We start from the raw sequence: 115343 nt of genomic DNA, 5'->3' as shown, positions 1-115343 counted from the left end.
TTCCAGGCACCGGTAAAACGCAAATGGTCCGGACATTGGCAGGCCTCCTTGGCGGCAGCTTTAACCGAATTCAATTTACTCCTGATCTTTTGCCAAGTGATATTACGGGCAGTACAATTTATAACATGAAAGAGAGCAGCTTCCAAACACTGAAAGGACCTATATTCACCAATATTTTATTAGCAGATGAAATTAATCGGACCCCTGCCAAAACACAAGCAGCCTTGTTAGAAGCGATGGAAGAAAAGCAAGTAACAATTCAAGGGGAAACCTACCATTTGCCGGATGTGTTTTTTGTGGTAGCTACTCAAAACCCGATAGAATTTGAAGGTACATACCCTCTTCCAGAAGCTCAGCAGGACCGCTTTTTATTTAAACTTTATATTGATTTTCCCTCATTTGATGAAGAAAGAAATGTTTTAAAAATGGTGATTGAAAATAGCTTTGAAGAAAGCCAGCTTACATCTATCCTGGATATGGAGACTTTTATTGCGGTAAGAAAAGAAATAGAAAAAGTTACCCTTAGTGAGACTGTACTTGGGTACATTCTTCAAATCGTCAGAAGAACACGGGAGTCGGAATCGATTCGCTTTGGAGCAAGTACGAGAGCCGGGATTTCGATTGGTAAGGCAGCTCAAGCATGGGCCTATCTCTCAGGAAGAGACTATGTAACACCAGATGATATCAAAATGGTTGCTAAACCAGCTTTAAGACATCGGCTTCAATTATCTCCGCACATAGAATTGGAGGGAGCAACCGTTGACCAAATCATTGAAGAGCTTGTGGGCTCGGTTCCTGTTCCAAGATAAGGGGATCCTTCCGACCAAAAGGCTGTTACTCGTCTACCTTATCCTTTCTCTCATATTCGTCATAAGCTCTCTGTTAGGACTCTCATGGACATTTGTCATCACCTTTAATCTATTTGTATTCTGTGTCAGTATCTTAGACTTGCTTTTTTCCCCCAGCAAGCGTCAGCTCTCGTTTAAAAGGGCATTGCCAAAGGAAATGGAAAGAGGTGTAACTTACCCTATTGAAATTGAGGTTAGTAATTCCTCTGCCTCTGCTCTTCATTACCGAATCTTAGACGGCCTGCCACAGTCCTTTGACAGGCCGTTTCCGATAAAAGGACATATTTCGAAGGATACAGCTGCAGTCATTACCTATCAAACAACTGCTTATATTAGGGGGAATTATCTGGTTCAAAAGCTTTATTTTCGGTACAGCAGCCTTTTGGGGTTATGGGAAAAACAAACAACCGTTGATTTAGCTGAAACCGTAAAAGTCATTCCCGATTTAACAGAAACAAAACAATACTTAGAAAATGCCCAAGCCTTTTTAAAGTATGAAGGTTTAAAAATCCGCAGGCAAAAAAGCGGTGTAGGAGATTTTGCAAAAATTCGCAACTATGTGGTCGGGGATGACCCCCGAAAGATCAATTGGAGGCAGACGGCTAAGCTGCAAGAAATTATGACAAATGACTATGAACCCGAGCACGGTAAATATATTACCATTTTAATTGATTGCGGACGGATGATGGGAGCTGAACTAACAAAGGGGAACCGTTTGGAAAGAGCGTTAGAAGCAGCTATGACAGTTACCGCGGCCGCATTAAAAAAAGGCGACTATGTTTCCATGCTTGCTTTTTCAAATAAGATTCATGTCTATGTTCCTCCTGCAAAGGGGTTAGCACACTTACAAACTATTTTGCAAGCCATTTACAATGTAAAGGTAAATCCCGCTGAATCAAATTATGGTGCGGTTTTACGTTATTTGGAAACCGTCCAAAAGAAACGAAGTCTGCTTTTACTATTCAGCGATGTTTCATCTTTCTTACATGAAGAAAGTGCTCTAGTATATTTACAACGTCTTCGTCAGCGTCATATGTTCTTTATGATTGGGGTGGAAGACGAGACACTAGTTAGCAGGCTAAAAGAAAAGCCTGATACGGTGCATCAAGCCATGGTGAAAAGTATTGCCCAGCAGCAAGTATTAATAAAAAAACGGGAAAAGAATAAATGGGAAAAAAGAGGCCTCCAAATGATAGAGGCCAGCGAGGAAAAATTGGCTGTAACAGCAGTTTCCCGTTATATTGAAATTATAAATCAAAATCTTCTATAGGCTGTGATTTGGCGAACTTTAGTTTTCCGATAATCATATACAAGATAAGGCCGACTATAGTGAAAACGGCAACGAAATATTTTGTTTCTAATGAAATCTTAGCTGGTGTAATGAAGCCTTCAATGATACCAGCAATGACAAACAAGGGAATGGTACCTAGAAGGAGTTGAACTGACCGTTTCGCATGACGCTTTAATTGCCAGCCTCTTGTGTATTGTCCTGGAACAAAGAGCTTATAGCCCATTAAAAGTCCGGCACCTCCGGCGATAAAGATGGCTGTAAGCTCGATCATTCCATGCGGAACAATGTAAGCCCAAAAATCATAGGATTTGCCGTGATGCCAAAAAAGGGCAGCAAGGGCACCAATAATGATTCCATTGGAAACCATTAAATAAGCAGTGACAAGTCCAAAGGTAATTCCACCAGCGAAGGCGAAGATGGCGACTTTAATATTATTGGTCATAATGCTCGCTGACATCAGGGATGAATCTACTGTACCTGCTCCTTTTCCTAATTTCTCTGGATCAACACCTTGTGCTATTTCCGCTGGGAGAATCGAATATATATGCAGCGGATCATTCATTACCGAAAGGAAGCTTCCAATCGCACCAATTAAAAACAAAATCATGGCTGCCACAACAAACTTCCATTGTTCTAACAATAAACCAATAAATTTGGTGCTGAAGAAATAACGGATCTGTTTAAAGCTAGAAACTTGGTCTTTGTATAATAGGTTGTGTGCTTTTGAGACAAGCCCATTTAAGTAAGGGGTAATTTCTTCATTTGGATAATAGGTTTGACTATAAGAAAGATTTTGTGCTGCTTTTTGATAAAGTCGGTGGAACTGGTTTATGGTCTCTCCTGTATAGACTCTTTTCTGTTTGCTTAAAATAGTGACTAATTGTTCTAATTGTTTCCATTCTTCCCGGTGCATTTTCACAAATTGCTTGATATTCATTTTGACACCTTCTTTTACGGAACTATGTAAAATTTATGCTTTCCCTTATTATAGAAAAATAGTAGAAAAATAGAAACAGAAACCAAAGAAAATTCAACAAGATCAAGGGGGAAATTAGATGAAGGAAGATTATTTAGATATAAAAACTCCAGAATATGTCGCCATTCAATTTCAAATCGCCGGGTTAGGGAGCCGAGCGGCTGCGTTTATTATTGATCAGGCGCTGCTCATGCTTGTAAATATATTGAGCATTGTGGTGCTCTATTTTGTTATGGTTGGAATGGAACCCCTGCCTGTTTTTCTTTCGCACAGCTCTTTTCCCGTTGCGATTGTGATCATCGGTTTGTTTATTATCAATTGGGGATACTTTTTCTTCTTCGAATTCTTTTCGGGAGGAAGAACCCTAGGCAAAAAGATCGTAGGAATTAGAGTGATTCAAGAAAACGGGCACAGCATTACATTACTAGCAAGTTTTATTCGAAACCTGATTCGTTTGATTGATTCGCTCCCTACTGCGTATTTTCTTGGTATTATTATGATCTTTTTCCATCCGAAACATAAACGGCTTGGCGATCTTGTGGCCGGTACGATTGTCGTTCATGAACGCAAGGCCAAAAAGAAGAAGCTTACACCAATTGAAAAAGAAATCAATCTTAGAGGACTAAGTCAAAATAATCTATTATTAGATGAATGGACGTTAAAGTCTTTTACATCAAAGGATTGGAAGTTAGTTAGTACTTATGCGAATCGATTTACTCAACTCCCGCTTAAGGAAAGAAATCAACTGACAAAACAGATTGCTGACATTTTGCTTCCTAAAACAGGACTTGATTCAGCAGGAAAAACAGAAAGGGAATTAGAAGATATGATTCTTATTATTTATCTGATTCTTAAGGATGAATGGGAATTTGAGCTTTAGTATTTATCACTTGAAGTTTCAGTATTAAATCCTTCAAATAGTACATACTTCTTCTATGTATTATCAATTTTAAAAGGGAGTATGTCCATGCATTGGTACGAGAAATTAAACCAGTATTTTCCGATTGAAGAAATGAAATCAAAGGAGCATATGGAGACTTTGCTTAAAGAACGGTCCGAAATATATCATAAGGACGAGGGTCCCAATCATGTTCTAATGTATGTAGAGCTGGATAATTTTATCTTCATCGATTATCTTTTCGTTTCTAAAGATGCCCGTGGCCAGGGGCTGGGCCACAAACTATTGGAAAAAATGAAGGGTAAGGGGAAACCGATTATTTTGGAGGTAGAGCCTGTAAAATATGAAGACAGCGATACAGAAAAACGTCTTCGTTTTTATAAGCGAGAAGGCTTTGAACACGCAGAGTCAATTGGATATGCAAGAAGGTCATTAGCAACAAATGAAATTAATAAAATGGAAATTCTTTACTGGGCTCCAAATCATGAGTCGGAAGAAATGATTTTTGAAGCCATGAAAAAAACATATAACTTAATACATACTTATAAAGACAAGCGCTTCTATGGTGAATCTTATCAACCCGTTGAAGAGGTTTTGACCTTTAATCAAGAGACAGAAAATGGTAATATATTTGAAAATCTATAGAATCCATTATTTTAGTTCATTTAAAAGTGATTATATGAGTAAGGCCCGACCTCACAAAAATGGAGGATCGGGCCTTTTTTTATTTCATAAATAATTTTATTTTCTCGAGTCCGTTTTTCACATTTGGATAACGAAACGGAATATCAAATTTCGTCGTTTGTTTTAGGACACTTTTCTGGTGAGAGAAGGTGTCAAAATTCCCTTTCCCATGGTAAGCTCCGATCCCGCTTGTACCGACACCCCCAAATGGAAGATATGGTGAAACAAAGTGATAGACGGTATCGTTCACACAACCGCCGCCGAAGGAAACCTTAGTTAAGACTTCGTCTTGTATGTTGTTATCTTCCGTAAAGATATAAAGGGCAAGCGGTTTCGGATGATGATGGATTCCCTCAACGACCTCTGTTAAGTTGTCATATTCTAACACAGGAAGGAGCGGTCCAAAAATTTCATCTTTCATGATAGAATCATCCCAAGTGATATCAGTTAAAACGGTAGGCTCAATGGTTAATCGTTCCTTATTCGTATTTCCACCCATAAATAATTGCCCATTGTCAAAAAAGGAAGAAAGCCGATTAAAGTGTCTTTCACTTACAATTCGTGTAAAGTCCGGATTTTTTAAAGGTTCCTGTCCATACAATTCAATAGTTGTTTCCTTGAATTGCTTCAGGAATTCATATTTAATATGTTTATGAACATAGAGATAATCCGGAGCGATACAGGTTTGTCCTGCATTAGTAAATTTCCCCCAGGCAATCCGTTTGGCAGCTAGCTTGAGATTAGCATCCTTATGCACAATACAAGGACTTTTTCCACCTAATTCTAAGGTTACTGGAGTTAAATGTTTAGCAGCTGCTTCCATAATCATTTTTCCTACAGGTACACTCCCTGTGAAAAAGATGTAGTCAAGCTGTTCATTCAATAGGGCCTGACTTGTTTCTACACCGCCTTGGACTACCGCAATATACTCCTCTGGAAAGATTTCATGGATTAGGTTCTCTAAAACTTCTGAAGTCTTAGGGGTTAATTCAGATGGTTTGATAATCGCGCAATTTCCGGCAGCAATCGCACCAATTAACGGTGCTACTGCCAATTGAAAGGGATAGTTCCATGGTGCAATAATTAATGCCACTCCATATGGTTCCGGATAAATATAACTGTTTGATCCAATATGGGTTACCGGTGTTTTAACTTTTTTGGGTGCAGCCCATGAACGTAAATATTTTATCGTAAAGCGTAATTCTTCAAGAACAAAACCAATTTCTGAAGTGTATGCATCGAACTCCGATTTATTTAAATCCGCTCTTAGGGCTTCCATTAGTGATTTTTCATTATTTTTAATGGCATTTCGTAATCTTTGCAGTGCTTCAAGACGGAACGAAACATTTTTCGTTTGCTCTGTTTTGAAAAATGATTTTTGCTTGGTAATGAGAGAACTATAAATCTCCATTGTTCAGCCACCTTTAATTTTAAGATTTGAAAGACACCTATTCCTTTATCCGTTGATAAAGGTGAAGGAGATCATCTTTAAAAAGGATTCGCGGAACAGGGTAAAGCGGATTTGCTTCTTTTAATGCCCGCTCGACCATAAGCGGAAGATCCTCTTCAAGAATTCCAATTACTTTTTTAGGGATATTCATTCTGTCATTCAAATTTTTGATTGCTTCTATAAATTTCACTGCCTTTTGTTCGGTACGGTCTCCTGGTGTGGTAATTCCGACTACTTCAGCAAGCTCTGCTAAAGGCTTGTGAACGGAATCGCCGTAATACTCTAGGACATAAGGCAGAATAATGGCATTCGCCAGGCCATGGGGAACGGAATAAAATCCACCAAGAGTATGGGCAATCGCATGTACATAACCAACATAGGCCCGGGTAAAAGCCATTCCAGCCAGGTAAGCAGCTTTTTGCATATTGGAGCGGGCAGTGAGATTAGTCCCGTTAGAATACGACTCATAAAGGTTTTCAAAAATTAATTCTACAGCTTCAATACTGTACTTAAGTGTATCCTTTGAATTACTTTTGCCAATGTATGCCTCAACAGCATGTGTCAAAGCATCCATACCTGTTGCTGCTGTAATATGAGGTGGGAGCTTGACCGTTAACAAGGGATCTAATACGGCAAAATGAGGGATGAGGGATGGATCCATTATGGCATATTTTTCATGTGTTTTGCTATTAGATACGACAGCAGCAAGAGTGGCTTCACTGCCTGTTCCAGCTGTGGTTGGAATCGCAAAGAAGGGAGGGAGGTTCTTTAATACCTTTAATATACCTTTCATTTCAGGTATTTTTTTGTTCGGTTTTACTACCCGGGCGCCGACACCTTTTGCACAATCCATCGGTGAACCACCACCAAATGCAACGATGCCCTGACAATTATTTTCTGTATACATTTGATAGGCTTCCTCAATATTTTCGATGGTGGGATTCGGCACGGTTTTGTCATAGATGACGTAATTAATATTTTCACTTTGTAAATCTTCTAGAAACTCATTCATGATTCCAACCGAGATAATTCCTTGATCGGTCACGATTAAAACGTTCTCCATTCCTTGCATACTAATAAGTTTGGCTAGTTGTCTTAAGCTATTTTCTCCTGCTAATACTTCTGGTTCTCTCCAAGGAAGGAGGTAGGAGGTCGTTTTCATGACTACTTGAAACGTTCTACAATAAGCTTTGTACATAATATTACCTCGCTTTATTTAATTTTCTTACACAAGCTAGGCTTCTTGAGAATAAAATCCGCCAAAATACACAGTGAGCTTCCAAAGGAAAATTTCTTATAAACCTATAAGGGTATACAAATTTTATAACGTATTTAATTTCGAAAAGTCAAGTTAGTTTTATGAATATAATTAAAATTTAGAAAATTTATATTTTCTTTGGCTCGATAGCAGGAAAAAAGAAGGGAGGGGAAGAAAGTAAAAAAGCCTAGTATCCTAGGCTTTCGTGTCTAGTATGGGAACTGCGAAGAATAATTGCTAAATTGCTGATAAGCCTGATCAATCTTTTGCTGTTCTTCAGCCTCAAGTTTATACCAGCCATGCTGGAACATTAAGTTATATAGTTGGCGGCTGCTTTGGTGCGTTTCATTTAGAATTTGCAGCAATTCTTGATGGAGTTGATCATGACTTGCTTCGCGAACTGCAATATTTAAGCTGTCTGTTAAATACTTGCAAGTACTAAGTGCATCATTAATAAAGTCACGGTCATTCATTTCTGGAGTCTTAACTTTTGGCAGTTCACCCGTTTGCGGATTGGCAATTTGATTTTTGTTTTGGCCTTGTTGCAATTGTTGATTTTGCATGACTTAACCTCCGATTTTTTTAAGATTACTGTAGCTGCGTATTAGGTAAGCTTGCTAAAGCTGCATTATTATCGATTTGAAGGTGTGACAGGATTCTTTGATAATGATTTTGATGCATTCGTCCGACTTTATCGAGTTCTTGCTTAAATTGTGGATTTTGCACTTGCTGTGCCATTCCATGAAATTTCTTAAATGCTAGCAGTTCCCATGACATAGCATCCTTTAAATACAAAATATCTTTTGTAGTAATGGCTCGTGGTGGATTAGGAATAGGTGGCTGATTATTTTGCATCATTTGCATAAGATTAACTCCTTTTTAATTTTGATATCTTTCCAAATATAGAATGAGCAAAAGGAAGTAATTTTATTAAAAAGACACAAAATGTATATAAAATCGTTTCTGAAGTAATGGCCCTAAATTTTAGAATTTGGGCTTTTTATGGACGAAAAGGGGTTAGATATTAACAAATATATTATTACGTAAAATATAAATTTGACGTAATAAAGTGGGTGAGGTAAAATTTAGAAGAGAGGTGTTTTTATGGTAAATCAGGATAAACAAACTAATTTTAAAAAATTACAAAGCTTACTTAACGAGCTCCCTTGGTATGTTGAAGAATATATAAATCACAAGCTGCGGAAACTTTCGACTGCATCGTTATTTAATTACTGTCATGACTACAAGATTTTTTTTAATTGGATGATTTCTGAGCAGATTTTTCAAGGATCAGTTAAGGATATCCCGTTAGAACGCCTGGAACTTATGACAGTTTTAGAGGTTGAAAGCTTCCTAAACTATCTACATTATCAATTAGAAAACAAGGAATTGACGGTAAATCGGAAATTATCGGCTTTAAAGTCTTTATTCAATTACCTGCAAAATATCGCTGAAACACCAGATTTAAAGCCTTATATTAATCGAAATGTCATGGCTAAAATCGAATTCAATGAAGTGAAAGACAGTATGGAAACGAAAGCAAATAAAATGGAAGGTAAAATTCTCCTTGGCGACGAATACGAAAAATTTCGTTTATTTGTTGCAAATGATTACGGCGAATTAAACAAAGAAAATAAGAAGCTTTATAACTTTTATATGTTGAATAAAGAGCGTGATACGGCGATTGTTTCTTTGATTTTAGGATCAGGGCTCCGTTTATCTGAATTAGTTGGAATTGAATTAGATGATATTGATTTTAGTAAATACTGTGTCAGAGTGATTAGAAAAGGAAATAAAGAACAATTCGTTTACTTCAGCCAGGTTGCGATGGCTGATCTTCAGGAATATCTTTCCGTTAGAGTTTCAAAGTATAAAGTGGATAAAACCAATAAAGCCTTATTTATCTCCGCACCGATGGGACCTAAAGGAAAATCACGAAGGCTTACTGCACGATCTGTTGAAAAACTAATTGAAAAATATGCTACGGCATTTGGCAAACCATCATTATCGGTGCATAAATTGAGGCATTCCTTTGCTACCAGATATCATGCAGAAATTAATGATGTACCGAAATTAAGACGTCAATTAGGTCATTCATCGATACAGACTACGATGATTTATACACATATAAAGAATGATGATTTAAAAATTGCTGTAGATAAAATGGATATGCCAAAAGAAGAAATGGAGTAGATATAAGAAAAACTGCCTTTTTCCTGGCGGTTTTTTATTTTTATCGGTTTACATAATATTATTATGTAACAAAAAATGTTTATCGTCTCAATTGTTAAGTATACTTAAGAAATTGAGACGAAATAAATTTTTACGATCAAAAAACTTTTCTTGATAACAACTCCGGCTAAGATTTCCTCCTTTTTGTCTTCAATAGTCCCTCTTGAGGACATTTTGATCTAAAATTCCTTCCTTTTTGTCTTCAATAGCCCCTCTTGAAGACATTTTGATCTAAAATTCCTTCCTTTTTGTCTTTAATAGCCCTACTTGAGGACATTCTGGGTTAAAATAACCTCCTTTTTGTCTTCAACAGCCTCTCTAGAGGTCATGTACGACTAAAATTACCTCTTTTTTGTCTTCAAGAACTTCTCTTGTGTGTGCTTCCAAATTATACTTCCTCCCTTCCCTTATGTCTTTAAAAGCCATTTATGGAAAAACCTGCAAAAAAGCGCTTAGGAAAACCCTAAGCGCCGTACATTAACCTACATTTTTCTGACCGGTAAACTGACTATTATATAAATCAGCATAGAATCCGCCCTGTTCTAATAATTCTGTGTGAGTCCCTTTTTCAATAACGGTACCGTTATTCATGACCAAAATTAAATCGGCATCGCGAATCGTTGATAAGCGGTGTGCAATCACAAAACTAGTTCGTCCCTTCATCAAATAGTCCATGGCCTTTTGAATCTGGACTTCGGTACGAGTATCAACGCTGCTGGTTGCTTCATCAAGAATTAGTATGGAAGGATCCGCTAAGATGGCCCGTGCAATGGTAAGCAATTGTTTCTGACCTTGCGAAATATTGGATGCTTCTTCATTTAAAATCGTATCGTATCCATCCGGTAGTGTGCGGATAAAGTGGTCAGCATTAGCAGCTTTAGCAGCAGCCACAACTTCCATTTCTGTTGCGCCTTCTCGTCCGTAGGCGATATTATCACGAATCGTACTATTAAAAAGCCATGTATCCTGAAGTACCATTCCAAATAAACTTCTTAGTTTCTCTCTTTTTAAGTCCCTCGTATCGATTCCGTCAATTAAAATTCGGCCAGAGTTCAGTTCATAGAATCTCATTAACAAATTAATTAGAGTGGTTTTTCCGGCCCCAGTTGGTCCGACAATAGCAACCTTTTGACCTGATTTCACATCGATATTCATATCTTCAATCAATAATTCATTATCTTTATAGCCAAAGGAAACATGTTCAAAGCTAACATTGCCTTGTGGCGTTTGAATTTCTTTTGGCTCGACTGCTTCTGGAACCTCTTCTGTTTCGTCTAAGATTTCAAAAACACGTTCCGCACTGGCAATGGTTGATTGAATAACATTCGCAATTTGTGCTGTTTGGGCAATTGGTTGTGAAAACTGACGTGCATATTGGATAAAGGCTTGGATGTCGCCAATCTCTATCGCTTTTTTAGTGACCAAAATACCACCGGCCACTGAAACAAGTACATATCCGATATTATTGATAAAGGACATAAGCGGCAGAATCATCCCTGAAACAAATTGTGCCTTCCAGCCTGACTGGTAGAGCTTTTCGTTGATTTCTTCAAACTGTTCAATGGATTTCTTTTCATGTCCAAAGACTTTTATGACTTTATGGCCCGTATACATTTCCTCCACATGGCCGTTCAACTGGCCTAAGGATTTTTGCTGTCCTTTAAAGTACTGCTGCGACTTTTTCGCAATACTTGCAGTAGCAATGAAGCTCAGTGGTAGTGTGACGACCACAATCAATGTCATTAATGGGCTAATTGACAGCATCATTACGATAACACCAATGATGGTAACAACAGATGTAATCAGCTGAGTTAAGCTTTGCTGAAGTGTGGTACTGATATTATCTACATCGTTGACCGCTCTGCTTAGAATTTCCCCGTGTGTCCGGGAGTCAAAATATTTAAGCGGCAGACGATTAAGCTTCTCCTCTACTTCTGTTCTTAGGTTATAAACGGTCTTTTGAGCCACACCAGCCATTAAATAACCTTGTAAATAAGCAAATATGGCACTTAAGATATAAAGTCCTATTAGTAGGATAATAATATGACCGATATAGGTAAAATCTATTTTTGCTCCTGGAACACCCTTAAACATCATCATTAAGCCTTCAAAGAGCTTTGTGGTGGCTTTACCCATGATTTTTGGGCTGACAATCGAAAAGACTGTACTGAAAATGGCTGTAATTAATACTAATAACAGCTGTAATTTAAAAGGTTTTAGGTAGATTACAAGTCTTTTAAGTGTTCCCTTAAAATCTTTTGCTTTTTGAACAGGCATCCCCATTCCTCGAGGTCCGAATCCCCCGCCTGGGCCCGGTCTTTGTGCTCCCGCCCCATGTCCGGACCCGTGATTCATAGAATCCTTACTCATGCAATCTCCTCCTCTGACAGCTGTGACATCACGATTTCACGATAAACAGAACATGATTCCATAAGGTCTTTATGCGTACCAATTCCGGAAATCTTTCCATCGTCTAAAACGATAATTCGATCCGCATCCATAATGGTACTCACCCGTTGTGCCACAATAAGAACAGTAGAATGAACGGTTTCTTCTTTTAGGGCCGCACGAAGCTTTGCATCTGTTTTAAAATCTAGCGCTGAAAAACTATCATCAAAAATATAAATTTCAGGCTTTCTCACTAGTGCACGGGCAATCGATAAGCGCTGTTTTTGACCGCCTGAAACATTTGTTCCCCCTTGCGCAATAATCGAATCAAAACCTTCAGGCATAGAGGAGATAAATTCATTGGCCTGAGCAATTTCTGCCGCATGATGGACTTCCTTTTCTGAGGCATCTTCTTTCCCATAGCGGATATTCTCTGCAATGGTTCCAGTAAACAGAACGGCCTGCTGTGGTACAAAACCAATTTTGTGACGAAGCTGTTCTTGTGTCATCTCTTGGACATCTACTCCGTCTACGAGCACTTGACCACTGTCAACATCATAAAATCGAGGGATTAAATTAATCAGTGTGGATTTACCAGAGCCAGTTCCTCCAATAATAGCTGTGACTTCGGCAGGATTCATGGAAAAAGAAATATTAGAAATGGCAGGCATTTCAGCACCAGGATAGCTGAAAGTAACATCCCGAAACTCCACATGGCCTTTCTGTCCATTTGTTGTTCTAACGGCATCTGGATCTTTAATATCTGCTGTTGTATCTAATACCTCATTTATTCTTACAGCTGAAACGGATGCTCTTGGAATCATAACAAACATCATGGATAACATAATGAACGAGAACATGATTTGCATGGCATATTGAATAAATGCCATCATATCCCCCACTTCCATATGCCCATTGCTGATCCGGTGGCCTCCAAACCAAATAATCGCAACGGTAGTAAGGTTTAAGACAATCATCATGACCGGCATCATCGCAGCCATAATTTTATTGACCTTAATTGCCGTTTGAGTTAAATCCCAGTTCGCTTCATCAAATCTTTTTTTCTCATGCTCCACGCGGTTAAAAGAACGAATAACCCGAATACCTGTTAAGTTCTCTCTTAAAACACGATTGAGTTTATCTAACTTTACTTGCATCGCTTTAAACAATGGCATCCCTTTTCTAGCAATCACGACAATAGCTACAATTAAAAGTGGGATCGCAACCGCAAGAACCAGAGTAAGTTTGGCATCTTTTGAATAAGCCATAATAATTCCGCCAATGCACATCATTGGAGCCATGGCCATCATTCGGAGCATCATGATCATTACTTGCTGTATCTGGGTAATATCGTTTGTGGTCCTTGTGATAAGGGAGGCTGTCCCAAGCTTATCAAACTCACTTAAGGAGAAATTTCCTACGTGTGAGAAGATTTTGCTCCGTAATAACCTTCCGAAGCCGGACGCTGCCTTTGCTGAGAAAAAACTTGCTGCTATAGAACAAACCATACCGCCAGCAGCGACTAGCAGCATATAACCGCCAATTTTCCAGATATAATCGGTATCACCTGTAACCACCCCTTTATCTACGATATCAGACATGAGCGTTGGTAAATACAATTCTGATAGGGATTGTAACAGGACAAGGACTAGGACGAGAAATATGGGTATTTGAAATGGTTTAAGATATTTTCTTAATTTTAACAAGGTGTTTCCTCTCCATTTTCAATTTTTATTTATTGGTTCTCCACTTGATTGAAATATTCATGAACCCTAAAAAGCAACTCCGCTAACTGATTGCTTTCCTCTTCGCCTAAGTAATCAATTAGTCCAAGAAAAGTTTCAGAAAACGCCTTTCTTGCTCGTTCTGTTTCCTCGAGCCCTGCTTCAGTCAGACTGATTTTAACAGCCCTCCGATCCTCTGGATTAATGGTCCGCTCAATGAAACCATCTTTTTCTAGAACATTAATGATTTGTGTAACGGTTGGAGGTGTCACCTTCAATTTTTGACTTATTTCCGAAACCTTCATCTCGATGCAGTTTTCATTTGCCCGTTGAATAAGTGCAAGGACTCTAAATTCGCTAGGGTTAAATCCACCTATTTTCTTTTCATGCCATCCAGTTTTACGGAATTGCTGAAAAGCCTTAATTAATTTTTGAGCGGTTTCGCTCTCAAAATGAGCCACTTTCAATCACCTCAATTTATTTACCTGCCTAATAGTTAGGTAACTTAATTATTTATAAACTTAAGTATATTCCGCTGTTCAGTTTGCGTCAATTTTTAACCAAAAGAAAAACACAGAAGATCTCTCCTGTGTTTTAATTCTCTTTATAGATCACTTAATTATGATGGTTTAACTTCTGCTTTAAAAAGCTTCCATTGACCACGATCGTAGTACCAGATGGATTCCACATAAGCGATGGTATCTGCATTAGCAATCCCTGTTACTTTTTGTTCACCTTTTAAACCTATTCTTTGGTTATCGATTTGGATAGGCTCTACATGGTTATAGGTGTTTACCGTTAATTCCATTGGTTCATTTAGCTTTCCTCGATAGTAAAAACCAAGTTTTTTATAATATTCTTTTCTATTTTTTAAATCAAATTGATAAGACTTACCCGTATTATGGAGTTTTATTTCTGCTTTGTAACCATTCTTAAATTTAGCATCCATCTCTAACGGCTCTGGAACTGTTAGGTCTGTTCGAACGAAGTTTTTTAAGCTATACAAATAGTTTATAACATCACCCGAGCTGTCACCGGTTAATACATTAGCAAATAGATCTTTCAAACCATCATGGTTTAAATCCACTAGCTTCAGTGATGCCTTAGAACCACTTTCCAATGGAAAGCTATAGGTTCTGCCATTTGATGCTGATATTTCAATATAGATTCTTTTTAAGTAGGACTCATCCTCTTGATCAGCTACCCCTTTTAACATGATGGTCTCATTTTGCCCATCGCCGGTCAAATCTGTTTCCTGTTTAGAAATAGTAACCGCCTTGTGATTTTCTTCAATCGCGTAAACACCGGTTATCATTGTTAGTGATATGAGAAAAAACGAAACAATGACCAGAAGCATCTCTTTTTTCATCCAGTTCCCCTCCACAATCTTTTGTTAGCTATTATGCCCAGTTTTGGGAAAAAGATGAAAAAAGGAACCTCTTATTTTCTAGAGGTTCCTTTAAAAAGATTATTCTGTTACAGTTTCGGCTGCTTCCACTTTCCAAACAGTTGTAACTTTCCCGTTTTCATCTTCATCAAGGATAAACGAACCGTTTGAATAGCGGTCACTAAAGCTTATATCCCCAGTTTTTACTGTTTCGGTATATCCTTTTTCTGTTTGAATAATAATGGTATCTTGTTCATTTGCAACTGCAAAGCCTGTGATGCGATGCGGCTTGGATTTTAGTTCCCTTAGAATGACCACCCCACGCTTCGCACGGGAGGTTTTCTCAAACTCTTTTAATTTCATGCGTTTTAAAGCACCGCGCTGTGTAGCTACAACAATGGATTGACTGCTGTCTGGTGAAATCAGCTTACCGCCAATCACATAATCGTTTTCTTTTAAGTTAATCCCCTTAACACCAGCAGCCCGCTGCCCGACAATACTAATCTCTTCCTCATGGAACCATAAAGAATAACCCATATTGGTTACTAAGAAGAGTTCTTTATTACCATCGGTTAGATGGACATCAACAACTTGATCATCATCCTTAAGATTTACAGCTACAAGCGGTTTGGAGTAGCGCTGAGCTTTGTAAGCCTTCAACTCTGTTTTCTTAACCATACCATTTTTCGTAACAAAAACAAGATAGGAATTTAGTTCAAAATCTTTGACAGCAATCGCATGAATAATATCTTCGTCACGATCAATTGGAATAATGTTGGCAATATGCTGCCCAAGATCCTTCCAGCGGATATCCGGAAGCTCATGAACAGGACAGAATAAGTAGTTCCCTTTGTTGGTAAAGAGCAATAAAACATCTTTTGTATTCATATCTAGTTGGGATAGAATACGATCCGATTCTTTCATTGCCAGGTCTTGTCCGCCGGATGCAGCGAATGAACGTTGACTTGTCCGTTTCACATAACCCTCTTTCGTAACTGTTACAATCACATCTTCACTTGGAACAGTAACATCAAGATTGATTTTGATTTCTTCAATCTCCGCTTCAATTTTGGAGCGGCGCTCATCAGCAAAACGCTTCTTCACATCTTTAAGCTCTTTTTTTATAACAGAAAAAAGTTTCTTCTCACTGGCTAAGATGCTAGTCAGTTCTTCTACTTTTTTCGCTAATTCTTCGGCTTCATTACGTAAAGCTGTAATATCAGTGTTGGTTAAACGATATAGCTGTAAAGATACAATGGCTTCTGCCTGTAATTCAGTAAATCCATACTTAGCGATTAAGTTATCTTTCGCATCACGTTTATCCTTAGATGCACGGATCGTAGCAATAACTTCATCAAGAATGGATAAAGCCTTCATTAAACCTTCAACAATATGCTGGCGCTCTTTGGCTTTATTTAAATCATATTGGGTTCTTCGCGTAACGACTTCTTTTTGATGTTCGATATACGCATCTAATAACTCTCGAATGCCCATAAGTTTTGGGCGTTTGTTATAAATGGCAACCATATTAAAGTTATAGGTTATTTGAAGGTCACTGTTTTTATATAAAAAGTTCAAGACACCTTCTGCATCGGCATCCTTTTTTAACTCGATTACGATTCTGAGTCCTGTTCGGTCCGTTTCATCGCGTACTTCAGACATACCCTCAACTTTACGGTCAAGACGGAACTCATCCATCTTCTTTACGAGATTGGCTTTATTAATTTCGTATGGAATTTCCGTGATAACAATTTGCTGCTTCCCGCCGCGAACCTCTTCGATTTCCGCTTTTCCACGGACAATGATTTTGCCTTTACCAGTTTCATAGGCTTTTTTTATGCCTTCAAGACCTTGAATAATACCACCAGTAGGGAAATCGGGGCCTTTAATCACGGTCATTAGCTCATCTATCGTTACATCTGGCTGATCCATTCTCATTATCACACCATCAATGATTTCTCCAAGATGATGGGGTGGAATATCGGTTGCATATCCGGCTGAAATCCCGGTAGACCCATTTACGAGTAGGTTAGGGAACATCGCTGGTAAAACAGTTGGTTCTTTAGATGTATCATCAAAGTTTGGGATGAATTCAACTGTATTTTTTTCAATATCTCTTAATAATTCCGCTGATATCGCGGATAATCTTGCTTCAGTGTAACGCATCGCTGCTGGCGGGTCGCCATCGACACTACCATTGTTCCCGTGCATTTGAATAAGGACGTTTCTAACTTTCCAATCCTGGCTCATCCTCACCATGGCTTCGTAAACAGAAGAATCACCATGGGGGTGATAGTTACCAATTACATTACCGACAGTTTTAGCCGATTTACGAAAGTTTTTATCAAATGTATTTCCTTCGACATGCATCGCATAAAGGATTCTTCGTTGTACAGGTTTTAGCCCATCTCGCGCATCAGGCAAGGCACGTTCTTGGATAATATATTTACTATACCGACCAAAACGATCCCCAATTACATCTTCTAGAGGTAAGTCCCGGAATTTTTCAAGTGCACTCATCCTTCAGTAACCTCCTCTGAGACTGTTATATTTTCATTTTCTAAAATGGTATCATCTTCTTCTAAACCAAATGCGACATTGCTTTCAATCCATTTACGGCGTGGTTCAACCTTATCACCCATTAGTGTCGTTACGCGGCGTTCCGCTCTAGCAATATCATCGATTTTAACGCGGATTAATGTCCGTGTTTCTGGGTCCATGGTGGTTTCCCATAATTGGTCAGCATTCATTTCGCCAAGACCCTTATAACGCTGAATGATATAGCCTCTTCCCACTTTTTTTATAGCTCCTTGAAGCTCTTCCTCGTTCCAAGCATATTCGATGATTTCTTTTTTACCTGAGCCCTTGCTTACTTTGTATAAAGGCGGCAGGGCAATAAACACTTTGCCTGCTTCGACAAGAGGCTTCATGTAGCGATAGAAGAAGGTAAGTAATAATACTTGGATATGGGCGCCATCTGTATCGGCATCTGTCATAATCACAATTTTGTCATAGTTGATATCTTCAACGGTAAAATCTGCGCCAACGCCGCCGCCAATCGCATGAATAATCGTATTGATTTCTTCGTTCTTGAAGATATCAGAGAGCTTAGCTTTTTCAGTATTGATAACTTTACCTCGGAGTGGAAGGACAGCCTGAAAGCGTCGGTCGCGGCCCTGTTTGGCAGAACCTCCCGCTGAATCACCCTCAACTAGGTAAAGCTCATTCTTTTGCGGATTCCGTGATTGCGCTGGTGTCAGCTTTCCAGATAGGAGTGTTTCACCACGTTTCTTCTTTTTACCGCTTCGTGCATCTTCACGGGCCTTTCTTGCTGCTTCACGAGCCTGAAACGCTTTTATTGATTTTTTGATTAATAACGAGCTGATATCAGGATTTTCTTCTAGGAAGTAGGAAAGATGTTCAGAAACCACGGAATCAACGGCTGATCTCGCTTCACTTGTTCCGAGTTTTCCCTTGGTTTGTCCTTCGAATTGGAGCAGTTCCTCCGGGATTCTTACGGAAATAACCGCCGATAATCCTTCACGTATATCGTTACCGTCTAGATTTTTTTCCTTTTCCTTAAGTAAGGCAACCTTGCGGGCATAATCATTGAACACCCTTGTCATGGCCGTTTTTGCGCCGGCTTCGTGTGTACCGCCATCTCTAGTTCTTACGTTATTAACAAAGGATAAGACATTTTCTGAATAGCCGTCATTAAATTGGAACGAGAATTCGACTTCAATCCCATTATGATGACCTTCAAAGCTGACAACTGGATGAAGCGTTTCTTTATCCTCGTTAAGGTATTCAACGAAAGCCTCAATTCCATTTTCATAGTGGAACACTTCGTGAATGTCATTTCTGTCATCAATAATCTCTATTTTTAGTCCTTTTAACAAGAAAGCGGATTCTCTAAGCCTCTCAGATAGTGTTTCGAGATTATAAGTGGTGGTCGAAAAGATGGTTGGATCCGGTTTAAAGTGGATAGTTGTACCCGTTTGATTGGTTTTTCCAATTTTTTCAAGGGTGGTTACCGGTTTTCCTCCCTCTTCAAAACGTTGTTCATAAACGAAACCGTCTCTTTTAATAGTTACGGTTAACCATTCAGATAATGCATTTACAACTGAAGCACCAACACCGTGCAAACCACCGCTCGTTTTGTATCCGCCTTGACCAAATTTACCGCCGGCATGGAGCACAGTTAAAATAACCTCAGGCGTTGGTTTACCCATTTTATGCATACCTGTAGGCATTCCTCTACCCTTATCCATAACACTTATGGAATTATCTTTGTGTATTTTTACAATGATTTGATCTCCAAATCCACCTAGTGCTTCATCGACTGAGTTGTCAACGATCTCATAAACAAGATGATGAAGACCGCGTGAATCGGTGCTGCCAATGTACATACCTGGACGCTTTCGAACCGCCTCAAGACCTTCTAGTACCTGAATGGCATCATCATTGTAATCAAATGCTTGCTGGTTTCTTGCCACTAAAATACCCCTTTCATACCAAAAAAACATAATGGCGTTCGCCGCCATCTTCTAAGAATTATTAGTTTAACATTCGTTTAAAAGAATCATTTATCCTTTAAAATTATCCAATAGAACTAATGTTTGCCACCCTTATTTTATCACAACTTCATGTGGCGTCTATGCTTTATTGTAGCGATTTATTTGGATTTGGCAAATATGTAATTAAAAACAACATATTTTTGTAAAACAATTTTAGCGATTTTTATGAGTTGAAAAAGAAAAAAACTGCTAAAAAATAGCAGTTTTTTATCTTGTTATCGCATATTCAATTTTAATGCAGCGGTCCATAATGACTGTATATCCTTTTTCCTTTAAAAATTGATAAGCTTCTTCATTCGCAAGTCCTAGCTGGGCCCAATAAACATCGGCATCTATCTCATCAAATTCTTTCGCTACGTCAAGTAATTGCTCGGAGCGGCGGAACACGTTGACAATATCTATATGCCCCTCAATATCCTTTAACGAGGCAACTGCTTTTACCCCTAAAACTTGATCAACGGTTGGATTAACTGGAATGATTTCGTATCCTGCATTTTGCATAACCTTTGATACTTGGTAGGATGCCTTTAAAGGATTATCACTTAATCCTACAACTGCAATTCTTTTGGCCTTATTTAAGATAGCACCGATTTCTTCACGGCTTGGATTTACAATTGCCATATTTACCACTCCTTGGATTTGCTAATAATATTTTACCCCTTTTGAATATAAAAAACATAATAAAACGCTTGCAAGAAGGAAAAGTGCAGGCGCCTTGAAAAAAACGTAAAAGCTCCCTTGTGTTTCTGGAGCTTAATCTTAGGAAACAGAGATTAATTCTGGCTGAACAGTCACTTGTACCTTAGGGACAGAAAGAACAAACCGGGCACCACTATCGTAGTTATCAGCCATCACTAATCCATTCATATTTTCAAGAATCATTTTTGCCATGTAAAGACCTAATCCTGTTCCATTCGGTCTTGTGGTGAAATAAGGATCAAAAATTTTGTCAAGCAGAGAGAGATCAATACCACCTGCATTATCGGTCAACTCTGCTTGAACAAATTCTTTTGTTTCACTTAATTGAATCCTTATAGTACGATTTTTAATATCCTTTTGTACAAAGGCATCCCGGGCATTGTTTAAAATATTCAACACCACTTGACTATACTCGTTAGGAAAACCGTAAGCCATTAACTCTCCGCGGTATTCAAATTCCAATTGAATCCCATAATATTTAAGGCTGGATGAAAAAATCGACAAAGCATCCTCAATTGAACTGCCAATGGAAAAAGGGGCCTTTTCGTTATTGGGTTTATAGAATTTCCGAAAATCATTGATGGTACGGGACATGTGCTTGATCTGAATCATACTTTCCTTGGTAAAGTTGTCAATATATAGTTCATCAAGCTGACCAAACTCAAACTCTTCACGTACATCCTGTATAATAAGAGATAAGCTGTTTAACGGCTGCCTCCACTGATGACCAATGCTTGCAATCATCTCGCCCATTGCAGCAAGCCTTGAATGCTGGATGAGGAGATGATCCTTTTGTCTGTTTTTTTCAACCTCTTCTTGGATCTTTTTTTCTAAATTCTTATTAATTGCTTCGTACTTTTCTGCTAAATCTCGATAGCTTTGTTCACTTTCCTTCAGCTTCTTCAAGAGCCCGCGGCTCTTTTTGACATACAAGGCAATGATCAATAGAATGTAACCAAACACCAATGCTAAGGTAATATATACTAATATCATTGTGCAGCCCCCCTTAACGTTCTTTGGTGTATAATGTTACACGATTTCGTCCATTGTTTTTTGAATCAGCGAGGGCTTGCTCGGCTTCTGAAATCAGTTCATTTTTTGTTTTTCCTGGAGCAAATTCAGTCACCCCGAAGCTTGCGGTAACGTTGCCAATATGAAGAAATTCATATTTTTCTATTATCGAACGGATGGAATTCGCCAGTAACATGGCATTCTTTCCATCTGTCTCAGGAATAAGCAGGATAAATTCCTCGCCGCCCCATCGGGCAAACATATCACACTCGCGAATCCGCTGCTGGACAATCGTAGAAACTGTGATTAACACCTTATCTCCTGCTGTTTGACCAAATTGATCATTTAGAGTATGAAAGTTATCGATATCCATTAGAATAAGGGAAAAGGCTCGATCAAAACGTTCGGCTCGCCTCATTTCACTGGCCAATATTTCCTTAAATTTTTGGCGGGTATAACTGCTCGTTAAAGGATCGAGCATGGCTAAATGCTCCCTTTCCCGGCTTTCTTTTTCTAAATCTGTTATATCTGTTAGGACAAATAGGGTTTGTTTCGTGCCCGGGATCTGTCCTGCTTTCATTACGTAGTTATAATCGTTACCAAGTGGTCCCTTCCAACGGACTTTAGCCACTTTTCTCTCATTTGCAAAAAATTCTTCCATCCAACGACCTTTATCTTTTGGATAAAAATAGTGTGGATCCTCAACAAAAAAACTGGAAAGAAACTGACTTTGAAAACTTGTTTGATTATTTTTGGGTATCCCAATCCCTGTTATATTTGTAAAAGCTTGATTCCACTCAACGATTTCTCCATTCTCAATGACGAAGATGAGGTTATCTTGAAAATCTAAGATTGAACGGGTTAATATCTTTTGTTTCTCTAGTTCTTTTTCCAACTGAATTTGGTAAACCGATTTTTGGATTGCTTGCAGCAGTAAATCCAAGTCAATCGGTTTTAAAATAAAATGATTTACATTGTTTTCAATCGATTGGACAAAAAAATCATTATCCTCATGAGCGGTTGTCACAATCACTTGGACCTTTTCGTTTTGTGTACGGATTTTTTTAATCATTTCTAAACCGCTCATTTGGTTCATTTTTATATCAGCAATAATTAAATCTGGTTTATATTTCTGATAGAGTTGTAATCCTTCTACGCCATCTATTGCCACATGAATGTGAGCAAAGCGGCGATTAAGAACCCGCAGCAGTTTTTCGCGGGAAAACTTTTCATCTTCCACATATAAAACTCTAATGTCTGGATATTGGTATTTAAGATATTGCAGAACACTTCTTGCCATTCGATCTTCACCTCGTTCCGAAGTTAGTAATTAATTTATGTAAGAAAATAAAACCGACCATATAGGGTTTCAACCGGTCGGTTCTTTTGGCTGTTTTCTTGATTTTTCTTTATTATAGGTTCACATTTTTCGCCATTCAATCTCTATATCAACCTTTACTAAATTCTCCATAGATTTGTAATAAATTTGACTATAATTGTTCTAACTTTAGCCTTAAACAGGAAAAATAGCACAGGATAAATACACTATCTATTGTTTTCCACATTATTTCTATTCTCAAATATACTTATCTTGAAAGGTATAGTACTTTTTCGTAATTCCATGGTAAAATAAAAGGACTGGATCTTTTATTGAAGGAGAAATTGTTAATGGTTCAAATTATCTTGGTCTTAATCCTTGCCTATTTGCTAGGTTCTATTCCATCTGGCTTAATAGTCGGGAAGACATTCTACAAAATCGATATCCGTGAACATGGCAGTGGAAATTTAGGGGGTACGAACACCTTTCGAACACTCGGGGTAAAAGCAGGCTTAGCGGTAACCCTCGCTGATATTCTGAAAGGAACGCTAGCGGCTGCTCTGCCTTTAATCTTCCATCTTGATATGAATCCATTGTTGGCTGGGGTTTTTGCTATTTTAGGACATACCTATCCAATTTTTGCGGGTTTTCGGGGTGGTAAAGCTGTTGCAACATCTGGTGGCGTTTTATTGCTAGCTGCACCGTTAATGTTTTTGACTGTTTTAGCGGTATTTTTTATTAGTTTATACATAACCAAATATGTATCGCTATCCTCTATGATTGCAGGTGTTACAGCTGTTTTGTATGCGGTTATTTCGGGGGTGGCAAGTAATTGGAACATCCCGTTACTTATTGTGGTGGTATTGATGGCAACGTTTGTCATATACCGTCACAGAGCAAATATTAAAAGAATTATGAATAAAACAGAACCAAAAATTAAATGGCTATAAAGGGACGCTAGTCTCTTTATAGCCATTTTTTTGATATGAGATAAGTATAAAAATCTTCGACTTTGAGAATTGTCCAGCTACAGCGCCTAGCCCCTCGATGGTCTACAGCCAATCCGTCCAAAAGGTTAAAGAACAACCTTTCGGCCGGCTCGTCTTATGCTTGTCGGGGCTGATCAAGGCTCTTACGCTTTTCTTATACACGAAGCAGCTGAAATCGTTTGTTGCCTAATACATCTTCAACAAAATCCAGTTTCGTATGATCGAAGTAAACCATATCTTTTTCATGAATAATGATAATAAGGTCGTCAAATGTGTAGGTACGATCTCCGCTAATTTTCCGCTCTTCCAGAGACAGATTAAGTTTAGGACCGCCTCAGCCAATTCCCATAGTTAATCGCAGGAACAAATGTTCATCCTCTGTTTTTTTCTCTAGTTTAATGGTTTCAGCTAATTTATGGTAAGCACTCTCTGTAATCTTAAACATGTCCTAATCCTTTCTAATCATTTTTAGTAAATTCCAATGAATAATTTTAAAATTATCCTTAAATATAATATAGTATGATCAAGGAATATAAAAAATAATTTCCATTGGTTTGGTTAATAAGGAGATTTTATGCGAAAAAAGGTGATTTTACCTTCCATCTTAATCATTTTTTGTAGTATTGCCATAGCTGTTTTTCTCATCTTTGAACAAAAGCAGTCTTCCATTCAGGAAACTAAAATTTATCGTGTCCAAAAGCATTCATTGAGGCCTATATTTGATGTTAAAAGAGACCATCTTACTGTAAAAATAACTATTGGAGCCATCGGGGATATACTTATTCATAACCCGGTATACCAGGACGCTTTCAATGGTGCCGGTTATAATTTTGACGCTATGTTCGAACCAGTGAAATCCATGCTGGAAAAACCGGATATCCTGACGGCGAACCAAGAAAGTATTTTAGGAGGATCGGAACTTGGCCTCTCCGGGTATCCGATGTTTAACAGTCCACATCAAGTAGCAGATGCGCTTGTACATACAGGAGTGGATATCGTCTCAACAGCTAATAATCACTCTCTGGATCGAGGGGAAAAAGGAATCCGCTCAGAATCGGCCTATTTAGAGCAAATTGGTTTACCCCATGTTGGCAGTTTTATTGATGAGGCGGACCATCAAAAATTACGGATTATAAATAAAAACGGGATAAGAATTGCCTTTTTATCCTACACCTATGGAACAAACGGAATCCACATTCCAAAAGGTAAAAACTTTTTGGTTAATATCATTGATAAAAATGCCATGAAAGAAGAGATTCATCGGGCAAAAAGTAACGCCGACGTAGTGGTAATGAGCCTGCACTGGGGCAAAGAATATCAACGCATCCCGACAAAAGACCAGAAGGATCTGGCACAGTTTCTTGCAAATGAAGGAGCAGACATCATCTTTGGCTCCCATCCTCATGTCCTGCAGCCCATGGAATGGATAAAAACGAAGGATGGAAGGAAATCCTTTGTTATCTATTCATTAGGTAATTTTATTTCCGCCCAGCATGGGGATTACAAGGATATTGGAGGATTGGCCACAATTGATATCATCAAACAGTTCTCTAATAATAATAGTAAGCTAGAAATGACCAACCCTGTTTTCACACCAACGTATGTATCAAACCAGAAAAATCATCATTTCGGAATTGTTCCGTTAGATAAGGCAGAAAATTATGGGCTGGCAAATGCAAAAGCAAAATATAATGAAATTCAACATCATATGTATCAATGGCTCAAAGATTAGGCACACTTATAGATTCATTCTTAAGTGTGCCTACTCTTTTTTTGCCAGAGATGCTCGGTTAAGCCCTCTTTTTGTAAAATTTCCGTTTGCCGCTCACCTAGGAGATCAAAATGAGAATAGCCATCCTTACGGTGATGAATCCATTCCTTCCTTAATCCGTATCTTTTACCCCATTCCGCCAACTTTTCAAGGTCTAGACACCCCACCTTAGTGACCGTCTTACATTCTGGAAAGCGGTCGTCGAGCCAATAATGAGTTAAAAACGCAATTTCACCTTGATCAATTTTCTTTTTCCACTCGATTAGCTCATTTCTTTTAATTCCGAAGGCCACGTAATCACCCCAAATCATGTTGACAATTCAGAAGTTCCAAAGAAACTTATTTTTTTTTAATTTCCTCGTATTTCAAAAACCATTCTGGAAAAGCCCGCTTAAAAGAAGTTGGCTTAAAATTATCTTTCTTTACAATGATGTGGGTCGAAGTTCCTCCAGCACATACTTCATTATTACCGTTTACAATGGTATAGGAATAAATGGTTTTAATTCCATCATTTAAGGAAACCCATGTCTTAACAAACGCTTGATCTCCATACCTTAATGGTTTTTTATAAGTAATCTGTATATCGTAGACTGGTGCGTAATAGCCAGACTCTTCCATAGCAAGATAACTATAGCCTATGTCTTCGATAAAGCCAGTCCGGCCAAGCTCGAAAAATTTTAAATAATTAGCATGATAAATTACGCCCATCATATCTGTGTCTGCGTAATAAAGTTGAATTTCCCTTGTCGAGACAAAATAGTTTTCCACAGGTAAACGTTCCTTTCCTTCATCAATAGGTGGAAGTCTTTTCTAATGCCTTTTTAACATCTTCCACTTCAAGATATGTTGCTTTTTCTAAGAGACCCTCTTCTTCGTCACCATCCATTAAACGTAAGGCTTGAGCCTGAATCATTTCATCTACTAAATTGGTAGCAAATCGGCCATTCCCTGAAAAGTGCTCAGTTTCCAATGTTTCAAGCAGTAAGCTCTTTGCATCCTCTGTAAGTTGATATTGAAACTTTCCCGCGTAATTTGACATAATTTCAAGTAATTCCTCATTTGCATAGTCCGGGAATAGGAAAAACTTTTTAAAGCGGGAGCGTAGGCCTGGATTGCTTTCAAGTAATTGGTCCATTTCATTAGGGTAGCCTGCTAAGACGACCACTAAATTTTCATTTTGCTTGGTCATTTCATCAACCAGTGTATCAATAACTTCCTTTCCAAAATCACCTGCAGTTTGACTAATTAATGAATAAGCCTCATCAATGAAAAGAACTCCGCCCAAAGCTTCCTTAATTTTTTGCTTTGTTTTACCGGCTGTCTGTCCAACGTAGCCAGCAACAAAATCAGCCCGGCTTGCAACAATGAGATGGCCCCTTTTTAAAATGCCGCATTCTTTTAAAAACTCCGCGTAGATTTTTGCCACAGTTGTTTTTCCTGTCCCTGGATTTCCTGTAAAAACGGCGTGCAGTTGAATCGGTACGGTTGGCAGTCCCTGCTTCCTTCTGAATTGCTGCATTTTAACAAAGGAAATCAGCGTTTTAAGCTCTACTTTTAATGAGGTTAAACCGATTAATTGATTCAACTGATCCTGCGGTGTTTCGGTCACCGTCTCTTTCTCCGTTTGAAAGTCCTCTTTATCAAGCAGCATCATATCTACTATGTCACCGTTAACTGCATGACTTTCAGCACCCTTTTTAAAAATAGCATCTAAGACAATGTTGTGAACGGTTCTTGCGTTCCCGAAGGTATCATCGACCCGTTCCTTTTCGAGACGACGATCAATTTCTTTTTTCGAATCCTCTGTAAGCAGATAGTCGTTTTCAGCAGCAACGACCTCAGCGATCTGAATTAACTCTTCATTGGAGTAATTAGGCAGGTGAATAAAATTGGACTGTGGAAACCTGCTTCGTAATCCAGGATTAGCATTTAAAAAGGAACGCATCTCATCTGGATATCCGGCTAAGATGACAGCGAATTTCCCGCCGTATTCATTGCTTGTCATTAAAGAGACGAGCGTATCAATGGCAGCCTGTCCATAATCGTTCCCAGTTTGACCTTCACGTTTTAAGCTATAGGCTTCATCGATAAATAAAACGCCCCCAATCGAGCGTTCAACGACTGAACGAACATTTTCCTCCGTTTGTCCGACAAAGGAACCAACTAGCTGTGATCGATTTGTTTCAATGACTTCCTCTCTTGGTAAAGCACCGAGCTCATGATAAATTTTAGCCAATAACCTTGCCAATGTTGTTTTCCCTGTACCAGGATTCCCTGTTAAGATCATATTAAGACTAAGCTCGTCTTTAATCTGAAAGCCTAGTTCTTTCCGTTGTTTTTGGTACTTTAAAAACCGATAGAAATCATTCACGCGTTTCTTAACTAAATCCATCCCAATCATTTTTTGCAGCTGATCCAATGCATTCTCAGACTCAAATCTTGGTGTTTCTTCCTGAACAAATTGCTGTTCCCATTCTTGTTTAATTTGGTCTAAGTTGGACATGTGTAATTTCAAATCATCATAGTAAGTAGAGGTATGAAAAACACCAGTGATGGATTGGTTATACTCCTCGGCTGCTTTTAACAAACTGGCTGTTTCCTCAATTGCAGTGGAAAGCAATTCAGAAAGTTTTTCATATCGTTCAAGAAGCTCTTTCATCTCCATTTTGGAGGCAATATCAATCATTTTCTGCACTTCAAGCTGTTGCTCGTCCGCCTCATATAAAAAGTTTTGACATACTTCAATATAGTCTTCTGCTGTTTTCTTTTTAGCGGTACGATTATCGGTTTCCCGCATGGAAGGAAAAGCTAGCGGCGTTAGTACTTCTCTCAACTTTTTCCAGTCAGATTGCACGGTATATTCTTTAGCCCTTTGGTTGAGTGGATTTAATTTTAATGCCTTCTCCAGCCAAACACCGGCAATGGAGTCCTCCTTATTATGATGGAGTCTGGATAAAGCCCCAAATGTTAACAGTTTTGATAAAATAACAGGATTCGTTTCATAACGAAGCGCGGATAGTAACTTTGCTTCTTCTGAAATGATACCTGTTTCATTCAATTCATGTTCCCACTGTTGAATTTGATCCTGGGAAGATAAACGATTGGTTTCCAATTGATTCAAAATCATCACTCTTCTATTTAAATTTCTTTTGTTGCAAGTTTTACTCACTATCTTACCATACTAAGTTTCCTATATAAAATGAGAGGTCTTAAAGAAATCTCGCCGAAGGGTTTCCAGTTAAGTGGCAAACAATGAGAAGCTGTGTGCGGTGTCTCTTTTGGCAAGGCTGCTTTTTCTTTAGGGGAAAAAGGACCCGTTTCGTATATGAACAGGTCCTTTGATTTGGGGCATTAATTAACCTTGATTTTTGGCTTCATCTTTTACTTCAGAGCGGAAAGAAGCAATGCTTTCACGTCTGCGTTCATTTTTTGCGTGGATTTGTTCTTTTTGTGTTTCGCTATCCGTAAAAGCAAGCGATTCTTCCGCAGCTTCCATATTTTCAATAGTATTGTGGATCATTGATTGAAGTTTTTCAACGTTATCGCTGCGGTCATCAGGATTTGGTTTGTTGTTATAAGTCATCGTCAAAATCCTCCTAAAGGTGTTTTTGGTACAGATATAGTTTGTTTCTGTACCTAAATACTTATTCAAGGAGTTTTAAACGTTGATTTAATAGGCTTTTAGAGTGATAGATTCATAAAAATAGGCGCATGTATCTGTACCTAAAACAAGCAATTTTCGGGGTTTTATGTACAGAAATAACACGAAAAGTTATATATTCAAAATTGTTTTCTAAATTAAAAATGAATATTTCCCAAAAATTAACATTCGCAATTTTGCATCCACATTGTTCTAATCCTTCGCCAAGTTTTCGTGGTCAGCGGCAGTAGGAGGTTGTTCCATCCAACCCTTTTCTATTAAAATATTCATCCCATCTTCAGCGATTAAAGCAATTTCCATATTCATTCGAGCGTAATCAGCGGACAAGTCTCTTCTTTGACACATTGATAAAGCCTCCCCATAATAACCAAGTGCGGCAGATAGTAGTGTTGCTATATGGAAAAGCATAAGCTTATCAGAAAAGGGAGGTACGGTTGAATCGGTTACTTCTGATTCAAATATCCTTGGTTCATGGAGATTCTCCTCTTCTAACATTAAACCTAGTATATGAAAGTGTCTTTTACAAAGTTTTCGAGCACGTTCGAAATACTCTCGTACTTCTTTAGATTGGCATACTTGACTGAATCCTAACTCTAAAACCATTTTCACCATAGTTTTTTGCATATTCAGATGTGCACCACTGATTTCGATTGCATTTATCGGTCTTCGCTTTCCGAACCAACCAGTTATATAGTTTTGTTTCCTAATAAAATCAATCTTTTGTTTGTTATTTAATGTAGGCGGCTTACTAAGAATTCCCTTAGATAAAGCGACGGTAGTGACCCTATCATATAATTCCAACGTTTGAGAAGTACATTCAATAAGATATTTTCTGACATCTTCTCGAATACAAACGCTTGTTGCACCAGCATATCTCGTCAAACCGTGTATCGCCATAATTTGCAAATAAACAACCTTAAATGTATCCGTAAATAAAGTAGGGGCATTTACGGTTACATCTTCATCTGTGAACCCTATTGGAATAGGATAATTTTCTTCAGTTAAAAACTGTTTCACTTTTTCTATATGGGTTTGTGATAATTCTAAGGCAAATTGAATTACACCACGAGTGTTTTCATCCTTAGCATCATTTAACAAGTAGCGAAGAACACAACGTGACATAGTATCATTAATATATTGCGACCAGATGATACCATATTCTGAAGCATTAATTTTTTCTTGGTTATTGATCTGTTCCATTTTTTTATCCCTCCTAACTTTTTATAAGTAGGTTAACCAATAACAAAAATTTTATTTGTTTCTAAACTAATTCATGAATAATTATCCTATTTCGCAGCTTGAAGGTAGTTTGCAAAAAAACAATTTTCTTGTTCAGCAAAAGTGGACTTTTGTTGAACAAGGAGTTGCTGTGGCAGCATTCTTTTTTATTGACGGAGCAGTTTTGTTATAAAAGAAACTTAAAAAGCAAGCACAAAGTGCTCACTTTTTTTAACAATGTGGTAAGAACTATATCAGGAATACCTGTCCCCTATGTTAAAGTTGGCATACTCAGTGATGAAGATAACTTAACGCTTATCTTTTCAATTAAGAAATATATTCTAACCAACACTCTAATTAGGGCTGTCATTATGACTCTTAATGAAGTATTCAAAAACATCCCTCCACATTGAACTTTAGTGTTATTAAACAATAACACTAAAGTTATTATACCCTTTAAAACATATCAATACTTTTTCCTTGGTTGTTAATTCGTATATAGAAGTAATAAATTTTATCTTCTCAGAAGTTTTTAACTGGTGATACTTAATGCATAATAAAAATTACACTTGGCTCTTTTTATTTTGAAAAAGTTTTAACTTTGTAAATTTGTGTTTTGCTATCCTATCCTACCCCTACAGGGATTATTTCTATTAGGATCATGGTCCTTTGCTTACTCTAAGCTATATTTATATTATGTAAACTGGAGAGGATAAAGTTTTCACTTATTATAAAACGGATTTACATAAATATGGGGATGCCTTTAGATAATATAGAAGAATATGAATTCCTTTTTAATAGGGAGGTGATTAGATGTTCTTCAAAAGACGAAAGCTTAGAGATAAAGAAGACAAACAAGCAGTAACTGAGAATTCACAAGATATTGAAGAACTGTTTGCTAAGGCCAAAAAATCTAGTGATTTTAAACAATTTTCCCTTACGGATGAATTGGGACATTTAATCATTTCATACTACAATACACTGATCGATCAACAACAACTCCAACTGAAAATTTTACTGATTTTCCGAGAGACCCCTTTTGTACTAGACAGGCTAGAGAAAATTGATGACATAAAGAAAATCATCGCAATAGAAGATATTGTAATAACGGACAATCGGAACGAAGCTGAATCAAAGTTACTTAAAGGGTATGCGATACTTCAAATGAAGGAAAATGATCAAAGGGTTGCTTTAATTCTCTTATCTAATGATAAAGCTGGATTGCGTGAACAAAATAGCGTTGAAAATGAGTTTAGTGTGGTGGGGCCACAAATTGGGTTTCTTGAGAATATTGATGTAAATATACATTTATTAAGACAACAATTAAATACAACTGATCTAATTACGAAGGAAGTAAACATTGGTTCTACTTCAAATACTCGAGTTATTATTGCTCATATTGATGGGATTACGAATGAGCAGCATGTTAATACCATGACCCAACGGCTTCAAGATATTGATTTTGATGTCATTTTTGATACTGCTCTGCTGCATCAATTTATAGAAGATAATTCCCATACACCGTTTCCTTTGCTTCTTCCAACTGAACGTTTGGATAGGGCGGTTCAAGCTCTTATTAACGGACAAGTAGCTGTTTTTTGTAGTGGGTCGCCATATGTCATTACAGGTCCTTCTACGATCATTGATTATTTTATTTCACCTGAAGATTACTTTCTCCCATGGATTCTTGGATCTTTTTTTCGTTTAATACGGGTATTCAGTGTCCTTTTCTCCATTTTTGGAACATCTATTTATATAGCCGTTATCACCTACCATTACGAAGTAATTCCAAACGATTTATTCGGTTCACTTAGTTATTCTCGTCATAATGTTCCGTTTCCTCCGGTATTTGAGGTGGTTTTTTTGGAATTCACGATTGAACTTTTACGTGAAGCTGGAGTACGGTTACCTACTAAGGTAGGACAAACATTGGGAATAGTGGGCGGTATTGTTATTGGCCAAGCTTCAGTTGAGGCGTCACTTACAAGCAATGTCTTACTCATTATAGTAGCCTTATCAGCCTTAGCTTCCTTTACTACCCCTATTTATAAAATGTCGAACACGATACGTTTTTTACGTTTTCCTTTAATTATCGCCGCGTCTATTTGGGGCGGACTAGGTATCGTTATTGGGATTGCCTTTTTAATCGTCCATCTTACACGGTTAGAATCATTAGGAACACCCTATACCGTTCCATTTTATCCTTTTAGGCCTCAAGATTTGAAGGACAGCATTATCCGTTCCTCTTATAGTGAAACTGCCAAAAGGCCAAGTTATTTACGTCCTAAATCAATTTGGAGATACCATCCATATAATCACAAAAAAAAGAAAAGTGATTTTGATGAATGATCAGAAAAGGGTATTAGAGGTGAAGTATGAAATCATTTTTTCTGTTAACTTTTATCCTAATTTTCTTCTTATCAGGGTGTGAAAATCAAAGGATCATTGATGAAGTTCAGATTATAGAAACCCTTGGATATGATATGGAAAAAGACAAAGTGAAAGGAATTGTTATCTATCCTACATTTGCGGAAAAAGGAATGCCCAAATTAAAAAGCTTTAGAACCGTGTCTGATTCGTATGAAGATATTCTTCCGAGAATGAATTCAAAATCTGCATTTCCCGTTGAAATAGGAAAATTAGATTTTATATTGTTCGGCAAGGAATTTGCAAAACAAGGGATTGATGATGTTTTAATTAATTTTAGCAAAGACCCGATTGTTGGGAGTCGAATGCAGTTGAGCATAGCCGAAAACACAGCTGAAAAAATACTTAAATCAAGTCAAGATGTGAATCTTTCATTCCATTTAAGTAATAAAATTAATCAGAACATTGAAAAGGGCAATTTGCCAAAAACAAATTTGCACGTATTTTTGACAAATCTTTATGCTGAGGGGAAGGATCCATTTTTACCTTACTTAATCCTGGAGGAAGGTCAAGTCAAAATTGACGGGTTAGCCTTATTAAAGAAAGGTAAGTTTGTAAATAATATTAATTTAAGGGAGTCATTTATTATGAAAATATTACATGATGGCTCAAAAAGTGGACAATATAAAACAAAAATTAAGGTTCACAACAAGGCTGGTTATATTTTATTGACAAGTCTGGATGCCAAAGCTAAATATACGGTTGACAAGAGCGAAAGTATTCCACGTATATTGATCGATTTAACCATCGATGCAGAGGTTAAAAATTCCTCATCTTGGTTTGATTTAAGCACCAATAAAAATCGCCTAAAAATGGAACAGATTTTAAATGAACACTTTAATGAAGAAGTTCAACGTTTAATTTCGTTGTTACAAGGATACAACGTAGATCCACTTGGATTGGGAGACAAGGTTAGAGCCACATCAAGAAATTGGGACTATCAACGTTTTAAGGACATATACCCTGATTTAAAAACCACTGTACACACAAATGTTAGCATCCTAAATACGGGTATTGAAGAATAAGTCTGCATTTTTCCGAGGTGAACTATGTGAAAACTATACTCAACGAACAATATTTAATATCTCCTTTTTACGTTTTCTTTCTGATCTACTCGAATATTATTGGCGTAGGAATCATGGGTTTTCAAAGAGATATAACGAAGGATGCTGGTTATGATGCATGGATTTCCATCATTTTATCTGGTGTAAGCATTCATATACTAGTTTGGATGATCTATCGTATAGTTGGAATTACTAATAATGATATCATACATGTTCACCAATTTTGCTTTGGAAAATGGATTGGCGGACTGTTCAACATTTTTGTAATCTTCTACTTTCTTGTATTGGCTTTAATTGTTTTCCTTGTTTATATTGAGGTTGTTCAAGTTTGGCTGTTTCCCTTAATGAAGACCTGGCAAATAAGCTTCATTCTTCTAGTCCTCGTTTATTACATTGTATCCGGTGGATTCCGCGTGATTACTGGAGTGTGTTTCTGGGGAACTATCATACCTTTTGTTATACTGATGCCCCTTAATTTTTTTGCATTAGAATTTGCCAATCTCAATCATTTATTACCCTTTTTTAATCACTCTGTTAAGGAAATAGTATTATCATCGAAAGCTATGGTGTTTCAGTATCTAGGCTTTGAGACCTTATTCATGTTCTACCCATTCATAAAAAATCCAGAAAGATCACAAAAATGGGCCCATTTTGGACTTCTGCTTTGCGTCTTTCTATATCTTATAGTAGCACTCATCACATTTGTCTACTTTAGTGAAGGGCAGCTACCCAATACGATATGGCCGACGTTAGTTCACATGAAAGTTGCAAAATTTCCTCTAATAGAAAGAGTCGAATTTATTGTTGTTTCGATTTGGTTACTTCTTATATTACCCAATATCAGCGTTAAAATATGGGCAGCTTGCCGTGCTATTAAGAAAGTAATAAATGTGAAACAACGTATAAGTCTGTTCATTGTACTGGTCCTATTCTTTATTATAGCTAATGTGCTCAAAGAGAGGAATCAAATAGAGCAATTGAATGAAAAGTATTCAAACATTGCTTTTTACTTTGTGTATCTATATATTCCTTTTCTCTTTTTGTACATTCATATTAAGCATAAAATAACTAAGTAGGATAGAAAGCTTCTAGAAACTTATAATACAATCTGGACAGATCGTTTCGTAAGGATTCAACAGAAAAGGTCAGTAGTTACATTTGGGAAGGGGAACCATTCCAAATCACAGAAATTACAATGGATGATCCTAAACTAAGTGAGGTTTTAGTTCGCCTTATTGCGTCGGGGATTTGTCACACTGATGTTCTAACACCAATCAAGCTTATCATTATATATTTCTCCATTGGTTCTTGTGAATTTAGGTATCATAACGTATTTTGTTGGTTTGAAGTGAATTTGTGGGTTTGTAGGAATGGGAGTAAGGAGGGTAAGTGCAATTATACTTGGAATAAGCCTAAGAATCTTAGTTTTAATATTAATTACAGATTCAAATAAGAAAAGAAAATTGAAGAGAACCATTTGATTGATTAATCATGTTCTTCTTAAACTAACAGGCGCTTTACCTCAATAAGAAAAAGCATTATCGTTGTTCCAGTAATGCCCCCGATAGTTTTAGTGGAATACTTCACAATCTCCATCACTGTTTTCAATATCTTTTGTACCTTATTATAATAATTCCGCATATATAACTTGAAGAAACTGCCATTGAATATGGCATAATTTTCCTTCCATAGAACACACTACAATTAAAAATTTAGGAGGCTATAATTCGGCTTTAACAAACCCTTTAAGTTAAATGCCAAAACAATTCTCGTATCGTAAATAAAATAAATTTAGTTGCTGGATATATGTATTGCAAAATTTTTTAAAAATTTATTCCATCTAGAACCTGTAAAGCACCCCCTTCATTCGCTCTTGGATCGCTCCCGTTCCGTTTCGACCCTTAATAAAATATCCCGTTCCACTTTTAAAATCTATCCTGTGACGTCTCATGGTTGTTCTCTGTGATCTGTTTTCCTATCTACTACAAATAAAAAATAGATACCTTGTTTGGGTATCTGTTATTGTTCCTGTTTCTTTTTGGCTCTGAGTAATGTACTCTTACTGATTCCAGTTAATGATTCCACTTTATATGAATGAGTATTCGGTAATATTAAAGCATGTTCTATCTGTTTTTTACTAAATTTGTTCGGTCTTCCTTCTCTAAAATCTTCCCTTTGTTTTGCTATTGCTTTTCCTTCCTGTGTTCTTTCTACAATCATAACACGCTCAAATTCCGCAAATGATGACATTATATTGAAGATTAATCTTCCTGTCGGTGTATTTTCTACCAACCCCATATTTAATATGTGTACCTTTCCCCCTTTATCAAACCAATAGTTTGATGGTTTGGATTCCATCAACTGTAGAACGTGCGAATCTATCCTGCTTAGTAACAACTAATGTATAACCTTCTTCTAATAGTGATAATACTTCTTGAAATACTGGACGATCTGTTTTTGTTCTTGTGAATTTTTCACTGAATATCTTAACACATCCTTCATTTTTGTGCCTCCTTAGTAATGTTGATATATCTATAACATGAATAGCTTTTGTACCCCAAAAGCCTTTTATACCAACGTTTTAGCACCATTCGAAATAGTTTGTAACGGAAAGCAGATTTTATCACAGGAGAATCGATGGAAAGTTAAAACAATAAGACCCGCTCAGTAACCACTGGCGGGTCTTCGATGCAATAATTTATTCACCTTTAGTTTGAATGACCTGTGCATGTTTGCCAGAGGTATCATTCATTTTTTTTCCATTATTACCACTAAAGCCCCTTGGTTGTGTTCCCAAATGGCTTGGTGAGAAATGTTTAAAATCTTTTTTTGGATTACTCATGTTCAATCCCCCCTTATTAACATTTTACCCATAAGGAGGGGAAGCATGATTGGAAACAATTGTGATTACTCAGCTTTGCCGAGGCGCTTTTCTTCTAAACGCTGTTCAATTTTTTCCATTGCAACACGATCTTTTAGTAATTGTGATTTATTTTCTAATACAAGTTCTGCAAATGAGCGTTTTCTAGGTTTTCTCATCATTATCACCTTCCTTATTTACTATTGTAACAGTTATTATTCCCGGAAACGCTTGCAATTATTACAACTTTTTGAAAATTATTTAATTTTATAAAAAAAAAGACATTGGCGGGCAGCCAACCTCTTTTTAATTTAATTCTTGGGTATATTTTTTCATTACATCCAATTTCATTGAGCCAGTATATTTACTTTGAATAATCCCTTTACTGTTTATGAAATATGTCGTAGGGATGGATAAAATTTGGTACGCTTCATTTACCTTGTCCTCTGCATCTAGAAGGATTGGAAAGGTTATTTTATTTTCGTTTACAAATCCCTGCACATCTAATTGAGGATCGATATTAACAGCTAAAATAACCGTATCATTCCCCAATTGTTTAGAAAACTGTTCCATTTCGGGCATTTCTGCTTTACAAGGCGGGCACCATGTTGCCCAAAAATTAAGCATCACTTTTTTCCCTCTTAAGTCCGAAAGTTTAACGGTGTCTCCGGTTAACGTTTTGAGTGTAAAATCAGGTGCAGTTGCTCCAATTGAAAGTCCTTCTTTTGCTGCCGATGCTTCTGTCGCGGTCTTCGGCGCATCAGTCTTCTTATCCATCGCTTGGACAATAGCAACAGTCAGTAAACTTACCAGTACTACAGCAGCAATTACCTTTTTAATCATCCGGGAACCTCCTTTGTATCATCTTCTGCTATAATGATTTTACACTATAAACTCAGTTGAAACAAAATTACTATATGCCAAAGCTGTGACAAATTTAATTAAAATTTTAAATATATGTTCCAAACATTCTATTTGATCACATGAAAAAACAATATCGTATTTACTTTCCCTCTCCAACAGGTAATACGACGTTAAATGTTGTGCCTTCTTTCTCCTTACTACTTACATGGATAGTACCATCATGCATACGGATAATCGTTTCAACAATTGATAATCCAAGACCAGTCCCTTCAACGGATCTGGTTCGTGCAATATCAGCGCGGTAAAAACGATCAAACATCCTATCTAATTCGGTGCTCTTTAAGCCGATTCCTGTATCAGTAAAGGTTACAAAGACAGACTCCTCGTTTTTCTCTATGGATATTTCAATACTTCCATTTGGATAATTATATTTGATGGCATTGGATAAAAGGTTATCCCATACCGTATTTAATAATGAAGGATCACCATTCATTTCAATATCTGGCAGTGAGTAACTAAGCATAAGGTCTTTCTCACTTATTGCCCATTGAAAATTTCGTACTAATTCTTTTAACTGCTGACCCAGATTAATTGACTTTTCCTTGAGTAAGTCCTCATTTCGGTCTAATAATGCAAGAAGTAATAATTGTTTTGTTAACGTAGATAGGCGTGTAATTTCTCCCTTAATAATCGAAATAAATTGCGATCTTTCTTCATTACTTAATGTTTTGTTTTCTAAAAGGTTCGTGTATCCTTTGATACTTGACAGAGGCGACTGGATATCATGAGAAATATTTGAAATAAATTCTTTTCTCACTTCATCTATTTGCTCTAATTTATGTGCCATTCGTAAAAAACTATTTGATAGTTGTTCTAACTCATCATGACGATTAATATCAAGTTTTACATTAAAAATCCCATTAGAAAGGGACTTTGTTGCCCGAGTTAAATCAGAAATGGGTTTCACTAAATATTTTGCACTAATGACTACCATCACAATACTTAAAGCGATTGATAGGCCTATAATCCATCCAAATAAAATGTGCATTTCACCGAATAGGAGATTAATATCTGGCCGGATAAAAAGGGCAAAGCTTTGTCCATTGTGATTCAAAGGGACGCCAACCGTATTCCTTAATTCATTGGCAAAAAAACCTGTTACAAAAGTTTCTTTAGGAAAATGAAGAATACCATGAAAAAGGTCCCCATTTAAGACATGCTTGGTCGTTGAATCAGGTATACTCCTATTCCTAAATGCTTCGCCAAAAAAAGTTCCATTCCCTTGCTGATCAACTAAATATATTTGGTACCCAACAGCAGAAATGCTTTCTAAATACTCGGTTAGGTTATTTGCAGGATGCCCTTCAACATATACAGCAATATTTAGTGCGATTTTTGTGATTTTTTGGTCATTATATGGCTTTAATTGATATTGATAATAGGTATTGGAAATAATAAAAGAGAATATAAAACTAAATAACATGATTCCAATGGTCGTAACAATAAATTTCCCATATAGTGATCTCATTTCCGCTGGACCTCTAGAAGGTATCCAACCCCACGAATGGTTTTTATCCGAAAATCATCTGTCAATATGGAAAAGCGATCCCTTAATCTTTTCACATGGACGTCAACTGTGCGTTCATCTCCTCCAAAATCTCCTCCCCAAATCTGCTCAATTAATTGATTCCTGGTAAACACTTGCATCATGAGTAACAATTAGAGTAGCTATATTGAACGTTTTAGTTAATTTTAAGATTAATGACATAATATCTTTTGACCTTTTGGAATCTAAACTTGCAGTTGGTTCATCTGCAAAGAAAACCTTAGGTTTATGGATGATGGCACGGGCAATGGCAACCCTCTGTTTCTCCCCTCCTGATAAGAGGGAAGGATACGCATCTTTTCGATGGGCCATATCTACTAATAGTAATGTTTTATTTACTTCAATCTTTTGTTGCTTTTTATTTAATTTAGATTCAGATACATCAAGCATAAGCATTAGCTGTTCTTCTACGGTAAGAAAAGGAATGAGATGGGCAAATTGAAATACAAACCCAAAACTACTTGCTCGGATTTTTCGGACTTGTGTTGGGCTCATGTCCAGTAAATTTTTTTCCTCAAATATCACTTGCCCTTCTGATGCCGATTGAAGTCCTGCTGCAATAGACAGGAGAGTACTTTTACCGGAACCTGATGCTCCAACTAATGCTGTAATTTCCCCTTCTTCAAGGGAAAGGTTAATTCCTTTTAGTATGTCTTCTCTTACTTCACCATTAGTAAATGTTTTCCTGAGTTCTTCAATTTTAAATATGCTCATGTTAAGCTTCTCCTTGCTGTATAGCATGTAATGGTTCAACTTTTTTAATTTGAATACCTGAAGCCGTAGCCCCAATAAATCCGATTTTCAGATATCCCATTTGCATGGAAAATGCTACAGCACCTTTTCGTTTACTTACTATGGAGTCCTGCAGATTTTTAGCAATTTTTGAAAGGCTAGGTGTATGATCTGCTTCTTTATTTATATAAAAATATCCATTTGGCATATCTTTAATTAATGCGGCATTATCCTGTGATAAACCACTAGCCAATCCTGAAATAATAAATGTTAAAAAACTTATCAAAAAAACGATTGAACCTAAAATGATAAATCTAACCTTATTTTTTTCATCTCTTTCCAAGCAATTATCATCCTTAACACTCCTCTAATCTTATTGATATCTATAGCATAAATTTGTTTTTTGAACAGCAGATGAACAGAAAATTACATTTAAAGTCCCAGAAATGAAAAGACCATCAAAAATTTGATGGTCTTTTAAAAGCAGTAACGTAGATCTTAACTATTAAGATTTCTTTTTTCTTTCAACAGCTGGTTAAATTCTTGGTCTAAAGCAGAATATTTGGGATCCTTAGGATCCAACATTGATAATTGTCCTAAAATTTGTGCAATCTTATTTTCAATAATAAGTAATGCTTCTTCTCTATTATTTACAGGCTTTATATTCTGATTCAAAAATTCTTCTGGTGTCTTTTCAACCCGTTTGACCTGTTGGTTTTCAAAGACGAGGATGCGGTCACAAAGTTTATTTAGAAAATAATAATCATGTGAAACAGTGATGATTGTTCCTGTAAACTCAGATAATGTCTTTTCAAGCTGCTCTCTGCTTTGCAGGTCTAAATGATTGGTTGGTTCATCGAGAATAAGAACATCGTATTCTTTCATCAATAAATCAGTTAATTTAACTCTTGTACGTTCCCCGAGGCTTAATGTGTCAATCGGTTTCATGATATGTTGTTCCTTCAGGCCTAAGTTTGCTAGTAATGTTCTTGCTCTAAGGATGTCTTGTCTGCTGGTAAATCCTAGAACTTCAAGAGCTGTTTTGTTTGCAGGTAAATCGTTCACATCTTGACTGAGATAAGCTGCTTTGAGCGAATCACTTTTCCAGATGTCACCCTCATAGCGAGTCTCTTCCCCTAAAATCATTTTGATTAAAGTGGTTTTCCCACAGCCGTTATCACCTAATAGGCCAATCCGCTCACCATGATTAATATAAAACTGCGTTCCTTTAAAAAGAGTACGATTCCCTAACACCATTCTCAGATTCTTTGCCTCTATAATACGTTTTCCTCTTTTTCCACTTGTATCAAATTGAAATTTAACGGTGCTCTCTTCCCTTGGCTTTTCTATTCTATGTTTGGACAATTCATTTTCCAAGCGTTTCATTTTTGATTTTATTTGGCTGTCACGTTTTTTGGCTTTTGCCCGATGATATTCCTTAATACCAAATTGTCTTTTCGAAGGACCTGGGCTTTTTTTGGTTGAATCCCGGTGGGCTTTTTCAGACCAAGATTTTAATTGCTGCATTTGTGATTCCACTGTTTCAATCTGTCGCTGTTGTACCTGATAGGCATGCTGTTGATTTTCGATTCTTCTTTGTTTTTCTAATAGATAATCACTATAGTTACCATTGTAAAAATGTATTTTGCTAGTTTCTAATTCAAAAATCTGATTTACCGTTTGGTCTAGGAAATGGCGGTCATGTGAAATGATTAATACAGGTCCCTCAAATTTTTTCAATTCCTCCACCAGCCAGTTGATTCCTTTAAAATCTAAATGATTGGTTGGTTCATCGAGTATTAAAAAATCAGGCTTTGATGACCAAATGTTAGATAGCGCAAGTTTCAGTTTTTCTCCGCCGCTTAAATGCAACATCCTCTGATCATTCCACTCATATGCTTTATTAAGTCCTAACTCTTTGGTAAATTGGTATAACTCCTCTCCAAAATCGGAGCTGAATTCACTATTCTCATAATCAATCGACTGTGATAAGTAGCCAATTTTTATCTGATTAGTCAACTCAATGGTCCCATGATCAGGATTTAGTTTGCCAAGCAGAAGTTTAGCAAGGGTTGTTTTCCCAGAGCCATTACAACCAACAAGGCCAACTCTATCGCCATTTTTTATCTCAAATTGAATATTTTCAAGGATTTTCCTAAGTTGAAAGCTTTTATTTAAATTTTTAACTTTTAGTACGATTTTTTTATTTGTATGCATAAAAAAACTCCCTTCATTTTGAACCTGAAAGAGAGTTTTTATGTCTTCTAATGTTTAAATACTAATAAAATTCAGCAGCAAATAAACCTATATAGGTTTTGTGCAGTATTAGGTATAAACGATCAGGACATAAAAAAGGACAGACTAATCCAATTCTTCAGGTTCTACATTTTCGTTATTCGAATAATGTGCTGAAAAATAAGATTATAACTTCATGCGCCCTTTGTTCATTCCTTTACGTTTGATAGTTCTATTTTATTTAAAAAGAGCTAAAGTTGTCAATCATTTACATAAAAAAACACCATGCCTTATAGACATGGTGTTAAGTATATTACTTAGAAAATAGTTTAGCTACAGTGCCTAGGCGCTTTCGCTTTCTAATTAACCTTGTAATTTTTCACGAAGAACCATTTGCAGGATTCCACCGTGACGGTAGTAATCAATTTCAACTTCAGAGTCAAAGCGTACAAGAACTTCAAATTCTTTCTTGTTGCCAGCTTCGTCAGTAGCTGTCACTTTTACAAGATCACGAGGCTTTACATTTTCATCTACTTGAACTTCGAACGTTTCTTTACCGGTTAAACCTAGTTGTTCAGCACTGTCACCATCTTTGAATTGAAGTGGAAGTACGCCCATTAACACTAGGTTTGAACGGTGGATACGCTCAAAGCTTTCAGCAAGAACCGTTTTAATACCAAGAAGGTTTGTACCTTTTGCAGCCCAGTCACGTGAAGAGCCCATTCCGTAGTCCTTACCAGCAAGAACCATTAGTCCAGTACCATCTGCTTTGTACTGCATGCAAGCATCATAGATAGATGTAACTTCGCCAGTTGGCCAGTAAGTTGTGAAGCCGCCTTCTGTACCTGGTGCAATTTGGTTACGAATCCGGATGTTTGCGAATGTTCCGCGCATCATTACTTCATGGTTACCACGGCGGGAACCATAAGAGTTAAAGTCACGAGGCTCAACGCCTTTTTCTAATAAATACTTACCAGCTGGAGTATTTTTGCCGATCGCTCCTGCAGGTGAGATGTGATCAGTTGTAACTGAATCACCGAACTTACCAACAATACGAAGACCTGTCAAAGGTTCTACTGTGCCTGGTTCAGGTGATAAGCCTTCAAAGAATGGCGGGTTAGCAATGTAAGTAGAATTTTCATCCCATGTATATAATGGTTCATTGCTTGTTTTGATTTGGTTCCAGCGCTCGTTATCACCGAACACATTCTCGTATTCTTTACGGAATAATTCTGGTGTAACGGTGCGTTTTACAACATCGTTTACTTCAGCAGTTGATGGCCAAATATCCTTAAAGAATACATCGTTACCATCTTTATCTTTACCGATTGCTTCAGTAGCAAAGTCGATGTTTACAGTACCAGCAAGGGCGTAAGCAACAACTAATGGTGGTGAAGCAAGGTAGTTAGCTTTTACAAGCGGGTGAATACGTCCTTCGAAGTTACGGTTACCTGAAAGAACAGAGGTAACTAAAAGATCGTTTTCCGCAATTGTTTTTTCAATTTCTTCTTTTAATGGACCGGAGTTACCGATACATGTTGTACAACCATAACCTACAAGGTTAAAGCCAATTTGTTCAAGGAATGGTAGTAAGCCAGAGTCACGAAGGTAACCTGTTACAACCTTTGAACCTGGTGCTAAAGAAGTTTTAACGAATTTAGGAACTTCCATTCCTAATTCAACGGCTTTTTTCGCAACAAGTCCTGCACCAACTAGAACATATGGGTTAGATGTATTTGTACAACTTGTAATAGAAGCGATGGCAACTGCACCAGTTTTAATAGTGGCTTCATCGCCATTATTAAATTTAACCACTGCAGACTTTTCAAGCTCATCCGCTTGTAAGCCGAAGCCTTGGTTTCCTTGTGGAGCTGAAACTGCTTTTACGAATTCACCTTTCATTTTTGAAAGAGGAATTAAATCTTGTGGACGTTTTGGTCCAGAAAGATTGGCTTCGATTTCCGCAAGATCGATTTCAATGACATCTGTATACACAGGTTCAAATGAAGGATCAAAGAATAAACCGTTTGCTTTGCAGTATTCTTCTACAACTTTAATTTGCTCTTCGTCACGGCCAGTTAAGCGCATGTAAGCAAGTGACTCATCGTCAATAGCGAAGAATCCGCAAGTTGCACCGTATTCAGGTGCCATGTTAGCAATAGTTGCACGGTCAGCTAGTGGTAATGAAGACACACCAGGTCCGAAATACTCAACGAATTTACCAACCACACCATGTTTACGTAATACTTGAGTTACTTTTAAAGCAAGGTCAGTAGCTGTTGCACCATTTGGAAGCTCTCCAGTTAATTTAACACCGATAACCTCTGGTACTGGGAAGTAAGAAGGCTGTCCAAGCATTCCAGCTTCTGCTTCAATACCGCCAACACCCCAGCCTAGTACGCCAAGACCGTTGATCATAGTTGTATGAGAGTCAGTTCCTACTAAAGTATCAGGATATGTTTCTAATTCTCCATCCACCTCTGCAACGTGAACCACATCAGCCAAGTATTCAAGGTTTACTTGGTGAACAATCCCTGTTGCAGGTGGTACTGCACGATAGTTGTTAAATGATTTTTGTGCCCAGCTTAAGAATTGGTAACGTTCAGCGTTACGTTCGAATTCGTAGTCCATGTTGATTCTTAATGAATCAGATGAACCGTAGGCATCAACTTGAACGGAGTGGTCGATAACAAGATCGACTGTCTTTTCTGGATTAATTTTATCTGGATCCCCACCAAGGTCAGCCATTGCTTTTCTTAAGGAAGCAAGGTCAACAACCGCTGGTACACCAGTAAAGTCTTGAAGGATAACACGCGCTGGCTTAAATGGAACGTCCACTTCTTTTAGCTCAGCAGTTCCCCATTTTGCTAAGTTTTCAACATGCTCTTTTGCGATTACGCGGCCATCATATTGGCGAAGTACAGATTCAAGTAATACTTTTACAGAGTAAGGCAATTTAGTTACATTGCCGATACCTGCTTCTTCCAATGCGCTTAAACGGTAGTAGTGGTAACGTTTACCGTTAGCCTCGAAGGAAGAACGGGCGTTAAATACATCGTTTTTTACCATGTGTAATTCCCCCTGTTCGTTGTCATACTTAATAAATTTAGGAAAAAGTTTTGAAAGTTTGAATTTTCTCATTCATCTTCACTTTTCTCACAATTCTTATCTTAATACAACCTATTACATAAGTAAATAACAAGAAAGTTATTGTGATTGATAAGTTTTTCTTATTGATTTTTATGTATTTTGTTCAGAATATTTTGTTAAATCTCAACTATACACAAGTGAATTTAGAATTTTAGAAAAATACACTTTCGTTATTATTATCGCAAAAAACTTTTATTTTGTCATTATTTAAGTGAAGGAGGAAATATTAAATGACAGGAGGTGATTGGAATGGCAAAACGTAAGTCTAATCATGTAATCCCAGGTATGAATGCAGCAAAAGGTCAAGGGGTTGGAGCAGGATTTAATGAAGAGTTGGCAAGTGAGCAAGAATTAACTGCAAAGGAAAGAATGAACAATAAGAAACGGAAAAAAAATCAGTAAATACAAATAGCGGAAGCGCCTTTGATTTAGAGAAAAAAAGTAGTTCATTTTATCCTAGGCGCGGCAAAAAAGCAGGAGGATCTCCTCCTGCTTTTTTAGTCTTCTTGATTAACTTCGGCCACCATTGATTGAAGGTCTTGTTGAAAACGTTCTAATTGAGCTCTCTGGTGTTCGGAAGCTACCTCTAAGGCATTTTCAATCTGCTGGTAGGCTTCGTTTACTTCATCCTTTAAATGCTTCAGCTGATGACCGTAGCTGGCGCTGTCACTTACAATCGTCTCATACAGTCCTTGAGCATTTTCATATCCCTGCTGTGCTGCTTGGAATGCTTGTTGTTTGTCCTTGTTGTAAGGATATTTTTGCATGTCTCAAATTCACTCCTTCATTTTATATACCGTTAAATTGCACAGAACAATAAATTTTATTCAGCATAAAAAGTCATATTGACTGCATCCTAATAGATAGGAGGGATGAAATATGGTAAACAAAAATGATGGAAAAGATATGCGTAGAAATGCTCCAAAACAATCAGGCCAGCCGTTACCGATGAGTGGTTCTAAGAAAGTTAAGAACCGTAATCATTCACGTAACAATCACAATGCTGGACATGATATGTAAATAAAATACGGACGCGCTTTTTTATAAAAAATGAGCGCGTCCGTTTTGATGGAGTATTAAAGATGAATATTAACTAATGAATATTAACTAATGCATCTATCAAAATTTCTTCTTCTTCCAAGGACACCGTTCTAAGGTCAATAATAAATTCTTCTTTTTGAATACGGGCAACAATCGCAGGTTTCGTTTCTGTTCGTAATCTCCTGCCAATTTGCTCTGCTGTTAAAGACTTATGCTTTAGGGCAATAACCATGGCAGGGAGGAATATATCCGGCATCGTTCCCCCGCCTACTTGACTGGAATCTTGAAAAATAGCGGCTTGAAAATGACTCGTTTTTTGTAATAATTTTGTAACGAATAATTGTGCTCTTTCGTCTAATTGATGAATAGAAACTAATAAATCACGAATTGTTGGAATATTTTTCATTGCAGTTTCCCCAAGGGCATAATCAATCAAGGTTCCTTCAAGAGCGGCCAATGTCATTTTATCTACCCGTACCACTCTTGCCAATTGGTGTTTTTTCAATTCATCAATAATTGCTTTCTTTCCAGCGATAATCCCTGCTTGAGGTCCTCCCAGGAGCTTATCACCACTAAACGTAACAACATCTGCCCCCAGATCGATGATTTCTTTTACAACTGGCTCTTCACCAATACCATGTTTTCTAAAGTCATACAGAGCACCGCTGCCAAGATCCTCATAAAAGATGACCCCCTCTTGCTGTTTGGCTAACTGTACGAGTTCGTCCGTTTCCACGGATTTTGTAAAACCAATTACCTTGAAATTACTGGTGTGAACTTTCATGATGATGGAGGTTTCTTTAGACAATGCTTTTTCATAATCATAAAGATGAGTTTTATTTGTCGTACCCACTTCTTTAAGAATGGCACCGCTTTCTTCCATAATCGATGAGATGCGGAAGGAACCGCCAATTTCAACAAGCTGTCCACGGGAAACGATGACTTCTCGATCTTTAGCAAGTGCTCTTAATATTAGATATACAGCAGAAGCGTTGTTGTTGACGACCATTGCCGCTTCTGCGCCTGTAATTTCTCGTAAAAGTGCTTCGACATGTGAATGGCGTGAGCCCCGCTCCCCTTCAGTTAGCTTATATTCAAGATTGGAGTAATTTCGAGCGGTTTCTACAACATGAGTGATGGCTTTCTCACTAAGTCTCGCCCTGCCAAGGTTCGTATGTAAGATGGTCCCTGTCGCATTAATCACTCTTTCTAATGTATAGGAATATTGTTTTTGAATGTTCTCGTCAAGTGATTGAAATAGATCAATAATAAATTTATTTGTACCAGGGATGGCACCTTGATAATTTCCTTTTAAAATAGAATGTCTAATTTGATCGAGTACTTCTTTTAGATGTTTTGTCAGCTGTGAATAATCAAGTTGACTGGCATAATGAAGTTTAAGAAAACTTTCATGGTTTTGCAGCTCATGGATGGCCGGTAACGAACGTAACCATTCTTTCACAATAAAAAACTCCTTCTTTAACCTAACCATAGGCTGTTTTGACTTTTCCTTTGATACGCGTGCAATTAAGGCTCCCGCCTTCGCTTTTTCGGAGCGTGTCCGGCGGCAAAATTTCTTTTCCTATTATATCATAACCGGTTCACATTTTAAGACCGGTGAGAATAAAATGAACGAGCAAGGGGGATTTATAATGAAGAAAAAACATCCACAAAATCAAGCTTTTGACTTTGCCTTAGTAGAAAAGTGGCTGGAAACCTATTTTCTAGATCCTCTAACATCCTATTACGACCAAACACAGTTTCAAATTGACCTGTTCGAGACCGATCATGAGTGGATTGTTGAAGCGATATTAAATGATTATGAGATATCTGATATACGAGTATTTATCGAAGAAAAGAAACTAACGATTACGGCAATAAAACACCCCCCTTCCCGAACACATCATAAACGGTCACGTTCAATAGAGTTTCCGTTTTATATCAAAGAACAGGATATAACCGCTTCTTTTACTAATGGGGTATTAGAGGTTTTTATCTCTAAAACGAAAAAAGGGTCAGGGAAAAATAGATATATTACTTTACCTTAGTTTTAAGGTGAATTTTTTTCACGACAGGTTAACATAATATAATTATGTAATTGAAAAAGGCCCTCGTTTTTTGAGGGCTTTTGTTATTTGGTCTTGATAATATCAATCATTTCTTCTGTTTCAGGGAATTCCCCTGTTTCTTGCTTGGAATAGATTTTCTCCCCATTAACAGCGACTTCAAAAACGCCGCCTGAACTAGGAATCAATTCTAATTTAGTGATGTCCCGATTGAAATGGGTTAATAACTCTTCCGCGAAACTCGCGGCTTTTGGTGCGTAGTTTCATTGCATACAAAATTCTACAACAACATGGTAGTTTTTCACACCCTCACCCCCCTATTTTTCGAGTTTCCTATATCAGGATAGTAGAAATATTTTATCGTATCCCCTTTCATTCTGCAAATGTTCTGCATGATTCGTGCGGATTTGCACGGAAAGAGGTATACTATGATAATGGAGGTGGACATGTTGAGTGAACAAGAAAAAATTCGCTTAACCTCTTTTTCAACAAAAGCTGGTTGAGGCTGCAAAATTGGTCCTGAGGACCTGGCGCAAGTTTTGCGTCAATTACCGAAACAAGAACCTGTCCCTGAATTAATTGTAGGGCTTGATACATCCGATGATGCTGGGGTATATAAATTAACAGACTCCATTGCTCTGATACAAACAGTAGACTACTTTACTCCGATAGTCGACGACCCTTATATGTTTGGGCAAATTACCGCAGCTAATGCGTTAAGTGATGTGTATGCCATGGGCGGTCAACCAAAAACGGTTATGAATATTGTCGGCTTTCCTATTAAAAAGCTTGGGGCTGAAATGCTATCTGAAATACTTCGTGGGGCGGCTGATAAAGTAAAAGAAGCTGGGGCGATAACAGTAGGCGGTCATTCAATTGATGATCAAGAGCCAAAGTTTGGTTTGTCTGTCACGGGTATTGTTCATCCGGATAAGGTATGGAAGAATGTCGGCGCCAAACCGGGTGATGTGTTAGTATTAACCAAACCGATTGGGGTTGGTATTCTGACAACAGGTATTAAACGAAGTGCTGTAACTGCTGAGCAAGAGCAGCTGGTTACTGAAACCATGGCTATGCTCAATAAAACGGCTGCAGAAGTTTTAAGCAATTATCACCCGCACTCAGTCACTGATGTGACCGGCTTCGGATTGCTGGGGCATGGAAGTGAAATGGCGCGTGGTAGTGATGTAAGCTTTGAGCTATCTTTTAGTCAAGTTCCAATACTTGACGGAGCTGTTGAGTTAGCTGAAAAAGGCGTTGTGCCTGGTGGGTCAAAATCTAATCATAAATGGATTAGTGATGATACGGTTTATGAGGATATTTCTACTGAGGAGCAGCTTGTTTTATGTGATGCCATTACTTCAGGCGGTTTGCTTGTTTCAATCAGTGAAGAGGAAGCTAAAAGTTATGTAGAACAGCTGCATGCTAGAGGAATTGCTCAAGCGGCTATAGTAGGCAGCGTGACAGAGAAACAAGAAAAGCTAATTTATGTTAAAAGATAAACAGCGGAGCGTTTGCTTCGCTGTTTCTTTTCTAATTACTTTTTCTTTTTGATGTTCTCTATCATATCCTTCGTCATTCGATCTAAATCATATGCCCACGTAAAGCCCCATTCTTCCATAGCTGCACTAGCATCTATCGCATTGGGCCAGCTGTCGGCAATACTCTGCCGAACGGGATCTACATTATATGAAATCTCAAAACCAGGGATGTACCTAGCGATACTAGCCGCAATATCTTCGGGAGCTACACTCATTGCTGTGACATTAAAGGAATTGCGATGTTTGAACTTTAATGTATCCGCTTCCATCAAATCGATGATGGCGTTCAAGGCATCCGGCATGTACATCATGTCCAGATAGGTCCCTTTATCAATATAAGAAGTGTATTTTCCGTTTTTAACTGCTTCATAAAAGATTTCAACAGCATAGTCCGTTGTCCCTCCGCCTGGAAGGCAAACATTTGAGATTAAGCCGGGGAAACGTAATCCGCGCGTATCAACTCCATATTTATAAAAATAATAGTCGGCAAGCAATTCTCCGGCCACTTTATTGACCCCATACATTGTTGTTGGGCGCATAATTGTATCCTGTGGAGTATGGTTTTTAGGTGTTGACGGCCCGAAAGCGCCAATTGAGCTAGGGGTGAAAAATTGGGCCTTGAGTTCCCTCGCAGTTTCAAGAGCATTCATCAGCCCGCCCATATTCAAATGCCATGCAAAGACAGGTTTCGCTTCAGCTGTAGCAGAAAGTATGGCAGCTAAATGCATAATCGTATCAACCTTATACTTTTTGGCTGTCTCCATCATCCTGTTGAAATCAGTCACATCAACCGTTTCAAAAGGACCACTCTGAGCCGCTTCACTATTATCCTTTTTTATATCTGTAGCAATGACCTGATTCTCTCCGTAGACCTCTCTTAACTTTAATGTTAGCTCCGATCCAATCTGCCCTAATGCACCTGTGATTAAAATTCGCTTCATTGTGGTTTCTCCGTCCTCTTCACTAATGCTGATCTCTGTTTATATTTATGGATACGCTCCCTGATTGTACAGAGTGTCTATATGAACATTTAAATGACGCCCATTTCCTTGCCGACTTTTTTATAGATGGCAATCGCTTGATCAAGCATTTCTTTCGTATGGGCGGCTGTTGGCATATTTCGGACACGTCCAGTCCCTTGTGGTACGGTTGGGAACACAATTGCCTTTGCATAAACTCCTTCTTCATTAAGGCGTTTACTGAATTGCTGTGTAAGGCCTTCGTCTCCGATTATACATGGTGTAATAGGAGTCTCACTATGGCCGATATTAAACCCTAAATGTTTTAATTCCTTTTTAAGGTAATGCCCATTTTCCCATAGTTTCTTGTTAAGGTCAGAGCTCTCCATCAGAATTTCAATCGACCGTTTACTTGCAGCCACATCTGCTGGAGTTAATGAGGTGGAAAAAAGAAACGGGCGGCTCCGTACCTTTAACCAGTCAATCAGATTTTTCTTGCCGGCTACATAACCGCCCACAACGCCAATTGCTTTCGATAAGGTACCGATTTGAAAATCAATTTTATCTGAGAGCCCGAAATGCTTAACGGTTCCTGCACCTTCCCCAAGGACACCGGATCCATGAGCATCATCTACATAGGTGATTAAATCAAATTCTTCAGCAATCTTAACAATCTCCGGTAATCGCGCAATATCACCGTCCATTGAAAAAACGCCGTCCGTAATCACCATGATTTTGTTATACAGGCCAGATTCTTTGGCTTCTTGGGCTCTAGCACGTAAATCTTCCATATCGGAGTGCTTAAATCGGATGATTTTCGCCTTTGAGAGCCTGCAGCCATCAATAATGGAGGCGTGATTTAATTCATCTGAAAGTATGGCATCATTTCCATCCATGACAGCGGAAATAGCCGCCATATTACAATTGAACCCTGATTGGTAAGCAATAGCTGCCTCCGTATGCTTAAATTCAGCCAATTTCTTTTCTAGCTCGTCATGTAGTTTTAGCGTTCCGTTAATGGTACGAACAGCCCCTGCTCCGACTCCGTATTTATCAATCGCGTCCCTGGCCGCTTCTTTTAATCTTTTATCTGTTGCTAAACCTAAATAATTGTTAGAAGACAGATTAATTAATTCCTTACCATTGATACGAATAATGGGTCCATTTGGCCCCTCAAGTGGATCGATGACATTGTACAATCCTTTTTCCTTTAATTCTTCGAGATTTACCTTTAAAAAGGATTCTAAAATCGTGCTGGACATAAAATATTCCCCCTTATGAGTTGAAGAAAAAAAACAATTGTCCTCATGGAATGGACATAGAGAATCAGTTGAAATGTTGGTATGTAAGGGCTTTCTAATGTATACTTTATCATATATTTATATTTTTGTTCACTGCAAATGGACAATTTTATCTAACTTTTATTGGTACTAAGGATATTGCCTACAATATCTTATTCCTATAGTTGAATGAAATCATTTCTAATTTACAACTTTTTCGTTATAATACCTTTATATAATGTACACCGGCTTCATAGAAAGGATGTCTATCTTGTCAGTCATATCTTCATCCCTTTATTACCTTCTTATCGGTGCAGTGTTTATCTATATTTTTATTTATGCTTATGATTTCTTTTACGGTGAAAAACCAGAAAAACAAATAAAAAAGATACATAAACACTTTCGGAAAGAAACCATCGAAAAAATTGATCAATTAGAGATTGAACCGCGTAAATACACTTTGTATCAGGTCACCACAGAAAATGGCAAAAAAAAGGTGAAGGTAAAACCGGGTTATAAAATGGTGAATATCGTACCAAAAAAGGATCCTCATAAGAAGAAGCAGAAAAAAGGAACCGTATAATCATTCGGTTCCTTTTTTTAGTAGGTTTTCCTATTTAACACCCACATTGGTTATTTTGCCTGCAAAGCTATTAATCTTTTGAAGTGCTTCTTTATATTCTATTTCTAAGCGGTTGATAATATCGGCAGCGGATTCAATCCGGTCAATGACCCCCACCCCATGACCAGCAGACCAAATATCCTTCCAAGCCTTGGCGTTCGAATCCTTTTGCATATGATCGAAGTTCACTTGATCTTTCTTTACCAATTTATCAGGATCAAGTCCAGCTTTTTTGATACTAGGAATAAGCATATTTGCCCTCACCCCGGAGAAAGCATCCGTTAGGATTAAATCCTCCTGCGTTGCATCCACGAGCATGCTTCTGTAATCATCATTTGCCATACTTTCAGTTGCCGCGATAAAACGCGTCCCCATATAGGCAAGGTCGGCACCTGCGGCTTGAGCGGCTAAGATTCCTTTACCAGTTGAAATGGAACCGGCAAGAATGATAATGCCATCCCAAAATGAACGCACCATATCAACAAAGGCAAAACTATTGATTTGACCGGCATGCCCGCCTGCGCCGCTTGCTACAAGAATTAGACCGTCGGCCCCCGCTTCCGCAGCCTTTTTTGCAAATTTCAAATCGCTTACATCTGAAAAAACAAGTCCACCATATTCATGAACGATTTCGACCACATGCTTCGGACTTCCTAAGGAGGTAATCACTAATTGCGGCTTATACTTCTTTATTAAATCTAGTTCATCCTGCAGGCGGCTGTATGAACTATGTACTACCATGTTCATTGCCCATGGAGCAATCTTCCTATCAGGGTCTTTTTCTCTAGCCTCTCGAAGCTCATTATTTAACTGTTCCATCCATTGGTCTAAAACCTCGATGGGTCTCGCGTTTGGTGCAGGAAATGAGCCAATTACACCATTTAAACAGCACGTTTTAACAAGCTCCGTCCCGGAGACTAAAAACATCGGTGCAGAAATAACTGGTAATCGCAGCTGACTCCACCAGCTTTCAGGAATTGTCTTTTTCAAAAAAGCCCCTCCTTAGCGTTAGAATTTTCTGACTAAACATCTGTAATTTTATAGTAATCGAAAATGAATGACTATTCAATCATTGTTTTACTTATGGTGATAAATGCCCTAAAGTGGTTATAATTGACGAATAATAAGAAAAATTATTTAATGAATGTTCGTTTTTTACTGAAAAAGGATTGATTTCCTCTATTATCGTGCTATAATATGATTCATAAAGAATATAGTTTTCGCTCATATAATCGCGGGGATATGGCCCGCAAGTTTCTACCAGATTGCCGTTAACAATCTGACTATGAGTGGGTAATGTATTTGCCTAAGTGCTTTTTCTATTTATTATGGAAACGGAAAAGCCCAATGTTCATTGCCTCACTCAACTAATGTGTGGGCAATGAACATTGGGCTTTTTTTATTTTTCAAGGGGGATCTTTTACTATGAGATTACTAGAGGAAAAAATTATTTCGGAAGGAAGGGTACTTTCTGATCAGGTATTAAAAGTAGATTCGTTTCTCAACCATCAAATTGACCCTTCACTTATGAATGAAATTGGAAAAGAGTTTGCGGCACGATTTGTCAATGAAGGAATAACAAAAATCGTGACGATTGAATCTTCAGGTATCGCTCCTGCGATCATGGCTGGATTATATATGAACATTCCTGTTGTTTTCGCAAGAAAAAGAAAATCTTTAACTCTTACAGATGACTTATTAACTGCATCTGTCCATTCGTTTACAAAAAATGAAACAAACGAAATATCAATCGCTAAAAAGTATCTGGATTCAAACGATCGCGTCCTAATTATTGATGATTTCCTCGCAAATGGACAAGCCGCTCTTGGATTAGTTGAGATTGTCCAGCAAAGCGGTGCTCAGGTGATGGGAATCGGTATTGTGATTGAAAAGTCTTTTCAAAAGGGAACAGAAAAACTAAAGGAACTTGGGTTAAGGGTGGAATCATTAGCAAGGATTGCTTCCCTAACAAACGGAGAAGTTCAATTTATCAATGATAAAGTGGAGGAATTAGTCTAATGAAACAAAGTCCATGGAAAACAGCTTCTTTAGGAATTCAACACGTATTAGCAATGTACGCTGGTGCTGTCATCGTCCCGCTAATTATCGGTGGAGCCCTTCATTTTTCTAGTAAACAATTAGCTTATTTAGTATCGCTTGATATTTTAACAAGCGGGATCGCTACCCTGCTTCAGGTATGGCAAAATCGTTATTTTGGCATAGGTCTTCCGATTGTTCTCGGTTGTACATTTACAGCAGTTGGACCAATCATTGCCATCGGCGGACAGTATGGCTTGTCAGCGATCTATGGTTCGATATTAATATCAGGAATAATAGTTATACTAATTGCATCATTTTTTGGAAAGCTTGTCCGCTTCTTCCCGCCTGTTGTAACGGGTTCTGTCGTAACAATCATTGGACTCACCCTTATTCCTGTTGCAATGAATAACGTTGCAGGTGGCCAAGGAAGCCCTGATTTTGGTTCAGTCACAAATCTTTGCCTTGCTTTTGGTACGTTATTGTTTATCATCGTTCTCTATCGATTCTTTAAAGGCTTCATTCGTTCGATCTCTATTTTACTTGGATTGATTGCGGGTACCCTTGCCGCTGCCCTTTTAGGAAAGGTAAACTTTTCTGCAGTTGGTGAAGCATCATGGTTCCATATGGTTACTCCATTACACTTTGCTGTACCAACGTTTGAACTAGCACCAATTATTACAATGACATTAGTAGCGATTGTTAGTTTGATAGAATCATCTGGTGTATATTTTGCCTTAAGTGATATTACAGGCAGGAAATTAACTGAGCAGGATTTGGTAAAAGGATATCGCGCGGAAGGCCTTGCAAGTGTAATTGGCGCTCTTTTTAACTCTTTCCCTTATACTACTTACTCACAAAATGTTGGATTAGTTCAGTTTTCCGGAGTTAAGTCGAAGAATGTAATTTTCACAATGGCGGGAATCTTAATTTTCCTTGGATTTGTTCCTAAAATTGCTGCATTAACAACGGTCATCCCAACATCCGTCCTTGGCGGTGCAATGGTTGCAATGTTCGGAATGGTAATTGCCTCTGGAATTAAAATGCTAAGTAAAGTAGATTTTTCTTCTCAAGAAAACCTTTTAATTATTGCCTGCTCGGTTGCAGTCGGTCTTGGGGTTACAGCAGTACCTAATTTATTTGATGCCCTGCCAGAAAGTGTTAAAATTCTAACCAACAACGGAATTGTTGCCGGAAGTTTAACAGCGATTTTATTAAATATTATCTTTCATGTCGCGAAACCAAAGGAACAGACAACGACTAATACCAAACAGAGTGTGGCATAACATCAATATAAGGTATGGTGATTTTCACCATACCTCTTTTTTAAGTCAAAAAGCCATGCCAGTATGAAACAATTTTGTACTTTGGGTGCTTTTCCATAATTCAAATATATTTCCAAGCCATATACCTTTTAAATACTTAATAATTCACAGAGGTTTTAAATTGTTAATCTACAAATTCCCAAGAATTTGTGCTATCTTATCAAAAAAATTAGGTTATTTACATAATGTATGTTACAATTGGTCTACCATTTGATTTACTTTTTGTTTTCATGTGCCCTACTCATTTTGTGAGTGGGGTTTTTCTTTTGTTTATTTAATTAATAGCTCTGTTGTAACTGAATGCTGATTTCATTGTGTTTGAAAAATAAACGGTAAAATTCCGTTTAAGTTGGGAAATATCCATATTTCCTTAAAAATAAAGGAAGTTTTTTCGTTTATATTATCGAAATCTTTGGATTTTGTTTTATTTAGAGTAGTTAATCGGAATATCTACGCTTATATCTGCTTCTTAAGCTTCCTCTATAACATTAGCCGGAAATTCTTCGCCTATGAATTCTCATACCTACAAGAAAATCAACAATGAATAATAACAGATCCTAAATAAAAAAACAGACTCTAAAATAGAGTCCGTTTTAATTTGATGGCATATTAAGCTTTACGAACGTTAGAAGCTTGTGGTCCACGTTGACCTTGTTCAACGTCAAAAGTAACAGCTTGACCTTCATCTAAAGATTTGAAACCTTCGCCTTGGATTGCTGAGAAGTGAACGAATACATCGTCTCCGCCTTCGCGCTCGATGAATCCGAAACCTTTTTCTGCATTAAACCATTTTACTTTACCATTTTCCATTGTGTTTCCTCCTGCTGTGTGCTTCGCACACAATATGGTACTATCCTTGCACTCAGTGATCATCAAGACGAAAAGTTTAATCTTATACTATCCTTTACACCGAACAAAAATAATTCTTCTTAATCTTAGCATTTATCAACATAAATTGCAAGGACTCAAGTGATAAATCCACTACTTACTTATCTTAAATAAGTTTCTCATCTTAAGAAAAAAGAACAGAGCCAATCAATTAATGCATAAAAGCACTTAAAAACTAAAAAAATCAGACGGGGTTATGTTTAACTCCGTCTGATTGTATTTAGAATTCCAGATAAATCAATTTCACTTAAAGAATTACTTCCACTGCTTGTTGTAGTGGATTCTCCCTGATTACCTGAACCTGATCCTGAGATTGTCTTTGTGATAGATATCGGAGCAATTGTGACCGCGCCGCCAAAGTTTACAATTCCCCCTGAAATGGTGCCGATGGTAATTCCATCTTGATTGTATGCCGCCATACAAACACTCCTTCCCTCCTTTTTTCTATTATATGTACAAGTTGTATAGCATGTTTAAACGTCTTCATCAATCCTAATGAAAAATTAGATTAACTGTTGAAAATTTATCCCACACATTTGGAGATCGAACTTTATTTAATGATGTTTCTTTTCATTACTTGCAGAATAAAGGAACTGTTGTGTTAGTATGCCACGAACCTGATTTCTACGAAGATTGGGTAACAAAAGTTTGTAATGTCGAAGAATGGTCACAAATGACAGTTTAAGATAGTATTACTCGACCTCTGCCTAAAAGCAGAGGTTTTAATTTATAAAGTTAGATAATAAAAATAATTTTTGGTTTATCTATCTATATAATCTATTAGTTATTATAGAATAAATAGATTAAATGAATTTATTCGATTAATGACTTTCTTTATACTGAAATAGGCATAAGAATATTATTACTATGAGGTGCGGAAATTTATGAAGAAATGGTTATCTGTGTTATTATTAGCTATGCTCGTCTTTTCACTAGCTGCATGCGTCAGCCAACAAGATGATAAAGCTAGCGAATCAAAAAAAGAAACGACTAATACAAAGGAAGTTTTCAAAATTGGTGCGATACCTGACCAAAATGCGGCCGATCTTGATAAAGGGATGACGGCAGTAGCAAAATATCTTAGTGAAAAAACTGGGATGAAGGTAGAATTTGTTCCATCTGTTGACTATGCTGCACTTGTAACAGGATTCCAACGTGGAGAAATTCATATGGCATGGTTCGGCGGTTTAACTAGTGTCCAAGCGGTTAACCTTGTACCAGGTGCTGAAAGCTTCGCGCAAAGACCTAGAGATGCTGAATTCCACTCTGTATTCATTACTCAACCGAATTCAGGAATTACAAAGCTGGAGGATTTAAAAGGTAAATCCTTTACTTTTGGAAGCGAAAGCTCGACTTCAGGACATTTAATGCCACGTTATTTCCTAACAGAAGCTGGAATCGACCCTAATAAGGACTTTGATGGAAAACCAAACTTCTCTGGCTCACATGATACTACCTATAAATTAGTAGAATCTGGTGCGTTCAAAGCCGGCGCCTTAAACGAAGCCGTTTGGGAAGCTGCTGTAAAAGAAGGAAAAGTAGATTCCAATAAAGTGAAGGTATTCTATACTACTCCTGCTTTCTTTGACTATAACTGGACGATCAATAGCAATGTTGATGATGTCTTCGGAGACGGCGCTAAGAAAAAGGTAGAAGATGCGATTCTCTCAATTACAACAAATCAAAAAGAGATTACTGACTTCTTCCAAACAGATAAATTTATCGAAACAAAAAATGATAATTACAAAAAGATCCAAAAGGTAGCAAAAGAATTAAACATCATTAAGTAGTAGGTGTTATAGAAATGTCTTCAAAAAATATGATTGAAGCCAAAAATTTAACAAAACACTTTGAGAGGAAGATAGCCTTATCTTCCCTTTCTTTTACCATAAAACAAGGTGAATTAGTGGCCTTGATTGGACCAAGCGGAGCGGGTAAAACCACTCTGCTTAATTCTATTATTGGGCTTGTGCCAATTTCAGAGGGGGACCTTCTAATCGATGGGCAGCCCCTTATTGGTTATAAAAAAGGAAAAGTCTTAGCAAAAAAAGTTGGCGTTATTCGCCAGCAATTTGATTTAATTGGACCGCTTGCTGTAATTCATAATGTCCTTGCTGGAAAACTTGCTGAATGGGGTACCTTAAAATCACTTTTCTCTTTATTGGTTCCTCATGAGAAAGAGCTAGCGATGAAAGCGTTGGAACGTGTTGGACTTCATGAAAAAGCTTATGAAATTACCTCCCATTTATCAGGAGGTGAGCAGCAGCGTGTAGCCATGGCAAGGTTAATGGTTCAAAATCCGGAAATTATTTTAGCTGACGAGCCAGTTGCTTCTCTAGATCCCGCAAGAGCTGATGATATTTTAACCATGCTAACGAAATTAATAACCGAGGAAAAGCAAACCTTAATAACCAGTCTCCACTCCGTTGAATATGCGAGAAAGTATTTTACAAGGATCATTGCAATGAAAAACGGTGAGATATTCTTTGACTTACCGACGGCGCAAGTAACGGATGACCTTCTTGCTGAATTATACCAAATCAAAAGCGGTGGTATGGTATGAAATTAGCCCGCTTTTTTCGATTGCATAATCGCTTTTTACTCTCACTTCTCTTGATTGCTATTTTTGTATGGAGTCTCTTTTCTATTAAATGGAATGCGGATTTATTTCACTCCGGCGGAATTCCAACTCTGATACAAATATTTGAAGGCCTTTTTCATCCTGACCTCTCCCCTGATGTTCTCCTTCTGGGTCTGGAATCTTCATGGATTACATTAGCGTATGCCGTTGCTGGGATGTCGCTCGCCCTCCTTTATGCTTTTGTGGTTGGGATCCTTGCTTCAGGAGTATTGACTTCCTCAAAAATCTCTAAATTGGTGTCAAAAGTGTTTTTTAGAGGGATTTTAGGGTTTACTCGTTCCATACATGAACTCATTTGGGCATGGCTTTTTGTTGCGGCAGTTGGACTTTCCCCTTTCGCAGCAATATTTGCTCTCGCGATTCCCTATGGTGGAATTTTGGGCCGGATTTTTGCGGATATGCTTAATGATGTATCTGAAGAACCGATTAAAGCATTAATAACATCAGGAGCATCTAAGAGGCAAACACTTATTTATGGCTACCTCCCTTTAGTTTGGGCAGATATGATCAGTTACACCATGTATCGATTTGAATGTGCCATCCGTTCTTCGGCAATCATGAGCTTTATTGGTCTTGGAGGGTTAGGTTATCAAATTCAACTATCTTTACAGGATTTAAAATATGACCGGGTTTGGGCGTTTGTATTTTTTCTCATCGGACTTGTTATCTTTGTGGATTTATGGAGCAATTATGTCCGCCGGACCTTAACCGAGAGAAAGAAACAGCGTGGTTTTAGCTCTGGATGGAGATCTGTCTTTTTTACGCTAGTACTGATTATTGGCTCATGGGTTTATATTAATATCGGTGACAATGCCCAATTTTTTGAGCTCTTTTCGGATAGAAATATCGAAGCCGCGAAAAGGTTTTTCGGCGGACTAATAGGGATTGGCATTGACCACCCTGCCTTCCTCGATACTAAAAGCTGGTCAGATGCATTGAAACTCACGCTAGAAACGCTGGAAATGAGTATTATGGCGATTGGATTCGCAACAGTAACAGCTTTCTTAACGGTGATTCCTGCGGCACGCAACATCGCTAATGGAAAGTTAACTGGAATGAAAAAATGGTATAATTGGCCATTATTTGCTTTTGTACGACTTGCTTATATTTTTTCTAGGGCCGTTCCTGAACTAGTTTGGGCCATGATGATTATCTTTATTTTTAAACCGGGTCTTTTACCAGGAGCCATTGCTCTTGCTCTGCATAACTTCGGAATATTGGGTAAGCTGTGGGCTGAAGTAATTGAAGACATGGATTCGCGTCCCATTCGGAATTTGGCCACAGCAGGGGCCTCCAAAATGGAGTCTTTCTTTTATGGGATCCTGCCAATGGTTTTACCTAGATTTCTTACTTATATTCTTTATCGCTGGGAAGTCATCATGAGAACAACCATAGTGGTTGGATTTGTTGGAGCTGGTGGTTTGGGTATGGACTTTAAGCTCGCCATGAGTTATTTCAATTACACACAAATTACCTTGCTGCTCCTATGTTATATGATTCTTGTTCTGATTGCAGATTTTGCTTCTGAAAGTACAAGAAAAGTAGTTAAATAAGACAAAACACATCTTCGCGTTAAGATGTGTTTTTTTTTTCGCTGCATACGATTTCCAAGCAAGGAAATAATGGGATATAAATGCTTGTTTTAAAACATCTATTTCCTTTATCCTTAATTAGGGGGGTGAGAATGATGGAAACAAAGAAGGCTTTACCTATCTTGTTTCTTGTTATGTTTTTAGTAATGGTTGGTTTTGGAATCATTATTCCGGTTTTACCTTTTTATGCAAAGGAAATTGGTGCAAGTCCAACCGAACTCGGCTTGTTAATGTCCGTATACTCACTTATGCAGCTGATTTTCGCTCCGATTTGGGGGCAAGTATCAGACCGGATCGGGAGAAAGCCAGTGATGATGCTCGGTATTGCCGGTCTTGCTCTCTCCTTTTTTATTCAGGCCATCTCCACTCAATTATGGATGTTGTTTGTGGCAAGAATCATAGGAGGAATTTTATCTTCAGCCAATATGCCTACCGCTATGGCTTATGTGGCTGACATTACCACGGAGGAAAACCGAGGAAAAGGGATGGGGATTGTAGGAGCGGCAACAGGACTTGGCTTTGTTTTTGGTCCGGCAATAGGTGGGATTTTTTCGAAAATTAGCTTAAATATGCCCTTTTATCTGGCAAGTGGGTCTTCTTTTATTACGTTAATCCTTGTATTCATTTTATTGAAGGAATCAAAACAAAAAGGAAGCGAAACGGTTCAAAAAAGACCACCTTTCTGGAAAGCGCTTAATGGTGCCACCTCTATCCTGTTTTTCGTGCAGTTTTTAATTTCTCTCTCGCTGTCTGGTCTTGAAGCAACGTTTGCTTATTTTGCAGCTAAAAAAGCCGGTTTAGATTCAATCCAGCTAGGGATTATTTTTATGATAATGGGCTTCGGCAGTGCCCTGGTTCAAGGTGGGTTGGTTGGCAGATTAACAAAAAAATATGGTGAGAATTCCGTTATTCAAGGCGGTATGATCGTCTCGGCCATTGGGTTTGGATTAATTTTGCTTGTACATAGTTTTACAACGGCTGCGATCTTTTTAACCATTTTTGGTTTAGGGAATGGTGTAATCCGTCCAAGTGTCTCGTCTTTACTGACAAAGACTTCTTCAGCTGGTCATGGGCACTCAACTGGCTTATTATCTTCGTTTGATTCATTAGGCAGGATTATTGGCCCGACACTGGGGGGTTGGTTATATTCGATAACCATAGGCCTTCCTTATATTTCTGGTGCTGTTATAACGATTGCCGCTTTTGTTTTATTTCTTCTCTTCCGTCCTCAGGTAAATCTTGTTAAACTATCCAATCGCTAATTTTAAGGCATATGTTTCTTGGACATGCATAAAATGGGTTTGAGGATTCTGGTAGAAATGAGGAGCATGGACATGAAAAGAAAAACCTATTTCAGTGTTTTTTTCGTTGTGATTCTCTTAGGCTTTTCGGCTTATCTTGATTCACCCTACTCATTCTTAAATAAAGACTATGCCTATTCGAACGAGCAACCTGTTCAAGCACTGCCAGCTGCGGTGGAACCATCAACGGATGTACCGGATACCGAAGAGAGACTCGTCAAACGAGAAAAGAAAGATGGTTTTATCCTAGAAACGTACGAGGAATATGAAGTTTTCAAAGATAAAGACGGTCATATTTTAAAAAGTGAACCAACTGGACAAACGGATACCCTTAAGTATTGGGACTATAGCAAAAGTAAAGGAATAAGTAAAGACCGCTAGATGATAGCGGTCTTTACTTATTAGTCCTTGTACATTTCATTTTGTAGGATAATAACATTTTCGTTATAGGTATGGGCAATGTGTTTGGTGTTTTCAACTAACCTATAAATATTATCACAACATTGTTTGGCCCCATTTACTAACAACGGTACACCAATAAAATCTATCTTCAAACCTCTCGAAAAAAATCCCCCAAGAGACATAGTCAATGGAACGGTTGGTGAGGTATTAGAGAAAATAATTTTTTCTTTAAAATGAAATTTTTCTTGCAGCATTAAAGCCATTTCTTTCAATGCAGGTACTACAAGTTTATCCCTTTTCCGTCCAATCGTATAAACTAAGTTCCCCTCTTCATCTTTACCATGATATATTAGCCTTCCGAATTGTTCTTTTGTCAGCTTATTAAAATAGTTTATATTCAATATTTCGTCTGTAGTCAGTTTTCTTTCAGATTGAGGTAATTGTTTTAAATGATAGGCTGCTGCCATAGAAGTAGTATGTGTACCGCCGTAATCATTATAAATGTATATCATGGGAGATCATCCTTAAATAATTATATACAGTTATTATAGGCTTTTATTTCCTTTTTATACTGAGGTAAAAAAAGATCCCCTTATTAAGGCGATCCTTTTAAAAAATTTACTTTTTCTTACCGGGGGTTACTTTTTGAGCTTTATTGATCGCAGCTTTTGCTTTTGCATCTTGTGAGACTTGTTGTCCATGATTCGTTGTCGCTGTAGTTGTTGGCGAGGTTGTCGATGCAGTCGTTGTAGTTGTCTTCGTGCTGGTGGCACCTGTAGTAGTTGGTTTCGTACTTTGTGTCATAGGTGCAGTTGTTTTCTGATTTTGCGTGGTTGTAGCTACGGATGCTGTCGGTTTACTTGAAGATGATGTAACAATTACAGTTGTGGTATTCTTTTGAATTTGAGTCGCAGTGTTTTTACTCTTTGCTTGTTGCGTAACTGGCTTATTTAGTACCGTGGTTTTCACGGTGTTTGTTTCTGTTACAGGTTTTTGTTCTACTACTGTATTTTTTGCAGTAGTTATTTCATCTGCTGTTTTTGATGATTGATTTATATTTTTTTCTGTTGAGTCGATCTGAACAGCTGTTTTTTGTTCATCGGAAATAGGCAGATTATTTGGTTGAGTTAGTTGTTTAATAGATTGATCAGCTAACAAATTGTTGGTGAGAGAAAACGTAACGGAACCTACCAATACCATGGTTAGGGCTCCAATGGCTCTTTTGTTCATATTTTTCCCCTTTTGTCTTTTTATTCAGGATTGTAATACAAATTTCGCCAAATCCTTAATTGTTTATGGGGGTATACTTCTAGTTTTTTTGTGTTAATAAAGTGTATAAAAACCAAGAATTGACACAAGTACCATTAAGTAATGAAAAAAACATTTCAACCTACCCCCAAAATCCATTAATGACTACCTAACCTTTTGTTGGTAGTCTTTTTTTGTCGAAAAAACTTAGAAAATGTAACCTTTAAATTAGGGATAAACTTATATTCTAAAATTTAACAATACATCACAACGCCACACATATAAGGAGGAATATTGTGCATCGAATTTTTAGGTGGGTTGTTCGATCCTTTTTTGCACCTGTCACTGGTAATAGAGGTGCCATTGCGAGTTCACTAGGATTTTTCCTGGCCTTTTTGCCCATATATAGTGTTAGAATTCCATTATTACTTGTTCTTTCACTTTTGTTCCGTCTTAATCTAATCGCCATATTCCTTGGAATGTTAATCACTCTTTTTATTCCTAACATTCGAGATTTACCTTTAGTTCATTTACCTTTATTAGAAGGATATAATTTAACACCAGTCTTGGGTGGATTCATTGGGCTAGTATGTTATTTTATCTTTCATTGGTTTTACAATTTAGGGCTTAAAAAAATGGATCGTAATCAAGATCATGTTTTTCTTGATCCTGCTAAAAGACGCTGGTCGATTTTTAAACGTATGACTGCAGGCTTTACTCTATTAATTGTATTAGTATCATTTATTTTTATTGAAAGTCTAAACACTGATCCAGTGTTTCCTAGCCTTCAATTAAATAACAGCAAAGCAACGAGCAGGATTGAACCAATTAATCAAAGTTTCACTGAGGAACAGCTTGCATCACAGCTGCAAAAAACGTATCCATCCCCTCTTATTCAAAAAAATGAGGGTCTAGAAAACAAAATAACTAGTAAACAAGAAGTCTACGGTTTTTACGTCAATTGGGATGAGAACAGTAAAACTTCTTTTAAAAATAATATTAATTCTATTACAACCCTAGTGCCGGAGTGGCTGCAGCTTACTACTGACCTAACCTTTAATGCCAGCACAGATCCGTCTATTATTAAAGAGGCAAAAGCGCACCAAATCAAAATCCTCCCAGTTGTTAATAACTTTATTAATAATAAATGGGATGCAGAAACTCTTCATCGGTTGTTTACTACTCCCGGTGCAGAAGATTCTTTTATTAAAAATATGCTGACTTATGTGAGAACAAATGACTTTGCAGGTATCAATATAGACTTTGAGAATATCAATCCAAATGATAAAGCGAATTTAACTAAATTTATAAATAAAGTTTCAAAGCAATTTCATCAACATGGTCTCTTGGTTTCGATTGATGTCCCGCCAAATAACACCACTTTTGATTATACTTCTTTAGCAAAAGATGTAGACCGGATGTTTGTCATGTTATATGACCAGCATAATTCCTTGAGTAAACCTGGACCAGTCGCACCTTTAGATTGGGTCAAAGAGAGCCTAAAGCAGCTCAATATTCCTTCTGAAAAATTAATTGTGAGTTTGGGAAGTTATGGTTATGACTGGGAAGAAAACGGCAAGGAAGCTGCTAAAACGGTTACCTTCGGAGATATTATGAATCTCGGAATAGGTACCAATCTCAAAATCCAGTGGAATAAACAAGTAGGCAACCCTTATTTGCGATATAAAATAAACGGAAAAAACCACATTGTTTGGTTTTTAGATGCTGCAACATTTTATAATCAAATGAAGACTGCCATAGCTAGTGGTTCAAGAGGAATCGCGGTCTGGCGTCTAGGTTCTGAAGACCCTTCTATTTGGAAGTATATGAATAAACCAAAGGCAATGGATCAACCATCTAATGCCCTTAAAACGATCATAAGTCCGGATCCTGTTCACTATTCAGGTGCAGGTGAAATTTTAACAGTTGTATCTCAATCAGAAAAAGGTAAAAGGGCCATTCAAATGGATTCACAAGGCCTGATTCAAAATGAATCCTATAGTAAATTACCTAAGCCCTTTGAAGTGGTTCGTTATGGAAAACCAAAAAAGAAAGAAATCGTCCTTACTTTTGACGATGGACCGGATTCTATCTATACCCCGCAAATATTGGACATTTTGGACAAGTATCATATAAAAGGATCTTTCTTTATTGTTGGAGAGAATGCCGTTCAGCATCCAAGTTTAATTAAAAGAATGATTAATGAGGGTCATGAAGTCGGCAGCCATACCTTTACCCATCCTGATGTGGCATCTACCGCACCATGGCAAACAAAACTGGAGTTAAATGCTAATCAAAGGTTATTTGAAGAAATTACTGGACGTTCCATGACCCTTTTCCGTCCGCCGTATGTGGCCGATGCGGAACCGAGCACAAAAAGCGAACTGCTTCCTATCATGCGTGCACAAGATATGGGATATACCATGGTAGGTGAATTAATTGACACGGACGACTGGCAAAGACCTTCTAGTAATCAAATTGTAAAGCGGGTATTAGAACAGCTGCCAAAGGGAAATGTGATTTTGTTCCACGATTCAGGAGGTGACCGTTCTAACACGGTAAAGGCTTTGCCGATCATAATAAAAGAACTTAAGAAGCGTGGCTATACCTTTACAACCATTGGCAATCTGGTTGGAAAAACAAATGGACAAATAATGCCTTCTGCCAAGCAGGACAACCCTTATTTGGTCTATGATAAAGCTATTTTTAAGCTCATGCAGGGTTGGAGTTATGGATTAACCATCCTTTTCTACTCAGCAATTATCCTAGGAATCTTGCGTCTTTTGATCTTTATCTTCCTTTCTAGAAAACAGGTAAAAGAGTATAAAGAGACTGTGATTGACCCTGCGTTTACACCTTTTGTTAGTGTTGTGATTGCTGCCTATAACGAGGAAAAAGTAATTTGCAAAACGGTTGATTCTATTCTTTCCAGTGACTATCCTTCTTTTGAAGTACTGGTTATTGACGATGGTTCAAAGGACGATACGGCTATGGTTGTTCAAAACACTTATGAAAAACATCCCTTCGTTCGATTAATTAAAAAAGCAAATGGCGGAAAGTCTTCCGCAGTGAATCTTGGTTTTAAAGAAGCAAAAGGAAAAATCGTTGTTGCTCTTGATGCTGATACACTCATTGCGGAGAATGCCATCTCTTTGCTAGTTAACCATTTTAGAAATAATAAGGTGGCTGCAGTTTCTGGAAATGTGAAAGTCGGCAATAAGGGGAACCTCCTTACAAACTGGCAGCATATCGAATATGTGACAGGCTTTAACCTTGAAAGAAGAGCTTTCGCCGCTCTCAATTGCATTACAGTGGTACCGGGTGCAATTGGTGCATGGAGAAAGACAGATGTAGAAGAAGCAGGATACTTTCAAGAGGATACACTGGCGGAGGATACCGATATTACTCTCACTCTTTTACGCCAAGGAAAAAAGATTGAATTTGAGGAAAAAGCTTTCGCCTTTACAGAAGTGCCTGAAGATATAAAAAGTCTGTCAAAACAGAGGTACCGATGGGTTTATGGTACATTACAATGCTTATGGAAACATCGAGAGGCCTTATTTAATAAAAAACATAACTCATTGGGTTTTGTGGGTCTTCCAAACATGTGGATCTTCCAGTATATCTATCAAACAATATCGCCTATTGCAGACCTATTGTTTATTATTGCCCTATTTAACGGGCATCCGGGAAAAGCAGTAATTGGCTTTATCCTATTTTACCTGCTTGATTTCGTTACTTCCCTTTATGCGTTTCGGTTGGAGAAGGAAAGCCCTAAACCACTGGTTTCCTTGTTTTTACAACGGATCTTGTATAAGCAGCTTATGACGTATGTGGTGATCAAATCTATTTTCTCTGCAATAAAAGGAGTAACCGTTGGTTGGAATAAATTAAAACGAAAAGGAAATGTAACACAGGAAACCTATATGGTGAATGTTAAGGAAAATATGTAAAGGAATGTACGAAAAAAGGTCTTTCCCATTTGGGAAGACCTTTTTCCTTTATACTCTATTAAAAGATACGTCTATTAATCACTGTGCATTGTCTTGCACCTCTGCGGATTAAACGACGTGCCTCAGCTACAGAGATTGTGACAAGAACAGCATCATCTGTATTGTTCTCTACATCAAACAAAGCAAATGCCTCACCATTTAAAATCAATACACATACGAAAGTCACATCTAAATTATCAGATGTTGGAATTTGATTTGTTACTTGGCAACGCATCGCTCCTGCATTTAATAAAGCATTAGCTTCTCTTCTGGAGATACGTATGAACACATATTCCTCGATATCAACATTTCCTGCTTCTGCTTCAATTTCCGCTACTAAAAAAAAGCCATTTCTTCTGGTTTGAAGAATACAATGAGCTCCAAGAGAAATTGGATCTTCAGGATTCATAATGATCACCCCCTATTTGTATTAGATTCGAATACTAAAGGGATGGTGTGGACAAGTATAATAGGATATTGTTTAAGAGGGAATAAATTTTTTTAAAAATAAAAAAAGCAGCAATAAAACTAATTGCTGCTCCTTCTGTATTAAATGTATAAAGAAAACATCATTCCTATATATAATACTACAATAAAGCATAGCCCCATAAATACACCTAATAATGGTTTTACTTTTTTAAAACTTATCAAAATCATGATTAAAAAATGAATGGAAATCACAATCAGCAATACTGATTGGAAATTCGTAAGGAAATGAGTATTCAAAGTAGTGGTGATGTTTTTTCCTAATAACCACTCAACCCATCTGGATGGACCTTCGGATTTAAGCGTAAATTCAATTTCATGTGGTGGTGATAATGTACCCATGACAGCAGTTATATAAAAAATAATGAATAAAAAAATACTTTCTCCCCTTATCCAAGGAAGGGGATTAAAAGAGTGTATAAGGATGGTTTTCCTTACCAAAATACCATTGATAATAGCGAAAACTAAAACCGGTAAAATACTAATATGCTTAAGCAACAGCATCTGCCCATATGGCAATACCCATGCCTTTACATAATCCTTAGGTTCTACCATAAAAACCATAAGAATAAAGCCGCTTATGAATATGATGATTAGGCTGACTAATGCCAACGGTGTAAACCAACGTAAAAATTTTCCCCAATCGGTGTTCTCTTTTGATAACCAAGCAACATGTATTAAGATACCTGTCCATAATGTAACTAAAAGAAAATGAAGGCTGTGTGAAATCAAGCCAGTCCAAAAAGAAAGTGACGCCACATGGCTTGAATACCCTACACCTAATATCATTAATAATATTAATAATGCCTGTAAATATTTTGAGGCATTTAATTGAAGTGCCATCCATAAGAATGTAGCCAAAAATCCAATGAAAATCCAAGCCTTTCCCACTTGGAAATCTATGAATACAGTCCGAATAGCTAAACCTAGACCTACACCATCTTTAAAATAGTAAATGGTTTGTAGAATTGGACCCAACGTAAAAATAATGATTCCGAGTGTCGATAGCAACAAAAACGGTTTTGCAATCTTGCTTTTTGGCTTTCTGTCTTCAGGGACAAATTGCAAAGCAATATGTCCTACTAAAATAGAGTATAAAAAATAATTTCCAAACTCAAAAAAAGGTATGACATATCCCATGACTAACGCTTCCTTCTAAATAATAGAAACGCTCCGATAAGTAAAATGATCACAATCGCCAGGGTGATCACCGTTTTAAGACTTGAAGATTGAGATTGTTCATTGCTGGATTGTTTTGGTTTTGGTGTCTCTTTTTTTGATTCTTCTTGTTTGGATTTCGTTTCAGACTGCTTGGTAGTAGTATTTGGTGCAGCGGCTATTTTATTAACTTGAAATAAAATTTCACCAGATAAAGGATGGCCATCTTCACCAGCAATGTTCCATTGAACAGTATAGTCACCGTTTTCTAATGGGGAGGAAAGTGTTCCAATTAACTGATTCTCTTTTGGTGTAACGCTGACAAAAGAGATTTCTTGTCCTTCTTTTAGTAATTTCATTGTACTTAACGATTCAATTTTCCCTTCATATGTAAGAACGATTTCTTTTAAATCTTCCTTAACAATTGTACCGTTTGCTGGATTAGAACCGGTTAGTTCCGTATGAGCACTTACGATTGTCGGAATGAACAATAATGTGCAGATTAATAGAAATAATAGTTTTTTCATTTTTTCTCTCCTAAATTCTATCTTATATTTTTAAACCAAATCCCCTTACTCACTACATTGTAGTGTAATAATAGGCAAATGAAAACATTTCTCAGCGATTAAATTTACAAAAGTTTGCTCGACGCAAAACACCGAATCATGACAAGATTCGGTGTTTTATAAAAACTATTTAGTAGTCTCTTTTAATTCTGATAAAGCATCAGTAAGTTTATTATTTAATCCAGCTAATGCCTCTTTATCAAGAGTTTCCGCTTCTGAACCAGCAATAGTTGGGTCAAGATAGGTTTCAATTTTTTCATACAGTTCCTTGTTATCTTTTTTTACATCGTCTTCAAATGAGGACCATTGATCCTCTAATTTAGGTCCAACCTCTTTTACCTTTGCTTGGTCCCCACTATCAATTGCCTTTGATAACTGTTCCGTCGTGTCTAGCATCGTATTTACTCCATCACTCACCTTACTATCCGTTGAACCACATCCAGCAAGTAATAAAGTACCCCCAAGACCGATTGATAAAACAAAAGATGTAATTTTTTTCATGTCTATTTCCCGCTTTCTTTATAAGTTATTGTTAGCTGTAATAAGTTTTTTATTTTTAATATTTTTATATAAAATAATAATAATTGCTGCGAAAACCAAAGCGATTTGTGGAATTGTACTTTCCCATGAAGGGTATAGTGCAAAAAATCCTATACTTGGAATAGCTTCTGCGTTAGAAGTTGGGATTAAACCAGCTAACTGCAGGCTGTGAATCCCCATTCCAGTAAACTTAATGCAGAGATAGAATACAATAATACTTGAAACCATAAAAAACGGACGCAGTGGCAGTTTCAAGCCAACAAAAACCATTAAATAAGCAAGTACTCCCAGAATGGCTGCTCCAATTAGAAAACCGAATAATAAAGATTGAAGTTTTATTTGACTGGCCATACCAATATAAAACAAAACAGTTTCTGTTCCTTCGCGGAATACGGCAAGGAACGCAAGTATTCCTAGGGATACAAGTTTGCCAGTAGTTAATGCGGTTTGACTTTTTTCCCGGATATACCTGTTCCAATCAGCGATATTAGACTGACTATGAAGCCAATAGCTCATATATAATAACATGACAGCAGCAAATACCCCTGTCCAGCCACCTATAAGGGCATTATTATTTCCAAAAGCTCCAGAGGAAATGACAAACTTTACAATCACGGCAAGGATGATACTTACCCCTAGTCCTGCTAATACACCAGTCCAAATCCAACCTCGTCCTCTGGACTCTCCGGATTTTTTTACAAAGGACATTAAAGCAATCACAACTAGCAGTGCTTCTAATCCTTCACGAATTAAAATCATAGCCGCATCCCACATAGTGTACTCTGATTTAGCAGCAAGGGGAGTCAGGTATTTAACCATATTATCAATCGTTTTATCTGCCTGTTGATAATTTGGAGGATTGTTACTCAGCATGGCTTGAACAGCAACCAAATCTCTTTCGGAATCACTATATACAGAAGCAGATTGTGCAACTACTGTTCCTTCAACACTCAACCAGCTGTCGCTTGCTTCCTTAATACCCTCAAGGGCTTCTTGTCGATTATTTTCTTTAATCTCTTTTTTCGTTTTTTGAAGAATTAAGATAAAATCATCCAAGGATATATCTTTTTCCTTAAATCCCTCTTCCTTTGGATATCCTCCATTAATAAATTTTTCATTTACGGTCTTTAATCCTTGTAAGGACTGGATTACTTGCTCCGGCTTATTTACGGTAAAGGCATAGACCACTTTACCCATATTTGACTCGATGTCACGATAAGCAGTTGCTGAATCAGCCTTTATTCCTTCTTCAATTTCACGCCAAGTTTTATTAAATAGATCATATTGTTTCTGAGCTTCAGAAAGATTCCCATTTGAAGCAGCGTTTAATGCTTGATCTATAGCTGTCTCGGCAGTTTTTAATTCTGTACTGGAACTTTCAGCAGCGAAGACAGGCTTATGTATGATCAATCCTATGATTAATAGAATGATAGAAACTTTTAAAAGCAGCTGTTTACCCATGTGATCCCCCTGTTGTACCTATTATTTTAAATGATAATGAATTTCAATCCCGTATAGATCGATTGTATTTCTATTGAGAATGATTGTCAATGTCAATTTTTTGAACGATTTAGTTAAATTTAATTTTTTACCTATTATTTTTACCTAATCCCCCCTACCGCTTATTCATAGAATAAATAAACGAAGTAAAGGAGAATGATAAAATGTCTACCAGTGAATCAAAAAAATCCTTTGACTATATTATTGTCGGGACTGGTCCTGCGGGTGCCGTAATTGCTAAAACTCTGACCGATGATAAAAAAACGTCGGTTCTAGTCATAGAAGCCGGGCAAAATAATGATAATGATTTACCTATTAAAGACTCTAGGTATGCACCAGAATTGGAAGAAAAATTCTTTCCACAATACTTTTGGCAAGGAGAAGGTGTTCCACAAGAAGCATTAGATGAACGCTCTTTTGAATGGACAACCGGACGCCTTTCTGGGGGAGGCTCTTCCATTAATGGAGAGCAATATGTTAGACCTACTCCTGCTGTGTTAAAAGAATGGGAAAGACTTTTAGGTCCTATGTGGTCCCCTCATGAAGCTATTGAAACCTTTAAAATGCTCGAAGATTTTCATGGTGACACAAATGGACCAGAATATCATGGTGTTAAAGGTCGATTAAATATAAGACAAACTCCAGATAGTCCACCTAAGGTATCAAAGAAATTCGTCAAAGCAATGGAACAAGCTACAGGCTTTAAGCGAATCCTTGATTATAATGACCCAAGAACTCCCCTTGGACCGTTTACTCGCTGGCAACTATTTCAGAAAAAGAATGGTCACCGGGAGAGTTCTTCCACAGCCTTTTTTTCACAGGATATTATGACTTCGGATGGATTTGGTGTGAACGGACGGCAATTAAGAGTGCTTTATGAATCCACTGCTCTTCGAATCCTTTTTGAGGGGAATACGGCGGTTGGAGTAGAAGTTTTAATGGAAGGAAAAATGGAACGAGTATTTGCCCGTAAAAAGGTCATCATTTCTGCAGGAATAAATAGCACTCAACTATTAATGGTATCAGGGATTGGCCCTGCTGAGGAGCTTGGTAAAGTAGGTATACCGGTGATTTTTGATAATCCCAATGTCGGTCGATTTTTAACCAATCATACCTTAAATACTGCTGTTTTCTCTATGAATCAAAAAGACATTTCTGAACTAAGCAAACACCCATTTTCCCTTTATACGGGAGGTGCCTTTTTGCCCCATCCACTTGATGAAAATCAAGGACAACGTCGTGGTGTCCAACTGATAGGGTTCGTTTCTGAGGGTAAATTTATTATAGCAATATTATATTTACAACCAAAAAGCAGAGGAACAATCCAACTGCAAAGCAAGGATCCTTTAAAAATTGTATTAGCAGATGAAGGATTTCTTGATAATAACGAGGATTTAGAATCTGTTAAAGCTATATATAAAACATATATTAAGAAGATAGCAATAAAGCTAGCAAAAGTAGACCCATCTTATAGTCTTGTAGAGCCATCAATAGAAACGATATGTAATGATGATAAACTTGAAGAATTTATAAAAGAAAACTTTGGTCATAATCATCATCAACAAAGTGCCCTTCGCATGGCCCCTCTTAATCAAGGAGGAGTGGTCGACCATTTTGCAAGAGTTTATGGAGTTAATAATTTGCTAGTGGCCGATGCATCGATTATACCTTTTACTGTTGATGGAAACACATCTGCTGCGTCATACCTAATTGGATATACGATTGCTCAGCAACTATCTAGATAACGATCAAATGGATTTTGGGGATAATAACGAATCCGATTCGAATGTAATGGGAACTATGATGAACATGACTAGAAGTAATACAAATACTTCAAGCGGAAATGTGGCTGGTGTGAATGCAACAACATGCCAGGAACTTGCAGATATTATTGGTGGAATGGTTGTGGTTGCGACGCCTGTTTGCGTTGTCCAACGCCTTCGCAATATTAAAGCTACTATATTAAACCGTCGCACTCGTTCTCCACTTTCCCTGCCATTTGCCCTTTCCTTTGAAAATAATAGAAATGGAAGAACTCTTAACCTTGGTGAGACAGTTATCCTTCAAAGAGAAATTAATCCGTTTCTTTCTGCTTTAAGAAGAAGAGGTATAACCGTTACTGCTGTCCACAACCATTGGCTATTTGATGAGCCACGCTTAATGTACATGCATTGGGAAAATGTTGGCGATCCATTTGAATTTGCTAGAAATAGTATTGAAGCAGCAAGAGAAGCAGGTTTATTTTAGATAGGACAAGCCTCCGGTGTATGTTGAAATTTCATCGGAGACTTTTTTTTATTAGTTTTCAAAATGTTAAAATGCAGCTTCAGATATTCAACCAATAAAATGGACACCACAACGATAATAGCCCCCATCCATTGCTTGTATTAATTACTTGGTCCATAATTGGCAAATAATTTCTTATTGCCAATTTCTTTAAGTCCGGCACGAATCAGCAGGAAAACGACTACCCATGAAGAAATCGTCAAGAAGATCTGTCCTAACGGAAACATTCCGAGTATCGGAGTATCCCATAGAGCATGCATCAAAATTACCAGCATAAAAACGCGCAGGAATTTGAATTTCACTAACATGCCGATTCTAAATGGTTGGTCCCCTTGGACCCTGCAGAATGCTGCCCCTGTTAAAGCAGCCCAGGCGACATGGCCTCCCGGAGCTAAAACACCGCGCCATAGAATGGTTATATATAAATTTTGGGCATCGCCTGACATCAGTGCTCTTAATGCATAACCCGCTGTTTCAAAAGCTGCAAACCCTGCTCCGACAGCAGCTCCTATAAGAAGTCCATTTAGAATATACCTGTATTTACGGTAACGAACGAAAGTGATAACAGTTATAGCTTTGGCGAGCTCTTCAACAATCCCGATCGTAATGGGGTTGATATTATGCCTTAAAATATTGAAAAACACTAAGGCTACTAACATGGAAAGGATTCCGCCAATAAACACGATATAAATAATTCGATAAAAGGCAATATTTTGCGGAGCGTTCATTTCCCAGAAGAATATTAACGTTGTCAACGGAACAGCAAAGGCACCAACAATGATAAGGCCAGGTATAAAGTTTACATTCTTAAAATAGTCAACGCCTATGTACAAACCTGTGAAAGCAAGAAGTGCAAAGATAAACACCCTTGCAAAAAGCCAAGGTTTAGGCCATGTTTCTTTTACTTCTGTAATTTTGGGTGTGGTAAGTGCCGTTCCAACGATGAAAAGTCGCTCAGCTTCTAGCTCACTGTGATTTTTGAAAACACGAGAAAAGATGTTTTGAAATTTGGGTTCAATGGAGCGCTCAACCCTCGGAACCATATCCACATAATGGGCAAACTCATAAAAAAGGCTGTTATCGTCTTCTTGTGTGTTGTTTTTGACAAACTTTTCACCGCAGCTTAAACAGAATTTCACTCCATCTGGATTTGTGTAGACACATTGCGGACATTTCATATAACTTCACCCCTTTTGGTTTAGTCTTAGTTAATTTAACCAATTAATACAAAAAAACAGATGAATTTTAATCATCTGTTTTTAAGATATAAACCAAATTAAATTAATTCTAATGGTCGTAACCTTGCTTCAATCTCGCTTCGTTTTGGTTCTAAAAATGGAGGCAGCGCCAGTTTTTGCCCCATTGTTTCCATTGGTTCATCCATCGCGAAACCTGGAGTATCTGTTGAAAGTTCAAAGAGAATACCATTTGGCTCTCTAAAATATAACGCTTTAAAATAATATCTTTCTACCTTACCTGAGCTAGCGATCCGATATTGCTTTAACCGCTGGGCCCATTGATTGTACTCCTCCTCATTTGGTACACGGAAGGCCACATGATGGACGCCGCCACGTCCAATCCGCGCACGAGGCAAATCAGGTCTTGGCTCGATATGGACTTCCGCTCCACTTCCACCTTCACCTGTTGCATAAACCTGAATATCTGGGTGATCTCCTTCGAGAGAAGGATAGGAACCTACATATCGAAATCCCATTACTTCTGTTAGAATGCCGATCGTTGGTTCTGCGATACTGACAGTAAGTGTCACAGGACCTAATCCAATAATCGAATGTTCAAGAGGTATGTCCTCGCGTTTCCAAGGAATACCTGCTTTGACACCACTTTCCCCGTTATCAGCAGTTAGAATTAAACGAGTTCCTTCAAAGTCACGAAAGGCTAAGGTATCACGCCCAGCTCTTTTCTGAATAGGATCGTAATTGATTCCAAACTGTTCAAACCGCTTTTCCCAAAAGAAGAGTGAATCCGTTGTTTTAACCCTTAAAGAAACCGTTGAAATATCTGTTGTTCCCCTGTATGAATGGCCTAGTCCGGGGATATCAAAAAATGTTACTTCTGTTCCGGGGTTTCCCTCAGCATCCGCATAGAAAAGATGATAGGACTCTGTATTATCTTGATTAACGGTTTTTTTAACTAATCTCATTCCCAAAATTTTGGTGAAGAATTCATAATTTTTCTCAGCTTTGCCTGTCAAGATAGATACATGATGTAATCCTAATAATTCCATTTAAAAACCCTCCCTTAACCGACTATTTCCTTATACCACTGGGCAGCTGCTTCTACCTCTTCTCTGGTTAATTGATGTCCTCGGTTTTCCCAGTGAAGTTCTGCAGATGCGTTCGCTTGTTGAAGTAAAGATTGTAATTCTTTTGATTCTAATGGTGAACAAATTGGATCATTCGTACCTGCGGCTATAAAGACGCTTTTTCCTGTTAAATCAGGCAGTTCGATTCCTTTTCTAGGCACCATAGGATGATGAAGGATTGCGCCCTTTAAAGCGTTTTTATAATGAAATAATAAGCTAGCAGCAATATTTGCCCCATTAGAGTACCCGATTGCAATAATATTGTCGCGGTCAAATTCATATTTTTGTGATGCCTCATCGAGAAACTGGTTCAGTTCGTTAGTTCGGAGCACAAGATCCTCTTCATCAAAAACTCCTTCTGCTAATCTTCGGAAAAAGCGGGGCATGCCATTCTCTAATACATTCCCACGTACACTTAGTACGGATGCTTCATCATCAATCATTCCTGCTAATGGCAGTAAATCTAATTCATTTCCCCCTGTACCATGGAGTAAAAGCAAAGTTGGTTTTGCAGGTGTTTTCCCCTTTTGAAAAATGTGTTTCATCTATATTCTCCTTTCAAACTACATAATTAAATACGGTAATAACAATAGTATTATTCTAATGGAATTCTCTACCCATTAATTCGAAATAAAATATCTTGAATATGAGATAATAGTAATCGATTCATTAAAATTAGTCAATAAAAAAGTGAAGAGGCAGTTATCCCCCTTCACCTTTATTGATACCCAATTGGGTGGCAATGTATTATTTGGTTAAAATAATTGGGCCGTCTTTTGTAACGATTAAGGTATGTTCATATTGTGCAACAAAGCTTTGTTCGGTGACAAATGTCCAGCCATCTTCAAGTTCGTATACTTCCTCATCTAATGTTGAGACAAACGGTTCAAAGGCAATGACCATCCCTTCTTTTAACAACCCATGGTCAGAGGTTTCATTGTAATTATAGATATATTCAGGTTCTTCGTGAATGGTCCGGCCGATCCCGTGACCTGTAAGGTTTTTAATCACCGTTAATCCATGCTGCCTAGCAACTTGGTGAACAACTTTGCCCATTCCTGAGATTCTAGAACCAGGTTTTGCCTTCTTTAGCCCTGCTTCAAAGGCTTCCTTTGCAACCTCACAAATTTTTGTAAGGATTTCTTCCCCCTTTCCTACAACAATGGAAACACCGGTATCAGCAAAATATCCATTTTTGGAACCAGAAACATCGATATTCACTAAGTCCCCTTCCTGGATCACACGATCACTAGGAATTCCGTGAGCAACTTCTTCATTCACACTAATACAAGTAAAGCCTGGAAAATCGTACTCCCCCTTAGGAGCGGAAACGGCTCCCTCTTTTTCAAAAAGCTGAGCAGCGATTTCGTCCAGTTCTTTAGTGGTAACACCTGGTACAGCTCTTTTGACTAGTTCCTCTCTTATAGATGCCACGATTCTGCCGATTTCTTTTAAACCGTTAAAATCCTCTTCTGTTTTTGCAATCATTGGTCTTGCCCCAATCTTCATAATTTAATAGTAAAAATATCATACCTTTAATTTTACCTGTACTTACACTAAAATCCAAGTATTGTTGATTGTTCATACTTTTTTGAAAATGTTCGCGTATAACTTTTATAACCCATAAATCCATTCATCCATCAACCGATGAATGTTAAACTATAACTAACAAAAATTCTTTGGAGGGACACACGTGAACCCATTTAAGATTGAAAGTTTGCTTGATGCGCAAACCCTCGGACTATTAGAAAAGATGAAATTATATGACGAAGTTTTTTGGATTAATCCTAGTCTCCAAAAGACTCAAAAGGCTCTAAGAACAGCTCCTCTAACTCTTGAGGATATTAAGGATGCAGAGAAACGATTGAAACGCTTTGCTCCCTACATAGCTCGGGTCTTTCCTGAAACGCAAGCAGCAAATGGAATGATTGAATCCAAATTGATAGAAATTTCTGCAATGAAACAAAAATTAACGGACGGGTACGGGCAGCTTTTTTCAGGAGATTTATGGTTGAAATGTGACAGCCACCTGCCTATTTCCGGTTCAATCAAAGCTAGAGGCGGTATTTATGAGATCCTTAAGCATGCAGAAGATTTAGTCCTAGAACAACAGCTTTTAACCAAAGACGACGACTATTCTATATTAGACACTGAAAAATTTCGACGATTCTTTTCTCAATACTCTATTGCTGTTGGATCTACCGGTAATTTAGGTTTAAGTATCGGTATTATTAGTGCCAAATTAGGTTTTAAAGTCACTGTTCATATGTCTGCAGATGCAAAACAATGGAAAAAGGCTTTGCTTAGAAGTATAGGTGTCCAGGTAATTGAATATGAAGCGGATTATAGTAAAGCAGTTGAGGAAGGCCGAATTCAGGCTGAAAAAGATCCACATTGTTATTTTGTTGATGATGAGAACTCTCGACATTTATTTCTTGGATACGCTGTCGCTGCATTAAGGTTAAAGAGGCAATTGGAGGAATTGGGAATAAAAGTGGATGAAAATCATCCATTGTTTGTCTATCTTACATGCGGGGTGGGCGGAGCTCCTGGGGGAGTTACGTTTGGTTTAAAGCAAATTTTTCACGATGATGTTCACTGCTTTTTCGCGGAACCCTCACATTCCCCCTGTATGTTACTCGGATTAATGACAGGTTTACATGAAAAGATTTCCGTACAAGATATAGGGATTGATAATGTCACTGTTGCCGATGGGCTTGCTGTTGGAAGACCATCTGGATTTGTTGGCAGGATCATGGCGCCTCTTTTAAGTGGGGCTTATACAGTTAAAGATGAGGAATTATTTAAGCTTTTAAAGGATTTGGTTGATTCAGAGAATATAAAATTAGAACCTTCTGCCTTAGCTGGAATGATCGGTCCAGTTAAACTTTGGCAAAAAGGGAATAAATTTTTACAAAAAAATGACTTAAATGAGAAAAAAACTACCCATGTTATTTGGGCAACGGGGGGCAGTATGGTTCCAGACGATATCATGGAAATGTATTATAAAAAAGGGTTCCTAAAAAATAGTTAAATGAAAATGGCGTGTTAAAGTAACACGCCATTAGTACGTTTCCTTATTAACTTCCTTAAATAGGAGTGTCGAAAATCCCATATTGACTGGTAAGGGGCCTTTGCTTTTTCTGTGGTAGTGTCTCTGCTTCGCTGACATTTATTAATTTACTTAACATTTTCAAGGCATCAACGAGATAACCGCCTTTATTAAGCATGATACAATTGGCACGTGTCCCATAAACCGCATCGGTTAATTCCGCTCTTGATGGTATGCCTTTTTTGGTAAGCTTCTCTAAAACTCCTGTTGCCCATATGACTGGCGTATAGGCCGCCGCACAAATAGTTAAAATTTCATCCTGCACAAAGGATAAGTTTTCAGGCCCAACCTCAACGGCTAAGTCTCCTCTTGCAAGCATAATTCCGAATCTTTTAAAATGGAAACCTTCTAATAGGATTCTTGCAAGATTGTGGACCGCATCTTTTGTTTCAATTTTAGCAACCACTCCTATATCGGGTCGATTAAGTATTTCTAATTCAGTACGTAATTTTTTTAAATCCAGTGGGGAATGGACAAAGGAAATCCCTACAATATCAGCGTTTTTGGTAATAAACGGTAAGTCCGCCAAGTCCTTTTCAGTTAGAGCTGGGAGATTTAAGCTAAGAAGGGAATCAGGTAAATTTAATCCCTTCCCTTCTTTTATCCGCAGCTGTTTTGCCGCAGGTGAAAGAATTTCAATTTCTATATATTCATAGGTAATATCTGTTACCACTCCATGGATTTTTCCATCCTCAATAAAAATCGAATCACCCAAACGTACATTTCGAAAGGCCTTTTCAAGGGTTACTGGGACACCAGCGGGGATATCGTCCATTAAGGAATGTCCTGGCATATCAGGGTTTAAATATAATCGTAATGAATCCCCTTTTATAACCATGATGGGTTCAGCTGGAAGTGTACCAATACGCACCTTAGGGCCAGCTAGATCCATATAAATTTTGCATGTCTTTTTTTGAGGATACTTACCTTCCAACTTTAGCTTTTCTTCCGTTTCCTTCAGAAAATCAATTAATTGCTGCCATAATTCTTCATCATCATGAGCGCAATTAATCCTAGCAACATTCATCCCATTTAATAAAAGTTCCTCCATCTGGGTTGAATTGCTCAAAATTTTTGAATCAATGGTTACCATTAATGCAGTTTGATTGGTGTGTTCATGTCCAAACAAATCTCCCGTGCGATTTGATAAGATTTCTTTTGAAATGGCTGGTGTTGGAACCATTAAAGTATCTTGGGATAGTGGGGTTGCATTTAAGTGGGATAGGATTTTTTCCAATGTATATAAAATGTGAGTATGTGATTGTTTTAAATTCGCAAGACCCCTATCCTGCAATTGTTGCTGTATTCCAAGAAAGTTTTGTTCTCTTAATGCTAAATATGCTAGCAAATTGTCACGACACATCAAGGCATCTTCCTGCAAATCGTGGTGTTCCAGTAAATGATTACTGGCTTGAATGATCTGATTATAGATACTTTGTATCCGTTGTGGAAATTCATGTTGGTTTATTGGGAAGTTTGCCACATCCCCTTCACATCCTTTTAAGCCGAACTAAATATTATTCCATTTAATAAGTATTCATTAAAGAAAAAAGTGTTAGTGTTTTCTACACTTAAAGTCAAAAGCGAATCTGAATTTATCAAACTTTGTCAAACGTAATTGAATATCATTAATTTACAAAAAAGAGTAATAGCCAGAGGTATAAACTGATTAAAGTGAAAACTAACGTTGGCGGGATAACGATTAATGTTACCTTTATATACTCCATCCAGGTAATTTTAATTTTGCTTTTCTTTAATATATGCAGCCATATTAGTGTTGCAAGGGTTCCAATCGGTAATATTAACGACCCAATGTCACTTCCAATGATATTTGCTAAATAAACTGTCTTCATTAAAAGAGGATCTAGTCCCATTTCGGTTAACGCCAATGTAGAAACCATTAAGGCTGGGTGATTGTTAAAAATATTTGCTAAAAATGCCGTAATGGTACCCATGGTTAAACTGGCATGGAATAAGCTGTCATTTACAAGAGGTTTTAGATTTTCTATTAAATAAGCCGTTAATCCTATATTGTTTAATCCAAAAATGATGACGTACATGCTAAAGGCAAAGATTAAAATGTGCCATGGAATTTTTTTAACTACGTCTTTTGGATTTACTTTTAGATAAACCCATCTCCAAATCAATAAGAGCACTGAACCGCATACAGCCACCAAGGATACAGATATCCCGATAAAAGATGCGACAAAAAGGCTAATTCGTACGATGAAAACAAAGATGAGCATTTTTATCATGAGTTTCTTTTGTTGGTCAAACAGGCTCTCTGCATTTTGTTGCAAGGGGTGAAATGGACGGTTTTTTTGCAATGGAATGGTGTATGAATGGAAGCGTATTTGGTTTGGGATATTATTTTTAAAAACGAGGAACAGCAAATAGGATAAAAACAATAGACCGAGGACTCCAGGAACAAACATCATTTCTGTTTGAAGATATAGATCCATTCCAATTATTTTCAAAGCAATAAGATTTACAATATTACTTACACCAATGGGGGCACTTGAAGCAGTAGCAATTAAAGCACCGCTTAAGAGAAATGGGATTTTTTGTGAGTTCTTTAACTTTAAATTGTTTAAAATCAAAATGAGGATAGGTGTGGTAATCAGGATACTCCCATCATTGTTAAAGAATAATGTCATTAAAAAGCATAACAGTAAGGTATTCCAATATAATCGGTAACCAGAACCCTTTGATATTTTAAGCATTAAAGCAGCGGTCCAGCTGAAAAAGCCAATGCTCTCAAGTACAATTGCCATTACGATAGTAGCTATAATGGTAATTGCAGCCCCAGTTACCTTTGAACTGATGTCAAGCAAGTCCCCCATTGATACACTGCCGCTTAAAAAAACAAGCACAGCACCTATGGAGGATGGTATAGCTTCGTTCATATTTTTGGGACGGATAAAGATCATAACCATTGTGAGTATAAATGAAAATATAGTAACGATCACCGTCATTTGATGATACATAAAAATGAATTTACTCCCTTCATTTAGTTTCCTTCTATTGATTTTCCGTTTATTCTTTCTTGTCCTTTGCCATATAGTACGTCCAAAATGAAGGCTTGTTCTAAACGAATATCTCGGATTGAAAACAAATCAGCATATATCTAGAAAAATATTTTTAAATGTAAATAGATTTTTGTCTATGTTTCATTATATAGGCAGATGTCTTTGATGAAATATGATGGATTATTGATTAAATAAGGAACTATTCAAAAAAATAAAGCCGGTACTATTTTAAGTACCAGCTTAAATACTCTATTATTTTTTGCCTTTTGGACCTTTACCTTTTGGACCTTTAGGGCCACCTTTAGAACCATGACTGCCTTTTGAGCCCTTGCTGCCTTTTGAGCCTTTGCTGCCTTTTGAGCCCTTGCTGCCTCTTGAGCCTTTGCTGCCTTTTGAGCCCTTGCTGCCTTTTGAACCCTTGCTGCCTTTTGAGCCCTTGCTGCCTTTTGAGCCCTTGCTGCCTTTTGAGCCCTTGCTGCCTTTTGAGCACTTGCTGCCTGTTGAACCCCAGCTGCCTGTTGAACCCCAGCTGCCGTGTGAACCCCAGCTGCCTGTAGATCCATGGCTGCCTTTAGTTCCTTTGGAACCTTTAGTACCATGAGTGCCTTTTGAGCCCTTAGAACCTTTAGAGCCCTTAGAACCGTGGCTGCCCTTTGAGCCTTTAGAACCTTTGGAGCCTTTAGAACCGTGGCTGCCTTTTGAGCCCTTAGTACCCTTGCTGCCTTTAGAACCTTTGCTGCCTTTAGTGCCCTTAGGACCTTTTGGACCTTTAGGGCCTTTTTTGAATTCAACAGGGTTATTGATTAAAAATTCTATTACCCCGTTTTCTTGTGCTCTAGTTAATAGTTCTTCCATGACCATACTCATTTATTCCTTCCACCACTTTCTAATGATTTTATACTCATTGTTAATTTATGGGAGTAGGGCTTGGAATGAAATAGACAAATGTTTATTTTTTTATAAATAACCAACTTGCCCATAAACTGCACCAATATTATTAAAAAAGCATACTATTCTAAAAAATATGTATTTAAATAGGGGTTTTTAAATTGCAAAAATATGAAATTATTATTAATCCCAAGATGCTGAATCAGCTTAATAAAGATATTTGGATGGATGAACATGTTCCAGCCGTCCTTAAAATAGGCAACAATCAATATTCTATAGGCTTAGCTTATCGTGGAAATGTGATTAGAAAGAAAAAAAAGAAGTCGTATCATATTGTTTTTCAAAAACCGTATAGCGTTAATGGAGCTCATGAAATCCATTTAAATGCGGAATACAATGATATTTCACTTAGCCGTAATAAACTTTCCCTAGATTTCTTTGATCAAATTGGAGTGATTGCCCCTCATTCCAAACACGTCCTTCTCTATATAAATGGATTTTGCAAAGGGATTTATCTTGAGTTAGAATCCTTCGATCAACATCTTTTACAAAAAAGAAATTTACCGGAAGGCTCCATTATCTATGCGACCAACTATTATGCAAACTTCTCCCTACTGTCTCCAAAAAGGAAATTAAAAACAGATTTGCTTGAAGGATATACACTAAAATACGGTGAGGAAGATAACCTGGCATCTTTAGAAGAATTAATTATTATGACCAACACACTTAAAAATGACGAATTTGAAGAAAAAATTGAAAAGGTGCTAAATGTAGAACAGTATCTAACCTGGCTTGCAGGGGTAGTTTGCACACAAAATTTTGATGGGTTTATCCATAATTATGCACTCTACTTGAATAGTGAAACCAATACTTTTGAAATAACACCATGGGACTATGACGGGACCTGGGGAAGAGACCTACACGGAAAACTGCTTGAATATGATTTCGTACCAATTACTGGGTATAATACCCTAACCGGCAGACTGCTGCATTTTGGTCATTTTAAAAAGAAGTATATGGACATTTTATCCTCCATCTTAGATAACGAGTTTACTGTTGAAACTCAAGCTGACATTGTTAGTGATCTGTTCGAATGGTTGAAGCCGTATATCCATTTAGACCCTTTTCTAAATAGAACCAGTGAAGCGCTTGATGAGGAAAAGGATGTTATCTGCCATTTTATTCAAAAACGAAATAGCTTTTTAAAGGAACAACTAATTAAACTTCAGAATGAACAAGTATATGGTTAGATATCATATACTTTTTTTTGCCTATTTTTTGCCAAAAATACGAAAAAGGGCCTCTTTATTAGTACAACATCATACCGTGATACATATAGATGCAGTGTAAATGTTTATTTAATTAAGGGAGGAAAAAACTTTTATGGATAGAGAACTTATGAATATGCATGTGGGTAAAGTAATTCGGGTGGATCGTGGCGGCCCAGAATCTAGAATAGGAAAATTACTTGCTGTTTTTGAAGACTATTTTGTCCTCTTAACAGAAAGTGATGGTGTGGTCTACTATAAGACGAACCATGTCAGAAGTATTACAGAAAGTTCTAAAGACGCTATGAAATTAGGATTGAAGATTCCTGAAAAATTAGATTACAAAACAGCGGAAAACTTTCATAAACTCCTTGAAAGTATTCGATTCCAATGGGTAAGAATTAATCGCAGCGGTGGTGCGGAGTCCTTAGAAGGTGTACTTAGTGACTCCAACAAGCATTATGCTTCTCTCATCGTAAAGGATGAAGTCGTCCGTTTTTCCATGAAACACATTCGTAACATCAGCTACGGCTTAATGGTTGAAAAACATAAAAATGATGACGGCGGTTCAAATAAAAATAACGAGGAAAATGATAATAATCAAAAAGATGATAAAGACGAAGATAACGAGTAAAAGTAACTATTACGTCGCTTCTCCAAAAAGAGAAGCGACAAATTATCTCTTTAGGAGGCTTAAAGATGGGGTTAGATAAATTTTCAGCTGCATTGGATTTACTTGTAGGCTTTCATGTAAATCTATATGTTGGTGGAGATATTTTTAAAGGAAAATTAATTGGTGTTGAAACAGACCATGTTGTTTTGGAAACAGAAAATAAATATATTTTTTATTATAACATCGATAAAATCAATGCGATTACTAAAAATACAAAGCAATTTAAGCCAGAGGAACCAACGGTTGAATTTAAAAAGACACAGAGCTTAATCGAACTTTTACACTCATTCCAATACGCATGGGTAACTATTTTAAGTGTAAATAAACAAAGCTTTTACGGTGTACTAAGTGAAATAGATGAAGATTTTGTAACGTTAATTAATGGGGAAGAGCGAATTTTAATCAAAATAACACATGTTTCCAATATTTTAAAAGGTTTTATTAAAGAAGAACCAAAACAAAAGAAAGAGGAAAAAACAGAAAATAAAAACAAGGCTGATAATCAGAAGAACGAATCAAAAGAGTCTAATGAATCAAAAGATACGAAAAAAGAAAAGGAAACCTCTCGTTCAAAAGATGAAAAAGTAAAAGAAATACCTTGTCATGAGCCTAAAGAATACACGGCAGAAATTGTTACAAGTGTATTTCCTGAAAAGAAAACTAAATCACAAATGAACCACGAAAAGTCCGAGAAACCGGTTGAAATTGAATCTTCTGAAGTCACTGAGCCCAACACTATAATGGTATGGTCACAGCCAATTAAAACCGAATCAACCGTGAAAGAAACACATGATATGCATTTTTCAAAAGATATGAAACAGCAAGATGAAAATGAATCCATGCAGACGTCTAAAAAAGAAATGAAAAAACCTAAAATTGAAATGGTGAATAAAGAAATAGAAAAGAAAAATGACGAGATGAAAACAACTGAAATCAAGTCTAATAAAGAGAATAAGCAAACATCTACCCATTCCACACCTAAAAAAGAAAAGAAACAGGAAAAACCTCAAGAAACCACATCCACCACAAAACCTATTGTTTCACAAACGGCAGCAAATAAGAAAACTGAAATGGTCTCCAAAGAGAAATATACTAATGATACGAAAAAGGTTTGGAAACAAAAAGATCAAGAAACAAGAGCCTTCCGTTTTACTGGTGAACCTGTTCCCCGTGATAAAGAAAGAAATTTCCCATTTACGGGCTGGCCAAGTAAGAATACTCGAACATTTAGATTCTAATCTTTCCTAAAAAAGAATGATGAAGTATACATTCTCCCTTATTAGACAAGCTTTTGGGCAGATGTCCCCTTACAAATATGAGCTGGGCAGATCAAATTAGCTTCTTACTGAATTGAAAAATCAGCCCTTCTCTATTTGTATCTGAAAATTCCTTGGAAAGGATGTGAGTAATTCCTTGAAAATGAAAGAAAATATCGGCAAGTATATTAAACTTGAAATCTCAGGAAAAAAATATATATATGGACTTTTAGTAGATGTCGGTAGTGATTTATGGGTTATTTTTAACGGGAATGACTACCTTTATATTCCGACCATTCATATTCAGAATTGGCAGTTCTTAAAACAATATGAAATAGACGAAATTACCTTTAATGACGAGCCAACACCCATTTATAATCATAACGAAGAAATCTCGTTGCGGAAAACACTTACGGCGGCAAAAGGAATTTTTACAGAAATTTATGTAACAAGCAATCAAGCTCTACATGGATATATTATTAGCATTATGAATAATTATTTTGTCTTTTACTCTCCGATTTATAAAACCATGTTTATTTCTTTAAATCATCTAAAATGGTTAATACCATACACAAATAATCAAAGACCGTATGGACTAAGTAATGCAAGTCTTCCGGTAAGCCCCAGCAGCCTTACGTTTGCCCGATCATTTGAGGTGCAGATTGAAAAGTTGATCGGTGAGTTAATTGTGTTTAATATCGGTGAGAACGAAAATGTGATCGGCAAGATTCAATCCATTAAAAATAACTTTGTTGAATTGATTGGTGCTAAAGAAGATCCAATTTATATCAACTTCCAGCATATTAAAACAATTCATATGACATAATCAGTTTTTTCTGGGCGATTTTTAAACAAGCTTTTTGCGTTTTTTATGAAGAAATAAGGAAAGAGTGTCTATTCGGCACTCTTTTAAATTGCAGAAATTTTAGGGGTGATTGGATTTTTGATAAATAGTTTCCGACTTTCCACTCCATCGGAAGGAAAAAAGTTCAAAGGAAATTCCGTATAGAAATGTAACAAGAAACATCGAGCCTATCATATCAAAAATGACATGCTGTTTGACAAAAAGGGTTGAGATAATAATTAAAGTTCCACAGGTATGAATAAAGAAGTTGTTTAAAATATGTTTATTTTTGATGTGTAAAGAAGCTAACATTACTGCAAATGTAGTTAGGACATGTATACTTGGGAAACAATTATAGGGCCGGTCATTTGTGTAAATCCATTTCACAAGATCGATAAGCAAACTATCACCAGTAAGTGTGGGTCTCGGTACGGTTGTTTGAAAAAAGAAATAAACCACAAAACAAATGATCTCAGCCACTGCTATTAACAGCAAGGTTTTGAGATAAACCACCGTGTCTTTAAAACAGAAGTAAATTAAATAACAAAAAATGTAGCCATACCAAAGAATATATGGAATGATAAACAGGGGTAAAAACGGGATTGATTGATCAAACTCTGTTGAGATATCCATCGCTTTAGTCGGGCGGTTATTTAATAAATTATAAATACTGGCCAAAAGAGGAATCACCAATAAAAACAATAAATAGGGAGATTTTTTAATCCACTTATTCACATACTCCCCTCCTATTCAAATTGAACTGTTCAAACAAAAATATATAAATTGGTGTCAGGCACCATTCGTGGACACTGTCCATATGGGGTGTACCCTTAAAATAAAAAACTGAAACCAGCCGAGTTGGAGCGGCTGGTTTGGCAGGTTCATGCCCCAGTTTGTTTTCTTGTAAAGCCATGGTATCTAGTACCTTGGAACACTAATTCACCGACATCTCCTTCTGCCAAAAGCCCAAAATCTCTTCCGCTGACAGCGAATTCCGTACGATCACCGCTTTCAAATTGAAAGGTTGCATAGTACCAAGTACTAGAAGAATGGTCTTCTCCTCCTCTACTTACGCTAGTTCTTTTTCCTATAACCGTTGCGTATACATTAAGCCGTGGTTGTTTATTATTATTACTCCACTCTTTTACTCCTCTAAGTATGATAAAAAGAATAATACCTGCAATTAAAATAAAAAATACTGGAAAAATGAATTCCATGATTGTGAACATATCAAGCCCTTGATTAACCTCCACTTAGCCATCCCCTTTTTATCTCTATACCTATTTATACGAAATTAATGCGCTTTACGTTTCATGTTTATAAAAATTATTAGGTAAGTACCTAATCTATTAAAATAATAAACTTGTCATTTTATTCCTGGTTATTTTGACTATAATTAGGAAAACAGCAAACGGCAAGAAATACTTTCAATAAAAAGTAACTATGATAACAATTAAGTGATATGTTATGTTAGTAATAACTCAAATTAAAGTTGGTGTAGCAATGAAGGGGATTATTTTATTTGACGGAGAATGTAATCTCTGCAATAGCAGTGTTCAATTTATTTTAAAAAGAGATCCTAAAGGGATTTTTAAGTTTACCTCACTTCAAGGGAAAACAGGTCAATCATTGTTAGAGAAACACGGTATAAAGAAGGATGTTAACAGCTTTGTTTTAATTGAAGGTGATAAATTATCTCTACGATCAACTGCTGCTCTCAAAGTCTGTAAGAATTTAAATGGACCTTGGAAGTGGCTATCAATTCTATTAGTCGTTCCCCCTTTAGTAAGGGATCCCATCTATAATTTCATCGCTGTAAACCGGTATAAGTGGTTTGGAAAAAACGAAAGTTGTTGGCTCCCCTCTCCTAAGTGGAAAAGCAGATTTTTAGAATAGAAAAGATTTCTTATGAAATTTTCCAATATAGTTAAAAAGAGTCCTTCCATCACTGGATATTTCCTCTTCAAGTTGTAAATTTTTATACATAGCCTGATAAGGCTCTGGTACCCAGATATATTGGTGAATGTAATCTGTTAAGGTAAAACCGCATTTTTTCCAGAAGGCAATCCTTGCAAGGTTCTCCGTAGTTTCTTCCGCCTCTACTTCTATGATCAAATGATTATAGCTTCCAGAAGTCACAGCCCACTCCTCAATGCACTTGATCATCTGAAGACCCAAACCACTCCCTCTATAGGTTTGCTCCACTGCCAAATAATCAATCAGTAAGGAATCTACTTTTTTCAATTTTCCTGTTAATGCCATAGCTGCAACCTTTCCATCGACAAGCCCGATGTGTAAAAAACAAAGCTGTTTACGAAACATATTGCGGATTATTTTTTCAGGTTTTGCTCCTTTATCGGCAAATGCCTGGTAATAAATAGGACTTATCTGATCCCATAATTGGTCATCCCATTCATCAAACGTCATAAATTCCAATGTCAAAGTCCCCTTACTTATGTGATTTTAGATATGCCATTTATCTTAGTCTATAGTAACAAACGATTATTGAGTTTAGCTAGGCACACAAAAAAAGGACCTTTGAAATAATCAAAGGCCAAACCGAGAACTTAGTGGTCTAGGCTAAGCTCTCACAATTAGGAGGTCTAAACTCAGAAGAATTTAAACAAGTTCATTTTACCATTTTCGGAATCTTCAATCAATGGTTTATTACTGTAAAGTGGGAAAGTAATTCTTAAGACTTATATTAAAATATTATAAAAGTCCCCCATCTATTTGTTCTGAATTATATAAATAGGTCTAAAGAGCATGTTTTACTCATTAAACCTCCATAATAAAAAAGCATTTAAGACATTAATATTATTTTAAAAAACTTAACTTTTATTTGTTGACATACATGTATATACAAGATAAAATGAAACCGTAGACAAAACTTGTATATACAAGATGGTTTGACTTTTGAAACCGTACACAAATTCTGTATGTATTAGGTTAAATTAATAAAAAGAAAAATGGTCCTATGCCATTTTTAGGGGGAAGAGAAATGACGAAGTATACAGATCCTTCGAAAGAGTTACTTAAACACATTGGCGGTAAAGAAAATATTGCAGCCGTTACCCACTGTGTAACAAGGATGCGTTTTGTTTTAAATGATCCAAGTAAAGCAAACGTAAAAGAAATTGAATCCATCAAACTTGTAAAAGGTACATTTACCCAAGCAGGTCAATTCCAAGTGATCATCGGTAATGAAGTCCCTAGTTTCTATAATGAATTTGTACAAATTGCTGGCGTTGATGGAACTTCAAAAGAGGAAGCCAAAAAAGCTGCTAAGCAAAATCAAAACTGGATTCAACGAATGATGGGCCATTTAGCTGAAATTTTCACTCCATTAATCCCTGCCCTAGTAGTCGGAGGTTTAATTCTTGGTTTCCGAAATGTAATCGGTGACATTAAATTATTAGATAATGGAACGAAGACCATTATTGAAGTTTCTCAATTTTGGGCAGGTGTTCACTCCTTCTTATGGCTGATTGGTGAAGCGATCTTTCACTTCCTTCCAGTCGGAATCACCTGGTCTGTAGCAAAGAAAATGGGTGCTTCTCAAATTCTTGGTATTGTTCTTGGTATCACGCTGGTTTCTCCGCAATTATTAAATGCTTATGCAGTAGCAGGAGCAAAGGAAATTCCAACATGGGATTTTGGATTTGCCCACATTAAAATGATTGGTTATCAAGCACAAGTTATTCCGGCCATTTTAGCTGGATTAGTATTAGGTTTCTTAGAAACAAGATTGCGTAAAATCGTTCCAAACTCTATCTCAATGATTGTAGTTCCTTTTTTAGCATTAGTTCCAACTGTATTAATTGCACACACGATTTTAGGCCCTATCGGCTGGAAGATTGGCGCTGGAATCTCTCACGTGGTTTATTCTAGCTTAACTTCATCCTTCGGCTGGTTATTTGCGGCTGTATTTGGTTTCGCATACGCTCCACTAGTTATCACTGGTTTACACCATATGACAAATGCGATTGACCTTCAATTAGTAAGCCAATTTGGCGGAACAAACCTATGGCCAATGATCGCTCTATCAAACATTGCTCAAGGTTCAGCCGTTCTTGCGATGATCTTTATTAACCGTAAAAATGAAGAAGAAAAACAAGTATCTATACCAGCAACCATTTCTTGTTATCTTGGTGTAACAGAACCAGCAATGTTTGGTATTAACTTAAAATATGGCTTCCCATTCCTAGCTGCGATGATTGGTTCCATGATTGCAGGTGTTGTATCGGTTGCAAGCGGTGTAATGGCAAACTCAATCGGTGTTGGAGGTATACCTGGTATCCTTTCCATCCAGCCAAAACATATGGCTGTGTTTGCAGTATGTATGGTAATTGCCATTGTAGTTCCATTCATCCTAACTTCAATCTTTGCAAAAACTGGTTTGAATAAGTCAAAGTTAAGCAAATAATTATCACTCCATCTAGGAGGGAGACCATCTCCCTCCTTTTCCACATTAGACTAATCAATTAACTAGGCAGGTGTTTTTTTCATGGCAACAGAATGGTGGAAAAAAGCAGTCGTATATCAGATATATCCTAAGAGCTTTAATGATACGACTGGAAATGGGACAGGAGATCTTCAAGGTATTATCAAAAAGCTAGATTATTTGAAAAAGCTTGGTGTGGACGTCCTTTGGTTAACGCCAATCTATAAGTCTCCACAGCGGGATAACGGTTATGATATTAGTGATTACTACTCTATTCACGAAGATTACGGAACAATGGAAGATTTTGATTTATTGGTTGCAGAAGCCCATAAGCGCGGTATGAAGATTATTATGGATATCGTAATTAACCATACTTCAACTGAGCATGAATGGTTTAAGCAAGCGAGATCGTCGAGGGATAATCCTTACCGTGATTTTTATATCTGGAAAGATGGGAAAAATGGAGAGCCGCCAACCAATTGGGAATCAAAATTCGGCGGATCAGCGTGGGCATATGATGAAATAACTGGTCAGTACTATCTTCATTTATTTGATGTGACACAAGCGGATTTAAACTGGGAAAATGAAAAATTACGTGAGGCACTATATGAGATGATGCACTTTTGGTTAAAAAAAGGCGTTGATGGTTTCCGTTTGGATGTCATCAATTTAATCTCTAAAGACCAGCAATTCCCTCAGGATGACAGTGACGGCCGTAAATTTTATACGGATGGTCCCAGAATACACGAATTTTTACATGAAATGAATGAACAAGTATTTTCGAAATACGATATTATGACGGTTGGAGAAATGTCCTCTACATCCATCGATAATTGTATTCGTTATACGAATCCCGACCAAGAGGAATTAAATATGACCTTCAGCTTCCATCACCTAAAAGTGGATTATCCAAATGGGGACAAATGGACAAAAGCGGATTTTGATTTTCAAGCATTGAAAGAAATCCTATCAAATTGGCAAGTCGAAATGAACGAAGGCGGAGGATGGAATGCCCTCTTCTGGTGTAATCACGACCAGCCAAGAGCCGTTTCACGCTTCGGTGATGAAGTAAATTACCATAAGGAATCAGCAAAAATGCTGGCTACAACGCTGCATCTTATGCAGGGAACTCCTTATATTTATCAAGGCGAAGAGTTTGGTATGACCAATCCAAATTTCAACTCAATAGACGAGTATCGTGATGTCGAGTCATTAAATATGTTCCAAATTTTGAAAAATAGAGGCATGAACGAACAAGAAATTATTGAAATCTTGAAGCAAAAATCACGTGACAATTCTAGAACACCAGTACAGTGGGATCCTAGTGTGAACGCCGGGTTTACTTGTGGGACTCCATGGATTGCTACATCTGCAAATTATAAAGAAATAAATGCCGAAACTGCGCTTGAAGACGCAGATTCCATCTTTTATCATTATCAAAAGCTTATTCAATTACGTAAAGAGGTTGATGTGATTACTGAAGGTGACTTCGAATGGATATTAGCACAAGATCCAGAGATTTTTGCATTTATTAGAAACTGCGGTTCAGAAAAATTAGTTGTTATAAGCAATTTTTACAGTAAAGAAAAGAGACTTCCTCTTCCCTCTCACTTAAATGTTGATGACTATCAATGTGAGATGTTAATCTCTAATTATGAGGACTCTCCTGCACAACCAGCCGAGGAAATCGTGCTGCGTCCATATGAGTCCATTGCGTATCACTTGAAAAAATGATCGGAGATGTCATTATGACAAACAAGTACCTAACTATTTATGAAGCAATAGTCGAGCAAATTAAAAATGGAGAAATTCCTGCACAAACCCTTCTGCCCTCTGAAAATGAGTTGAAAGATCAATATGAAACCTCGAGGGAAACGATTAGAAAGGCATTAAATCTGCTCTCACAAAACGGCTATATTCAAAAAGTTAGAGGAAAAGGTTCTATAGTCATCGACATCAGTAAGTTTGACTTTCCTGTCAGCGGATTGGTTAGTTTTAAGGAGCTTGCCAGTAAAATGGGCAGTAAACCAAAGACCAGTGTTAATGAACTATCTTTAATCAAACCGGATGGATATATTCGCCAGCAGTTACAGCTGGGAAGTAAAGAACTTGTTTGGAAGGTAGTCCGTACGAGGGAAATGGGCGGAGAGAAAATTATTTTAGATAAAGATTATTTATCTAGCAGTAAAGTTCCTTCCCTAACGGAAGAAATCTGTGCTGATTCCATTTATGAGTATATTGAAAATGAACTAAAGCTGACCATCAGCTTTGCAAAAAAGGAAATAGTCGTGGTCGAACCAACCCCTGAAGATCGTTCACTCCTTGATCTTGAAGGCTTTCATAATGTGGTGGTGATTAAAAACTATGTCTATTTAGATGATGCTGCTCTGTTTCAATATACAGAATCGAGGCACCGTCCTGATAAATTTCGTTTTGTTGATTTCGCAAGAAGATAATTCAATTTAGGGGCCTTTCGAGGCTCCTTTTTTCATGCGAAATTTTGGTTTGGTTGTCCAACCCTCCCCCATTAGCTTTGCATATTCTATTATGAATCTTAAAAATGGGAGGTGATGAGATGAACCAAAGTAAACTTGTTATTACCATCTTGGGAAGTTCAGGCGGTGTGGCAAAATCCCTTCTCTCGATCTTAAATAAAGCGATAACAGATCAGAAGGATCCTATCTATCAAAAGATTTATGATTGTGCCTTCCACTTAATCGATTACAAACAGAGACCACTAGACTATTACCGAAACATCTGCCCCAATCTATTGAACCAAATCCAACTCCATCAATTAGACCTAAAGGACACCATTGCATTCCGAAACCATTTAAAAAAATCAAATACTTCGATTGTTCTAGATGTTTCTTGTGCTGATACTGTTGAAATGTTGGATTGCTGTAATCAACTTGGTGTTTATTATGTCAATACAGCACTTGAAAATAACTATATTGATGACCATGAAGACGAATATGAAGGATTCCCCTTAATAGAACGGCTTCGCTATTTTGAAAAATATAAAGATGATTATTCGAACGTAAAAGCGATTGTCTGTTCCGGAATGAACCCAGGAGTTGTCCAGTGGATGGCCATTCAGTTAATGAAATCATATCCTGATGAAAAGCCTCTGGCCTGTTTTATAGTTGAACATGATACTTCTTTTTATAAAGATTTAAAAAAAGCCAAAGAAAATGTAGTTTATTCAAGTTGGTCTCCTGAATGTTTCTTAGATGAAGCTATCCTTAGTTATCCGATGTTTATGAAAAATAAGAGCCCCCTCTATTTTTTTGAACATGTGTATGAGTTAGAATTCAAGGTCACATTAGGGGACAAGCAGTTTCATGGCTGTTTAATGCCGCATGAAGAAGTTTATACCCTCTGTAAGCAGTTTGATATGGAAGGAGGATTCATTTATAAAATAAATGATCACACCACAGAATTGATTCGAAATCACCTGGATGATTCAGATAAAATATGGGATTTACAGAAGAAAGTATTGGACCCTCTTGATTCACTCCTTGATGGAGAGGATTTAGTAGGAGTACTTCTCGTTTATCCGGATAAAGAGAGATATATGTATCATGTGTTATCTAATGATTTCATATTTACCAGATATAAAACCAACGCCACCTATTTTCAGGCTGCCTGCGGGGTATATGCTGCCATGGCCGTATTACTTAATGATTCAATACCTAATGGAGTGTATTATGTGGACGAGCTTTTATTAAATACAAATAACAACTATGGACAATATCTTTCTTACTATATGACCGACTTTGTGATTGGTGAGAACCCTCAAACGGATGGATTATTACTGGACCGAGTGAAAAAAATTCGAATGCGTTAGATTTTGAATTTGGAACAAACAATTTGTTACAATGGACGTAACATGAACCACGAGGTGATAGAATGTGCGGCCGTTTCACATTATCAGCAACCATTGATGAAATTATGGACCGTTTCGATATCCAATCCTTTTTAGATGAAGAAATGTACGCTCCAAGTTATAATATTGCCCCCTCACAGTTGGTTCTTGCTGTAATCAATAATGGAACATCCAACCGAATGGGCTTTTTAAAATGGGGCCTTGTGCCTCCGTGGGCAAATGACATTTCAATTGGTAACAAAATGATTAATGCCAGAGCCGAAACCATTACGGAGAAACCAAGTTTCCGTAATGCCTTTAAGAAAAAACGTTGTTTAGTCATCGCCGACAGTTTTTATGAATGGAAACGTCATAGCGATAAAGCAAAAACCCCTATGCGGATTAAGTTAAAATCCAATGAATTATTTGCTATGGCCGGGCTCTGGGAAGGATATAAATCCCCAGACGGAAAAATGCTTTATTCTTGTTCGGTGATTACAACGCAACCGAATGAATTAATGAAAGATATTCATGATCGTATGCCGGTTATCTTAACACGTGAAGATGAGTCCACGTGGCTTAACCCAGAAATGGCAGATATAAATTTGTTGAAATCCTTGCTTGTTCCTTTTGATGAAAAATTGATGGACACCTATGAGGTTTCCAGCTTGGTCAATTCGCCTAAAAATAATTCAATTGAGCTTATACAACAAATTTGCTAAAGCCTATTTTTTGAAAATATTTTTTTAAAATGGACATGTTCACTACATGCACGTACAAGCACCAACATATGCTGTACTAACCCATAAAAGTTTTCCTTCTTTCGAAAGTGGCAGACCCACTTTCTTTTTTTTGTCTTTTAACAAATTGTTCTTACTCCCCCTTTTTACGAATATATTTAAAGATACAGTAATGGGTTTCCTTAGGAGGGAGGATAAAGTATGTTTTTTATCCCAACAAATGTAAATATTGGAGATGTGAAGATTAATAGTCCGGATCACAAAAGTGGCATTTCTTTAGGATCAGCCTTTTTAAAAGGAGTAAATGTTGTCGGAAAAAAGAATCAAGGTTTTGGCCAACAAATTGCCGATGAAACCGGAACAGTTATTCCGATTCATTTAATACAGGACGATGATGTAATTGATTCAACGAGTATGAAAGTAAACTGTCCTTTAGAATGAAACACCAGCTTGTGAAAAGGAGTGATTTACTTGAATATCGCCCCAATGGCTATTAATTTTATAGGCTTCAAAGTAAATACAGTGGATAATTCCTCCTATGTAAATCTAGGGCCAAACCAATTTGTTGATCAGTTGCTCTCTTATAAAAGAAATCAGGGGGTTGGAGAACAAAATGGTGACTTATCCCCTGTTAACATCCCGATATCGTATGTTGTAGATACTGACGTAACCGACAGCAATACCGCCAAAAACAGTTTGATATAAGGGGGAATACGGTTGATTTTCGCACCCATGAACGTCAATCTCGGCGGTATAAAAGTTAATGTATTGGACCATGGATCCGTCCTCAACATGGGACCCAATCAAATGACCGATATATTTATTTCCTACAAACGAAATCAAGGCTATGGTGAACAAAATGGCGATATTGCCCCAATGCTTATCCCTATTTCATTCTTGCTCGATAATGATTTGATGGACAGTTCAACTGTGAAAAATAGTATTCTATAAATAGCAGCACTAAAACCCCCTTTTTCCTTTTTGGATTTGGGGGTTTTAGTGGTTTAGGTTTCCGTTTAGATTGAATAGTAATAGAAATAATTGGATTCTTTTTCAAAACCTAGTTTTTCATAGAGCCTTTGGGCGTTATAGTTATCTTCTGCTGTTTCTAAAAATAGACCCTTAGCTTTCTTATCTTTAACAAATTCAATGGCCGTTTTCATTAATTTCTCGCCAACACCTCGTCCCCTGGCTTCCTTTTTCACGTACAAATCATTTAAAACCCAAGAACGTTTCATGCTTACACTAGAAAACGATGGATAAAGTTGAACAAACCCCAACGGCTGATCTCCGTCTAAGGCAATAAATGCAACGGATTCATCGTTACTGATTCTTTCCTTTAAAAATTGTTTAGCGCCCTCTAAATTCGATTCCTGCTTGTAAAACAACCTGTACAAGTCAAATAACTCTGCTAATGGCTCAAGTTCATGTAAAGTAGCTTTTTGGATTAACATAGTATGTCCCCCTTGTGTGTTTACTATATATATTATAACAATATTTTCCTATTAATAGATTTTTATTTTTCTAGGAAGGATTATATTGTAAGGATGAAGAATATTGATGTGGAAAGCCATCTTTGTGAGGTGTTACAGTAATGAGAAATAAACAGTATAATAAAGGCGAATCAAAGTATTTTGAAAAAGTAATTCCATTCAATGATCGACTAGCACCTCTATTTATTCGTAACACCCTATATTCACTTATCCCTGAAGGAACCAAGCGTATTTATGTAGTCGGAATTGGTTCAAATGTCATAAGTGGTGACAGCTTGGGACCATTTGTTGGAACTCTCTTGCGTAATTCCTTTCCTGATCATTTAACGGTAATGGGAAACCTGGAATACCCAATGGATGCAACTACCATCGTACCTGAAATTTCTAGATTTTCTTTTCCTAAGAATAGTTTTGTGATTTCTATTGATAGTGTGTTAGGCTCACTCGATTTTGTTAATTCCATCGTTTTACGCCGCGGTCCGCTGCAACCGGGATTAGGTCTTGGACAAAACCTGCCTCCCATTGGTGATTGTAGTGTCATGGGCGTGGTTCATACGAATGATGCGGTCTTAGGAAGCTCTCTATTATATACGAGCCTGCATCTAATTTATACAATGGCTACTAATATTGCGAGAGGTATATCCCTGGCAGTGAGGCAATTCTTTCATTACCCGTCTGACTATCCTATAATGCAAGTTATCTAGTGATGCTGCCGATCAGTGAAGGTTTGGCTAGGTCCGGGATCTATTCAGTGTTTCCTGGCAGCTTAATGTTCCCAAAACTCAATAAATAAACTGGAAAAAAACCTTGGGCTAAAACTAACGGGTTTCGTTTCCTATTTCAAAACGTCCATTTGCACAGGAAAATGCAATCCAAAATGGAATCCTTTTAGCATTATAAAATGTAAGAAAATTTGTAAGGCTAGAGAGATTAAAAAACATTAGAAATAGCAAGGGTTTATACCCTTGCTATTTTGCTTTTAATTGCTAATTCTTCGGATTGCGAATGACGAAGTTTGCAAACCATATCCGCCTTCTCTGTATCGATTTCGTGAAGGTATGAGAATTCATAGGCGGAGATTTTCCTGCTAATGTACATAGGGGAAGCTTAAGAAGCGGATCTAAGCGGAGATATTCCGATTAACTGCTCTAAATAACACAAAATTCATAGATTTGGAAAATATAAACGGAAAAACTCCCCTTATTTTTAAGGAAATATGGGTATTTCCCAATTTAGCCGGAATTTTACCGTTTATTTTTTATACACAGTGAAGTCAACATTCAGTTATAACAGTGCCTTCCCTTAAATTAAAAAAACAATGTTTTCTGTATATCCATTTGTAAGTAAAAATGTTGTGTATTTTGCTGCGGTACACTGGCTATTGTATCCACATATTTAATATACAAATTGCACTACAAATTCTCCCAAAATAATTATCGAAATCCCTTTAAATCAACAAAAACAGACCCCCAAATTACCATATAATTTGAAGGTCATTTTACATTACATTTTTAATGTTTGCGATAGTTAACGGAACCCGTTAGGATGAAACAAGGCTTTTTTAAGACATTCCTTTTTATGTGTAAAGTAATTACATACCACTCAAAGTAGGTAAACCGCTCGTACTAGGCATACCGCTCATACCAGGCATACCACTCGTACCAGGCATTCCGCCGGTACCAGGCATTCCGCCCATTCCAGGCATACCACTCGTACCAGGCATTCCGCCCATTCCAGGCATTCCGCCCATCCCAGGCATTCCACCCATTCCAGGCATTCCACCCATTCCAGGCATTCCGCCCATTCCAGGCATTCCGCCCATTCCAGGCATTCCGCCCATTCCAGGCATTCCGCCCATTCCAGGCATTCCGCCCATACTAGGCATTCCGCCCATTCCAGGCATTCCGCTCATACCGCCGTGCCCAGGAAATCCCCCCATGCCATCACCCCAGCCGTGATGCCAGCCGTGCCCTGGGAATCCTCCCCCCCAGCCATGATGCCAGCCATGCCCTGGGAATCCTCCATAACCACCCATACCGCCTGTTCCCATTCCACCCATTCCTGGGTATCCTCCCATACTCATACCGCCGCCCATACCTGGAAATCCACCTGATCCCATCATTTCGAGCATCTCTCCTTTATTTAGGTTTCAGTCTAGAATATGTTCAAACGATAAAAAGGCATAGGCAGATGTCTTAGTTTTCTCAAACTACTAGGGATTGTCAGCAGTAGACAGCTTGATTGTTTTCTAATCGGATACCTTTAATTGAATTCAGGAAAACTACATTGCCCCTTGCTTTTCTTGAATATTAAAGTAAATTCCGCTCAATAAAAAATGATTATTTTTTATCTGAGTCTTCCTTCTCTTTATCAAACCAAAGTGGTTCATCATCATCCACATCACCATTGTAGTTAATCAGGATTTCTTCCCCTGCTTTAATATCCCGGTACGCATAAAAATCAAATGTGTGGTTTGGAAAGTTGATTTCATAAGTAGCATTGGGCTGGTAGGAATGGTTGAATAACATTCCATATCCCAAAAGTAGTGCAGTATGATTCTTTCCGTATTCAAATGCATAATCGGCCAATAACGTTTTTTCTATATGCACGTGTTCTGCATTCGGATAGGGAATAACTGGCGCTTGATGAATCAGCTCCCCTTTAGAGATATCACAGGTAGCAAAGACCCCTCTATTCAATTCCCCATCACTAAGTTTTGATGTTTTTACTTCAATCATGTTAATCACCTATAAGCTCTTTCTATAAAAGATTTCATTAATAAGCTTGCCAGACTAGAGACAAGAAAGCAAATAATTTTTGCTGTAAATGGTGCCTGTCACCAATTAGCAGCTTCGCTTAGTGTTAATCTTGTTTTCCGTACTTACCTTTTAGGATCTTGTATGATTGGCTGAAAGGGTAATATTCTTTGCAGTCATGACATATTATAGAATATACGTTCGTATGGGAGGCAGGAGCATGATAAACAACAATGACACTCATATAACAGGCGAGATGTTGCTTAGGTATTACGAACTTAATAAAACGAAAAAAGAAATTGAACTTGAAATGAATCAATTAAAAGATGCATTTCAAAGCTATTTTAATAACTTAGTTGGTACCCGGCAAAAAGGGGAAATTTCGGTTAGCGGGTTTAAGCTCCAAAGACAAATTCGGAAAACAGAGAAATATAAGGAAAAAGAAACAGTTAAAAGACTGGAAGAATTGCAAATGAACGATCTTATTGAAGTTATAAGAAGACCAGATGATACGAAAATTAAGGCTGCCCTGGATTTAGGATTATTAACACAAACTCACTTAGAGGGCTGTGTGATAACCAGTTACTCCCCTGCTATTTCGGTGAAACCAATCACTCCCAGATAAAAAATGCCAAAACTCACAATTATTTGTGGATTTTTGTAATAGAGCTGTCGCACATCCTGGGTTATCAGCAGTAGTGATGCGGGGGAATTGGTGAAGAGAAAGTTAAAGTAAAACAAGGGCTTGGATTTTTTTCAAAGCCCTTCCTTATTTCGAAATAAGCCTTCACTTGTGGCCTTTTTTTAGAATATAACAAGTACCATCTTCGGCAAAGTATAGACATTCGCCTTGTTTCACATTGAAATCAACCTTGTTTTTGTCATAAATTAACTTCTTTACCTTGATAAATTGCTCCACCAATTGACTATCTGGATTGAAAATAATCCCTGTATCTCCATTTGTCGTAACGAATCCTTTTGGATTACTCTTCCGTTCCGGCTTTAATTCAGCCTTCCAACTGGCATTTAGGAGAAGTGTACCCGCATTGACTTTCGACTTTCTGTTTTGGATTGACCAGGTTTTCCGGCAATTACAGCGGTATATTTTGAATTTCATCACACGATTCCTTCTTCCTATGATGATCCTAATTGAAAAATTCAAAATAAAAACACTGTAAGTATATTAATCACTAAGGTTAAATATTAATAAAAACTCATTTTAGATAGACTTTTTAAACCTCTACTTGTTGATTGGCATCTAGCGTCTCTTCGTTCTCTCCCCATCCTTTACAAACATCAACCCATTCCTTGGCAAAAGAATACTGACATAACTCTTCCTTCGTTAACTCAATAGCAGAGTTTGTGCTTCCGCATGCTGGGAAGACCGTTTCGAATCGCTGCATAGAGACATCTAGGTAAACTTCAAGGTCATTTTTTAAACCAAACGGACAAACTCCGCCGATGGCATGCCCTGTTTGCTCAAGCACCTCATCAGGGGACAGCATACGAGCTTTATAGCCAAAATATTGACGAAATTTCTTATTATCAATCTTTGCATCTCCAGCGGCAACAATCAAAATAGCCTTTTCCTCAGAGCCCCGAAAAGATAAGGTCTTGGCTATTCGTGCGGGACTTACACCAATTGTTTCTGCTGCTTGGTCCACCGTTGCACTGGATGTTTCAAATTCCATTACATCCTGCTGGCGATTCCACTGTTCGAAATGTTTTTTTACACTCTCTAATGACATATGTATCATCCTTTCCTCCATTTACATTATTAAAATAATAACATACGGCTTCTTCGAAGTTTAGACCTCCCATTGGGCTTAGCCTAGACCACTAAGCACCTATTTTGCCTTTGATTATTTGATCAAAGGTCTTTTTTTTGACAAGTATTATTAAAAAAAATGATATAATGATTGAAGAATCGTCGTGAGGTGCAACATGGTCAAAGCTGAAGGTATAATTGATTTTATTTACAAACCAGTACAAATCCAAGATTACAAAAAAGAAACGACATATAGAATAAAAAGCATAAAAAATAAGTTTAGAGATAAATTCAAAATCATATCAATTTCCCCGCCATATGAGAGTCTAGATGAAATAGTAGTAACCGTTTCATGTCGTTTCACTATACACTTACCAAACAATCCACATTGTAAAATCGTTGATGATTATGTAGGATATGTTTTCCCAGCGCTTGCTGAACGTCTGTCGACACAAAGAATTCTTAGTACTAAGATTAAACAACTTTCCTCTGACAACGGTAAAATTAAATCTACTTTTAATCAGTTAAATAATTTTGATATTAAATAACTATTTTTCTAATGCTAGGTAGAAAAGAAGTATTGGCTGCAGAAAGACCGGATGTCTATATGATATCTGGTTTTTTATTTTTCTTTAATAAAAAAACCCACTTTTGTTTGAATATCTCATACAAAAGTGAGTTTATCGATTTGCACTGTAAATGACAGTTTCTTGTGTAAGTAGTCAATGTCTGCTAATTAATCTGCTATCAATGCCAAAATGTTGAATCTATTCACCAAGATCTACATTATGGTAAACTCGCTGAACATCTTCTAAATCTTCTAATACATCGATCATTTTTTCGAATTTCGCTAATGAGTCACCATCAAGGGTAATTTCGTTTTGTGGTAGCATTGTTAATTCTGCTACAGTAAATTCAGTAATCCCAGCTTGCTTGAAGGCTTCCTGTACAGCGTGGAATTGATCTGGCTCAGCATAAACAATCACTTGCTCATCCTCTTCTTCTATGATGTCACGGACATCTACATCTGCTTCCATTAAAAGTTCAAGTACATCATCAGAAGATTTTCCTTCAACCCCGATAACAGCAGTTGCGTCAAACATATAAGCAACAGAACCGCTCACACCCATGTTCCCGCCGTTTTTTCCAAAAGCAGCACGAACGTCTGCAGCAGTACGGTTAACGTTATTTGTTAGGGCATCAACAATGACCATTGATCCGTTAGGTCCGAAGCCCTCATAACGAAGTTCTGTATAGCTTTCTTCAGAACCACCTTTAGCTTTATCAATAGCACGGTCAATGATATGCCTTGGCACATTGTAAGTCTTAGCACGTTCTAGGACAAATTTTAACGCTTGGTTCGACTCTGGATTTGGTTCACCACTACGTGCTGCTACATAAATTTCAACGCCAAATTTTGCGTATATTCGGCTCGTATTGGCATCCTTAGAAGCCTTTTTTTCTTTAATATTGTTCCATTTACGTCCCATTCTGAACACTCTCTTTCCAATTGAATCTTACAAAATGCTTATAATGAAAAAAGCACTTTTTCACTATAACTATTTTGAAGTTCATACAATTTATACTGACTAGAAAACATAGCTGTCTTCATGCACAAATAATATTATACATTAAATGTTCCATTTGTTAAGTATCCTTGCATCTAAAAACCTAAAAAAGACCATCCAGCGAATGAATGGTCTTTCAAAATTAGACTAGCATTTGGAATAATGTGCTGTCTTTATTGACTTCCCTGTGTAAAAATCCTTTTGCCTTGATTCGTTCAATTAGTGGATAGTAATCTTCTTTATCCTTTAATTCAATTCCTACTAAGGCTGGACCGGTTTCGCGATTATTTTTCTTGGTGTATTCAAAATGGCTGATATCATCATTTGGTCCTAACACATCAAATAGGAATTCGCGTAAGGCACCTGGACGCTGTGGAAATTGAACAATGAAGTAATGCTGAAGGCCTTCATAGAGCTTTGACCGTTCTTTGATTTCCTGCATCCTGCCAATATCATTGTTCCCGCCGCTGACAACGCAGACCACGGTTTTACCCTTAATTTGTTCAGCGTAGGTGTCTAAAGCTGCTACTGAAAGTGCTCCTGTAGGTTCGACAACAATGGCATTTTCATTATAAAGCGATAATAGAGTCGTACAAACTTTCCCTTCTGGGACAACCACGATATCGTCAACAAGTTCTTTACAGATTTCGAAGGTTTTAGACCCTACCGTTTTAACAGCTGCTCCATCAACGAATGGATCGATTTCCTTTAATGAAGTAACCTCACCCTTCAAGATGGATTCCTTCATCCCAGGTGCACCTTGTGGCTCAACCCCGATTAATTGAGTCTGAGGTGAAAAATGTTTCATGTAAGTGCCGCATCCGGCCACAAGACCACCGCCGCCAATGGCTGCGAATAGATAATCAATTTTTTCCGGACAGTCTGTGAGCAGCTCAACTGCTACCGTCCCTTGGCCTGCAATAACATCGAAATCATCGAAAGGATGGATAAAGGTACGGTTTTCTTCTACGCTGCACTCTCTTGCCTTTTCGTAAGCATCATCAAATGTATCACCGACTAGGACAATTTCTACACTGTCTTTGCCCCAGAATTTTACTTGGTTAACCTTTTGTTTTGGTGTAGTACTTGGCATAAAGATTTTTCCGTTAATCTTTAGCAAGTGGCAGGAATAAGCAACACCTTGTGCATGGTTACCAGCACTAGCGCAGATGATCCCGTTCTTAAGTTCATCCTCATTTAGTTTTTTAATCCTGTTATAGGCTCCGCGGATTTTAAAAGAACGAACACTTTGCATATCTTCTCTCTTTAAGTAGACATGACAGCCATATCTTTCTGATAATAAGTGGTTGTATTGAAGTGGAGTCGGTGAAATCACATCCTTGATGGTATGACTGGCAATGATGATGTCCTCCACATTAAATGCTTTTTTATCTACTTGTTGACTCATACTTTACTTCCTCCTGTATTTTAGTACATATTTGTTTTTGGACAACAAAAAACCCGCCCCCTGGTTATAGGGACGAGTGAACTCGCGATACCACCCTACTTCCGCTGCCTAATTTTGTGGCTAGCGGCTCTCGATCACCGTACAAACAATTGTACGTGTTCCAAGGTAACGGTGGACATTCCGGTATAGCTTACTAATGGTTCAGCTATACATCTCGGAGATGATCTTCAGATAGTCCTGTTATCGACTCCCACCAACTGTCGACTCTCTATGAACAAAGAACTTACCCTACTCTTCTCGTCATCAATTCGTATGTAAGATTTTAGATAAGGTTACCACCGAAAAAAAAATCTGTCAATGTTTTTTGACTATTTTAACTATTTTGTTAACTTTAAAGCGCTTACATTGGGAATAGCCGACAATTACAGAATTATCGTGTTAGATTTAACTCTCTTTGAATCTATCTGTTAATTGGCAAAAAAATGAATGGTTCGGTCACAATCACGTAACCGAACCATTCAAATGAAACCTATTTACTTTTCACTTACTTTCACAGTAGTCTTAGCAGGAATGATAAAACTAATCCCCACTGTCACCAAGCTAAGAACAAAGGCATACAAAAACACATTTTTCATACCAACACTGATACTAACAGCATGGTTAATAATCAAACCCATAATGGTAACACCAACTGAGGTCCCGATATTTCGCAGAAAAATCTGAAGAGACGTCGACATTCCCTTAATATGTGCTTCAGCAAACTCTTGCGACGCAATTGTACCGACCGCAAACAATAAACCAAACGCTACCCCCTGCACTGCTAATATTAAGAACAATACTAAATACGAAATATCATTAATGAATAAATAAAGCATTAGACCCGAGATAGCCGTCATAAAGCTCCCAATAATAAATAACAATTTGTAACCAAACCGAATAATCCACTTCCCTGCCGGCGTACTCCCAAACATCCAGCCGACCGCAATACTTAAGAGAATCAATCCGCTTTTATAAATACTCATATGATTGCCTTCTTGTAAAAACAACGGAATGAAATTCGAAGTACCGAAAAAGGATAAACAGTAAAATAACATAAAAAGATTGGTGCGAAGGATTCCCTTATTTTTAAAAAGGGAAACTGGAAGAAATGGCTGTTTCTCTTTTCTCTCTACCAAAACAAAAACTAGCATACCAACTAACCCTATTACAAGGTACCAAAGTGGATTCCTAACATTCGTGGCCAATAGTAAAAGAGAAATGGAAATCCCAAATAAAAAGAACCCCTTATAGTCGATATGCGTTTTCCTAAATTCTGTGCTTTCCTTGTAAGGAATCAAGCACAGAACCGTGGCAATCCCAATCGGAATATTAATAAAGAAAATCCATCTCCATGTTAAAGTTTCAACAAAAAAAGAGCCTAAGATAGGACCAACCACGGAAGAAATTGCCCATATACTGCTAAAAACAGCTTGTATTTTCCCGCGTCTTTCAATCGTAAATAAATCACCTACAATAATCATAGATAGTGGAATCATTCCACCAGCACCAAGGCCCTGAATACCTCTAAAAACAATCAGCATAACCATAGAATTAGCCATACCGCAAAGGATAGACCCAATGGTAAATAAACCGACCGAAATCATTAAAAGTTTCTTTCGGCCGTACATATCCGAAAGCTTCCCATAAAGCGGCACAGTTATCGTACTCGCCAGCATATAAACGGAGAAAACCCAAGCAAATAACTCCATTCCACCAAGCTGCTTCACAATGGTGGGGCTTGCTGTTTGCATAATATTTGCATCCAGCGCTGAAATGAGGGTTGTAATCACTAGTCCCCAAAAAACATATTTATTTCTATTCATAAAATCCCCCTATTTTCTACCTTTTTTTAACAAATAAAAAATTGGCGCATCTACCATTATAGCAAAATATGTTTTAAATTAGAAAAAAATCCTTAAAATTTAATAGCCTCAACATAATGGTTGAGGCCTAATCAGATTATTTTATTAATCGGTTGACTAGATATTTTCATATGATTTTCCATTACAATTTTCTAAACTTGGATTGGGTCAATCTTTAATAATGTTTGTGAGATGGAGGGCAAGATAATCTCGATTGTTGTCCCTTCATTTATCTTACTTTGAATATTTAAGATCCCTTGATGACTTTCGATAATTTTATAGCAAGTCATCAGACCAAGTCCTGTTCCTTTCTCCTTTGTGGTGTAAAACGGTTCCCCTAGTGTAGTAATTCTTTCATTTGGAATCCCAACACCCTCATCACTTATCCGAATCGAAATTTGTCCTTCTCGCTTTTTTCTTACTTTTACATCAATATTTCCACCATGAGGCATGGCTTCAATTGCATTTTTAAAAAGATTAAGAAAAACCTGTTTTAATTGATTCTCTTCACAGCTGACCATTGGAAGATCATTATCAAACTCTAGAGAAATTTCTATATTATTTAAAATGGTTTGAGTTCCAATTAAAATCACTACATCATTGATTAACACTTTTATATCCCGTTCTGTATAAACAGCAGCCGATGGTTTTGCAAGGACAAGAAATTCACCAACAATGGAGTTGATACGGTCAAGTTCTGATAGGACAATATCAAAGTATTCGTCTTTTTGTTGGTTAGCCTTAAATAGTTGGATAAACCCTCTAATGGAAGTGAGCGGATTGCGGATTTCATGAGCAATTCCTGCAGCCATTTGACCCAAAAGGGCCAGCTTTTCAGATTTCTGAAGAAGACGCTCTGTTTGTTCTTTTCTATCCGTAATATCTTTCCCAATCGATAAAATTGCCTCTTTATCACCAAAATCAATATATAGGGAGGTTACTTCGAAAAAAAACGTCGATCCATCAACCCTTCTTGCTTTATACTCAATGGTATTGACAGGGCTTTTTTCTTTTTTGATTAGTTTAAATCTTTCCAATAACCGGTCTTTGTACTCTGGAACAATAAAATCAAATATGTACTTTCCAATAATTTCTTCCTTCTTGTCATACCCTGCCAAACTAACAGCCGCATGATTGGCATAGAGTAAGCGATGATCTTCCGTGATATAGACTGGTTGAGGCAGAGAATCGATTAGCTTCTTATAGCTCTCCTCACTCGCACGAGCTTTTTTTTCAAAGAAACGGGCTTTATCATATTGCCATCCAACAATCCAAGCGATCGTTGTAAAAATGAAAAAGTCTATGTTGAAGAAATCATGTTGACCGGTAAGCTTTTGATAAAGCGTAAAAAGGATAGATATTGAAACCAGAATGAATTGGCCTGTTCTTTTCATTTTTTACCCTCATAGTTTTATAAAAAAATATAGTTCTAAAGGAGTATATTCGCTAAAAAACAACTTTATCCTCTAATATTCGCCTTTATATTTCAAATTTTTTTATCGATAATAAAACAACAGCTTGCATTCTCAAGCTGCTAAAGATCCTATTAAATACGTTCGACTGAATTTAAAAATTGACCCATTACGTTTATATACTCTTCTGTTTCCTCAATATAGGCCATATGGGCACTTTTTTCAAATACATGAAATTTAGAGTTGGGTGTGAGACGACTATAATACTCAGTCGTTTCAGGTGTTGCTTCATCATATCGACCGCATGTATACAAAGTTGGGCAAGTAATACTCTTTAACTGTTGAGTACAGTCAAATTCCTTCAAATTACCAAGGATAGTAAATTCGGAAGGCCCCCACATAATATTGTAAATTTCAGAATTACGATATTCTGCTGGCCTTTGTTCAAGCCACTTAGGTTTCTCTTCCATGCGGTTGACAAAATGCTTACTAAACACCTCGATCGCTGCTTCAAACTCTTCAGAATCGGTGGTCCCATTTACTTCACAGCGTTTTATCGTCTCTTGTATATTGAGTGGAAGCATTTTGAGGTTCCGCTTTTGATCTTGTTCCCATAATGGTGCACTAAGACATGGACTAGAGAAGATAATGCTTTTTATCCCTTTCGGATTTGTTAATGCGTAGGCAGCAGCAAGTGTCGTTCCCCAGGAATGCCCAAGGATATGTACCTCATCAAGGTGGAGTGCGTCGCGAACTTGGCCTAATTCCTCAACAAATCTTTCAATTTTCCATAAACTCTTATCTGTTGGCCGATCAGAACGTCCACATCCTAATTGATCATATAAAATAACGGGACGATCAACAGCGAGTTCTTTCAATCCCTGTAACGAAAAACAAGAGGATCCAGGTCCGCCATGTAATACAATGACAGGTGTTCCCTTTCCATGTTCATCAAATTTTTGATACCACACTCTTCCTCCTGTTACCTCAATAAGACCCTCTTGATACATACTAACCTCTCCCTGCAAATGTTTTTCTTTCTCTATCTTTTCCTTACTATTCTACCATTTCTTTAAAAATTCCTTTTATCAACTTGAAAGTAGTACTTATAACTTTGTAATAAATGATGGAATTTTGACAAACGATAAAAATGGAGGTGAAAAAATGGAAAAAAAGGAAAATCCAAACGTTGGTACAACAAACAATGATGACATTATGAATAGAGTTAATCAAACGTTTGATAAAATTGCACAGGACGTTAGACAAATGATTGATAGTAATGATAATGAAACAACAGATAAAGGTAATCAATACTCTTAACGATGAAATTTTTAAAAGCATCCCAAAAATGGGATGCTTTGTTTACTCTACCCCCGGGAACCAGCCCGGCGAGTGAATGATCGCCTGCCAAAGTGGATCTGGTACCACTAGCTGCTGTTGTTTACTTTTATCAATTTTAGTTATAATTTCATCTTCACGGCCTTCTTTTACCTTTTGAACCCAATCAGGATCAATAATCAATTCACGTCCCATAGCAATGAATGGTACACCCGTGTGGATAGCTTTAAGTACATCATCAGCGGTGTAAAGAGAACCCACACCGATTATTGGTACTTTGTCACCAACGCGTTCTTGTATGATTTCAATTCTTGCCCGAGAGTCCTCAACCCCACGTCTTGGTTTAGACCAGAATTCCTGTAAAGACACATGGAGATAATCTAGATTTTTCCCTGCAAGTGCATCAATCAAAACTAATGTATCCGCCATCGTAATACCTGGCGTTTCTGGTTCCTCTGGTGAAAAACGATACCCAATGATAAAAGGACCCTTGGCATGTTCCGCCACCGCCTTTTTTACTTCATCTACTACCGCTAATGGGAACGTAAGCCGCTTTTCAATACTTCCTCCCCACCTATCCTCACGTCTGTTGGAATGAGGGGAGAAAAATTGCTGAATTAAGTAGCCATTGGCCCCATGAATTTCGACTCCATCATAACCAGCTTCAATCGCACGGCGAGTTGTCTCACCAAAATCACGGATAATCGCCTCAATTTCCTGATCCGTTAATTCTCTCGGAACTGTTTTCCCTTTTCCTTCAGAAGGAACCGCACTTGCACTTACTATTTCGCCGTTTGGCACTAATTCAGGCGGACATTCTCTTCCGCCATGAAAGATTTGTAAAACAGCTTTCGCCCCTTGTTCTTTGATACCAGAAGCTAACTGCTGCAAACTAGGGATTAGCTCATCACGGTCACCGCCAAATTCTCCTTGAAACCCTTTTCCATTAGCTGTTACGTAGGTACATGCGGTAACCACCATCCCCACTCCGCCTGAACGTCTTGCGTAATATTTGACCTCTGCATCCGTGACCGTTCCATCAGGATTGGATGAAAAATTTGTCATCGGTGCCATAACAATACGGTTCTTAACTTCTACTCCGCTAGGAAATGTAAACGACTCGAAAAATGGTGCATATTTTGAATTCATTAATAACCCTCCTATTTGACCCATCTAACTATTTTGTTAAGTTCTTTTCGTGTCTTAGGACGTTTTGGATCTTCCTTACAATAACCAAAAGCAGCCATCACTGAGACTTTTTATTTTCCGTCCTCTAATTCCCCTTCTTTTTAGAAAAGTCAACAAGGTTTAGTTTACCGATTATGTATAGGAACCATTCTATATTTTCTCTGCCATAAAAAAGCAGAATATCAATGAAAATGACATTCTGCTTCAACTTAAGTACATGTTTTATTGGCCTTGGGCACCATTTGGAGTTACTCTTCGAACATGATCATCCTCAAAATTGTTTTGGCGTGCTTTTTCCACTTTATCATTTAAAAGTTTCTTTTGGTCAACCTCTGGTGAAGGTGTTTGCTTATCCTTTGACATAAATTTATCCTCCTTCGTTTAGACATTTCCCCCTCTCTTATTTTGCTGTCCTTTAAAAAAAATAATCATCAATTAGTTCGTGATCTGTTTTTTCGACTGTAATTCTAATTTATAAATTGCCTTTTTATGTTAAAAAGAACAACACTAATAATTAGAGTCAAAAATGAAAACAGTATAGCAATACTTGAAAAAGCAAGGAGATAGGCATTATAGCCAGCAAGTTTTACAACCGTTTGATAAGTATCCCAATTTAGCACGTTAGCCAGAATATTAAACAAGAATATAGCGAAAAAAATCATAGTTAACCCTCTGGCTGATCCTTTAATATCCGCTCTACTTAGAGCAATATGTGAAGAAATACTAAAGGCAATGATTAAAAATAACCAAAAAAGTGGATTGATTAAATTTTCAAATGTAAAAAGACTTTTACAAATAACAGAAGCAGATTCAACTATCGTTTTAAGAACGGTCAGATCGAGCTGCTCTAATTTAATCCTATTTTCCACTTGGGTTTTAAAAGTATAGTAAGATTGCGGCACAAGTAGATACATACCTAATATCAATGAGCCGATGCCACTAAATATCGGGCCAAGCCCAATGAAAAAGTTACCAATTTGCTGGTATATACTATTGGGATTATAGTGGTGCTCTACATACCCTAGAATGCCGGCCGGATGGTTGAATTGCAATAGTTTGACCCTCGAAACCCGATGTCCCCAAATAAAACATTGAAGAAGATGTCCGATTTCATGAATGGGTGTTCCTATCCAAGCTGTCACCATTACTCCTTTTGGTCCAAAGGCTCTGATTAAATATGAATTTGAAATGCGTTCAAGTGCTCCTAAGATCAAACCAATAACTATAATTACACCCACTAAATACAACATTTCTAAAAAACTTATAAGCAGGATGTGTAAAAAAGATAATAGGGTATTCATTCTGTAATTCCTCTCGGTAGTTGTTTCTTCTGAAAGTAACTAGCTCCATTATATAACCACATAGAATTAAAACATACTATCATGATTCCGAGCAGTCAAAAAAAGACAATCATCATGGATTGTCTTTTGGGTAATGGAAAATAAGTAGTTTTTGCTTATGCTTGAACAGTTTCTGATACAAAATCGATTTCAAATCCTAAATCCTCTAACATCTGATGGTCTGCCGTGCTCTCTTGCCCAGAAGTAGTTAAGTAATCCCCAACAAAAATGGAATTTGCAGCATACAAACCTAGAGGCTGAAGGCTTCGTAAATTAACCTCACGACCTCCAGATATGCGAATTTCCTTGGTTGGATTTACAAATCGCATGAGCGCTAGTACTTTTAAACAATAACGTGGATTTAACTCCTTTGTACCCTCCAGAGGTGTTCCGTCTATTGCATGCAGGAAATTGACAGGAATAGAATCAGCATCAATGGCTTTTAAACTAAAGGCCATTTCTACAAGATCTTCTTTTGTTTCCTTCATTCCGACGATTACACCAGAGCAAGGAGAAATTCCTGCTTCCTTAATTAGTTCAACCGTATTGACTCTGTCTTGATAAGAATGAGAAGTGGTGATATTTTCGTGGTGATTTTCTGAGGTATTTAGATTATGATTGTAGCGATCAACACCAGCTTCCTTTAACTTTACTGCTTGCTCCGGTTTTAGTATACCTAGGCAAGCACAAACTTTTAAATTATACTTATCCTTAATTTCCTTTACTGCCGACACCACTTGGTCCACTTCATTATTACTTGGACCTCTGCCGCTTGCCACTATACAATATGTACCAACATTTAGATGATAAGCTTGTTCTGCTCCCTTTAAAATTGTACCCTTATCCATCATTCGATATTTTTTGATTGGTGCTGTAGAAACACTTGATTGAGAACAATACCCACAATTTTCAGGACACAAACCAGATTTAGTATTCATAATCATATTTAACTTTACTTTATTACCATAATAGTGATGCCGGATTAAGTAAGCTCCTTGTAACAGCTCTAGTAATTTTATATCTGGTACATTTAGTATACATAAAGCTTCTTCTTTAGAAAGTTCTGCCCCTTTGATCACCGATTGTGCTAATTCACTCCATCTGTTCATATTTTCACCATCCATTCAAAAATTAATATAAATTAAGAATAATAGGTTAAAAATAAAATTGTCAACTATAAATTAGCAAAAGTTAACAATCCAACGGAATACTATTGGTATAATAAAAATATTTATAGTAAAATTTAAGCGAGTGAGGTGTTTTTTGATGACAGATAGTAGAATGAATCCTAAGGTTGATGAATTTTTAAGTAAAGCTAAAAAGTGGAAAGAAGAATATGAGAAGCTGAGAAATATCGTTCTTGACTGTGAGTTGACCGAAGAATTTAAGTGGATGCATCCTTGTTACACCTTTGAGAAAAAAAACGTAGTTTTAATACATGGATTTAAAGAATATTGTGCACTTCTGTTTCATAAAGGTGCTTTGTTAAAAGATACCCATAGGATTCTAATTCAACAAACGGAGAATGTACAGGCAGCGCGCCAGATTCGGTTCACCAATGTTCAAGAAATAGTTGCAATGGAAACCATTTTGAAAGGTTATATTTATGAAGCCATTGAAGTGGAAAAAGCAGGTTTGGAAGTTAAGTTTAAAAAGAATACTGAGTACATAATACCTGAGGAATTTCAAAAAAAATTAGATGAGATCCCTTCCTTGAAAACTGCTTTTGAAGCATTGACGCCTGGAAGGCAAAGAGCATACATTCTTTATTTTTCGGGTCCCAAACAATCCAGAACTCGAGAGGCAAGGGTTGAAAAATATATGCAGCAAATTCTCAATGGAAAGGGATTAAATGATTAGTACATTTTTATTTAAAACATAGTCTTAGACAAAAAAACAACCTTTTTAGGCTGTTTTTTCTTGCCTGGCAACGTCCTACT

General features: G+C 37.3%; 109 protein-coding genes, 3 pseudogenes, 1 riboswitch and 1 other annotated feature (1 of these 114 running past the window's edge). Of the genes and pseudogenes, 44 read left to right on the top strand and 68 right to left on the bottom strand.

The genetic code is table 11. The features are described from left to right. Together CVD27_RS01450 and CVD27_RS01445 are read left to right on the top strand one after the other, a co-directional pair. Window positions 1–809, top strand: the 3' portion of a protein-coding gene (locus CVD27_RS01450) for an AAA family ATPase (RefSeq protein ID WP_101646118.1). 121 nt of this gene lie to the left of the window's left edge; the window shows 809 of its 930 coding nt (coding positions 122–930); its start codon lies off the left edge, out of view; it ends in the stop codon at window positions 807–809. Beyond that, the gene (locus tag CVD27_RS01445) at window positions 760–2118 is read left to right on the top strand and encodes a DUF58 domain-containing protein (protein ID WP_101646117.1); all 1359 of its coding nucleotides are present in this window, start codon (window positions 760–762) and stop codon (window positions 2116–2118) included. Before CVD27_RS01450 ends, CVD27_RS01445 begins: the two co-directional genes overlap by 50 nt. Here CVD27_RS01445 and CVD27_RS01440 read toward each other — a convergent pair. Beyond that, entirely contained in the window at window positions 2096–3076 is a 981-nt protein-coding gene (locus CVD27_RS01440) for a stage II sporulation protein M (protein ID WP_101646116.1), read from the bottom strand. The genes CVD27_RS01445 and CVD27_RS01440 overlap by 23 nt on opposite strands. 118 nt (window positions 3077–3194) lie before the next feature. On the opposite strand from CVD27_RS01440, the gene CVD27_RS01435 reads away from it, so the two are divergent. Next, a complete protein-coding gene (locus CVD27_RS01435; RefSeq protein WP_101646115.1) occupies window positions 3195–3995 on the top strand; it encodes an RDD family protein in 801 nt (266 codons plus the stop codon). A gap of 87 nt (window positions 3996–4082) precedes the next feature. After that, window positions 4083–4658, top strand: a complete 576-nt coding sequence (locus tag CVD27_RS01430; protein ID WP_101646114.1) for a GNAT family N-acetyltransferase — start codon at window positions 4083–4085, stop codon at window positions 4656–4658. A 79-nt stretch (window positions 4659–4737) separates the two neighbouring features. On the opposite strand, the gene CVD27_RS01425 is transcribed toward CVD27_RS01430, so the two are convergent. The 4 genes from CVD27_RS01425 to CVD27_RS01410 form a co-directional block, all read right to left on the bottom strand. After that, window positions 4738–6108: an aldehyde dehydrogenase gene (locus CVD27_RS01425; protein ID WP_101646113.1), complete on the bottom strand. Its 1371-nt coding sequence runs from the start codon at window positions 6106–6108 to the stop codon at window positions 4738–4740. 37 nt (window positions 6109–6145) lie between these two features. Next, the gene (locus CVD27_RS01420) at window positions 6146–7345 is read right to left on the bottom strand and encodes an iron-containing alcohol dehydrogenase (protein WP_101646112.1); all 1200 of its coding nucleotides are present in this window, start codon (window positions 7343–7345) and stop codon (window positions 6146–6148) included. 269 nt (window positions 7346–7614) lie between these two features. Continuing rightward, the gene (locus tag CVD27_RS01415; protein ID WP_101646111.1) at window positions 7615–7968 is read right to left on the bottom strand and encodes a spore coat protein; all 354 of its coding nucleotides are present in this window, start codon (window positions 7966–7968) and stop codon (window positions 7615–7617) included. 25 nt (window positions 7969–7993) lie between these two features. Continuing rightward, complete coding sequence (locus CVD27_RS01410; RefSeq protein WP_374703032.1) at window positions 7994–8263, bottom strand: ferritin-like domain-containing protein; 270 nt, start codon at window positions 8261–8263, stop codon at window positions 7994–7996. Window positions 8264–8509: 246 nt separating this feature from the next. Here CVD27_RS01410 and xerS point away from each other — a divergent pair, with 246 nt between their 5' ends. After that, a complete protein-coding gene (gene xerS, locus CVD27_RS01405) occupies window positions 8510–9598 on the top strand; it encodes a tyrosine recombinase XerS (RefSeq protein ID WP_101646109.1) in 1089 nt (362 codons plus the stop codon). Window positions 9599–10114: 516 nt separating this feature from the next. Here the strand turns inward: xerS and CVD27_RS01400 are convergent. The 9 genes from CVD27_RS01400 to CVD27_RS01360 all read right to left on the bottom strand — a co-directional run bounded on the left by CVD27_RS01400 (window position 10115) and on the right by CVD27_RS01360 (window position 22723). Further along, window positions 10115–12007: an ABC transporter ATP-binding protein gene (locus tag CVD27_RS01400; protein ID WP_101646108.1), complete on the bottom strand. Its 1893-nt coding sequence runs from the start codon at window positions 12005–12007 to the stop codon at window positions 10115–10117. Then, window positions 12004–13731, bottom strand: a complete 1728-nt coding sequence (locus CVD27_RS01395) for an ABC transporter ATP-binding protein (RefSeq protein ID WP_101646107.1) — start codon at window positions 13729–13731, stop codon at window positions 12004–12006. Before CVD27_RS01395 ends, CVD27_RS01400 begins: the two co-directional genes overlap by 4 nt. A gap of 29 nt (window positions 13732–13760) precedes the next feature. Next, window positions 13761–14210, bottom strand: a complete 450-nt coding sequence (locus CVD27_RS01390; protein ID WP_101646106.1) for a MarR family winged helix-turn-helix transcriptional regulator — start codon at window positions 14208–14210, stop codon at window positions 13761–13763. A 158-nt stretch (window positions 14211–14368) separates the two neighbouring features. Further along, window positions 14369–15118, bottom strand: a complete 750-nt coding sequence (locus CVD27_RS01385; protein ID WP_101646105.1) for a hypothetical protein — start codon at window positions 15116–15118, stop codon at window positions 14369–14371. A 99-nt stretch (window positions 15119–15217) separates the two neighbouring features. After that, window positions 15218–17656 (bottom strand): DNA topoisomerase IV subunit A, encoded by a 2439-nt coding sequence (gene parC, locus CVD27_RS01380; protein ID WP_101646104.1) that lies wholly within the window; start codon window positions 17654–17656, stop codon window positions 15218–15220. Beyond that, on the bottom strand, window positions 17653–19632 hold the full coding sequence (gene parE / locus CVD27_RS01375) for a DNA topoisomerase IV subunit B (protein ID WP_101646103.1): 1980 nt from the start codon (window positions 19630–19632) through the stop codon (window positions 17653–17655). The genes parC and parE overlap by 4 nt, the downstream gene beginning before the upstream one ends. A gap of 288 nt (window positions 19633–19920) precedes the next feature. Then, window positions 19921–20334, bottom strand: a complete 414-nt coding sequence (locus tag CVD27_RS01370; RefSeq protein WP_101646102.1) for a CoA-binding protein — start codon at window positions 20332–20334, stop codon at window positions 19921–19923. A gap of 138 nt (window positions 20335–20472) precedes the next feature. Then, entirely contained in the window at window positions 20473–21405 is a 933-nt protein-coding gene (locus CVD27_RS01365; protein ID WP_101646101.1) for a sensor histidine kinase, read from the bottom strand. A gap of 13 nt (window positions 21406–21418) precedes the next feature. Continuing rightward, the gene (locus CVD27_RS01360) at window positions 21419–22723 is read right to left on the bottom strand and encodes a GGDEF domain-containing response regulator (RefSeq protein WP_101646100.1); all 1305 of its coding nucleotides are present in this window, start codon (window positions 22721–22723) and stop codon (window positions 21419–21421) included. A gap of 368 nt (window positions 22724–23091) precedes the next feature. Between CVD27_RS01360 and plsY the strand changes: the two genes are divergently transcribed. Both plsY and CVD27_RS01350 read left to right on the top strand, forming a co-directional pair. Continuing rightward, a complete protein-coding gene (plsY, locus tag CVD27_RS01355) occupies window positions 23092–23691 on the top strand; it encodes a glycerol-3-phosphate 1-O-acyltransferase PlsY (RefSeq protein ID WP_101646099.1) in 600 nt (199 codons plus the stop codon). A gap of 613 nt (window positions 23692–24304) precedes the next feature. After that, a complete protein-coding gene (locus tag CVD27_RS01350; protein WP_101646098.1) occupies window positions 24305–25462 on the top strand; it encodes a CapA family protein in 1158 nt (385 codons plus the stop codon). A 20-nt stretch (window positions 25463–25482) separates the two neighbouring features. Here CVD27_RS01350 and CVD27_RS01345 read toward each other — a convergent pair whose 3' ends face one another. From CVD27_RS01345 to CVD27_RS01325, 5 genes are all read right to left on the bottom strand, one after another. Continuing rightward, on the bottom strand, window positions 25483–25794 hold the full coding sequence (locus tag CVD27_RS01345) for a hypothetical protein (RefSeq protein WP_101646097.1): 312 nt from the start codon (window positions 25792–25794) through the stop codon (window positions 25483–25485). Window positions 25795–25840: 46 nt separating this feature from the next. After that, window positions 25841–26269 carry an acyl-CoA thioesterase gene (locus tag CVD27_RS01340; RefSeq protein ID WP_101646096.1) on the bottom strand — a complete coding sequence of 143 codons (429 nt, stop codon included), beginning with the start codon at window positions 26267–26269 and terminating at the stop codon, window positions 25841–25843. A gap of 22 nt (window positions 26270–26291) precedes the next feature. Then, window positions 26292–28628, bottom strand: a complete 2337-nt coding sequence (locus tag CVD27_RS01335) for an AAA family ATPase (RefSeq protein ID WP_101646095.1) — start codon at window positions 28626–28628, stop codon at window positions 26292–26294. 228 nt (window positions 28629–28856) lie between these two features. Then, window positions 28857–29084, bottom strand: coding sequence for a small acid-soluble spore protein Tlp (tlp, locus tag CVD27_RS01330; RefSeq protein ID WP_101646094.1), 228 nt, complete (start codon window positions 29082–29084; stop codon window positions 28857–28859). Window positions 29085–29354: 270 nt separating this feature from the next. Further along, entirely contained in the window at window positions 29355–30362 is a 1008-nt protein-coding gene (locus CVD27_RS01325) for a DUF3231 family protein (protein WP_101646093.1), read from the bottom strand. An 831-nt stretch (window positions 30363–31193) separates the two neighbouring features. Here CVD27_RS01325 and CVD27_RS01315 point away from each other — a divergent pair. Genes CVD27_RS01315 through CVD27_RS01305 form a run of 3 tightly spaced genes read left to right on the top strand, consistent with a single transcriptional unit; the run spans window position 31194 to window position 34947 of the window. Next, window positions 31194–32729: a spore germination protein gene (locus CVD27_RS01315; protein WP_101646091.1), complete on the top strand. Its 1536-nt coding sequence runs from the start codon at window positions 31194–31196 to the stop codon at window positions 32727–32729. 26 nt (window positions 32730–32755) lie between these two features. Next, window positions 32756–33832: a Ger(x)C family spore germination protein gene (locus CVD27_RS01310; protein ID WP_101646090.1), complete on the top strand. Its 1077-nt coding sequence runs from the start codon at window positions 32756–32758 to the stop codon at window positions 33830–33832. 17 nt (window positions 33833–33849) lie between these two features. Next, window positions 33850–34947, top strand: a complete 1098-nt coding sequence (locus tag CVD27_RS01305) for a GerAB/ArcD/ProY family transporter (RefSeq protein ID WP_308301705.1) — start codon at window positions 33850–33852, stop codon at window positions 34945–34947. 943 nt (window positions 34948–35890) lie between these two features. On the opposite strand, the pseudogene CVD27_RS01300 reads toward CVD27_RS01305, so the two are convergent. The 10 genes and pseudogenes from CVD27_RS01300 to acnA all read right to left on the bottom strand — a co-directional run bounded on the left by CVD27_RS01300 (window position 35891) and on the right by acnA (window position 45237). Next, window positions 35891–36416: pseudogene (locus tag CVD27_RS01300) on the bottom strand (recombinase family protein). Window positions 36417–36569: 153 nt separating this feature from the next. After that, on the bottom strand, window positions 36570–36713 hold the full coding sequence (locus CVD27_RS01295; protein WP_101646088.1) for an acid-soluble spore protein N: 144 nt from the start codon (window positions 36711–36713) through the stop codon (window positions 36570–36572). A 65-nt stretch (window positions 36714–36778) separates the two neighbouring features. Beyond that, a complete protein-coding gene (locus CVD27_RS01290; protein WP_101646272.1) occupies window positions 36779–36910 on the bottom strand; it encodes an FbpB family small basic protein in 132 nt (43 codons plus the stop codon). 127 nt (window positions 36911–37037) lie between these two features. After that, entirely contained in the window at window positions 37038–37574 is a 537-nt protein-coding gene (locus CVD27_RS01285) for a peroxiredoxin family protein (RefSeq protein WP_101646087.1), read from the bottom strand. A 160-nt stretch (window positions 37575–37734) separates the two neighbouring features. Continuing rightward, entirely contained in the window at window positions 37735–39123 is a 1389-nt protein-coding gene (locus CVD27_RS01280; protein ID WP_101646086.1) for a sensor histidine kinase, read from the bottom strand. After that, window positions 39120–39302: pseudogene (locus tag CVD27_RS01275) on the bottom strand (helix-turn-helix domain-containing protein); the annotation flags it as partial. The pseudogene CVD27_RS01275 and the gene CVD27_RS01280, both read right to left, overlap by 4 nt. Next, complete coding sequence (locus CVD27_RS01270) at window positions 39271–39915, bottom strand: ABC transporter ATP-binding protein (protein ID WP_101646084.1); 645 nt, start codon at window positions 39913–39915, stop codon at window positions 39271–39273. The pseudogene CVD27_RS01275 and the gene CVD27_RS01270, both read right to left, overlap by 32 nt. 88 nt (window positions 39916–40003) lie before the next feature. Further along, window positions 40004–40287: pseudogene (locus CVD27_RS01265) on the bottom strand (ABC transporter permease); the annotation flags it as partial. Window positions 40288–40431: 144 nt separating this feature from the next. Next, window positions 40432–42150 carry a ribosomal protection-like ABC-F family protein gene (abc-f, locus tag CVD27_RS01260; protein ID WP_101646083.1) on the bottom strand — a complete coding sequence of 573 codons (1719 nt, stop codon included), beginning with the start codon at window positions 42148–42150 and terminating at the stop codon, window positions 40432–40434. A 381-nt stretch (window positions 42151–42531) separates the two neighbouring features. Continuing rightward, window positions 42532–45237: an aconitate hydratase AcnA gene (acnA, locus tag CVD27_RS01255; RefSeq protein ID WP_101646082.1), complete on the bottom strand. Its 2706-nt coding sequence runs from the start codon at window positions 45235–45237 to the stop codon at window positions 42532–42534. Window positions 45238–45567: 330 nt separating this feature from the next. Between acnA and sspO the strand changes: the two genes are divergently transcribed. Further along, window positions 45568–45720, top strand: coding sequence for a small acid-soluble spore protein O (gene sspO, locus CVD27_RS01250; RefSeq protein ID WP_101646081.1), 153 nt, complete (start codon window positions 45568–45570; stop codon window positions 45718–45720). 95 nt (window positions 45721–45815) lie between these two features. On the opposite strand, the gene CVD27_RS01245 is transcribed toward sspO, so the two are convergent. Continuing rightward, the gene (locus CVD27_RS01245; protein ID WP_101646080.1) at window positions 45816–46085 is read right to left on the bottom strand and encodes a hypothetical protein; all 270 of its coding nucleotides are present in this window, start codon (window positions 46083–46085) and stop codon (window positions 45816–45818) included. Between the two features lie 112 nt (window positions 46086–46197). Between CVD27_RS01245 and CVD27_RS01240 the strand changes: the two genes are divergently transcribed. Beyond that, the gene (locus CVD27_RS01240; RefSeq protein WP_101646079.1) at window positions 46198–46338 is read left to right on the top strand and encodes a small acid-soluble spore protein P; all 141 of its coding nucleotides are present in this window, start codon (window positions 46198–46200) and stop codon (window positions 46336–46338) included. Window positions 46339–46411: 73 nt separating this feature from the next. Here the strand turns inward: CVD27_RS01240 and selA are convergent, their stop codons facing one another. Beyond that, on the bottom strand, window positions 46412–47821 hold the full coding sequence (gene selA / locus CVD27_RS01235) for an L-seryl-tRNA(Sec) selenium transferase (RefSeq protein ID WP_101646078.1): 1410 nt from the start codon (window positions 47819–47821) through the stop codon (window positions 46412–46414). A 190-nt stretch (window positions 47822–48011) separates the two neighbouring features. Here selA and CVD27_RS01230 point away from each other — a divergent pair, with 190 nt between their 5' ends. Further along, on the top strand, window positions 48012–48407 hold the full coding sequence (locus tag CVD27_RS01230) for an Hsp20/alpha crystallin family protein (protein WP_180960113.1): 396 nt from the start codon (window positions 48012–48014) through the stop codon (window positions 48405–48407). 83 nt (window positions 48408–48490) lie between these two features. On the opposite strand, the gene CVD27_RS27845 is transcribed toward CVD27_RS01230, so the two are convergent. Next, window positions 48491–48697 carry an Rdx family protein gene (locus CVD27_RS27845; RefSeq protein WP_374703031.1) on the bottom strand — a complete coding sequence of 69 codons (207 nt, stop codon included), beginning with the start codon at window positions 48695–48697 and terminating at the stop codon, window positions 48491–48493. A gap of 174 nt (window positions 48698–48871) precedes the next feature. On the opposite strand from CVD27_RS27845, the gene selD reads away from it, so the two are divergent. Beyond that, window positions 48872–49927 carry a selenide, water dikinase SelD gene (gene selD, locus CVD27_RS01220; RefSeq protein WP_374703027.1) on the top strand — a complete coding sequence of 352 codons (1056 nt, stop codon included), beginning with the start codon at window positions 48872–48874 and terminating at the stop codon, window positions 49925–49927. Between the two features lie 35 nt (window positions 49928–49962). Here selD and CVD27_RS01215 read toward each other — a convergent pair whose 3' ends face one another. Then, window positions 49963–50907 carry an L-threonine 3-dehydrogenase gene (locus tag CVD27_RS01215; protein WP_101646076.1) on the bottom strand — a complete coding sequence of 315 codons (945 nt, stop codon included), beginning with the start codon at window positions 50905–50907 and terminating at the stop codon, window positions 49963–49965. 89 nt (window positions 50908–50996) lie between these two features. Continuing rightward, a complete protein-coding gene (locus CVD27_RS01210) occupies window positions 50997–52187 on the bottom strand; it encodes a glycine C-acetyltransferase (protein ID WP_101646075.1) in 1191 nt (396 codons plus the stop codon). Between the two features lie 289 nt (window positions 52188–52476). Between CVD27_RS01210 and CVD27_RS01205 the strand changes: the two genes are divergently transcribed. Beyond that, complete coding sequence (locus CVD27_RS01205) at window positions 52477–52788, top strand: hypothetical protein (protein WP_101646074.1); 312 nt, start codon at window positions 52477–52479, stop codon at window positions 52786–52788. A 30-nt stretch (window positions 52789–52818) separates the two neighbouring features. Here the strand turns inward: CVD27_RS01205 and CVD27_RS01200 are convergent, their stop codons facing one another. Next, complete coding sequence (locus CVD27_RS01200; RefSeq protein ID WP_308301704.1) at window positions 52819–53817, bottom strand: NAD(P)H-dependent flavin oxidoreductase; 999 nt, start codon at window positions 53815–53817, stop codon at window positions 52819–52821. 214 nt (window positions 53818–54031) lie between these two features. Then, window positions 54032–54133: riboswitch (purine riboswitch) on the top strand. A 119-nt stretch (window positions 54134–54252) separates the two neighbouring features. On the opposite strand from CVD27_RS01200, the gene CVD27_RS01195 reads away from it, so the two are divergent. Continuing rightward, complete coding sequence (locus CVD27_RS01195) at window positions 54253–54846, top strand: xanthine phosphoribosyltransferase (RefSeq protein WP_101646073.1); 594 nt, start codon at window positions 54253–54255, stop codon at window positions 54844–54846. After that, window positions 54846–56150, top strand: a complete 1305-nt coding sequence (locus CVD27_RS01190; protein WP_101646072.1) for a nucleobase:cation symporter-2 family protein — start codon at window positions 54846–54848, stop codon at window positions 56148–56150. The genes CVD27_RS01195 and CVD27_RS01190 overlap by 1 nt, the downstream gene beginning before the upstream one ends. Before the next feature lie 648 nt (window positions 56151–56798). On the opposite strand, the gene CVD27_RS01185 is transcribed toward CVD27_RS01190, so the two are convergent. Together CVD27_RS01185 and CVD27_RS01180 are read right to left on the bottom strand one after the other, a co-directional pair. Next, the gene (locus CVD27_RS01185; protein ID WP_101646071.1) at window positions 56799–56999 is read right to left on the bottom strand and encodes a cold-shock protein; all 201 of its coding nucleotides are present in this window, start codon (window positions 56997–56999) and stop codon (window positions 56799–56801) included. A gap of 278 nt (window positions 57000–57277) precedes the next feature. Further along, window positions 57278–57496 carry a spore germination protein gene (locus CVD27_RS01180; RefSeq protein WP_101646070.1) on the bottom strand — a complete coding sequence of 73 codons (219 nt, stop codon included), beginning with the start codon at window positions 57494–57496 and terminating at the stop codon, window positions 57278–57280. A gap of 465 nt (window positions 57497–57961) precedes the next feature. On the opposite strand from CVD27_RS01180, the gene CVD27_RS01175 reads away from it, so the two are divergent. From CVD27_RS01175 to CVD27_RS01155, 5 genes are all read left to right on the top strand, one after another. Next, window positions 57962–58867, top strand: a complete 906-nt coding sequence (locus CVD27_RS01175; RefSeq protein WP_101646069.1) for a putative selenate ABC transporter substrate-binding protein — start codon at window positions 57962–57964, stop codon at window positions 58865–58867. A gap of 14 nt (window positions 58868–58881) precedes the next feature. Beyond that, on the top strand, window positions 58882–59640 hold the full coding sequence (locus tag CVD27_RS01170; protein ID WP_101646068.1) for a phosphonate ABC transporter ATP-binding protein: 759 nt from the start codon (window positions 58882–58884) through the stop codon (window positions 59638–59640). Then, window positions 59637–61271, top strand: a complete 1635-nt coding sequence (locus CVD27_RS01165) for a PhnE/PtxC family ABC transporter permease (protein WP_101646067.1) — start codon at window positions 59637–59639, stop codon at window positions 61269–61271. Before CVD27_RS01170 ends, CVD27_RS01165 begins: the two co-directional genes overlap by 4 nt. A gap of 134 nt (window positions 61272–61405) precedes the next feature. After that, complete coding sequence (locus CVD27_RS01160; RefSeq protein WP_374703026.1) at window positions 61406–62572, top strand: MFS transporter; 1167 nt, start codon at window positions 61406–61408, stop codon at window positions 62570–62572. Between the two features lie 72 nt (window positions 62573–62644). Continuing rightward, window positions 62645–62992 (top strand): hypothetical protein, encoded by a 348-nt coding sequence (locus tag CVD27_RS01155; protein WP_101646065.1) that lies wholly within the window; start codon window positions 62645–62647, stop codon window positions 62990–62992. A gap of 20 nt (window positions 62993–63012) precedes the next feature. Here CVD27_RS01155 and CVD27_RS01150 read toward each other — a convergent pair whose 3' ends face one another. Both CVD27_RS01150 and CVD27_RS27840 read right to left on the bottom strand, forming a co-directional pair. Further along, complete coding sequence (locus CVD27_RS01150) at window positions 63013–63525, bottom strand: DUF3189 family protein (RefSeq protein WP_101646064.1); 513 nt, start codon at window positions 63523–63525, stop codon at window positions 63013–63015. A gap of 106 nt (window positions 63526–63631) precedes the next feature. Beyond that, the gene (locus CVD27_RS27840) at window positions 63632–64243 is read right to left on the bottom strand and encodes a hypothetical protein (protein ID WP_180960112.1); all 612 of its coding nucleotides are present in this window, start codon (window positions 64241–64243) and stop codon (window positions 63632–63634) included. A gap of 653 nt (window positions 64244–64896) precedes the next feature. On the opposite strand from CVD27_RS27840, the gene CVD27_RS01140 reads away from it, so the two are divergent. Next, the gene (locus CVD27_RS01140; RefSeq protein ID WP_374703030.1) at window positions 64897–68214 is read left to right on the top strand and encodes a polysaccharide deacetylase family protein; all 3318 of its coding nucleotides are present in this window, start codon (window positions 64897–64899) and stop codon (window positions 68212–68214) included. 58 nt (window positions 68215–68272) lie between these two features. Here CVD27_RS01140 and CVD27_RS01135 read toward each other — a convergent pair whose 3' ends face one another. The 5 genes from CVD27_RS01135 to CVD27_RS01115 form a co-directional block, all read right to left on the bottom strand. Beyond that, window positions 68273–68662, bottom strand: a complete 390-nt coding sequence (locus CVD27_RS01135) for a hypothetical protein (protein WP_101646062.1) — start codon at window positions 68660–68662, stop codon at window positions 68273–68275. A gap of 140 nt (window positions 68663–68802) precedes the next feature. Continuing rightward, on the bottom strand, window positions 68803–69879 hold the full coding sequence (locus CVD27_RS01130) for a copper resistance D family protein (RefSeq protein WP_101646061.1): 1077 nt from the start codon (window positions 69877–69879) through the stop codon (window positions 68803–68805). Between the two features lie 2 nt (window positions 69880–69881). After that, a complete protein-coding gene (locus CVD27_RS01125) occupies window positions 69882–70424 on the bottom strand; it encodes a copper resistance CopC family protein (protein WP_101646060.1) in 543 nt (180 codons plus the stop codon). A gap of 165 nt (window positions 70425–70589) precedes the next feature. Then, the gene (locus tag CVD27_RS01120; RefSeq protein ID WP_101646059.1) at window positions 70590–70964 is read right to left on the bottom strand and encodes a hypothetical protein; all 375 of its coding nucleotides are present in this window, start codon (window positions 70962–70964) and stop codon (window positions 70590–70592) included. Window positions 70965–70982: 18 nt separating this feature from the next. Further along, a complete protein-coding gene (locus tag CVD27_RS01115) occupies window positions 70983–72464 on the bottom strand; it encodes an FTR1 family iron permease (protein WP_101646058.1) in 1482 nt (493 codons plus the stop codon). A 203-nt stretch (window positions 72465–72667) separates the two neighbouring features. On the opposite strand from CVD27_RS01115, the gene CVD27_RS01110 reads away from it, so the two are divergent. Both CVD27_RS01110 and CVD27_RS01105 read left to right on the top strand, forming a co-directional pair. Beyond that, window positions 72668–74248: a GMC family oxidoreductase gene (locus CVD27_RS01110; protein WP_101646057.1), complete on the top strand. Its 1581-nt coding sequence runs from the start codon at window positions 72668–72670 to the stop codon at window positions 74246–74248. Continuing rightward, window positions 74214–74750, top strand: coding sequence for a DUF1259 domain-containing protein (locus CVD27_RS01105; RefSeq protein ID WP_308301702.1), 537 nt, complete (start codon window positions 74214–74216; stop codon window positions 74748–74750). The genes CVD27_RS01110 and CVD27_RS01105 overlap by 35 nt, the downstream gene beginning before the upstream one ends. 140 nt (window positions 74751–74890) lie before the next feature. On the opposite strand, the gene CVD27_RS01100 is transcribed toward CVD27_RS01105, so the two are convergent. From CVD27_RS01100 to map, 4 genes are all read right to left on the bottom strand, one after another. Then, complete coding sequence (locus CVD27_RS01100) at window positions 74891–75967, bottom strand: PrsW family intramembrane metalloprotease (RefSeq protein WP_101646056.1); 1077 nt, start codon at window positions 75965–75967, stop codon at window positions 74891–74893. Between the two features lie 98 nt (window positions 75968–76065). After that, the gene (locus CVD27_RS01095; protein WP_101646055.1) at window positions 76066–77034 is read right to left on the bottom strand and encodes a ring-cleaving dioxygenase; all 969 of its coding nucleotides are present in this window, start codon (window positions 77032–77034) and stop codon (window positions 76066–76068) included. Between the two features lie 14 nt (window positions 77035–77048). Continuing rightward, window positions 77049–77657, bottom strand: coding sequence for an alpha/beta hydrolase (locus CVD27_RS01090; protein WP_101646054.1), 609 nt, complete (start codon window positions 77655–77657; stop codon window positions 77049–77051). 202 nt (window positions 77658–77859) lie between these two features. Further along, a complete protein-coding gene (gene map / locus CVD27_RS01085; RefSeq protein ID WP_101646053.1) occupies window positions 77860–78600 on the bottom strand; it encodes a type I methionyl aminopeptidase in 741 nt (246 codons plus the stop codon). Window positions 78601–78820: 220 nt separating this feature from the next. On the opposite strand from map, the gene CVD27_RS01080 reads away from it, so the two are divergent. Then, window positions 78821–80146: a D-serine ammonia-lyase gene (locus CVD27_RS01080; RefSeq protein ID WP_257984227.1), complete on the top strand. Its 1326-nt coding sequence runs from the start codon at window positions 78821–78823 to the stop codon at window positions 80144–80146. A 55-nt stretch (window positions 80147–80201) separates the two neighbouring features. Here CVD27_RS01080 and CVD27_RS01075 read toward each other — a convergent pair whose 3' ends face one another. The 3 genes from CVD27_RS01075 to CVD27_RS01065 form a co-directional block, all read right to left on the bottom strand. Further along, the gene (locus tag CVD27_RS01075) at window positions 80202–81707 is read right to left on the bottom strand and encodes a pyruvate kinase (protein ID WP_101646052.1); all 1506 of its coding nucleotides are present in this window, start codon (window positions 81705–81707) and stop codon (window positions 80202–80204) included. Between the two features lie 145 nt (window positions 81708–81852). Continuing rightward, window positions 81853–83211 (bottom strand): arsenic transporter, encoded by a 1359-nt coding sequence (locus CVD27_RS01070; RefSeq protein WP_257984217.1) that lies wholly within the window; start codon window positions 83209–83211, stop codon window positions 81853–81855. Between the two features lie 245 nt (window positions 83212–83456). Continuing rightward, window positions 83457–84044: a hypothetical protein gene (locus tag CVD27_RS01065; protein ID WP_219621275.1), complete on the bottom strand. Its 588-nt coding sequence runs from the start codon at window positions 84042–84044 to the stop codon at window positions 83457–83459. A 258-nt stretch (window positions 84045–84302) separates the two neighbouring features. On the opposite strand from CVD27_RS01065, the gene CVD27_RS01060 reads away from it, so the two are divergent. The 4 genes from CVD27_RS01060 (at window position 84303) to CVD27_RS01045 (ending at window position 88164) form a co-directional block, all read left to right on the top strand. Further along, window positions 84303–85391 carry a CotH kinase family protein gene (locus tag CVD27_RS01060; RefSeq protein ID WP_257984216.1) on the top strand — a complete coding sequence of 363 codons (1089 nt, stop codon included), beginning with the start codon at window positions 84303–84305 and terminating at the stop codon, window positions 85389–85391. Window positions 85392–85524: 133 nt separating this feature from the next. After that, entirely contained in the window at window positions 85525–86043 is a 519-nt protein-coding gene (locus CVD27_RS01055) for a hypothetical protein (RefSeq protein ID WP_101646050.1), read from the top strand. Window positions 86044–86108: 65 nt separating this feature from the next. After that, window positions 86109–87320, top strand: coding sequence for a hypothetical protein (locus CVD27_RS01050; RefSeq protein ID WP_101646049.1), 1212 nt, complete (start codon window positions 86109–86111; stop codon window positions 87318–87320). Window positions 87321–87501: 181 nt separating this feature from the next. Next, the gene (locus CVD27_RS01045) at window positions 87502–88164 is read left to right on the top strand and encodes a DUF2642 domain-containing protein (protein ID WP_142384062.1); all 663 of its coding nucleotides are present in this window, start codon (window positions 87502–87504) and stop codon (window positions 88162–88164) included. Between the two features lie 99 nt (window positions 88165–88263). Here the strand turns inward: CVD27_RS01045 and CVD27_RS01040 are convergent, their stop codons facing one another. Both CVD27_RS01040 and CVD27_RS01035 read right to left on the bottom strand, forming a co-directional pair. Next, on the bottom strand, window positions 88264–88917 hold the full coding sequence (locus tag CVD27_RS01040) for a phosphatase PAP2 family protein (protein ID WP_101646047.1): 654 nt from the start codon (window positions 88915–88917) through the stop codon (window positions 88264–88266). 146 nt (window positions 88918–89063) lie between these two features. Next, window positions 89064–89435 carry a DUF2500 domain-containing protein gene (locus tag CVD27_RS01035; RefSeq protein WP_257984215.1) on the bottom strand — a complete coding sequence of 124 codons (372 nt, stop codon included), beginning with the start codon at window positions 89433–89435 and terminating at the stop codon, window positions 89064–89066. A 250-nt stretch (window positions 89436–89685) separates the two neighbouring features. On the opposite strand from CVD27_RS01035, the gene CVD27_RS01030 reads away from it, so the two are divergent. After that, the gene (locus CVD27_RS01030) at window positions 89686–90078 is read left to right on the top strand and encodes a thiol-disulfide oxidoreductase DCC family protein (RefSeq protein ID WP_101646262.1); all 393 of its coding nucleotides are present in this window, start codon (window positions 89686–89688) and stop codon (window positions 90076–90078) included. On the opposite strand, the gene CVD27_RS01025 is transcribed toward CVD27_RS01030, so the two are convergent. Beyond that, complete coding sequence (locus CVD27_RS01025; protein WP_101646263.1) at window positions 90070–90609, bottom strand: GNAT family N-acetyltransferase; 540 nt, start codon at window positions 90607–90609, stop codon at window positions 90070–90072. The two genes, CVD27_RS01030 and CVD27_RS01025, sit on opposite strands and share 9 nt — an antisense overlap. 574 nt (window positions 90610–91183) lie before the next feature. Here CVD27_RS01025 and treP point away from each other — a divergent pair. The 8 genes from treP to CVD27_RS00985 all read left to right on the top strand — a co-directional run bounded on the left by treP (window position 91184) and on the right by CVD27_RS00985 (window position 98182). Further along, window positions 91184–92608: a PTS system trehalose-specific EIIBC component gene (gene treP / locus CVD27_RS01020; protein WP_101646046.1), complete on the top strand. Its 1425-nt coding sequence runs from the start codon at window positions 91184–91186 to the stop codon at window positions 92606–92608. 81 nt (window positions 92609–92689) lie between these two features. After that, on the top strand, window positions 92690–94360 hold the full coding sequence (treC, locus tag CVD27_RS01015; RefSeq protein ID WP_101646045.1) for an alpha,alpha-phosphotrehalase: 1671 nt from the start codon (window positions 92690–92692) through the stop codon (window positions 94358–94360). 14 nt (window positions 94361–94374) lie between these two features. Next, window positions 94375–95082, top strand: coding sequence for a trehalose operon repressor (treR, locus tag CVD27_RS01010; RefSeq protein WP_101646044.1), 708 nt, complete (start codon window positions 94375–94377; stop codon window positions 95080–95082). 119 nt (window positions 95083–95201) lie between these two features. Further along, entirely contained in the window at window positions 95202–96473 is a 1272-nt protein-coding gene (locus CVD27_RS01005) for an S-adenosylmethionine decarboxylase related protein (RefSeq protein WP_101646043.1), read from the top strand. A gap of 62 nt (window positions 96474–96535) precedes the next feature. Next, complete coding sequence (locus CVD27_RS01000) at window positions 96536–97213, top strand: SOS response-associated peptidase (RefSeq protein WP_101646042.1); 678 nt, start codon at window positions 96536–96538, stop codon at window positions 97211–97213. A gap of 219 nt (window positions 97214–97432) precedes the next feature. Next, window positions 97433–97672: a hypothetical protein gene (locus CVD27_RS00995; RefSeq protein ID WP_101646041.1), complete on the top strand. Its 240-nt coding sequence runs from the start codon at window positions 97433–97435 to the stop codon at window positions 97670–97672. Window positions 97673–97702: 30 nt separating this feature from the next. Next, a complete protein-coding gene (locus CVD27_RS00990; protein ID WP_101646040.1) occupies window positions 97703–97936 on the top strand; it encodes a hypothetical protein in 234 nt (77 codons plus the stop codon). A gap of 27 nt (window positions 97937–97963) precedes the next feature. Further along, window positions 97964–98182, top strand: coding sequence for a hypothetical protein (locus tag CVD27_RS00985; RefSeq protein ID WP_374703029.1), 219 nt, complete (start codon window positions 97964–97966; stop codon window positions 98180–98182). A 65-nt stretch (window positions 98183–98247) separates the two neighbouring features. Here the strand turns inward: CVD27_RS00985 and CVD27_RS00980 are convergent, their stop codons facing one another. Further along, window positions 98248–98685 (bottom strand): GNAT family N-acetyltransferase, encoded by a 438-nt coding sequence (locus CVD27_RS00980; RefSeq protein WP_101646038.1) that lies wholly within the window; start codon window positions 98683–98685, stop codon window positions 98248–98250. Window positions 98686–98825: 140 nt separating this feature from the next. On the opposite strand from CVD27_RS00980, the gene yyaC reads away from it, so the two are divergent. Next, on the top strand, window positions 98826–99428 hold the full coding sequence (gene yyaC / locus CVD27_RS00975; RefSeq protein ID WP_101646037.1) for a spore protease YyaC: 603 nt from the start codon (window positions 98826–98828) through the stop codon (window positions 99426–99428). Between the two features lie 887 nt (window positions 99429–100315). Here yyaC and CVD27_RS00970 read toward each other — a convergent pair. Then, window positions 100316–100846: a hypothetical protein gene (locus CVD27_RS00970; RefSeq protein ID WP_101646036.1), complete on the bottom strand. Its 531-nt coding sequence runs from the start codon at window positions 100844–100846 to the stop codon at window positions 100316–100318. Between the two features lie 217 nt (window positions 100847–101063). Next, window positions 101064–101462 (bottom strand): SET domain-containing protein, encoded by a 399-nt coding sequence (locus CVD27_RS00965; protein ID WP_142384060.1) that lies wholly within the window; start codon window positions 101460–101462, stop codon window positions 101064–101066. A gap of 238 nt (window positions 101463–101700) precedes the next feature. On the opposite strand from CVD27_RS00965, the gene CVD27_RS00960 reads away from it, so the two are divergent. Next, the gene (locus CVD27_RS00960) at window positions 101701–102105 is read left to right on the top strand and encodes a hypothetical protein (protein ID WP_101646034.1); all 405 of its coding nucleotides are present in this window, start codon (window positions 101701–101703) and stop codon (window positions 102103–102105) included. Between the two features lie 162 nt (window positions 102106–102267). On the opposite strand, the gene CVD27_RS00955 is transcribed toward CVD27_RS00960, so the two are convergent. Both CVD27_RS00955 and CVD27_RS00950 read right to left on the bottom strand, forming a co-directional pair. Continuing rightward, entirely contained in the window at window positions 102268–102597 is a 330-nt protein-coding gene (locus tag CVD27_RS00955; RefSeq protein ID WP_101646033.1) for a hypothetical protein, read from the bottom strand. Window positions 102598–102712: 115 nt separating this feature from the next. Then, window positions 102713–103228: a YbaK/EbsC family protein gene (locus tag CVD27_RS00950; protein WP_101646261.1), complete on the bottom strand. Its 516-nt coding sequence runs from the start codon at window positions 103226–103228 to the stop codon at window positions 102713–102715. Between the two features lie 196 nt (window positions 103229–103424). On the opposite strand from CVD27_RS00950, the gene CVD27_RS00945 reads away from it, so the two are divergent. Beyond that, a complete protein-coding gene (locus CVD27_RS00945; protein ID WP_101646032.1) occupies window positions 103425–103796 on the top strand; it encodes a hypothetical protein in 372 nt (123 codons plus the stop codon). A gap of 219 nt (window positions 103797–104015) precedes the next feature. Here the strand turns inward: CVD27_RS00945 and CVD27_RS00940 are convergent, their stop codons facing one another. From CVD27_RS00940 to CVD27_RS00920, 5 genes are all read right to left on the bottom strand, one after another. Further along, on the bottom strand, window positions 104016–104738 hold the full coding sequence (locus tag CVD27_RS00940; RefSeq protein WP_101646031.1) for a YebC/PmpR family DNA-binding transcriptional regulator: 723 nt from the start codon (window positions 104736–104738) through the stop codon (window positions 104016–104018). Between the two features lie 220 nt (window positions 104739–104958). Then, window positions 104959–106224 carry a threonine ammonia-lyase IlvA gene (gene ilvA / locus CVD27_RS00935; protein WP_101646030.1) on the bottom strand — a complete coding sequence of 422 codons (1266 nt, stop codon included), beginning with the start codon at window positions 106222–106224 and terminating at the stop codon, window positions 104959–104961. A 65-nt stretch (window positions 106225–106289) separates the two neighbouring features. Next, window positions 106290–106537 (bottom strand) — a binding site (T-box leader). A gap of 220 nt (window positions 106538–106757) precedes the next feature. Then, the gene (locus CVD27_RS00930; RefSeq protein ID WP_101646029.1) at window positions 106758–108086 is read right to left on the bottom strand and encodes an MDR family MFS transporter; all 1329 of its coding nucleotides are present in this window, start codon (window positions 108084–108086) and stop codon (window positions 106758–106760) included. A gap of 191 nt (window positions 108087–108277) precedes the next feature. Further along, window positions 108278–109519 (bottom strand): ATP-binding protein, encoded by a 1242-nt coding sequence (locus CVD27_RS00925; protein WP_101646028.1) that lies wholly within the window; start codon window positions 109517–109519, stop codon window positions 108278–108280. Between the two features lie 152 nt (window positions 109520–109671). Beyond that, the gene (locus tag CVD27_RS00920) at window positions 109672–110547 is read right to left on the bottom strand and encodes a proline iminopeptidase-family hydrolase (protein ID WP_101646027.1); all 876 of its coding nucleotides are present in this window, start codon (window positions 110545–110547) and stop codon (window positions 109672–109674) included. 154 nt (window positions 110548–110701) lie between these two features. Between CVD27_RS00920 and CVD27_RS27835 the strand changes: the two genes are divergently transcribed. Next, the gene (locus tag CVD27_RS27835) at window positions 110702–110857 is read left to right on the top strand and encodes a hypothetical protein (RefSeq protein ID WP_180960111.1); all 156 of its coding nucleotides are present in this window, start codon (window positions 110702–110704) and stop codon (window positions 110855–110857) included. Window positions 110858–110899: 42 nt separating this feature from the next. On the opposite strand, the gene CVD27_RS00915 is transcribed toward CVD27_RS27835, so the two are convergent. The 4 genes from CVD27_RS00915 to bioB form a co-directional block, all read right to left on the bottom strand. Continuing rightward, window positions 110900–112024 (bottom strand): NADH-dependent flavin oxidoreductase, encoded by a 1125-nt coding sequence (locus CVD27_RS00915; protein WP_101646026.1) that lies wholly within the window; start codon window positions 112022–112024, stop codon window positions 110900–110902. A gap of 261 nt (window positions 112025–112285) precedes the next feature. Further along, window positions 112286–112426, bottom strand: a complete 141-nt coding sequence (locus tag CVD27_RS27830; protein WP_180960110.1) for a hypothetical protein — start codon at window positions 112424–112426, stop codon at window positions 112286–112288. 104 nt (window positions 112427–112530) lie between these two features. Next, window positions 112531–113364: a hypothetical protein gene (locus CVD27_RS00910; protein ID WP_101646025.1), complete on the bottom strand. Its 834-nt coding sequence runs from the start codon at window positions 113362–113364 to the stop codon at window positions 112531–112533. A 155-nt stretch (window positions 113365–113519) separates the two neighbouring features. Continuing rightward, window positions 113520–114512 (bottom strand): biotin synthase BioB, encoded by a 993-nt coding sequence (bioB, locus tag CVD27_RS00905; RefSeq protein WP_101646024.1) that lies wholly within the window; start codon window positions 114510–114512, stop codon window positions 113520–113522. Window positions 114513–114669: 157 nt separating this feature from the next. Between bioB and CVD27_RS00900 the strand changes: the two genes are divergently transcribed. Continuing rightward, complete coding sequence (locus CVD27_RS00900) at window positions 114670–115263, top strand: YdeI/OmpD-associated family protein (protein ID WP_101646023.1); 594 nt, start codon at window positions 114670–114672, stop codon at window positions 115261–115263. Window positions 115264–115343 lie beyond the last annotated feature (80 nt).

This window comes from Neobacillus cucumis, from assembly GCF_002860255.1.
GTDB lineage: Bacteria > Bacillota > Bacilli > Bacillales > Cytobacillaceae > Neobacillus > Neobacillus cucumis_A.
This window is presented reverse-complemented; position numbering and strand designations above follow the sequence as displayed.

Bases quoted from the DNA above. Each gene is read 5' to 3' on its own strand.
- CVD27_RS01440 (WP_101646116.1), bottom strand. From the start codon at position 3,076: ATGAATATCAAGCAATTTGTGAAAATGCACCGGGAAGAATGGAAACAA.
- CVD27_RS01435 (WP_101646115.1), top strand. From the start codon at position 3,195: ATGAAGGAAGATTATTTAGATATAAAAACTCCAGAATATGTCGCCATT.
- CVD27_RS01430 (WP_101646114.1), top strand. From the start codon at position 4,083: ATGCATTGGTACGAGAAATTAAACCAGTATTTTCCGATTGAAGAAATG.
- CVD27_RS01425 (WP_101646113.1), bottom strand. From the start codon at position 6,108: ATGGAGATTTATAGTTCTCTCATTACCAAGCAAAAATCATTTTTCAAA.
- CVD27_RS01420 (WP_101646112.1), bottom strand. From the start codon at position 7,345: ATGTACAAAGCTTATTGTAGAACGTTTCAAGTAGTCATGAAAACGACC.
- CVD27_RS01415 (WP_101646111.1), bottom strand. From the start codon at position 7,968: ATGCAAAATCAACAATTGCAACAAGGCCAAAACAAAAATCAAATTGCC.
- CVD27_RS01410 (WP_374703032.1), bottom strand. From the start codon at position 8,263: ATGATGCAAAATAATCAGCCACCTATTCCTAATCCACCACGAGCCATT.
- xerS (WP_101646109.1), top strand. From the start codon at position 8,510: ATGGTAAATCAGGATAAACAAACTAATTTTAAAAAATTACAAAGCTTA.
- CVD27_RS01400 (WP_101646108.1), bottom strand. From the start codon at position 12,007: ATGAGTAAGGATTCTATGAATCACGGGTCCGGACATGGGGCGGGAGCA.
- CVD27_RS01385 (WP_101646105.1), bottom strand. From the start codon at position 15,118: ATGAAAAAAGAGATGCTTCTGGTCATTGTTTCGTTTTTTCTCATATCA.
- parC (WP_101646104.1), bottom strand. From the start codon at position 17,656: ATGAGTGCACTTGAAAAATTCCGGGACTTACCTCTAGAAGATGTAATT.
- CVD27_RS01370 (WP_101646102.1), bottom strand. From the start codon at position 20,334: ATGGCAATTGTAAATCCAAGCCGTGAAGAAATCGGTGCTATCTTAAAT.
- CVD27_RS01365 (WP_101646101.1), bottom strand. From the start codon at position 21,405: ATGATATTAGTATATATTACCTTAGCATTGGTGTTTGGTTACATTCTA.
- CVD27_RS01360 (WP_101646100.1), bottom strand. From the start codon at position 22,723: ATGGCAAGAAGTGTTCTGCAATATCTTAAATACCAATATCCAGACATT.
- plsY (WP_101646099.1), top strand. From the start codon at position 23,092: ATGGTTCAAATTATCTTGGTCTTAATCCTTGCCTATTTGCTAGGTTCT.
- CVD27_RS01350 (WP_101646098.1), top strand. From the start codon at position 24,305: ATGCGAAAAAAGGTGATTTTACCTTCCATCTTAATCATTTTTTGTAGT.
- CVD27_RS01335 (WP_101646095.1), bottom strand. From the start codon at position 28,628: ATGATTTTGAATCAATTGGAAACCAATCGTTTATCTTCCCAGGATCAA.
- tlp (WP_101646094.1), bottom strand. From the start codon at position 29,084: ATGACTTATAACAACAAACCAAATCCTGATGACCGCAGCGATAACGTT.
- CVD27_RS01325 (WP_101646093.1), bottom strand. From the start codon at position 30,362: ATGGAACAGATCAATAACCAAGAAAAAATTAATGCTTCAGAATATGGT.
- CVD27_RS01315 (WP_101646091.1), top strand. From the start codon at position 31,194: ATGTTCTTCAAAAGACGAAAGCTTAGAGATAAAGAAGACAAACAAGCA.
- CVD27_RS01310 (WP_101646090.1), top strand. From the start codon at position 32,756: ATGAAATCATTTTTTCTGTTAACTTTTATCCTAATTTTCTTCTTATCA.
- CVD27_RS01295 (WP_101646088.1), bottom strand. From the start codon at position 36,713: ATGAGTAATCCAAAAAAAGATTTTAAACATTTCTCACCAAGCCATTTG.
- CVD27_RS01290 (WP_101646272.1), bottom strand. From the start codon at position 36,910: ATGAGAAAACCTAGAAAACGCTCATTTGCAGAACTTGTATTAGAAAAT.
- CVD27_RS01285 (WP_101646087.1), bottom strand. From the start codon at position 37,574: ATGATTAAAAAGGTAATTGCTGCTGTAGTACTGGTAAGTTTACTGACT.
- CVD27_RS01280 (WP_101646086.1), bottom strand. From the start codon at position 39,123: ATGAGATCACTATATGGGAAATTTATTGTTACGACCATTGGAATCATG.
- CVD27_RS01270 (WP_101646084.1), bottom strand. From the start codon at position 39,915: ATGAGCATATTTAAAATTGAAGAACTCAGGAAAACATTTACTAATGGT.
- abc-f (WP_101646083.1), bottom strand. From the start codon at position 42,150: ATGCATACAAATAAAAAAATCGTACTAAAAGTTAAAAATTTAAATAAA.
- acnA (WP_101646082.1), bottom strand. From the start codon at position 45,237: ATGGTAAAAAACGATGTATTTAACGCCCGTTCTTCCTTCGAGGCTAAC.
- sspO (WP_101646081.1), top strand. From the start codon at position 45,568: ATGGCAAAACGTAAGTCTAATCATGTAATCCCAGGTATGAATGCAGCA.
- CVD27_RS01245 (WP_101646080.1), bottom strand. From the start codon at position 46,085: ATGCAAAAATATCCTTACAACAAGGACAAACAACAAGCATTCCAAGCA.
- CVD27_RS01240 (WP_101646079.1), top strand. From the start codon at position 46,198: ATGGTAAACAAAAATGATGGAAAAGATATGCGTAGAAATGCTCCAAAA.
- CVD27_RS01230 (WP_180960113.1), top strand. From the start codon at position 48,012: ATGAAGAAAAAACATCCACAAAATCAAGCTTTTGACTTTGCCTTAGTA.
- CVD27_RS01215 (WP_101646076.1), bottom strand. From the start codon at position 50,907: ATGAAGCGAATTTTAATCACAGGTGCATTAGGGCAGATTGGATCGGAG.
- CVD27_RS01210 (WP_101646075.1), bottom strand. From the start codon at position 52,187: ATGTCCAGCACGATTTTAGAATCCTTTTTAAAGGTAAATCTCGAAGAA.
- CVD27_RS01195 (WP_101646073.1), top strand. From the start codon at position 54,253: ATGAGATTACTAGAGGAAAAAATTATTTCGGAAGGAAGGGTACTTTCT.
- CVD27_RS01190 (WP_101646072.1), top strand. From the start codon at position 54,846: ATGAAACAAAGTCCATGGAAAACAGCTTCTTTAGGAATTCAACACGTA.
- CVD27_RS01185 (WP_101646071.1), bottom strand. From the start codon at position 56,999: ATGGAAAATGGTAAAGTAAAATGGTTTAATGCAGAAAAAGGTTTCGGA.
- CVD27_RS01180 (WP_101646070.1), bottom strand. From the start codon at position 57,496: ATGGCGGCATACAATCAAGATGGAATTACCATCGGCACCATTTCAGGG.
- CVD27_RS01175 (WP_101646069.1), top strand. From the start codon at position 57,962: ATGAAGAAATGGTTATCTGTGTTATTATTAGCTATGCTCGTCTTTTCA.
- CVD27_RS01170 (WP_101646068.1), top strand. From the start codon at position 58,882: ATGTCTTCAAAAAATATGATTGAAGCCAAAAATTTAACAAAACACTTT.
- CVD27_RS01165 (WP_101646067.1), top strand. From the start codon at position 59,637: ATGAAATTAGCCCGCTTTTTTCGATTGCATAATCGCTTTTTACTCTCA.
- CVD27_RS01160 (WP_374703026.1), top strand. From the start codon at position 61,406: ATGGAAACAAAGAAGGCTTTACCTATCTTGTTTCTTGTTATGTTTTTA.
- CVD27_RS01155 (WP_101646065.1), top strand. From the start codon at position 62,645: ATGAAAAGAAAAACCTATTTCAGTGTTTTTTTCGTTGTGATTCTCTTA.
- CVD27_RS01150 (WP_101646064.1), bottom strand. From the start codon at position 63,525: ATGATATACATTTATAATGATTACGGCGGTACACATACTACTTCTATG.
- CVD27_RS27840 (WP_180960112.1), bottom strand. From the start codon at position 64,243: ATGAACAAAAGAGCCATTGGAGCCCTAACCATGGTATTGGTAGGTTCC.
- CVD27_RS01140 (WP_374703030.1), top strand. From the start codon at position 64,897: ATGGATCGTAATCAAGATCATGTTTTTCTTGATCCTGCTAAAAGACGC.
- CVD27_RS01135 (WP_101646062.1), bottom strand. From the start codon at position 68,662: ATGAATCCTGAAGATCCAATTTCTCTTGGAGCTCATTGTATTCTTCAA.
- CVD27_RS01130 (WP_101646061.1), bottom strand. From the start codon at position 69,879: ATGGGATATGTCATACCTTTTTTTGAGTTTGGAAATTATTTTTTATAC.
- CVD27_RS01125 (WP_101646060.1), bottom strand. From the start codon at position 70,424: ATGAAAAAACTATTATTTCTATTAATCTGCACATTATTGTTCATTCCG.
- CVD27_RS01120 (WP_101646059.1), bottom strand. From the start codon at position 70,964: ATGAAAAAAATTACATCTTTTGTTTTATCAATCGGTCTTGGGGGTACT.
- CVD27_RS01115 (WP_101646058.1), bottom strand. From the start codon at position 72,464: ATGGGTAAACAGCTGCTTTTAAAAGTTTCTATCATTCTATTAATCATA.
- CVD27_RS01110 (WP_101646057.1), top strand. From the start codon at position 72,668: ATGTCTACCAGTGAATCAAAAAAATCCTTTGACTATATTATTGTCGGG.
- CVD27_RS01100 (WP_101646056.1), bottom strand. From the start codon at position 75,967: ATGAAATGTCCGCAATGTGTCTACACAAATCCAGATGGAGTGAAATTC.
- CVD27_RS01095 (WP_101646055.1), bottom strand. From the start codon at position 77,034: ATGGAATTATTAGGATTACATCATGTATCTATCTTGACAGGCAAAGCT.
- CVD27_RS01090 (WP_101646054.1), bottom strand. From the start codon at position 77,657: ATGAAACACATTTTTCAAAAGGGGAAAACACCTGCAAAACCAACTTTG.
- map (WP_101646053.1), bottom strand. From the start codon at position 78,600: ATGATTGCAAAAACAGAAGAGGATTTTAACGGTTTAAAAGAAATCGGC.
- CVD27_RS01070 (WP_257984217.1), bottom strand. From the start codon at position 83,211: ATGTATCATCAAATGACGGTGATCGTTACTATATTTTCATTTATACTC.
- CVD27_RS01055 (WP_101646050.1), top strand. From the start codon at position 85,525: ATGGATAGAGAACTTATGAATATGCATGTGGGTAAAGTAATTCGGGTG.
- CVD27_RS01050 (WP_101646049.1), top strand. From the start codon at position 86,109: ATGGGGTTAGATAAATTTTCAGCTGCATTGGATTTACTTGTAGGCTTT.
- CVD27_RS01045 (WP_142384062.1), top strand. From the start codon at position 87,502: ATGAAAGAAAATATCGGCAAGTATATTAAACTTGAAATCTCAGGAAAA.
- CVD27_RS01030 (WP_101646262.1), top strand. From the start codon at position 89,686: ATGAAGGGGATTATTTTATTTGACGGAGAATGTAATCTCTGCAATAGC.
- CVD27_RS01025 (WP_101646263.1), bottom strand. From the start codon at position 90,609: ATGACGTTTGATGAATGGGATGACCAATTATGGGATCAGATAAGTCCT.
- treP (WP_101646046.1), top strand. From the start codon at position 91,184: ATGACGAAGTATACAGATCCTTCGAAAGAGTTACTTAAACACATTGGC.
- treC (WP_101646045.1), top strand. From the start codon at position 92,690: ATGGCAACAGAATGGTGGAAAAAAGCAGTCGTATATCAGATATATCCT.
- treR (WP_101646044.1), top strand. From the start codon at position 94,375: ATGACAAACAAGTACCTAACTATTTATGAAGCAATAGTCGAGCAAATT.
- CVD27_RS01005 (WP_101646043.1), top strand. From the start codon at position 95,202: ATGAACCAAAGTAAACTTGTTATTACCATCTTGGGAAGTTCAGGCGGT.
- CVD27_RS01000 (WP_101646042.1), top strand. From the start codon at position 96,536: ATGTGCGGCCGTTTCACATTATCAGCAACCATTGATGAAATTATGGAC.
- CVD27_RS00995 (WP_101646041.1), top strand. From the start codon at position 97,433: ATGTTTTTTATCCCAACAAATGTAAATATTGGAGATGTGAAGATTAAT.
- CVD27_RS00985 (WP_374703029.1), top strand. From the start codon at position 97,964: ATGAACGTCAATCTCGGCGGTATAAAAGTTAATGTATTGGACCATGGA.
- CVD27_RS00980 (WP_101646038.1), bottom strand. From the start codon at position 98,685: ATGTTAATCCAAAAAGCTACTTTACATGAACTTGAGCCATTAGCAGAG.
- yyaC (WP_101646037.1), top strand. From the start codon at position 98,826: ATGAGAAATAAACAGTATAATAAAGGCGAATCAAAGTATTTTGAAAAA.
- CVD27_RS00970 (WP_101646036.1), bottom strand. From the start codon at position 100,846: ATGATGGGATCAGGTGGATTTCCAGGTATGGGCGGCGGTATGAGTATG.
- CVD27_RS00965 (WP_142384060.1), bottom strand. From the start codon at position 101,462: ATGATTGAAGTAAAAACATCAAAACTTAGTGATGGGGAATTGAATAGA.
- CVD27_RS00960 (WP_101646034.1), top strand. From the start codon at position 101,701: ATGATAAACAACAATGACACTCATATAACAGGCGAGATGTTGCTTAGG.
- CVD27_RS00955 (WP_101646033.1), bottom strand. From the start codon at position 102,597: ATGAAATTCAAAATATACCGCTGTAATTGCCGGAAAACCTGGTCAATC.
- CVD27_RS00950 (WP_101646261.1), bottom strand. From the start codon at position 103,228: ATGTCATTAGAGAGTGTAAAAAAACATTTCGAACAGTGGAATCGCCAG.
- CVD27_RS00945 (WP_101646032.1), top strand. From the start codon at position 103,425: ATGGTCAAAGCTGAAGGTATAATTGATTTTATTTACAAACCAGTACAA.
- CVD27_RS00940 (WP_101646031.1), bottom strand. From the start codon at position 104,738: ATGGGACGTAAATGGAACAATATTAAAGAAAAAAAGGCTTCTAAGGAT.
- ilvA (WP_101646030.1), bottom strand. From the start codon at position 106,224: ATGAGTCAACAAGTAGATAAAAAAGCATTTAATGTGGAGGACATCATC.
- CVD27_RS00930 (WP_101646029.1), bottom strand. From the start codon at position 108,086: ATGAATAGAAATAAATATGTTTTTTGGGGACTAGTGATTACAACCCTC.
- CVD27_RS00925 (WP_101646028.1), bottom strand. From the start codon at position 109,519: ATGAAAAGAACAGGCCAATTCATTCTGGTTTCAATATCTATCCTTTTT.
- CVD27_RS00920 (WP_101646027.1), bottom strand. From the start codon at position 110,547: ATGTATCAAGAGGGTCTTATTGAGGTAACAGGAGGAAGAGTGTGGTAT.
- CVD27_RS27835 (WP_180960111.1), top strand. From the start codon at position 110,702: ATGGAAAAAAAGGAAAATCCAAACGTTGGTACAACAAACAATGATGAC.
- CVD27_RS00915 (WP_101646026.1), bottom strand. From the start codon at position 112,024: ATGAATTCAAAATATGCACCATTTTTCGAGTCGTTTACATTTCCTAGC.
- CVD27_RS27830 (WP_180960110.1), bottom strand. From the start codon at position 112,426: ATGTCAAAGGATAAGCAAACACCTTCACCAGAGGTTGACCAAAAGAAA.
- CVD27_RS00910 (WP_101646025.1), bottom strand. From the start codon at position 113,364: ATGAATACCCTATTATCTTTTTTACACATCCTGCTTATAAGTTTTTTA.
- bioB (WP_101646024.1), bottom strand. From the start codon at position 114,512: ATGAACAGATGGAGTGAATTAGCACAATCGGTGATCAAAGGGGCAGAA.
- CVD27_RS00900 (WP_101646023.1), top strand. From the start codon at position 114,670: ATGACAGATAGTAGAATGAATCCTAAGGTTGATGAATTTTTAAGTAAA.